This is a genomic window from Paenibacillus ferrarius, from assembly GCF_002027705.1.
Classification (GTDB): Bacteria; Bacillota; Bacilli; order Paenibacillales; family NBRC-103111; genus Paenibacillus_E; species Paenibacillus_E ferrarius.
The window spans coordinates 1-115,343 of the sequence record NZ_MBTG01000004.1 but is presented as its reverse complement, the minus strand read 5'-3'; the positions used below and the strand labels follow the sequence as shown (position 1 = coordinate 115,343).

Annotated in this window: 94 protein-coding genes, 1 rRNA gene and 1 riboswitch (1 of these 96 running past the window's edge); of the genes, 65 read left to right on the top strand and 30 right to left on the bottom strand. The window is 45.0% G+C overall.

Annotated features, from left to right (window positions below):
* Positions 1–87: the final stretch of a hypothetical protein gene (locus BC351_RS05840; protein WP_208629618.1), read on the top strand. 225 nt of this gene lie to the left of the window's left edge; 87 of the gene's 312 nt are visible here — the last part of the coding sequence; the start codon falls outside the window, past its left edge; the stop codon is at positions 85–87.
* Positions 88–444: 357 nt separating this feature from the next.
* Positions 445–642, top strand: a complete 198-nt coding sequence (locus tag BC351_RS05835) for a hypothetical protein (protein WP_079409789.1) — start codon at positions 445–447, stop codon at positions 640–642.
* Positions 643–746: 104 nt separating this feature from the next.
* Here BC351_RS05835 and BC351_RS05830 read toward each other — a convergent pair whose 3' ends face one another.
* On the bottom strand, positions 747–1,748 hold the full coding sequence (locus BC351_RS05830) for a globin-coupled sensor protein (protein ID WP_079409788.1): 1,002 nt from the start codon (positions 1,746–1,748) through the stop codon (positions 747–749).
* A gap of 142 nt (positions 1,749–1,890) precedes the next feature.
* The gene (locus BC351_RS41385) at positions 1,891–2,034 is read right to left on the bottom strand and encodes a YqzM family protein (protein ID WP_144028285.1); all 144 of its coding nucleotides are present in this window, start codon (positions 2,032–2,034) and stop codon (positions 1,891–1,893) included.
* 209 nt (positions 2,035–2,243) lie between these two features.
* On the opposite strand from BC351_RS41385, the gene BC351_RS05825 reads away from it, so the two are divergent.
* From BC351_RS05825 to uvrC, 3 genes are all read left to right on the top strand, one after another.
* Positions 2,244–2,627 carry a MerR family transcriptional regulator gene (locus tag BC351_RS05825; protein WP_079409933.1) on the top strand — a complete coding sequence of 128 codons (384 nt, stop codon included), beginning with the start codon at positions 2,244–2,246 and terminating at the stop codon, positions 2,625–2,627.
* Positions 2,628–2,765: 138 nt separating this feature from the next.
* On the top strand, positions 2,766–3,080 hold the full coding sequence (gene trxA, locus BC351_RS05820) for a thioredoxin (protein ID WP_057307540.1): 315 nt from the start codon (positions 2,766–2,768) through the stop codon (positions 3,078–3,080).
* 97 nt (positions 3,081–3,177) lie between these two features.
* Positions 3,178–5,172, top strand: a complete 1,995-nt coding sequence (gene uvrC, locus BC351_RS05815; protein ID WP_079409787.1) for an excinuclease ABC subunit UvrC — start codon at positions 3,178–3,180, stop codon at positions 5,170–5,172.
* Here uvrC and BC351_RS05810 read toward each other — a convergent pair.
* On the bottom strand, positions 5,132–6,766 hold the full coding sequence (locus BC351_RS05810; protein WP_079409786.1) for a CPBP family intramembrane glutamic endopeptidase: 1,635 nt from the start codon (positions 6,764–6,766) through the stop codon (positions 5,132–5,134). The genes uvrC and BC351_RS05810 overlap by 41 nt on opposite strands.
* Positions 6,767–6,980: 214 nt before the next feature.
* Between BC351_RS05810 and BC351_RS05805 the strand changes: the two genes are divergently transcribed.
* The 3 genes from BC351_RS05805 (at position 6,981) to BC351_RS05795 (ending at position 9,829) form a co-directional block, all read left to right on the top strand.
* Complete coding sequence (locus tag BC351_RS05805) at positions 6,981–8,333, top strand: TrkH family potassium uptake protein (RefSeq protein ID WP_079409785.1); 1,353 nt, start codon at positions 6,981–6,983, stop codon at positions 8,331–8,333.
* Between the two features lie 10 nt (positions 8,334–8,343).
* Positions 8,344–9,006 (top strand): potassium channel family protein, encoded by a 663-nt coding sequence (locus BC351_RS05800; RefSeq protein WP_079409784.1) that lies wholly within the window; start codon positions 8,344–8,346, stop codon positions 9,004–9,006.
* Positions 9,007–9,094: 88 nt separating this feature from the next.
* Positions 9,095–9,829: a response regulator transcription factor gene (locus tag BC351_RS05795; RefSeq protein WP_079409783.1), complete on the top strand. Its 735-nt coding sequence runs from the start codon at positions 9,095–9,097 to the stop codon at positions 9,827–9,829.
* A 66-nt stretch (positions 9,830–9,895) separates the two neighbouring features.
* On the opposite strand, the gene BC351_RS05790 is transcribed toward BC351_RS05795, so the two are convergent.
* Entirely contained in the window at positions 9,896–10,792 is an 897-nt protein-coding gene (locus BC351_RS05790) for a LysR family transcriptional regulator (RefSeq protein WP_079409782.1), read from the bottom strand.
* Positions 10,793–10,892: 100 nt separating this feature from the next.
* Between BC351_RS05790 and BC351_RS43830 the strand changes: the two genes are divergently transcribed.
* From BC351_RS43830 to BC351_RS05750, 9 genes are all read left to right on the top strand, one after another.
* On the top strand, positions 10,893–11,027 hold the full coding sequence (locus BC351_RS43830) for a hypothetical protein (protein WP_275942608.1): 135 nt from the start codon (positions 10,893–10,895) through the stop codon (positions 11,025–11,027).
* Positions 11,028–11,085: 58 nt separating this feature from the next.
* Positions 11,086–11,739, top strand: coding sequence for a succinate dehydrogenase cytochrome b558 subunit (locus BC351_RS05785; RefSeq protein WP_079409781.1), 654 nt, complete (start codon positions 11,086–11,088; stop codon positions 11,737–11,739).
* 16 nt (positions 11,740–11,755) lie between these two features.
* The gene (sdhA, locus tag BC351_RS05780) at positions 11,756–13,519 is read left to right on the top strand and encodes a succinate dehydrogenase flavoprotein subunit (RefSeq protein ID WP_079409780.1); all 1,764 of its coding nucleotides are present in this window, start codon (positions 11,756–11,758) and stop codon (positions 13,517–13,519) included.
* 2 nt (positions 13,520–13,521) lie between these two features.
* A complete protein-coding gene (sdhB, locus tag BC351_RS05775; RefSeq protein WP_079409779.1) occupies positions 13,522–14,286 on the top strand; it encodes a succinate dehydrogenase iron-sulfur subunit in 765 nt (254 codons plus the stop codon).
* A 413-nt stretch (positions 14,287–14,699) separates the two neighbouring features.
* Positions 14,700–14,809: riboswitch (guanidine-I (ykkC/yxkD leader) on the top strand.
* 65 nt (positions 14,810–14,874) lie between these two features.
* A complete protein-coding gene (locus BC351_RS05770) occupies positions 14,875–15,897 on the top strand; it encodes an ABC transporter substrate-binding protein (RefSeq protein WP_079409778.1) in 1,023 nt (340 codons plus the stop codon).
* A 20-nt stretch (positions 15,898–15,917) separates the two neighbouring features.
* Entirely contained in the window at positions 15,918–16,736 is an 819-nt protein-coding gene (locus tag BC351_RS05765) for an ABC transporter permease (RefSeq protein ID WP_079409777.1), read from the top strand.
* Positions 16,737–16,739: 3 nt separating this feature from the next.
* Positions 16,740–17,546 (top strand): ABC transporter ATP-binding protein, encoded by an 807-nt coding sequence (locus BC351_RS05760; protein WP_079409776.1) that lies wholly within the window; start codon positions 16,740–16,742, stop codon positions 17,544–17,546.
* Between the two features lie 326 nt (positions 17,547–17,872).
* Positions 17,873–19,609 (top strand): methyl-accepting chemotaxis protein, encoded by a 1,737-nt coding sequence (locus BC351_RS05755; RefSeq protein WP_079409775.1) that lies wholly within the window; start codon positions 17,873–17,875, stop codon positions 19,607–19,609.
* Positions 19,610–19,716: 107 nt separating this feature from the next.
* Positions 19,717–20,775 (top strand): LacI family DNA-binding transcriptional regulator, encoded by a 1,059-nt coding sequence (locus BC351_RS05750; RefSeq protein ID WP_079409774.1) that lies wholly within the window; start codon positions 19,717–19,719, stop codon positions 20,773–20,775.
* A gap of 53 nt (positions 20,776–20,828) precedes the next feature.
* Here BC351_RS05750 and BC351_RS05745 read toward each other — a convergent pair whose 3' ends face one another.
* From BC351_RS05745 to BC351_RS05715, 7 genes are all read right to left on the bottom strand, one after another.
* Positions 20,829–21,779 carry a cation diffusion facilitator family transporter gene (locus BC351_RS05745; RefSeq protein ID WP_079409773.1) on the bottom strand — a complete coding sequence of 317 codons (951 nt, stop codon included), beginning with the start codon at positions 21,777–21,779 and terminating at the stop codon, positions 20,829–20,831.
* A gap of 498 nt (positions 21,780–22,277) precedes the next feature.
* Positions 22,278–24,038 (bottom strand): alpha-glycosidase, encoded by a 1,761-nt coding sequence (locus tag BC351_RS05740; RefSeq protein WP_079409772.1) that lies wholly within the window; start codon positions 24,036–24,038, stop codon positions 22,278–22,280.
* 40 nt (positions 24,039–24,078) lie between these two features.
* Complete coding sequence (locus BC351_RS05735) at positions 24,079–24,894, bottom strand: SDR family oxidoreductase (protein WP_079409771.1); 816 nt, start codon at positions 24,892–24,894, stop codon at positions 24,079–24,081.
* Positions 24,895–24,929: 35 nt separating this feature from the next.
* Entirely contained in the window at positions 24,930–25,712 is a 783-nt protein-coding gene (locus BC351_RS05730) for an NAD-dependent epimerase/dehydratase family protein (protein ID WP_079409770.1), read from the bottom strand.
* A gap of 363 nt (positions 25,713–26,075) precedes the next feature.
* Entirely contained in the window at positions 26,076–27,182 is a 1,107-nt protein-coding gene (locus BC351_RS05725; RefSeq protein ID WP_158081988.1) for a site-specific integrase, read from the bottom strand.
* Between the two features lie 78 nt (positions 27,183–27,260).
* Entirely contained in the window at positions 27,261–27,476 is a 216-nt protein-coding gene (locus BC351_RS05720; RefSeq protein ID WP_079409768.1) for a hypothetical protein, read from the bottom strand.
* Positions 27,477–27,561: 85 nt separating this feature from the next.
* Complete coding sequence (locus tag BC351_RS05715; protein ID WP_079409767.1) at positions 27,562–27,774, bottom strand: helix-turn-helix domain-containing protein; 213 nt, start codon at positions 27,772–27,774, stop codon at positions 27,562–27,564.
* Between the two features lie 530 nt (positions 27,775–28,304).
* Here BC351_RS05715 and BC351_RS05710 point away from each other — a divergent pair.
* On the top strand, positions 28,305–30,008 hold the full coding sequence (locus BC351_RS05710) for a hypothetical protein (protein ID WP_144028284.1): 1,704 nt from the start codon (positions 28,305–28,307) through the stop codon (positions 30,006–30,008).
* A 230-nt stretch (positions 30,009–30,238) separates the two neighbouring features.
* Positions 30,239–31,318 (top strand): hypothetical protein, encoded by a 1,080-nt coding sequence (locus tag BC351_RS05705; protein WP_079409765.1) that lies wholly within the window; start codon positions 30,239–30,241, stop codon positions 31,316–31,318.
* Positions 31,319–31,374: 56 nt separating this feature from the next.
* On the opposite strand, the gene BC351_RS05700 is transcribed toward BC351_RS05705, so the two are convergent.
* The 5 genes from BC351_RS05700 to radC form a co-directional block, all read right to left on the bottom strand.
* Positions 31,375–32,127 (bottom strand): GTPase family protein, encoded by a 753-nt coding sequence (locus tag BC351_RS05700; protein ID WP_079409764.1) that lies wholly within the window; start codon positions 32,125–32,127, stop codon positions 31,375–31,377.
* Between the two features lie 30 nt (positions 32,128–32,157).
* Positions 32,158–33,132, bottom strand: coding sequence for a GTPase family protein (locus tag BC351_RS05695; protein WP_079409763.1), 975 nt, complete (start codon positions 33,130–33,132; stop codon positions 32,158–32,160).
* A 24-nt stretch (positions 33,133–33,156) separates the two neighbouring features.
* On the bottom strand, positions 33,157–34,440 hold the full coding sequence (locus BC351_RS05690; protein WP_079409762.1) for a stalk domain-containing protein: 1,284 nt from the start codon (positions 34,438–34,440) through the stop codon (positions 33,157–33,159).
* Positions 34,441–34,509: 69 nt separating this feature from the next.
* A complete protein-coding gene (locus BC351_RS05685) occupies positions 34,510–34,896 on the bottom strand; it encodes a helix-turn-helix domain-containing protein (protein ID WP_079409761.1) in 387 nt (128 codons plus the stop codon).
* Between the two features lie 398 nt (positions 34,897–35,294).
* Positions 35,295–35,903, bottom strand: a complete 609-nt coding sequence (radC, locus tag BC351_RS05680) for a RadC family protein (RefSeq protein ID WP_079409760.1) — start codon at positions 35,901–35,903, stop codon at positions 35,295–35,297.
* 273 nt (positions 35,904–36,176) lie between these two features.
* On the opposite strand from radC, the gene BC351_RS05675 reads away from it, so the two are divergent.
* Together BC351_RS05675 and BC351_RS05670 are read left to right on the top strand one after the other, a co-directional pair.
* Positions 36,177–39,443 carry a DEAD/DEAH box helicase gene (locus BC351_RS05675; RefSeq protein ID WP_079409759.1) on the top strand — a complete coding sequence of 1,089 codons (3,267 nt, stop codon included), beginning with the start codon at positions 36,177–36,179 and terminating at the stop codon, positions 39,441–39,443.
* 69 nt (positions 39,444–39,512) lie between these two features.
* Positions 39,513–39,887, top strand: coding sequence for a hypothetical protein (locus BC351_RS05670; RefSeq protein WP_079409758.1), 375 nt, complete (start codon positions 39,513–39,515; stop codon positions 39,885–39,887).
* A gap of 269 nt (positions 39,888–40,156) precedes the next feature.
* Here BC351_RS05670 and BC351_RS43825 read toward each other — a convergent pair whose 3' ends face one another.
* On the bottom strand, positions 40,157–40,279 hold the full coding sequence (locus tag BC351_RS43825; RefSeq protein ID WP_279628307.1) for a hypothetical protein: 123 nt from the start codon (positions 40,277–40,279) through the stop codon (positions 40,157–40,159).
* Between the two features lie 179 nt (positions 40,280–40,458).
* Between BC351_RS43825 and BC351_RS05665 the strand changes: the two genes are divergently transcribed.
* From BC351_RS05665 to BC351_RS05580, 18 genes are all read left to right on the top strand, one after another.
* Positions 40,459–41,781, top strand: a complete 1,323-nt coding sequence (locus tag BC351_RS05665) for a reverse transcriptase/maturase family protein (protein ID WP_079409757.1) — start codon at positions 40,459–40,461, stop codon at positions 41,779–41,781.
* Positions 41,782–41,987: 206 nt separating this feature from the next.
* The gene (locus BC351_RS05660) at positions 41,988–43,187 is read left to right on the top strand and encodes a hypothetical protein (RefSeq protein ID WP_079409756.1); all 1,200 of its coding nucleotides are present in this window, start codon (positions 41,988–41,990) and stop codon (positions 43,185–43,187) included.
* A gap of 841 nt (positions 43,188–44,028) precedes the next feature.
* Positions 44,029–44,715 (top strand): response regulator transcription factor, encoded by a 687-nt coding sequence (locus BC351_RS05655; protein WP_079409755.1) that lies wholly within the window; start codon positions 44,029–44,031, stop codon positions 44,713–44,715.
* Between the two features lie 13 nt (positions 44,716–44,728).
* Positions 44,729–46,183: a sensor histidine kinase gene (locus BC351_RS05650; RefSeq protein ID WP_079409754.1), complete on the top strand. Its 1,455-nt coding sequence runs from the start codon at positions 44,729–44,731 to the stop codon at positions 46,181–46,183.
* Positions 46,180–47,313: a hypothetical protein gene (locus BC351_RS05645; RefSeq protein ID WP_079409753.1), complete on the top strand. Its 1,134-nt coding sequence runs from the start codon at positions 46,180–46,182 to the stop codon at positions 47,311–47,313. The genes BC351_RS05650 and BC351_RS05645 overlap by 4 nt, the downstream gene beginning before the upstream one ends.
* A 188-nt stretch (positions 47,314–47,501) precedes the next feature.
* Positions 47,502–48,932 (top strand): ABC transporter substrate-binding protein, encoded by a 1,431-nt coding sequence (locus BC351_RS05640; RefSeq protein ID WP_079409752.1) that lies wholly within the window; start codon positions 47,502–47,504, stop codon positions 48,930–48,932.
* A complete protein-coding gene (locus BC351_RS05635; protein ID WP_079409751.1) occupies positions 48,925–49,806 on the top strand; it encodes a carbohydrate ABC transporter permease in 882 nt (293 codons plus the stop codon). The genes BC351_RS05640 and BC351_RS05635 overlap by 8 nt, the downstream gene beginning before the upstream one ends.
* A gap of 22 nt (positions 49,807–49,828) precedes the next feature.
* The gene (locus BC351_RS05630) at positions 49,829–50,701 is read left to right on the top strand and encodes a carbohydrate ABC transporter permease (RefSeq protein WP_425270905.1); all 873 of its coding nucleotides are present in this window, start codon (positions 49,829–49,831) and stop codon (positions 50,699–50,701) included.
* 18 nt (positions 50,702–50,719) lie between these two features.
* The gene (locus BC351_RS05625; RefSeq protein WP_079409749.1) at positions 50,720–51,841 is read left to right on the top strand and encodes an efflux RND transporter periplasmic adaptor subunit; all 1,122 of its coding nucleotides are present in this window, start codon (positions 50,720–50,722) and stop codon (positions 51,839–51,841) included.
* A gap of 71 nt (positions 51,842–51,912) precedes the next feature.
* The gene (locus tag BC351_RS05620) at positions 51,913–53,439 is read left to right on the top strand and encodes an FAD-dependent oxidoreductase (protein ID WP_425270901.1); all 1,527 of its coding nucleotides are present in this window, start codon (positions 51,913–51,915) and stop codon (positions 53,437–53,439) included.
* Positions 53,440–53,847: 408 nt separating this feature from the next.
* On the top strand, positions 53,848–55,635 hold the full coding sequence (locus BC351_RS05615; RefSeq protein ID WP_079409748.1) for a sensor histidine kinase: 1,788 nt from the start codon (positions 53,848–53,850) through the stop codon (positions 55,633–55,635).
* Positions 55,628–57,214 carry a response regulator transcription factor gene (locus tag BC351_RS05610; RefSeq protein WP_158081987.1) on the top strand — a complete coding sequence of 529 codons (1,587 nt, stop codon included), beginning with the start codon at positions 55,628–55,630 and terminating at the stop codon, positions 57,212–57,214. The genes BC351_RS05615 and BC351_RS05610 overlap by 8 nt, the downstream gene beginning before the upstream one ends.
* Before the next feature lie 129 nt (positions 57,215–57,343).
* Complete coding sequence (locus BC351_RS05605; protein ID WP_079409746.1) at positions 57,344–58,666, top strand: ABC transporter substrate-binding protein; 1,323 nt, start codon at positions 57,344–57,346, stop codon at positions 58,664–58,666.
* A gap of 126 nt (positions 58,667–58,792) precedes the next feature.
* Positions 58,793–59,674: a carbohydrate ABC transporter permease gene (locus tag BC351_RS05600; protein ID WP_079409745.1), complete on the top strand. Its 882-nt coding sequence runs from the start codon at positions 58,793–58,795 to the stop codon at positions 59,672–59,674.
* Entirely contained in the window at positions 59,674–60,492 is an 819-nt protein-coding gene (locus BC351_RS05595; protein WP_244208895.1) for a carbohydrate ABC transporter permease, read from the top strand. The genes BC351_RS05600 and BC351_RS05595 overlap by 1 nt, the downstream gene beginning before the upstream one ends.
* A gap of 50 nt (positions 60,493–60,542) precedes the next feature.
* On the top strand, positions 60,543–63,563 hold the full coding sequence (locus tag BC351_RS05590; RefSeq protein WP_079409744.1) for a discoidin domain-containing protein: 3,021 nt from the start codon (positions 60,543–60,545) through the stop codon (positions 63,561–63,563).
* Positions 63,564–63,592: 29 nt separating this feature from the next.
* Positions 63,593–65,698, top strand: a complete 2,106-nt coding sequence (locus BC351_RS05585; protein WP_079409743.1) for an alpha-galactosidase — start codon at positions 63,593–63,595, stop codon at positions 65,696–65,698.
* A gap of 686 nt (positions 65,699–66,384) precedes the next feature.
* Positions 66,385–66,882 (top strand): DUF1648 domain-containing protein, encoded by a 498-nt coding sequence (locus tag BC351_RS05580; RefSeq protein ID WP_158081986.1) that lies wholly within the window; start codon positions 66,385–66,387, stop codon positions 66,880–66,882.
* 6 nt (positions 66,883–66,888) lie between these two features.
* Here the strand turns inward: BC351_RS05580 and corA are convergent, their stop codons facing one another.
* Complete coding sequence (gene corA, locus BC351_RS05575; RefSeq protein WP_079409741.1) at positions 66,889–67,839, bottom strand: magnesium/cobalt transporter CorA; 951 nt, start codon at positions 67,837–67,839, stop codon at positions 66,889–66,891.
* Between the two features lie 706 nt (positions 67,840–68,545).
* Positions 68,546–69,811: an erythromycin esterase family protein gene (locus tag BC351_RS05565; RefSeq protein WP_079409739.1), complete on the bottom strand. Its 1,266-nt coding sequence runs from the start codon at positions 69,809–69,811 to the stop codon at positions 68,546–68,548.
* Between the two features lie 495 nt (positions 69,812–70,306).
* Here BC351_RS05565 and BC351_RS05560 point away from each other — a divergent pair, with 495 nt between their 5' ends.
* The 5 genes from BC351_RS05560 to BC351_RS05540 all read left to right on the top strand — a co-directional run bounded on the left by BC351_RS05560 (position 70,307) and on the right by BC351_RS05540 (position 76,160).
* Complete coding sequence (locus BC351_RS05560; RefSeq protein ID WP_244208902.1) at positions 70,307–71,131, top strand: response regulator transcription factor; 825 nt, start codon at positions 70,307–70,309, stop codon at positions 71,129–71,131.
* The gene (locus BC351_RS05555; RefSeq protein WP_079409737.1) at positions 71,121–72,941 is read left to right on the top strand and encodes a cache domain-containing sensor histidine kinase; all 1,821 of its coding nucleotides are present in this window, start codon (positions 71,121–71,123) and stop codon (positions 72,939–72,941) included. The genes BC351_RS05560 and BC351_RS05555 overlap by 11 nt, the downstream gene beginning before the upstream one ends.
* A gap of 50 nt (positions 72,942–72,991) precedes the next feature.
* The gene (locus tag BC351_RS05550; RefSeq protein WP_079409736.1) at positions 72,992–74,338 is read left to right on the top strand and encodes an ABC transporter substrate-binding protein; all 1,347 of its coding nucleotides are present in this window, start codon (positions 72,992–72,994) and stop codon (positions 74,336–74,338) included.
* Positions 74,339–74,416: 78 nt separating this feature from the next.
* Positions 74,417–75,301 (top strand): carbohydrate ABC transporter permease, encoded by an 885-nt coding sequence (locus tag BC351_RS05545; RefSeq protein ID WP_079409735.1) that lies wholly within the window; start codon positions 74,417–74,419, stop codon positions 75,299–75,301.
* A 16-nt stretch (positions 75,302–75,317) separates the two neighbouring features.
* Positions 75,318–76,160 carry a carbohydrate ABC transporter permease gene (locus tag BC351_RS05540; RefSeq protein WP_079409734.1) on the top strand — a complete coding sequence of 281 codons (843 nt, stop codon included), beginning with the start codon at positions 75,318–75,320 and terminating at the stop codon, positions 76,158–76,160.
* A gap of 494 nt (positions 76,161–76,654) precedes the next feature.
* Here BC351_RS05540 and BC351_RS05535 read toward each other — a convergent pair whose 3' ends face one another.
* Positions 76,655–78,361 carry a glycoside hydrolase family 2 protein gene (locus tag BC351_RS05535; RefSeq protein ID WP_079409930.1) on the bottom strand — a complete coding sequence of 569 codons (1,707 nt, stop codon included), beginning with the start codon at positions 78,359–78,361 and terminating at the stop codon, positions 76,655–76,657.
* A 110-nt stretch (positions 78,362–78,471) separates the two neighbouring features.
* Here BC351_RS05535 and BC351_RS05530 point away from each other — a divergent pair, with 110 nt between their 5' ends.
* The 9 genes from BC351_RS05530 to BC351_RS05490 all read left to right on the top strand — a co-directional run bounded on the left by BC351_RS05530 (position 78,472) and on the right by BC351_RS05490 (position 91,618).
* Positions 78,472–79,296 carry a helix-turn-helix transcriptional regulator gene (locus tag BC351_RS05530; RefSeq protein ID WP_079409733.1) on the top strand — a complete coding sequence of 275 codons (825 nt, stop codon included), beginning with the start codon at positions 78,472–78,474 and terminating at the stop codon, positions 79,294–79,296.
* A gap of 58 nt (positions 79,297–79,354) precedes the next feature.
* Positions 79,355–79,846, top strand: coding sequence for a CYTH domain-containing protein (locus tag BC351_RS05525; RefSeq protein ID WP_079409732.1), 492 nt, complete (start codon positions 79,355–79,357; stop codon positions 79,844–79,846).
* 500 nt (positions 79,847–80,346) lie between these two features.
* The gene (locus tag BC351_RS05520; RefSeq protein WP_079409731.1) at positions 80,347–80,751 is read left to right on the top strand and encodes a hypothetical protein; all 405 of its coding nucleotides are present in this window, start codon (positions 80,347–80,349) and stop codon (positions 80,749–80,751) included.
* A gap of 25 nt (positions 80,752–80,776) precedes the next feature.
* Positions 80,777–82,348: a methyl-accepting chemotaxis protein gene (locus BC351_RS05515; RefSeq protein WP_079409730.1), complete on the top strand. Its 1,572-nt coding sequence runs from the start codon at positions 80,777–80,779 to the stop codon at positions 82,346–82,348.
* Positions 82,349–82,364: 16 nt separating this feature from the next.
* Positions 82,365–82,811, top strand: a complete 447-nt coding sequence (locus BC351_RS05510; protein WP_079409729.1) for a chemotaxis protein CheW — start codon at positions 82,365–82,367, stop codon at positions 82,809–82,811.
* On the top strand, positions 82,804–85,299 hold the full coding sequence (locus BC351_RS05505; RefSeq protein ID WP_079409728.1) for a chemotaxis protein CheW: 2,496 nt from the start codon (positions 82,804–82,806) through the stop codon (positions 85,297–85,299). Before BC351_RS05510 ends, BC351_RS05505 begins: the two co-directional genes overlap by 8 nt.
* A 5-nt stretch (positions 85,300–85,304) precedes the next feature.
* On the top strand, positions 85,305–87,479 hold the full coding sequence (locus BC351_RS05500; protein WP_079409727.1) for an EAL domain-containing protein: 2,175 nt from the start codon (positions 85,305–85,307) through the stop codon (positions 87,477–87,479).
* A gap of 130 nt (positions 87,480–87,609) precedes the next feature.
* On the top strand, positions 87,610–90,870 hold the full coding sequence (locus BC351_RS05495; RefSeq protein WP_079409726.1) for a response regulator: 3,261 nt from the start codon (positions 87,610–87,612) through the stop codon (positions 90,868–90,870).
* 244 nt (positions 90,871–91,114) lie between these two features.
* On the top strand, positions 91,115–91,618 hold the full coding sequence (locus BC351_RS05490; RefSeq protein WP_244208894.1) for a GNAT family N-acetyltransferase: 504 nt from the start codon (positions 91,115–91,117) through the stop codon (positions 91,616–91,618).
* A 7-nt stretch (positions 91,619–91,625) separates the two neighbouring features.
* On the opposite strand, the gene BC351_RS05485 is transcribed toward BC351_RS05490, so the two are convergent.
* The gene (locus BC351_RS05485; protein WP_079409724.1) at positions 91,626–92,666 is read right to left on the bottom strand and encodes a ParB/RepB/Spo0J family partition protein; all 1,041 of its coding nucleotides are present in this window, start codon (positions 92,664–92,666) and stop codon (positions 91,626–91,628) included.
* Positions 92,667–92,861: 195 nt separating this feature from the next.
* Between BC351_RS05485 and BC351_RS05480 the strand changes: the two genes are divergently transcribed.
* The gene (locus tag BC351_RS05480) at positions 92,862–95,174 is read left to right on the top strand and encodes a bifunctional diguanylate cyclase/phosphodiesterase (protein ID WP_079409723.1); all 2,313 of its coding nucleotides are present in this window, start codon (positions 92,862–92,864) and stop codon (positions 95,172–95,174) included.
* 352 nt (positions 95,175–95,526) lie between these two features.
* Here the strand turns inward: BC351_RS05480 and BC351_RS05475 are convergent, their stop codons facing one another.
* Positions 95,527–96,333: a histidinol-phosphatase gene (locus tag BC351_RS05475; protein ID WP_079409722.1), complete on the bottom strand. Its 807-nt coding sequence runs from the start codon at positions 96,331–96,333 to the stop codon at positions 95,527–95,529.
* A gap of 44 nt (positions 96,334–96,377) precedes the next feature.
* Positions 96,378–97,280: a LysR family transcriptional regulator gene (locus BC351_RS05470; RefSeq protein WP_079409721.1), complete on the bottom strand. Its 903-nt coding sequence runs from the start codon at positions 97,278–97,280 to the stop codon at positions 96,378–96,380.
* 257 nt (positions 97,281–97,537) lie between these two features.
* Between BC351_RS05470 and BC351_RS05465 the strand changes: the two genes are divergently transcribed.
* Complete coding sequence (locus BC351_RS05465; RefSeq protein WP_079409720.1) at positions 97,538–99,064, top strand: MDR family MFS transporter; 1,527 nt, start codon at positions 97,538–97,540, stop codon at positions 99,062–99,064.
* A gap of 12 nt (positions 99,065–99,076) precedes the next feature.
* On the top strand, positions 99,077–99,655 hold the full coding sequence (locus BC351_RS05460; protein ID WP_079409719.1) for a PadR family transcriptional regulator: 579 nt from the start codon (positions 99,077–99,079) through the stop codon (positions 99,653–99,655).
* A gap of 112 nt (positions 99,656–99,767) precedes the next feature.
* Here BC351_RS05460 and BC351_RS05455 read toward each other — a convergent pair whose 3' ends face one another.
* Together BC351_RS05455 and BC351_RS05450 are read right to left on the bottom strand one after the other, a co-directional pair.
* Positions 99,768–100,547 (bottom strand): TIGR01457 family HAD-type hydrolase, encoded by a 780-nt coding sequence (locus tag BC351_RS05455; RefSeq protein WP_079409718.1) that lies wholly within the window; start codon positions 100,545–100,547, stop codon positions 99,768–99,770.
* On the bottom strand, positions 100,547–102,238 hold the full coding sequence (locus tag BC351_RS05450) for a PAS domain-containing sensor histidine kinase (protein WP_079409717.1): 1,692 nt from the start codon (positions 102,236–102,238) through the stop codon (positions 100,547–100,549). The genes BC351_RS05455 and BC351_RS05450 overlap by 1 nt, the downstream gene beginning before the upstream one ends.
* A 289-nt stretch (positions 102,239–102,527) precedes the next feature.
* Here BC351_RS05450 and BC351_RS05445 point away from each other — a divergent pair, with 289 nt between their 5' ends.
* Positions 102,528–102,986, top strand: coding sequence for a chemotaxis protein CheX (locus tag BC351_RS05445; RefSeq protein ID WP_079409716.1), 459 nt, complete (start codon positions 102,528–102,530; stop codon positions 102,984–102,986).
* A gap of 91 nt (positions 102,987–103,077) precedes the next feature.
* On the top strand, positions 103,078–103,854 hold the full coding sequence (locus BC351_RS05440) for an SDR family NAD(P)-dependent oxidoreductase (RefSeq protein ID WP_079409715.1): 777 nt from the start codon (positions 103,078–103,080) through the stop codon (positions 103,852–103,854).
* Between the two features lie 152 nt (positions 103,855–104,006).
* Here the strand turns inward: BC351_RS05440 and BC351_RS05435 are convergent, their stop codons facing one another.
* Positions 104,007–104,264: a DUF2573 family protein gene (locus BC351_RS05435; RefSeq protein WP_079409714.1), complete on the bottom strand. Its 258-nt coding sequence runs from the start codon at positions 104,262–104,264 to the stop codon at positions 104,007–104,009.
* 88 nt (positions 104,265–104,352) lie between these two features.
* Here BC351_RS05435 and BC351_RS05430 point away from each other — a divergent pair, with 88 nt between their 5' ends.
* The 4 genes from BC351_RS05430 to BC351_RS05415 all read left to right on the top strand — a co-directional run bounded on the left by BC351_RS05430 (position 104,353) and on the right by BC351_RS05415 (position 108,342).
* Positions 104,353–105,153 carry an alpha/beta hydrolase family protein gene (locus tag BC351_RS05430; RefSeq protein ID WP_079409713.1) on the top strand — a complete coding sequence of 267 codons (801 nt, stop codon included), beginning with the start codon at positions 104,353–104,355 and terminating at the stop codon, positions 105,151–105,153.
* A 161-nt stretch (positions 105,154–105,314) separates the two neighbouring features.
* Positions 105,315–105,848: an RNA polymerase sigma factor gene (locus tag BC351_RS05425; RefSeq protein WP_244208893.1), complete on the top strand. Its 534-nt coding sequence runs from the start codon at positions 105,315–105,317 to the stop codon at positions 105,846–105,848.
* Between the two features lie 481 nt (positions 105,849–106,329).
* Positions 106,330–107,748 carry a DEAD/DEAH box helicase gene (locus tag BC351_RS05420; protein WP_079409711.1) on the top strand — a complete coding sequence of 473 codons (1,419 nt, stop codon included), beginning with the start codon at positions 106,330–106,332 and terminating at the stop codon, positions 107,746–107,748.
* 48 nt (positions 107,749–107,796) lie between these two features.
* Positions 107,797–108,342 carry a hypothetical protein gene (locus tag BC351_RS05415; protein WP_144028283.1) on the top strand — a complete coding sequence of 182 codons (546 nt, stop codon included), beginning with the start codon at positions 107,797–107,799 and terminating at the stop codon, positions 108,340–108,342.
* Positions 108,343–108,432: 90 nt separating this feature from the next.
* Here BC351_RS05415 and BC351_RS05410 read toward each other — a convergent pair whose 3' ends face one another.
* From BC351_RS05410 to BC351_RS05395, 4 genes are all read right to left on the bottom strand, one after another.
* A complete protein-coding gene (locus tag BC351_RS05410) occupies positions 108,433–109,620 on the bottom strand; it encodes an MFS transporter (protein ID WP_144028282.1) in 1,188 nt (395 codons plus the stop codon).
* Positions 109,617–110,441, bottom strand: coding sequence for a Cof-type HAD-IIB family hydrolase (locus tag BC351_RS05405; protein WP_079409708.1), 825 nt, complete (start codon positions 110,439–110,441; stop codon positions 109,617–109,619). Before BC351_RS05405 ends, BC351_RS05410 begins: the two co-directional genes overlap by 4 nt.
* Complete coding sequence (locus BC351_RS05400) at positions 110,434–111,210, bottom strand: DeoR/GlpR family DNA-binding transcription regulator (protein ID WP_079409707.1); 777 nt, start codon at positions 111,208–111,210, stop codon at positions 110,434–110,436. The genes BC351_RS05405 and BC351_RS05400 overlap by 8 nt, the downstream gene beginning before the upstream one ends.
* Before the next feature lie 127 nt (positions 111,211–111,337).
* On the bottom strand, positions 111,338–112,993 hold the full coding sequence (locus BC351_RS05395; protein WP_079409706.1) for an FAD-dependent oxidoreductase: 1,656 nt from the start codon (positions 112,991–112,993) through the stop codon (positions 111,338–111,340).
* 224 nt (positions 112,994–113,217) lie between these two features.
* Between BC351_RS05395 and BC351_RS05390 the strand changes: the two genes are divergently transcribed.
* The 3 genes from BC351_RS05390 to BC351_RS05380 all read left to right on the top strand — a co-directional run.
* Positions 113,218–114,426 carry an S-layer homology domain-containing protein gene (locus BC351_RS05390; RefSeq protein ID WP_079409705.1) on the top strand — a complete coding sequence of 403 codons (1,209 nt, stop codon included), beginning with the start codon at positions 113,218–113,220 and terminating at the stop codon, positions 114,424–114,426.
* 158 nt (positions 114,427–114,584) lie between these two features.
* On the top strand, positions 114,585–114,854 hold the full coding sequence (locus tag BC351_RS05385; RefSeq protein WP_079409704.1) for a hypothetical protein: 270 nt from the start codon (positions 114,585–114,587) through the stop codon (positions 114,852–114,854).
* 314 nt (positions 114,855–115,168) lie between these two features.
* Positions 115,169–115,343: ribosomal RNA gene (locus BC351_RS05380) — 16S ribosomal RNA — on the top strand; the annotation flags it as partial.

Here is a 115,343-nt window from a genome sequence, read left to right as displayed (position 1 = left end):
GCAGGGAATGATGGAATTGCAGAAAGTTCTGAAATGCAGCTGGAAATGATCGGAATTATGGAAATGATGGGACAGCAGGATATATAGGAAGTACAGAATATGCTGAAAGGGAACTAGGATACGCTATTTGAGGGAGAATGGGCTGGATCTAACATGGAACGGAACTACAGGGCGCTATTTGCCATAATAGGCAGGCTTCAGAGTCAAAAATGAGCAAATAAGGGATTGTAGTTCCGTTTCGATAGGGATTTGATCGATTTTCGGCAAAATAGCGGATCATAGTTCCGTTTGACGGAGTTGGGACGGAAAAAGTTGCTTCATTCTCAGAGGTGTGGAGCTGATAAGACAGTTTTTCGTCGTTAAAGCCGCCGACTTGAGTGAAAGTTCTGCTGAAGGGCTGAAAAACGAGCTTGAAGACGGAGAAATGGGCACCAAAGTGGAAGTGTGAAGCTGATTGCAATTAGACGGAGAATGGGCTCCAAAGTGGAAGTGCAGCACTGGAAAACAAGCATGCAGCAAGAGAATCGGACGCCAAGCGGAAGAGTGGAACATACAGGGGTGCTGCAGTGGAGCGGCGAATGTGAATTGCCCTGCATTCAAAATCATTCAAAGGCTTTCAAAGTCCAGCATTCAGAGTCCTGAATGCAGAATCCTGAATGCAGAATGCCGCGAGCGAATAGTCACCAGTGCTCATTCATTCTAAAAGGACCGTCAAGAGGAACAATTCCTCCTGACGGTCCTTCTCGTTATTTCTTTAATTTCTCCAGCTCGGTTGTTACATTTTCGATCATTTGCACGAACGAAGTTAATTCCTGAGCGCTTGCGGCTTGTGTGCGGGCGTAGTGGGTTGTTTCTTCGGAGCCTTTTTTGACAAGCTCCAGCTTCTGGGTGATCAGCTTCAGCTTCGATTGAATCTGGTCCAGCGATTCTCTGGAGTGCGACGCGAGCTTGCGCACTTCGTTAGCGACTACTTCGAAGCCGCGGCCATGCTCGCCGGAACGTGCGGCTTCAATGGCCGCATTCAATCCGAGCAGATGCGTCTGATCGGAAATTTCTTTCATGACAGAGCCCATTTTGGCGATGTCCTTGATTTCGTTGTTGAGCTCATCGATCCGCGAGTTGGATAACTCTTGGGATTCTGCGGTTTGGATGGCTGTATCGGCAACGGTTTGGCTGCTGCCGCCAAGCTCAACCATCATTAAGGCCAAATCTTGAACAGCGCCGGAAATCGTTGTCAGCATGTTCGCCTGCTCATCGGCGAGCGTTTGGATTTTCTGCTTCTCATCTTGCTCATAGGCTTCAAGGACGAGCTGTGAATCCAGATTGAACATTTTGCTTAGGGCATGAAGGACTTGAATCCAATCCTCGGGAAGGTGCTGTTTGAAATGGTATGTAGCTAAATCGGTATATTTTAAATAAGTGCCCAAGTACCAGGAAGTTGTTAAGCCAATGCGAGAATGTACATTTCCAATAAAGAGCCGCTTTTTAATATATTCCTCATCAATCACACCGGAAGCCATGGACAGGAAATACCAGCGCTGCGTTTCTTTGAGGCGTTCGATCGTGCTGTGCTTCTGAATTAAGGCTATGAGTTCAGGCCAAGTGATAAGCTCGGCATATAATTCGTCGACCAGCTTGTCCACGATGATCTTGAAGGCTTCTTCTTTGCTTTTCAAAAGTTGTAAATCTGCATCAGTTAACCCGATGAATGTAATGAGCTTCTGGCGTTCTGGATGAACTTTGATCATGGAATTATGACTCCTTCTGCGGTAGCATTTGGTAAAGCTGTCTAGTGCATATTACAGAGACCTCCATCAAAGAGGAAGCTGCAAGAAAAAAACCGCTTCACAGGTGAGTGCAAAGCGGCTTTCGGACTAGGCTCAAACATTCTTATTTCATTACTTGAATGACAGTTGCAACGGCTGCAATGATAAACAAGAAACCAAAGAATGCGCCAAAGCCAATACCTACATCCATGAAATCGTTACGCGGCTCTTCATACACGTGAAGCTCAGGGTGTTTAGGATCGCTCATGTGGTTACCCCCTAACGTCCGACATTCGTAGTTTAAGCTTAGTATACCCAAATTCGCCGAAAGTTGTAAAGCTTATCAAAGTGACAATTGTGCAAACAATAGCAAATATCGGCGGAAATTTTAAAATAACGCTTGACTCTAACATTAGTGTCATGGTTTACAATGAAAGCATCCTTACTTGATTAAGGAAAAGGAAAAAGGTGAAGGCCATGCGGATTAGTGAATTATCCAAGCTTACCGGTGCCAGCATTCGATCCTTACGGTACTATGAGGCCAAAGGGCTCATCGCCACTCAGCGTGAGGAGAACGGCTACCGGGTGTACAACCAGATGGTTGTTGAACGCGTGAAGACCATTCAATTCTATTTAAGCTTAGGCTTTACGACCGAACAAATTGAAAGCTTCCTTAACTGCGTTATGAAAAATCAGGAGTCGCTTTGCGATGATTTGCTGCCACTCTATACAGAGAAGCTTCAGGACATAGAGCGACAAATGGAAATGCTGCAGATGCTGCAAGCCAATTTGAAGGATCGAATCGCGTATATTGAGCAGCAAAGGATTCAGGGGCTGCCAGTAGGATTGCCTGCTAAGTAGAATGCCGGCTTCAACTTTTGGCTACACTATAGCTTGGTTGAATTGACCTACTGGTGTGGTATACTTTACTCATGAGCTGTCTTGAAGGCAGACGTTATGATCAATAAATCAAATCCATTCTTAGAAGGAGGAACTATCATGTCAATCGTGAATGTTTCTGATAACAGCTTTAAAGCAGAAGTTGAAGGAGAAGGTACAGTACTTGTAGACTTCTGGGCGCCTTGGTGCGGACCTTGTAAAATGATCGCTCCTGTATTGGAAGAGCTGGATAAAGAAATCGAATCTTTAAAAATCGCAAAAGTAAACGTGGATGACAATCCGGAATCCGCTGCTCGCTTTGGTGTTATGAGTATTCCAACACTGATCGTTTTCAAAGACGGACAGCCTGTTGATAAAGTGGTTGGCTTCCAATCCAAAGAAGCGCTCAAAAATGTAGTTTCCCGTCATCAATAATTTGTTTGAAAACTAGAAACAATTGTTCGTGTGAAAAAGCTCTTTTTCTGCTATGCTGAAAAAGAGCTTTTTTGTTGTGTGAAAGGAGATCGAGAGCATGACCGAACATGAGCAAGAAGACCCTACCCTGCGTGATCAGAGTTTAGAAGTTATTCGACATAAGCTGTCTTTACTGCCGGATAAACCAGGTTGTTATATTATGAAAAACCGTGAAGGCACCATTATCTATGTGGGCAAAGCGAAGGTCCTGAAAAATCGCGTACGCTCTTATTTCACGGGAAGTCACAGTGCCAAGACGCAAAAACTAGTCAGCGAAATCCGTGACTTTGAATATATAATTACCTCCTCGAATATGGAAGCTTTGATTCTGGAGTGTAATCTGATTAAGCAGCATCACCCGAGATACAATGTCCTCTTGAAGGATGATAAGACGTTTCCTTATATCAAAATTACTCATGAACCTCAGCCGCGCCTGGAAGTCACGCGGCGGGTGTATAAGGATAAGGGGAAGTATTTCGGCCCTTATCCGAATGCCTTCGCGGCCCAGCAGACGAAGAAGTTGCTGGACCGGTTGTATCCGCTGCGCAAGTGCAAGACCATGCCGGAGAAAGTATGCCTATACTATCATATCGGGCAGTGTCTGGCGCCTTGCGAGTTCGACATATCCGCAGAGACGAACGAGCGGATGGTGCAGGAGATCAGCCGTTTCCTGAACGGGGGACACGACGTTATTAAAGAAGAGCTGACGACCAAGATGCTGGCCGCAGCCGAGGAACTGAACTTTGAGCGCGCCAAAGAGCTGCGCGATCATATCCTGAACATCGACGCGGTCATGGAGAAGCAGAAGATCAATGCAGTCGATGCGCTGGACCGCGATGTGTTTGGCTACGCGGTCGACAAGGGCTGGATGGCTGTACATATCCAGTACATGCGTCAGGGCAAGCTGATCGAGCGGCACGTCTCACTGTTCCCTTATTATGGCGATGAGTACAATGATTTCATCACCTATGTTACCCAGGTCTACAGCGATAACCCGGCGCTGCCGAAGGAGATTTTCCTGCCTACGATGCCCGTGCAGGGGGCTGCTGCTCCTGAGGCTCATGCTGCTGCATTGCCTGCTTCTGATATCTCAGCTCTATCTGAAGATTCAGATGCGTCAGGGGCAGATGGCGCAGCGCCCGAAGCCGCGCCTCCAACCAAAGAAGCAGCACAGGCAGAAGCCGAGGAGAAGGATGTTCGGGAAGCGCTCGAATCTTGGCTGAAGGTCAAGGTGCATATTCCGCAGCGCGGATTGAAGAAGCAGATGGTCGATATGGCCAAAGACAATGCCCGCAACGCGCTCGACGAGAAATTCCGCTTGGTGGAGCGCGATGAGCGCCGCACCACCAAGGCGGTAGAGAATTTGGGCGAATGGCTTGGACTTGGCGTTATTCGCCGCATCGAGGCGTTCGATAACTCGAATATTCAAGGGACGAATCCGGTATCGGCGATGGTCGTTTTTGTCGACGGGCGGCCGGATCGGAAAGAGTACCGCAAATATAAAGTGAAGACGGTTGTTGGACCGGATGATTATGAAACGATGCGCGAGGTCATTCGTCGCAGATATGAGCGGGTGCTGAAGGATAATCTCACGATGCCTGACTTAATCGTCGTCGACGGTGGGAAAGGACAGATATCAGCCGCCCTGGATGTGCTGGAGAATGAACTGGGCCTTTTCATTCCCGTTTGCGGGCTCGTTAAGGATGCCAAGCACAAAACGGCTCAGCTGATGATTGGAGACCCGGCAGAGATCGTACCTTTGCCGCGGGACAGTCAGGAATTTTATCTGCTTCAGCGGATTCAAGATGAGGTTCACCGATTCGCGATTACCTTCCATCGGGAATCGAGAGCGAAGTCGATGGTGGTGTCGCAGCTGGATGCGATTCCTGGCATCGGCGAAAAGCGCAGGAAGGCGCTGCTTAAGCACTTCGGTTCTGTACGCAAAATCAAAGAGGCCGAAGTCGGTGACTTCAAGCCTCTAGGTATTGGTGAGAAATTAGCAAGCGAGATTCTCAAAGCACTTCAAGGCGAGGCGGCAGTTCCTCAGGAATAAGGGGACGCCGCCTTTTTCCATGCAGCCAAGCCAGAACGAAGCCGACGATACCCGGCAGCAGGATATAGAAGAGGCCTGCGAGCACGTCGCTGACGTGCCCAAGTGAGAAAAGCGACATCCCCATAAGGATGCTGTCCATGCTCGCATGCGCGAATAGGGCAGTAAGGAAGCCGTACTTCAAGAATACATAGCCAAGAATGATGCCGATGACCGTAACTTCAATCAAACGTGTATACACCGGATAAATAGGATACTGCGTATGGCTGGCCGCCCAGATGACACTTGGAATCAGAACGGCAATAAAGTTATTGCGAAACAGCTTTTTAAATAAAATAATGCCAAGCAAGCGATAGGTTGCTTCCTCGGAAATAGCGGCAACCCAAGCCATCAGCGGGAAGAAGCGGGGCTCGATCATATTGAGCACAGAATCTGTAGGATCGTTGACAGCCCATACATCAAATCCTGTTTCACCTGCGTAGAACAGCACCTGCTGAACGCCGAGAATGAAGAGGGCAAGTAAATAGCCGCGTCCCATACCGTGATAAACTTCTGCGCCGAACTTGGTTTCTTTCCATGCAGGCCACTTGAACTGCCCGCTTGCTGCCCACAAGCCTGTTCCGGCGACCAGGGCGAAATAAAGCGAAATGCCAAGCAGCAGCGTGACGACATTCATGAAAATGATGGCAGCCCATGTTGCAAAATCGCTATTGGCATCACCGCTCATGGACCGAAAGGCGGGATACATATTAAAGTTATTGGTGATGTAAATGGCTAGAAATACGGCCGTTAACAACAAGCCTCGACTGAACTTCATATGTTTTCTATAAATGATGGCAAAAACAACAGAAGCAAGTGTCATGAGGACCGTAAAGCCCATGGAGATCCAAGTCATAACGGAAGCAGATTGATCTTGTTGAACGATCCAAGCCAGGTGGGAGGGCGGTAAGCTGAACTGCACCGTGTAACCAACCAGAGTTTTATCATCAAAATCAGTTCGGACTTGCAGATTAGACTCGCCTAATGGAGTGGAGGGCTTGGTGTAATAAAGCGTCGTCATCCCTTGTTTCCCTGTATCCGAATCCGCTTTGTCGAGAAGCTTCATCTCGTCAGGATCAAAGCCTTGTGCACGCATCTCTTGCTTGGCTAGAATATCTGCCTTCTGCAGGCTGATCGCAGCGCCGGTCCCGGAAGCAGTCGTTTCACGCCAGCCGATAATCCCTGCATTTTTATAATTAATCTCAACTTGGAATTGCCTGTGGGACTTTGGGTCCGCAACTTGTACCTGATAATAATCGATAGGGTAACGTTCCCCGTAAGTCTCAGCGTAGAGCTTCGATAAGTGTTCTTTTTGCAAATAACCGCTGCGGTCTTTCTTGGATTGATACACGACGAAAGTGTCTGGACTCTTGATGCCGTAACGATCGCTGACAAAGCGAGACGCGCTTTCCGCGGCTTGTTCTTTGGTTATGGAAGGATTTTCTCCAGCTGGCGCCTCTTCTGTTCGGAGTCCGTATAGAACGCTTATTGCCACATACAGCGCGATCCCGATACTGGCTAGAATAAGGAGATGACGGTTTAATTTCGGCCTTAGCATAAGAAAAGTTCCCTTCTATATTCACAATTATGAAACCCTGCTTCCCACGTTACCACAGATTAAAAAGAATGCCAATTCAGTGGTAGTAAAGAATCCGAAACAGTTATATAATACCTATCAATTGCATGCATGCCGAATTTCTTCATGTTAACGGGGAAACCTACTGTTGAAAAAATGAAATTCCGTGTCCTTTGCATATTTTTCAGGAGGCGCTATGAATAGAAAGTTGAATTTTTGGCAAATGACACCACCTCAAATTCTGGTCCTTGGATTTGCCGCCATCATCGTTCTCGGAGCCTGTCTTCTGACGCTTCCATTTGCTTCAGCAACAGGGCAGTCCATTCCGTTTATTGATGCGCTTTTTACCGCGACTTCCGCGACCTGTGTAACGGGATTAGTCGTTGTTGACACAGGGAGTTCCTATACGATGTTTGGACAAATTGTCATTGTCAGCTTGATTCAGGTCGGCGGATTAGGCTTTATGACGATGGCTACTTTAGTGGCGCTGGTATTTCGCAAAAAAATTACGCTGAAAGAGCGATTGGTTCTGCAGGAAGCTTTTAACCAAGGCAGTATGGAAGGCATTGTTCGCTTGATTCGGCGGGTCCTTATTTACTCCTTAACCATAGAAGCGATAGCAGCAGTCATTTTTACAATTCGTTGGACCTTTGACCTGGGTTTCTCAAAAGCTTTGTATTTCGGCATCTGGCATGCTATTTCCATGTTCAACAATGCAGGCTTTGATTTATTTGGTACTGTAGATGCCCCTTTCGTTTCATTAACGGGCTACGTCAATGATTTCGTCGTCAACTTTGTGGCCATGGCCCTGATTGTGCTTGGGGGAATCGGCTTCATTGTGATGTCTGAGGCGATCGATTATCGCACCACCAAACGTCTCTCCCTGCATTCCAAAGTTGTGCTAAGTATGACAGGACTGCTCATTGTGCTTGGTGCCCTTATCATCTTTATATTCGAATATACGAATAACAGAACAATAGGCTCGCTAGATTTAGGCGGCAAAGTATTGGCTTCTTTCTTCCAATCCGTAACACCGCGGACAGCAGGTGCTAATACGGTGGATATTGGCGCGATGCGTCAAGCCTCCCAATTTTTCATTGTTATCCTGATGTTTATCGGAGCTTCGCCGGGCTCAACTGGAGGCGGAATCAAGACGACGACCTTCACGATTCTTATCGCTGCGATTGTGACTATGATCCGCGGGAAAGAAGATATTGTGATTTTTCGCAGCCGTTTGGCGAAGGATCGCATTCTCAAAGCGATTACGTTGACTATGATGGCTTTATGTTTAGTCATCATGGTCACGATGTTATTATCAACGACAGAGGACTCGCAATTTTTGAAAATCTTGTTTGAGGTCACCTCAGCCTTTGCAACTGTAGGATTGACCATTGGCTTGACGCCTGATTTAACGACTTTTGGCAAAATTCTAATTTGTTTGACGATGTTTGCCGGGCGATTAGGTCCGTTTACACTCGCTTATGCGCTGCAACCGAAGCAAGAGAAGGAACTGTATAGATACCCTGAGGGGAAAATCACGATTGGATAGGGGTAAGGAAATGAAGAAGACGCAGTATGTGGTTGTAGGCCTTGGACGCTTTGGGGCCAGTATTTCCAAGGAGTTAATTAAGCTGGGCAATGAAGTGCTTGGCATTGATAGAGATGAGGAAGCGGTTGATGAAATGAGCCAATTCCTCACCCATACCGTTGTAGCGGATGCTACGGATGAAGATGTTCTTAAATCCCTAGGCGTCCGCAACTTTGATTGTGCCGTTGTGGCCATCGGGGACGATATTCAATCCAGCATTCTGGCAGCGATTGTCCTCAAAGATTTGGGGGTCAAGAAGGTTGTGGCCAAAGCCTTATCTGAGCTGCATGGCAAAGTTTTACAGAAAATAGGGGTAGATCGCGTCATCTATCCGGAGAGAGACATGGGGATACGTGTAGCGCATCAATTGAATTCACCGAATTTACTGGACTACATTGAAATTTCCAAGGATTATACGATTGCCGAGCTTTCTGTGCCTAAACGCCTGTGCGGCTTGACGATCAGAGAGTTGGATCCCCGTGCCAAATTTGGCTGCAGCGTTGTAGCGATCAATAAACAAACCGGCGTCATCATTGCACCCACCGCAACAGATGTGGTGAATGAGAACGACATGATGGTCATTATCGGGACGAATGTTCAGATTGATAAGTTTGAGAGCGAAGTGATTAGGTAGCCAAGCAAATGTCTATTTTCGACTATTAAGCCCGCAACTTTAGCGTACGTGCACAACGAGAGAATTTCCAGGCGAAGGTGGATTCCCTATGTATAAAGTGTTAATGATTGAAGACGACGCCATGATCGGCGATATGGTTTCGATGTATTTGGGTGAAGAGGGGTTCCAGGTCATTCGGAAGGAAAATGGGGCAGAAGGGGTCGTGGCGGTCCGTCAGTTTGCACCGGATATTATTTTGCTGGATCTCATGCTGCCCGATATGGATGGTCTTGAGCTATGCAGGCATGTTCGCCAGACATCCGGCGTGCCGATTATGATTGTCTCTATGAAAAGCAAGGTGGTTGAGCGTGTCAAAGCACTTGGAGCGGGTGCAGATGATTACATGTGCAAGCCTTTCAGCATGCATGAAATGAGTGCACGCGTGCACGCGCTGATTCGTCGTTCGAATACCTATCAGAAAGTTGTTGATACCAAACGAGCGCCATCTGCGGTACTTATCGAGAATAAGCTGGAAGTCTCAGAAGAGTTGTTGACGGTGGATAAAAGCATTGAGCTAAATCTGCATACACGTTCTATGCTTGTTCGTGGTCATGTTGTGGAAACGACGTATTCGGAGTTTGAAATTATGAAATGCTTCATCAATAACCCTGGCCGCGTGTTCAGTCGAGAGGATTTGCTGCAGACCGTTCGCGGCTTCGACTCCTACGTGACGGATCGGGCGATTGACGTACATATCGCTAATCTTCGCAAAAAAATTGAGAATAACCCTAAGGAGCCACAGCGGATTCGGACCGTCTGGGGCGTGGGATACAAGTACGTATAGCACGCTAATCATACAAACAGCCAACTCTCCAAGCATAGGGGAGTTGGCTGTTTTAGAATCCATTGTTTAGTGATGTTTGGCGAAGCAGGTGACAGCCTGATTGATGAACTTCATTGCCTCAGGGTTATCGGAAGTGTGGTCGGAGTAGATCAGAGATGTCGTCCGCTTGGTCTGCTCCAATTCCGCCAATTGACGCAGGATCAATTCATTATTGCGGATTAAGTCTTCCCGTAAATACGATTTTGGCAGCAATGTAGCTGTTTTGCAGGTGGAAACAAGCCGGATAATCGCCTCGAAGGAATCGATCTCCATTTGCACATTCGGGAAAATGGTATAGCGATGAAAAAGCTCATCCATCAAGATGCGATACCAGGTCCCCTTCGAGAAGAGAATCATCGGCAGCTCATTCAAATCCTTCATTGTGATCGTCGTACGATCAATGAAGGGATGGCCAAGCGGCAGCACCAGACAGAGGTGGTCATCGAATAATGGCTCGCAATGCAGGCTCGATGCATTAATAAGGGAAGCGACAACACCGATGTCTACTTTGTTTTCTTTGACCATCGTTACGATTTCATGCGTTTTGCCGGTAAGAAGTTTAATCTCGGTCAGCGGATATTCCTGTAAATAGTCGGTAATGAGATCGGGAAGGGTAGCTTGCAAGGTTGTCAGACTGGCTCCGATGGTGATGGAGGAATGGCTGCCTGCGGCTTTATACATCTGGATGGTTTGTTTGAATTTACGCTCTAAGTGGCGAAGCTCGATAGCATGGTCGTAGCAAATCTGACCGACTTTGGTTAGCTCCAGTCGTTTCCCTTTGCGAATGAAGAGCTCCACGCCCAAATCTTCCTCCAGCTTCATGATTTTGCGGGAAAGCGCAGGTTGCGAAATATTAAGCAGTTGAGACGCTTTATTGAGGCTGACCTGTTCGACAACAACAGCGAAAACGTCCAGAAGTTCCATGCTCATTTCAGCTCCATTTCGATTTATATATGTGAATTAGTTATAAGCGTATATAAAAAAACGGCACTTCCATTATAAGCGTGAAAGAGGTACGATGTACATGTCACTTTTTATTCACATTTATTGGCTGGCCGTGTATATTCGCTCACTGCTTTGGCGCAAAATAGGCGTGGATGATTATGGGTTGACGCTCGTTTGCGGCGAGAGTAGAATGGTATGTGGCTTGTTTGTCTAAACATGTCAGATGTTAGTTTTAGTTTATGAATTTTGTTGAGGGGGGAATTGGTTACATTATGGGTAATTCGTATTACTTTCGAAAGATCCACTCTTTGTTAGGTGTCATTCCAGTGGGCTTCTTCCTTATTGAGCATTTGCTCACTAACTATGAAGCAACCAAAGGGCCGGCGGCCTTCGTGGATCAAATTAACTGGCTGAACGGTCTGCCTCTGGTTCTGCTCATGGAAATCGTGGGAATCTGGCTTCCGCTTCTTTATCATGCCGTTTATGGACTTTATGTCGCGTATCAGGCACGGAATAATGTATCGAGCTATGGGTATTTCCGCAATCAAATGTTCATGCTTCAACGGGTGACCGGCGTTATCACGTTCTTGTTCGTTGCTTGGCATCTCTTCGAAACGCGTTTGCAGGTTGCTTTAGGCAATGTGGCGCATGAGGATCTCGGCAGAACGATGCATGATATTGCAACGAATCCAGTCATTTTTACGATTTATGTTATCGGTGTTGTTTCAGCAAGCTTCCATTTCTGTAATGGGATTTGGTCGTTCCTAGTTAGCTGGGGGATTACAGTTGGACCACGCGCGCAGCGTTATTCTTCCATTATTTGGATGGCTGCATTCGTTGTGATGTCCGTTATGTTTATTATGTCATTGGTAGCTTTTACAGGTACGGAATTTTCGGTTCCGGTAGAAGCACATTCGGGGCATTAAGGGAGGGTGAACAGAAGTGGCTAATTCGAAAATCATCGTCGTTGGCGGAGGCCTTGCGGGACTCATGGCGACAATTAAAGCAGCAGAAGCCGGGGTTCATGTGCAATTGTTCTCCTTGGTACCTGTGAAACGATCCCACTCCGTATGTGCGCAAGGCGGCATTAACGGCGCGGTGAATACCAAAGGTGAAGGTGACTCCACATGGGAGCACTTTGATGATACAGTTTATGGCGGAGATTTCTTGGCAAATCAACCGCCTGTTAAAGCATTATGTGACGCAGCTCCAGGGATTATTCACTTGATGGACCGGATGGGCGTTATGTTCAACCGTACGCCAGAGGGTCTTCTTGACTTCCGCCGTTTCGGCGGAACCAAATATCACCGTACGGCATTCGCGGGCGCAACGACGGGTCAGCAGCTCTTGTACGCGCTGGATGAGCAAGTACGCCGCTGGGAAACAGCAGGTCTCGTAACGAAGTTCGAGCACTGGGAATTCCTCGGTTCCGTTCTGGACGACGACAATGTTTGCCGTGGTATCGCAGCTCAAGATTTGCGCAGCATGGAAATTCAAACGTTCCCGGCTGATGCGGTTATCTTGGCAACAGGCGGTCCTGGGATTATTTTTGGTAAAACAACGAACTCTGTTATCAACACGGGGACAGCAGCGAGTGCGGTTTACCAACAAGGCGTTAAGTATGCTAATGGGGAAATGATTCAAATTCACCCGACTGCGATTCCGGGAGATGACAAGCTTCGCTTGATGTCTGAATCCGCGCGTGGTGAAGGCGGTCGTATTTGGACATACAAAGACGGCAAGCCTTGGTACTTCCTGGAAGAGAAATATCCGGCTTACGGCAACTTGGTGCCGCGTGATATTGCAACGCGTGAAATCTTCTCCGTCTGTGTGGACCAGAAGCTTGGCATCAACGGCGAGAACATGGTTTACCTTGATCTTTCTCATAAAGATCCGAAGGAGCTTGATATCAAGCTTGGCGGCATCATGGAGATTTACGAGAAATTCATGGGCGACGATCCACGCAAAATCCCAATGAAGATTTTCCCAGCGGTTCATTATTCTATGGGCGGAATCTGGGTTGACTATAACATGATGACGAACATTCCAGGTCTATTCGCGGCTGGCGAGTGTGAGTATCAGCATCACGGTGCGAACCGTCTGGGTGCGAACTCGCTCGTTTCGGCGATCTATGACGGAATGGTTTCCGGTCCTAAAGCGGTTGAGTATATCCGCGGTCTAGAGAAACATGCTGACGACACGTCTTCCATCGTGTTTGATCGTGAGAAGAAACGTCATACAGATCGTTATGAGAACTTGCTCAAAATGAACAATGGCACAGAGAACGCCTACGTTCTGCACAAAGAGCTTGGCGACATGATGAACGCGAATATGACGGTTGTTCGCTACAACGATCGTTTGGAAGATACGATCGGCAAGATCAAAGATTTGAAAGAAAGATACAACAACATCAACATCACCGATACGGCACGTTGGAACAACCAAGGGGTTGCGTTCACGCGTCAGCTTTGGAATATGTTCGAATTGGCTGAAGCGATGACGCTTGGCGCCCTGCTGCGTAACGAGAGCCGCGGCGCGCATTACAAGCCGGAATTCACAGAGCGTGATGATGAGAATTTCATGAAAACGACAATTGCCGATTGGACGCCGGATGGCCCGAAAATCAGCTATGAAGACATTGATGTATCTTTGATTGCACCGCGGAAACGTGACTACTCCACGGAGAAGAAAAAGGGAGGACATTAATCATGGCTGAGACACTAAGCGCACAAAAAACAGTGAAGTTTATCGTGACTCGTCAAGAGAGTCCAGATTCCAAACCTTATACCGAGGAATTTGAAATTCCTTATCGCTCCAATATGAACGTTATCAGCGGCTTGATGGAAGTTCAACGTAATCCTAAGAACGCCAGCGGCCAAAAGACGACTCCGGTTTGTTGGGAATCCAACTGTCTAGAGGAAGTTTGCGGAGCTTGTTCCATGGTTATCAATGGCAAACCGCGCCAAGCTTGTTCGGCGCTTGTTGATAAGCTGGAGCAGCCAATTCGCGTAGCGCCGATGAGCACGTTCCCGGTAATGCGTGACTTGGTTATCGACCGCGGACGCATGTTCAACGCTTTGAAAAAGGTAAAAGCATGGGTTCCAATCGATGGTACGTATGATCTTGGACCTGGGCCGCGTATGGCTGAGTCGAAGCGTCAATGGGCTTATGAGCTGTCCAAATGTATGACATGCGGCGTTTGTCTGGAAGCTTGTCCGAACGTGAATGACAAGAACTCCTTTATCGGACCGTCCGCGTTATCCCAAGTTCGTCTCTTCAATGCGCATCCAACGGGTGAAATGAACAAAGACGAGCGTTTGGATACGCTGATGACAGATGGCGGTATTGAAGGCTGTGGAAACTCACAGAACTGCGTACGCTCTTGTCCGAAAGGTATTCCGCTTACGACTTCCATCGCAGCGTTGAATGCAGATACAACGAAACATTTGTTCAAGAAATGGTTAGGCGTGTAATCGGTATTGCAAAAATAAAGCCCGATGTCCTGAATGACAGGATGTCGGGCTTTTCTGCATGTGAATGAGGACTAAGGTGAAGTGGAGGAATCTGTTGTTGATGAATCTTTTTTATTTATAGGGGGAATCGAGAGAGGATGCTGGGATTGTGTGTGCCCTTCTTGCAAGACAGGTATGAAAGGACTTGTTAATGAAGAGGAAGTCGGCTTCATTGGTTGAATATCTAACATGTGAATGTGGAAATGAATCGAGTACATCGTAAACACCTCCGTTAGACTACTTATGTGTTATATATTATTACATTTTAGATGTACTTGACAATAAAATTATTTATTTATGTTAAGTATATTGACATATAAGCGAGATGTAAGTATGATAAGAACAAATGTAAGACTCCGTACCAATTTCATAGCACACATGTTTTCTAGGGTTCCGCGGCAGAATGAAGGCTGTTGGTCTGGTCCAAGAGAAGACACACGATGGCGCTTCATCGTGCACACGGAGGGATAAAAGCCCGGGAGGATATCAGAATATGATATCATCCTGGGCTTTTCTTTTTACCAGTTGACAGGGAGAGGGAGAATCAGAATGAGACAAAGAATGGTATTTCTGATGATGGCCGTGTTATTGACGTTTACGGTAGTTAGCGGATGCACGAGCAAAGAGGCGGCAAGCACCAAGTCAGGGGACAGCGGTGAGCCTATCAAATTGGCGCTTAGCCCATGGCCAGGTTGGTTTGTCTGGTATTTAGTGAAGGAGAAAGGCTTCTTCGAGAAAAACGGGGTGAAGGTAGATCTCGTCTGGTTCCCTGTCTATAGTGATTCCTTATCGGCGCTGGCCTCTGGCAAGGTGGATGCGAATAGCCAAACATTAAGCGACACGCTTGCTCCTGCGAGTAAAGGCATTAAGCTGAAAGCCGTTCTGGTGAACGATAACTCCAATGGCGGAGACGGGGTTGTGGTGAAACCGAGCATTAATTCACTGAAGGATTTGAAAGGGAAAAAAGTCGCTACAGAGCTGGGAACAGTTGATCATCTCCTAATGCTGACTGCGCTGGAGAAAGCAGGACTTGGAGAGAAGGATGTCGCTTATACGAATATGACAGTGAACGATGCAGGACCGGCTTTCATTTCGGGCAACTTGGATGCTGCGGTATTATGGGAACCATTCCTCAGCAAAGCGATTCAAGAAGGCAAGGGCAAGCTCTTATTTTCATCCAAAGACACGCCTGGACTTATTCCTGATCTGCTCGTTTTCAAAGAAGAAATCACCCGAAATCGTCCGGATGATGTCAAAAAGATCCTTAACGCGTGGTTCGATGCGCTGGACTACTGGAAGGCAAATCCGGAAGAATCCTTGAAGATTATGGCCAAGGCAGCTGAGACTCCAGTTGATGAATACAAGGCTGGCGTAGATAGCGTGAAAATCTTCCAGCTTGAAGATAATGTGAAAGCTTTCCAAAAAGGCGATTCTTATGAATCCTTGCCATTCACATCGCAGAAGACAGCCGAGTTCCTGAAGGGGCTGGATATGCTGACGTCCATTCCGAACGCAGATAGCTTCCTGGACGGCCACTTTGTTGAAGAGGTGCTCAAGGAGCGCAAGAAATAACAGTGAAATGAGGGTGCTCTATGGAGACGACTATCAAAAAGAGACGCAAATCTACGTTGTTTGCCATAAGGGGCGATATTCATCGTAGAACGTATATGTCGGGTGTTGTGCTGATCGTTGTGTTGGTTTTGGCATTTTGGAGCTTGCTCAGTTACGGGAATTTCGTCAATCGCACGTTCCTGCCTACGCCGGATCAAGTGCTGCTTCAGTTCGTGATTCAGCTGCAAAGTGCTGTATTTTGGCATCATGTGGGCATCAGTATTTTTCGTGTAGGGGCAGGGTTCTTGCTTGCTTGTTTGTTAGGGATTCCGCTTGGCATACTGGCGGGTACATTTCGTTTCGCTGAAGCGCTGCTGGTACCTCCGACTGAATTTATTCGCTATATGCCGGCGACGGCGTTCATTCCACTCATTATGGTTTGGGCGGGGATTGGCGAGTGGGCGAAAGTCATCGTAATCTTCATCGGCTGCTTCTTCCAGCTCATGCTGATGGTTGCAGATAATACCCGCTCGGTATCCAATGATTTGCTGCAAACCTCGTATACCTTGGGGGCGAATCGCTGGCAGGCTATCGAGAAGGTGCTGATCCCAGCGCTGCTGCCTGATCTGATGAACACGATGCGTTTGATTATCGGATGGGCTTGGACGTATTTGGTCGTCGCGGAACTGGTTGCGGCTAGCAGCGGACTTGGCTTCTCGATTATGAAGGCGCAGCGGTTTCTCAACACGGATCTCATCTTCGTTGGAATTATCGCAATTGGGTTGCTGGGGCTGCTTACGGATCGAACATTCGCCTATTGTCATCGCAGATTTTTTCCATGGCTGGAAGGAGGGCGTTAAATTATGCATGCTTTGAATCGAGAGCCCTTCGTTGAAACGGTTGCTGCCGTGAGTAAAATTAGCGCTACCGATGTGACAAAAGTATACAGCACGAAAAAATCGCAGTTCGTCGCGTTGGATAGAGTCTCGTTTCATGTGGATGCCCATGAGTTCGTTAGCTTCGTTGGTCCATCTGGTTGTGGGAAATCGTCCCTGCTGAGAATTGTTGCGGGTTTGGAGACGATGACGACCGGATCGATGAGCATCTCGGGCCACGAAATTGACGGTCCCGGTGCCGATCGCGGGATGGTGTTCCAGAGCTACACGCTATTCCCGTGGCTCTCCGTAAGGGAGAACATCGAGTTCGGACTGACGCTGAAGGGTGTTCCCCTGTTTGAAAAGAGGGCCATCTCCGATCATTTCATGGAACTGGTGGGCTTGCATAAGTTTGCGCGATCCTTGCCGAAGGAACTCTCGGGCGGGATGAAGCAGCGCGTGGCGATTGCACGGGCTTTGGCTAACAATCCAGAGGTGCTGCTGATGGATGAGCCTTTCGGCGCGCTCGATCCGCAGACCAAGAATTCGATGCAGGAGCTGCTGCTGCGCATCTGGGAGAAGGAGAAGACGACCGTTGTCTTCATCACGCACGATATCGAGGAAGCTATCTTCCTCTCTCAGCGTGTCTACGTGATGCAGGCCCATCCAGGCACGATTCGCAAAGAAATCGTGATCCCGCCTGGTTTGCGAGCGGTCGAAGACGTGAAGGATTCGGAGTCCTTCATGAAGCTGAAGAAGCAGATCATTTCGCTGATTGGGCATCATGAGGAGTGAAAGAGCAAGCTTGGCCGGTTGTCGGTCAGGCTTTTTTTCGTTCGGCAAGGCTCTCGTTTCTTGCGAGAGAAAGCCCCCTGAGCCTACCGAAAAGGCAGTCTCAGGAGCTATGCATCCTCCCACTCTAAGAAGTCATCCCTAGCAGCTGAAAAGCTCGCTTCCCGTATAGAAAGAGAATTTCACAGAATGGTCAAAATAATTGAAGTATCTTCAACTTTTTAGGTCTCAAAATTTGAAATTATAGTCTAATAGTATTAGTCTGTTAGGGAGATGGTGCCAATATTTACTAATAAAAACGTGAAATTTGTCGAATGGAGTGAAGAGCTATGATTAAACTAACGATCCGCAAAAAGCTTTTGCTCGTATCTTTCCTGTTATTAGTGGTCCCGATAATTGCGCTGGGATTAGTGACAAATAAGGTTTCTGGGGATTCAACCCACGCACTCATTGAAACAGGTTTGAAGAACAACGTTAGATTGGCTACTGAGATGTTGAACTCATTAGATAAAGCGGTACAAAAAGGGGTTATTACCAAAGAAGATGCTCAGAACCAACTGCGCGTTATGCTGTTAGGGGAGAAACGAGCAGATAATACAAGGCCCATAAATACACATATTGATTTGGGCGAGAATGGGTACTTTTTCATTATGGATGAAAAAGGCAATCTACTGGCACATCCGCTGCTGGAAGGCCAAAATATTTGGGACAAGCAAACAAGCGATGGCACGCATTACATTCAAAATATGATTAAAACGGCGCAAACAGGCGGGGGTTTTACTTATTACGATTGGCCGCTCCCTAATTCCAAAAAAGAAGCGAGCAAGCTTACTTACAGCGAGCTATCGACTTCCTGGGGCTGGATTATTAGTGCAGGTTCCTATATGCAGGATTATGATGCGGGGCAGCGCCATATTTTATCTGCTATGCTAATTACACTGATTGTCTGCTCGGTAGTAGGCATAACGCTTTTCACTTTCTTCGCGCTTCATATCTCCAGACCGATAATTCGTGTGGCTGATCAGGCAGAGCGCATGGCCGCAGGGGATTTGAGCGGTGAGAAAATAGTGGTATCCAGTCGTGATGAGACGGGGCAGCTTGCGAGCTCTTTCAATACGTTATCCGATAGCCTAAGAGAGCTTGCAGGGAACCAGCTTTTGAGCGCCAATGTGTTGGCTGCCTCTTCTATGACGCTTTCCAGTATCATTTCAGAAACGACGCAAGCCGTGAATCAGACTTCACATGCGATCACCGAAGTGGCTGCTAGTAATGAAACGCAAGCGAGCAGTATTGAAGAAACCTCAAGAGCGATGGAGGAAATGTCGACGGGTATCCAGCGCATAGCGATTACTTCCAACACGGCATTCGAGGCGTCGGTCGGCACACTTCAGGAAGCGGAGAACGGCAATGAATTAAGTCTAAGGTCCACGGTACAAATGACGGCTGTAAGCAGCACGGTCGGGGATCTAAGCGGGGTTATCCATCAGTTGGGGGACCGCTCTCAGCAAATCGGACAGATCGTAGAGGCAATCCGGGAAATTTCCGCACAAACCAATTTGTTAGCGTTGAATGCTTCGATCGAAGCTGCGCGAGCAGGGGAGAACGGTAGAGGATTCGCTGTTGTGGCAAGTGAAATTAGGAAGTTAGCTGAGCGCTCGAATGATTCTGCCGCTCAAGTGGCGGAGCTGATTGAAGACATTCAGAATGATATCCAATACGCTGTGGGCTCGATGCAAAAAGGTGAACACGAAGTGGAAGCAAGTGTTGCCGCTATTCGTGAAACGGGAGAAGCCTTTACACGTATCTTGCAAGCGACACGAAGTGTTGTTATGCAGGTGGAAGAGACTTCAGCGGCTGCCGAGCAGATGTCTGCCAGCTCGCAAGAAATTTCGGCGGCTCTGCAGGAGATGGAGCAGGTGTCATCCAATACGGCGGGAGCAGCGCAGATTGTGTCTGCGGCTACGGAAGAGCAGTTAGCTTCAATGGAAGAAATTGCTTTATCTGCCCAGAAGTTAAGTCAAATGTCGGACCAGATGAAACAGTTGATAAACAATTTTAAAATGTAGTCTAAGGCCTGTGAAATTTCTTCAGAATTGCCAGTTATTGTTCATTTGACGAGCGTTTTGCTTCTCGATAAAATAAGTGTAAGTGTTTCAAGAATGAGGGAAGTCTGATGAGCAAAAGTAAACAGCCTACAATTATTGATGTGGCTTCAGAAGCCGGCGTATCTATAGCCACGGTGTCTAATGTGTTGAATCGCAGGAAGGTCCCGATGGCGCCTGAAACGATACGCAAGGTGGAAGAAGCCATTGTGCGGTTAGGTTATCGGCGCAATGTGATGGCGACGAATTTGAGTCGACGCCGTTCTTATGAATTAGGGCTCATCATTCCGCATTTTGGCGGCTATTATGGCCGCTTCGCGGAGAGCTTGGAACAGAAGGTGCATCGCTTCGGTTATCATTTATCGGTATTTTCAGCAGCTGGCATGGACCCGGAGATCGAACAGCGCCACCTAGAGCATTTGCTGCAGCGCAGGGTTGATGGCTTAGTGAGCCATGGGCTGGCGATGAGCATGAAGTCGACGCAGCAGCTCGTTGGAGGCGGCACCCCGCTTGTCATCTTTAATGGTTGGGGCTGGCCGGAAGAAATCGTCCAATTAGCTGTTAATCTGGATTTCGCGAAGGCCTCTGCGCAAGCGGTGCGCTCTTTCCTCAATAATGGCTGCCGCTCCGTCATCTACGTTGGCAAAAGCAACGGAATGGGAGCGAACGATCAGCGTATCCAAGGTTTCCTTTCAGGACTTGGCAATGATTCTGAACCCGTTGTACATGCGCTATTGGATGTCAGCGAACTAGGTGTTGCCCGCACACTGGATGAGGCCCTGCGCTTGAGCGGAGAATGCCGCCCGATCGGCATCTACACATTTAATGATGCATTGGCGCTGGAGATTCTGGCACTCTGCCATGAGCGAGGCATCCGGGTACCCGAAGATGTACAACTGATAGGGATGGATAATGAACTCTATTCCAAAGCGAGCTTTCCGGCTATAACGAGCTTCGATATGCCCGTAGATTTGCAAACCAGCCTGGTTGCGGCATTTCTTATGAAGCAGATTGGCGAGGACTTGGACGAAGAGAGCACGCTGCTCCTTGAAGAGCATTTGCCTCGCGCCATTGGCCATGAACTGCTGATTGATCTGGACATGATCGTAAGGAAGTCAACGATTGCATAAAAAAAGACCGTTACCTGACTCTCAATGTGTTGAGAGGGGAGTAACGGTCTTTTTTAAATACGCACCTGTCTCTGGTGTTTCAGAAATTCTTTGCCATATTCCCCATGCGGATTAATGTCGGCGTGCTCAATCTGGATCGTGGAATGCTCGATGCCATATTTGCTTTTGAGCGTCTCATTAATGGCTAGAATCACGCAGAAAGGTTGAATGTTCGGATTGATGAACACATGAGCTGATAAGGAATAGTGATCGGTGGATACCGACCAAAGATGCATTTCATGGACATCCTCGACACCTTCTACCTGCCCGATCGCTGAGCGAATCTCGTCGAGATTGAACTGCTCAGGGACGGATTCCATGAGAATTAAATAGGATTCTTTAATGATTTTGGCTCCGCCAGTAAAAATAATGCCTCCAATCACCATCGAAATCACAGGATCAAACCAGAGAAGTCCCGTGTAATAGATGACAATCGATGAAACGATGACCCCAACAGAGCTGAGGAGATCTCCGAAAAAGTGCCAGAGCGCGCTTTTTACATTCAGATTATCTTCCTCTTTCACACTATGGTGGAGTACAAGGGTAAGTACCAGGTTAACGATGAAACCGATAGAAGCAATAACAAGCATAAGGCCAAGCTGAATAGGTTGAGGGTGAAGGATACGCTGAATACCTTCGATAAAGATCCCCAATGCAATGACACAAAGTGCCAAGCCATTCAAGAATGAGGCAATAATTTCAAACCGCAAGAAACCAAAAGTAAACCGAGCATTGGGTTGACGCGTTGCCAGATGAATGGCGATCATGCTTAATCCCAGAGCAATAACGTCAGAGATCATATGAGCGGAATCAGATAGCAGTGCGAGTGAATTGGACAGCACCCCGCCTACAATTTCTACGATGGTGAAAAAAGCGGTCAGTATGAGCGTGATCCACAACGTATGCCTTGATTTGCTTTGTTCTTTCACGTGATGAAGATGGTGGTAGTCGTATTCGGTACTCATACAGATCCTCCTTATTTATAATAATTCTAATTAAGATATAGTTATTATATGCTACACGCCTGTTAGGTGCAACTAAATTTCTTGTAAAATATATTCTGCGGATATTTCTAGGCATCCTTCGTCTGGAAAATCAGCAAATGAGTGAAAGCCTGCGATTATACATGCTTTTCGTCTGGAGAATTAGCAAATGGGTGGAAAGCCTGCAATTGTGCATCTATTAGTGCGCTTTTTTCAATGGCAGAGTAGAAAAGCTTGAAAAGCCTGCATAATCGCAGGCTTTCGCTGTTTTCACACGTTTTGATGAAAAAAGCCTGTATTTACGCAGGTTTTCCAAATTTGATGAGGGAGGACTTTGCCCAAACGGTGGCGCAGTCGCGTATCATCGCTTGGCTTTGGTTGTCATCGGCTCTTATTTGTACAAAAAGCGGTTCACGGATAAGGACTTTGCAGACTTATCTGGGGACAAATTCTCCCAAGCTGTGAAAACAGCAAAATCGTTTAAACGCCATTCAAGCTTCTGCGCAAAATTCGATAGCCAAACGGCTCCAGCTCTATACTGACAAAACCGTCAACAGACTTCACCGGATCGCCGCTGAATGCATCCTGCCAATGTTCCGTTTCTGTATCTGCGGGATGGGCAAGAAGGGCTGATTCCTCGGATTGATTCATCCAGATAGTGAATATTTCCTGTTTATTCCTGCGTTCATAAATAATTCTGCCATCCTCCGCATCCGCTCTCAGGAAGGAGAAGCGGCCGAAACGAAGCACTTCATGCTTTTTGCGCAGCTTGATCATCAGCTTGTAGAAATCGAATAATTCACGGTCCTGCTTGGAAAGGTCCCATTCCATGCATTTGCGGCAATCGGGGTCTTGCTCCCCCGTCAAACCAATTTCGTCGCCATAGAAGATGCAGGGAGTTCCGATATAAGTGAGCAGGAAAGCGACCGCAAGCTTGAGCCTGTTCTTGTTCTCCCCAAACATCGTCAGCACACGCGGCGTATCATGGCTTCCCAGCAAATTAAACAGCACTTCATTCGTTTGCAGCGGATAGCGCATCAGGATATTATTCATATTTTCGGCAAAAGAGAGGCCATTGGGCTGCTCGGACTGGAAAAATTGCAAAATCCGATCCGAGAATGGGTAATTCATCACCGAATCGAACTGATCCCCCAGCAGCCAGCGCAGCGAATCGCTCCATGCTTCACCGATAATATAAGCGTCGGGATTTGCTTTTTTGACAACTTTGCGGAAGTCCCTCCAGAAGGAATGGTCAATTTCATTCGCGACATCCAAACGCCAGCCATCAATCTGCACTTCCTTCAGCCAATGCTCCGCAACGTCCAGCAAATACTGTTTGACCTCGGGGTTCGTGGTATTCAGCTTAGGCATCGAAGCATAAAACCCGAAGGTTGCATAATTGAGCGGGCCTTCCTTCACCTCAACCGGAAAATCATGAATGTGGAACCAATCCACATAGGCTGATTGCTCGCCTTTCTCGATAACATCCTTGAAGGGCGGGAAGTCAACGCTTGAATGGTTGAAAACTGCATCCAGCACGACCTTCATATTTCTATCATGGCAGGCTGCGACCAGTTTTTTTAACACAGTGGTATCTCCGAAATGCGGATCTACCTTTTTATAATCAACCGTATCGTATTTATGATTGCTTGGCGCTTCAAAAATAGGAGTCAAATAAATCGCCGTTATGCCTAACTCGGCCAAGTAATCGAGATGGTCCATGATTCCCTGCAAATCGCCACCAAAATGGGAGTCATTGGTCGGTTGATCTCCCCATTCAAGGACGCCGTCTGGATCTATACGTGGATCGCCATTGGCAAACCGGTCCGGCATAATTTGATAAAAAATCGCAGATTTGGCCCAATCCGGCGCCTTGAATCCATCGATTTCATGCATATACGGCATTTCATAATAGCCGGAAGGGGGGCTGGGCTCTTCGTCATAAATCTCCGACTCCGTCATCCAAATCGTTTCGTCCTCCGCTTGCAGCCGGAACCCGTAAGAGAACCGTTTCTGCGCGGGCGATAGCTCTGTTTCCCAATAGTCGAAGTAACGGTCGGTGGCGATTTTCTCCATCGGATAGTCATTGTTGTAATTGTCCCAGTCATATTTATCCCCTGTAATAGCGATAACTTGGTTCACATCATTCTTCTTGGTCCGAATGCGGAGATGGAATGTGCTGCTATCATAGGAATAAGCCCATTTGGTGTTGGGGGAATGGTATAAACTCTCAATTTGCATATAATATTCTCCTTTTCCAGCGAATGAGCGAAATGAAGGACTAGCCGTGAATTAAAGATTCAGCGCCATCAATATAAACGGACGTTCCGGTAATGTGGTCGGATTGATCGGAAGCCAGGAAAAGGACCAGATTCGCGACCTGACCTGCTGTTCCAGGCTTATGCTCAAGCGGTTGATCCCCTTCGGGATATTCGATGGGAATCGTTATTTCCTCAAGCTCCGGTCGGCGGTCCGTATTCTCGTCAATATTCGTATGAATGGCACCTGGGCAAATGGCGTTTACGCGGATTTTGTAGCGGGCTAATTCCAGCGCAGCCATTTTCATAAAAGCGACTTGCCCCGCCTTGGACGTGCTGTAGGCACTCATCCCGAAATTAGAGAAAACGCGATTGCCGTTAATCGAGCTCGTAATGATGATACTTCCTCCCTGTTGTTTGAGGGGCTCGACCGCATATTTCACACATAGGAACGTGCCTGTCAGGTTAATATTGATCGTCGCGTTCCAATCGTCCAGCTCCAAATCGGCAATAGGCGACAGTACGCCATTAATTCCGGCATTGGCTACCAGGACATCAAGTCGGCCCCAGTGGCCCATCACCGTCTGAATGGCTTGTTTGACTTGCTCTTCGAAAGCAATATCCGCGGGCAGTGCGATCGCTTCGCCGCCGGAAGCCGTGATTTTCTCGACAGCCTCATCGAGTTCACTTCCCGGGCGGTTCAGCAGGCCGATTTTGAAGCCTTTTTCAGCCAAACGTATAGCGGAAGCTAAGCCTATTCCAGATGCGGCTCCCGTAACAATCGCAACTTTCCCCGAATCGGCGGATGGCTGAGTTTGGGAATGGTCAAAGTTAGTCATGATAATACCTCCTAGGGATTGAACGGATGATAAGGTCATTTACCCTTGTTGGGCGGGTTCGAATCGTGGGGGTTGTCGTGGAAATGAATATGATTTCTTTCAAAAGCATTTGCTTTGGGATCATAGTCCACCAGCGCTTTGGTCTCCGTTAGATCGAGGCGCTTGAAGCGATTATCCGAAATGGCATGAAGGATTGTAAAAGGTCCCAGCTTATCGGACACAATGGTTTTGAGGATCAGATCGCATAAGTCAGCAGGATGGAGGTAGGCGCTCATGTCTCTAGCGGTCAAGTCCTCCTCTTCGGCAGGCGAGTCATCGAAAGCCCCGATGCGGATGGCAACACTTTGCATATCTTCTGCGTATCCGAAATAACAGGCAAGCGATTCAGCGAAACATTTGCTGACACCGTATAGATTGTGAGGACGAGTCGGCATATTCGCATAAAGCTGAGAATCGAGCGGATATCCCTCTATCGTCTGCACGCTGCTTGCTGTGAGAAATCGGCGCACCCCTTGATCTTTGGCCGCGCGAAACATATTAAACGTGCCTTTGATGTTGTTATCCAGCAGCGATTCATAGAAGCCTGCTTGTGGAGAGGGGTCCGCAGCCAAATGGATGACCACGTCAATGCCTTGGCAGGCCTGATGGCAGGCATCAACATCCGTAATGTTGAGCGCTATGTACTCGTGATCTCCTTGCGCGTAGCGGGTGAGCATGGAAGTATCGAGATCCGCGAGACGGAGTGTGAAGCGGTCTTTCAGGAAATTAGCGAGCACGCTGCCGATTCGCCCTGCGGCTCCGGTGATTAGAATTTTCATGGTTGGTTCCTCCTGAGTTATGATAGGTCATCCTTATTCATTAACCTTTATGAGGAAAATAAACACAGTTTGCTATAGCTGGGAAAATTATTAGAAAAATAAAGCGTTTTCTAAATTGTAATATAATTGAAACATTCCTGTTATGGTTTCATAATGTTTAGCGGGTATTATAATAACCAAGACCCCCTTTTTAATATAAACTTTTGAACCTGGCCCCGTTGGCTGGGTTCCTTTTTTTTGTGTAGCACAAATAACCCTTGTAGAGTAAGGGTTTACGGGGCGTAGGTGTGTAGTTATAAGCTTTAAAAAGACGTTCTGGTAGGAATCTGGTAGGGTTGGACTAAAATTGCTGATTTGTTTCGGTTATTCGAGAAGATTTTGGAGTGCATTGGCTGCGTCTTGTTGCATATTGGGTGCAAGGTGTGAGTAAGTGTCCAATGTTATTTGTACGGATGAATGTCCAAGCCGTTCTTGAACTACTTTTGGATGTACACCGAGTCCTAGTAGGAGGGAAGCACATGTGTGGCGTAAATCATGAAAACGTATTGTGCGTAAGCCTGTTTTTGCAAGAAGCCTAATCCATATATCTCGGAAATTCTTCTTTAGGTACGGTCTGCCTTTTTTCGTGCAGATTAAGTAGCCGAGGTCTTCGTAATCATTGCTCGTAGCATTCTTTTCCTCTGCAATGCCATCAATCCTTTTTTCAATTTCTTTGATTACAAATGGCGAAAGTGAGATAGATCGATTCCCTGCATTTGTTTTAGTTCCAATTTGTAAGTTCCTTTCTGAATCCATGATATGTCTGACTGAAATGATTCCTCGCTTTGTATCAATATCCGAAAGCCGTAAGCCTCTGATTTCCCCCATTCTCATTCCACAGTGAATAGCCAATACGAATATAACTCGTAGTCTGTGACCATGAATGGCTTTGAGGAATGTTTTGGCTTCGTCTTCTGTCCAATATGACATTTCTTTCTTGGCTACTTTAGGTTTAGTGACCAAAGATGCTGGGTTCCTGAGTATCAATAACTTTCGTTCTGCGTCTTTCAAGGCCTTATGAATGACTTTGTAAATGTTTCTTTTAAAGCTGTCTGAGTAATCGGTAGCATGTACTTTAGCCATGAATCCTTCAACAGTCATTGCATTGATATCTGAGAGCGAAATGCTGCTAATGGACTCGGGCATGATATGTCTGCGAATAATCATTTCGTACCCAACTCTGGTTGATTTTCTAAGATCAATTCGGCTTTCAAGCCAACTCACCAAGTAGTCACCAAAAGTCATTTTTGTTGGCTGTATATACGTACCTTTGTTCATTGCGTCTTTGACGGATATTTCGGCTTTTTCAGCTTCTTTTTTGGTTCTGAAACCTCGCTTTTTCTCCGTTCTTCGTTTTCCATCTGAATCTTTGACTTCAAACGCATAGTACCACTGGTTTGATTGCACTTTCTCATCTTTGTAAACAGGCATTGTCATTTCTCCTTTGTATGATGATTTTGTGAAACACAAATAAGTAGGAACGATATGTTCCCACCGATTACAAAGCTGTTACAGACGAAATTGTTTTTTATTAGCCGAAATGTCACACAGCAATGTATCACGTTCCGTTCGGAGCAATGCAATTTCTTTCTTGATTGTCTCTCTCCGATTCTTGGAAGTATTCGGTTGTCCGAATTCTAATGCCAGCTTTACATGCTGCCACGCAATGTGAATCAATTGCTCGCGACAACATTCATCTTCAAGCGCCATACGAAGACTGTTCACGGTCTGTAATTTCCTTTCTATTCTGGAATGAAGCCAAAAGTAAATAAGCCGCGACAACAAGGCCACAGCTTTTTTCAAGGATCAATTAATCATCCGCTAACTCTCTATAACGTTCCATATTCATCTTAGCTTGAGAGAGTACAAAATCTGTTACTGCTACTTTGGGTATCCTATACCCCTTCATTTTCATTGATTTAATCTGACCTGTTTGTAAAAGGCTTAGTGCCTTTGATCTCCCGATATCAAGCATTTCCATGAGCTCGGTGACTGAGACAATATCAGAGTAATCGCTAAACATAGCATCATCCTTTCATTGTAGATACTTTGTACTCTTAATGAATGATATATATTTTCGAGTGTTGATAGTTCGATTACCATACTGTTCAAAGCAAGTTGTATTTAATTGGATGGGGTTTGATAGGATTGAATATCGTTAATTGAGATGCTTTAAGCGGATTTCAAATGCTGAATACATACAGTAATTTAGTTTATTATCCTTATATTTTCATTGAAAGTGTGATAGTGTGATAGAAATACGAATAAAACCATCACACTATCACACTTTTTTATAATCAGGAGGTAATTTATATCTATAATCCATTTGAAAACTTCTCCCCGCAAGAGTTAATCAAGGTCTTTAGTGATGAATATACTGATAATGATTTTGCTATAAACGGAAATGGTGAGTTTTGTATAGTCGAAAATGGAAGGATTGAACCGATAGCTAATTTCACTCTTATTCCATTGGCGACTATAAAGACGGAAGAGGGGAGGCCAAGTGCATATGTTTTTACGGGGCTTATTTTTGATGGTGAAATTACCTCGATTTTGCCTAAAATTGAAGTTCTACACAAAGATTTAGCGACAAAAAAATGGTTGAGCGATCAAGTGCCTCTAGGCATGTTTAGCATCAAAGAGACAAAAGGATATCAGCATATAAAGAAGTTCATTTTAAAATCTCTAAATAAGAACCTGTTAAATGTCGTCGATGTTGAAAGCTCAGGTTGGCATTGCTTTGATAATAAATGGGTGTACGTACATAGTGGTGGAACGATTGGGGACACTGACAGAAATATCCGATTAGCCGATAAGGAATTGCTGTTGCAAATCGACAATCACATTACAACTAAAGAAGCGTTCTTAGAGAGCCTGAATATGTTGGATATGCTTGAACCTAAACTGACCCATTCTCTTCTATCACTTGTGCTTGTTTCGGTTATTACATCACCATTAATGCAGAATAGTCTTGCCCCCAGATTCAGTTTGTGGCTTGAAGGAAAATCGGGGATGGGGAAAACGAGTTTATCCAAGATGTTTACTCAAATTTTTGAAGTCCACAAACTAGTTCATGTTTACGATTATAGGAAAGATCTGAATAAGACCGTTCTGAATAGAGATTGTGTTTCTATCTTTGATGATTACGGTGTTGCTAAAACGAAAAGAATAGCTGATTTGACGAATGAAAAAATCGAAAAATTAATTAGAGACATTGGGGATAGAGAACCGTCAGCAAATTTTACAGTGCGTTCCGAAGGAATGGCGCTTTTTACAGGCGAAAAGTTTATCACAATGCCAAATGCAGATATTACATCATCCGCAGGGCGAGTTGTGCGTGTTCAGATGGATAATTTATTCGACAAAAAGCAAGGATCTACATATGATCCTTTGAAAGTGGAGAAATTTAGTTGGTTTGAAAAATCCTCCTTCTTATCTACGAGTATTGCTGACTACTTGAAATGGGTCAGTGGAAAGTTAAGCTCTAATTTCATAGACCATTACAGACGAGATTTTGAGAATAATCGTGCTCAGTTTGAGGCGGTAACAGATGATGCTCATAGTAGGCAAAAAGATAACTTCGCTCATCTGATAGTAGCATTGAATTTCTATTTAACGTATGGATTGGAAAAGGAATTTATTACGCCAGAAGAATGCGCTTCATATCGTGTGAAAGCAAGAGAAGTGTTTGTGGAGCTATTAAAGGAGCAATTAGTTTCTCCACTTGATACTGACGTTCAAATATTTATGGAGTCTCTTGAAGAGCTAATTATGCAGGAAAAAATCATTGTTACCGTAAAGGGTATCCCACATATGGAACGTGATGTACTAGGCATTGTTGACTTGAGTGAAAAGACAATGAGTCTAACATGGCAACCTGTATACGAAATTGTGACTAATCATATCTTGCTTCAATCTGATCGCTCTGATTTCAGGAGTGATATAAAATTAGGGAAACTATTAAAAGAGGCTAATTTGATCTACAAATCAAATGGTAAATCTACAAAGCCAGTATCAGGATTAAATGGACGAGCGATCCAATTTAATATAGATAAAATTCCAAATATGGTTGAAGCTATTGTAAGTATGAATAGGGGAAGAAAGTTCAATAACTTGCTCGAAGAATATGCAAGTGATACACGCGATAATGAACGAAGAGAAGAAGAGAAACGAGAACGAAAAGATAATAAAAAAGAACTAAAAAAACTAAAGGGTACTATTTTTCAAAGCGGTAACAGGTACATGGATAGCGAGTAATCGCCGTCTGTGTGCTTTTTCATATGAAGGAGCAGGATGATCTCGTTTATGAATTACGTAATGATATCATTTTCATTTCCGATCATATACGTATGTATTATCTTTTAATATATGTCTATCTATTTATTGTCGTTACAATTGCTATTTTCTGTATGTAGCCACGGTTGTATCATTTTTAAAAGTGCGCTTAACAAAAACCTAAGATTGATACTAATTGGAGGTTTTTGTTTATGCATACGGTTCATATGTTTTGTAAATTGAACTACCATTTTTATACTGCCTTGTTTAAAGTACTACAAGAACTGTCAAGTTCTAACCATTGCAGGTTTTATCGTGAGAAAGATGGCTCTTACCATTGCCACTTGCTCTTAAAGGAAACAGGAATAAAACTCATATTACGAAGTTCAGAAAATGAGGATGGAATCAGCTATAAGGCATTAGAGATTATAATGAATCCAATGAGGTTATTAGATGTAAATGATTATTTACAACTTACTGACATAGAGCACTATCAGTCCATTTACGCTGCTTTCCGAAAGGCATTCAAGCCTATAAAAAAGAAGTTTGAAAGCAAAAGACGTAATCGATCCTTCAAGTTTAATTTGGATTATTTGGATGCTTACTGCTACAAGATAGTAGATTTCGCTGTCAATATTTACACCAAACATATTAAGCTGTACATGAAACTGATTAAACGCGCCAATGTTCCAAACGGATTTCAACAATTTGTATTGTATAAGGAATCTAGTAAACGATTTGAACCGCCTGAGCATAATTTCTATATATTTAGAAAAGGAAAATCGAAGTTAAAGACCAATCATGTAACCCTGAACATTCAATGTTACGATAAAGGCGAGCACTTAAAGGAGAAGAATTTACCATGTGATGATGAAAGGGCTAATTATACTATTCGATTCGAGGTTCAATGTCACTACAACAAAGTGTACAGGATTATTAAAAGCAACGCTCTGAGTAAACAAGGATTTTCCCAATTTCTACGAGAAGATATATCTGATAATGAGCTTCATAAATACTTTAAAAAAACGATAGGCTATGGAGATTACTACACTTTATCGAAAGCAAAGGAACTCGTCCAAAACAAACGATTACAGCCGAAAATGAAAGAAGCATTAATTGAAACTCTTGAATTAGTTAATGATAGAAGAGGTATTTGGAAAGCTAAAGAGAAGGTTTCCGACAATAAAGAGTTTGATAAACGAATCAAAAAATTGCATGAAATCGGGGTCAATCCAGTCACTATACCAATAGCAGAGAGGATTGATTATTTGCCATGTCTATTTGATTTGTAGAAAAATGACTAAAGCACTTAATCAATTTCATATTAAGTGCTTTAGTCTTGTCTAATTCAATTAAAGAATCTTCTGGTTCTAGCACCAGTCTGTTTAAGCATTCTATCAAGGCTGCTGGTATCTTTTCTGCTATCTCGTCTACTGCTTGGTATGTGATTAATGATAAGATCGAGAAGGGCTTGAATATTGTATCCATGCGTAGCCGAGTAGTAGATCGGAGAAACGTTCAAATTTGTTGTTTCGCGGATTCGACTACTTATAGATTCAACTTTGTGGGCTAACTGCCGGACGAGTTCATCGCTAGGTTTGTTTTTTGATGCGTCCCATCCTTTACCTTTCAATGCCATATCGCATTGATTCAGCGCAACCAATAATCTGCTACTATGAGGAAACGTAGGTATAACAATCTTATTGATTAATTCATAGGTAGTTCCTAAATCCTTACTACCAGCATCAATAATTATCAATACAAGATCAATAAAACCATGCTCATTGTTATTGCCGTAGGTTTTGTTCAGAAGCTGAACTATTTTTTGTGTATGTCTTTTATCAGCTTCAATTCCATCACCTAGGCCGGGGGTATCCCAAAAACGAATTCCCCCACCATTAAAAGAATACGAGTCTATACTCATTGTTTCAGGGTCAACACCTTCGCCGACTTTAGCCACTTGCTTCTCGAAAAAGGCATTCAAGGTACTGGATTTTCCTGCCCCAGTTACACCAGTTACCATTATATCAAGTGGATTAAAGCCAGCTGATTCAAGCCTATTTCTTATTTCTTCAAACCGATACTTGCTGTAGTCTCTCATAATTTAAGTCCCCGAATGTAAATATCAAAACTAACTCCAAAACCAGTTCCAAGCACTTTTCGCCGCACCTGCAAGTCCTCCTAGTATAGTTCCTGCTACCTCCCCCGGCTTCCCGAAAATTTCACCCAATTTTTCCCTACCGCGCTGAGCGCCCTTTAATACTTCATCCAAAAACGAGTTTCTCGCGTATTCTTTAATTTGCTCTTTGTAATTTTCTTTATTATCATCATTTGAAGCATCTACCTTTTTTGTATCTATAGGACTCTCCACTGCATAAAGTTGTCTCTTCTCTTCAGGTGAGAATTTCATAATAAAACACAGGAGTTTGGAGATATTGTAATTCTCAGCAGCTGAATAAAATATTGGCTCAATATTTACGCCTGTTCCTTCATAAATTCTTCGTTTCACGGAAGCCGCTTTATCATTAAGAAATGCTTCAAGTTCTCTCTCTGGATTTTTAAACTCATGATTCCAACCTTTACCTTTCATTGCAATATCACACTGATTAATGGCTACCAAAATACGATTCTTTTCAGGCATATTGGGTATAATGACTTCATTAATCAATGCATATGAAGTACCTAAATCTTTGCTTGAACCATCAACAATAACAAGAACCAAATCTATTAGAGCATCTCCGTTTTCATCTTTTTCTTTTAAAATATTAGTGATGTTCTTGCTGTGTCGAATATCATTATTTTTTCCATCCCCAAGACCCGGTGAATCCCAGAGTACAAGATTTTTAATCTCATATTTTTGAATATCCATAGTCTCAGGGTCAACACCATATCCAACCTTAGCCATTCTTGTATCGAAAATAGCATTGATCGTCGAACTTTTTCCACTTCCTGTAGCACCTGTAATTAAAATATTAACTTTCTGGGACTTTAGCCGTAAAAGGTTACTATATATTACCTTTTTGTCATTCTCGTCGAGATTCGATTTCTGTATTTTTTGCTCAATGTTTTCCCAAGTCTCTTCATGGTTCTCAATTATTGTTGGCATGGTGCATGTCCTCCTAAAGTAGAATTAGTAATAAAATGCACTTTCTGATACTCCTACAATGCTAACAGTTTTCGCATCTCCCCATTGATACTCATGCCATTTAATGCCTGCAAGAAACATTGCTGTAAATTTCATCTTTTCTTCACTAATTTTTTTGTCACCAGTGAGAGCAGATCGCTGATTCCAATAAATAAGAATCTTTGATCCTTGAATTTCCAGTATCTCTCCAGCGAACATATTATTGATCTGAACAACATCGCCGACTTTGAGTAGATTCCCATTTATATCTAGTGGCTTATCGTTGCCCGTTGTTTTATCATTTTTGGTGTTTTGTTTAGTTTTCTCATCATTCTTATATGCAAAATACTCGCTATAATCTGAGGGAACATTGTCAAACATCCCCTTATAAAGTGCAATAACTTGATTCTTCCCATCCCAAACTAACTTCAATCCCAAGTTATCACTCACAAATTTGAGAGGAACCATTGTTTTGTTTGAAATGATTGTTGGAGCAACATCAAGCGTCTTCACAGCGCCATTAACTACCGCTCTATTTTTATCAATCCACAAATCTACATTATTTCTATTAAGAGTTATCGACACTTTCTTTTCGTTCCCGTCCCACGTAACAATACCACCAAATTCTTTAACTATATTAGCAATAGGAAGCAGGGTTCTATCATCACGAATTACTGGAGTTGAACCTTCCTCAGGGTCAATTTGCTTTGTTTCATCCTTTTTATCCGCGTTGCTTATATACATCCACGGATCACCGATTTTTAAAATGATACTCATTTTCTCTTCCTGTTCGTCCCATGTGTACATATTGAATACCAAAGTGTTCTTATCTTTTAAGTAGATGGTGTCGTTTTCAGAGCCTACAATGTCCTTTTCAATAAAGCTCAAGGGAACGTAGACACCCTCTTTGTCACTTGGATACACGGCTGCTTTTTCAAGCTGATAAACTTTTCCTGTCGGCTCAAAGCATACTCCTGACTCATCAACAACATATCCTGTAACCTCTTTTTTTCCTTCCGTTATTGAGTAACAATTTCCTTGAAAAGTTACATATGAATGTACTGACGGTTTATCACGTACAACCGTTTCTGTTCCGCTTCTATCTAGAATATTGAGGATTTTTCCAATCGGAAACATGTTAGTTCCGTCAACAACTACTGGCGATGGTACAGTTCCTTCATTGTGATTGGACACCTCAACCTTGAGTGTTTTGTCGCTTGCAAAAACGAATTGAGGTAACGTAAGTGATAATAATAGGGAGATCATTAAAACCAGTTTTATTTTAGACATTGTTTTTTCCTCTTTTCACATAGGATTCTGAGATTCCAGATACGTTTACTAACGTAATATCGATTGCCTTCATTCGACTCCGTACTGCTGACTATTTCGTTTCCTTTTTGTGCTCTTACACTGTGAAGAGTTTGGATGCAAATTCTCTGTGCTGCTCTTAATCGTATCAATGATGAGTTGTTTGAGATCATCTGGAGAAAAGACCGTCAGTACCGTTTTTTTATCTTTCTCGCTACTTTCTTCAAGCTCATTGTTGATCATTAAGCTTCCGATTGGAACATTAAGTCCGTTAGCAATTTTCTCTAACGTTTGTACAGTCGGGTTGTTTTCTCCGCGTTCCACTTGTCCGAGATATGAAGTATTAACTCCAGATTGAAGAGCCAACTGTTCCTGACTAAGCCCATTTTTTAACCGTAATAGACGAATTTTCTCACCAATTATTTGTACGGTATTCAAATCTTCTCACCTCTATCAAAAGGATAGACTTTCCTTATCGGTGTCTCAATATTGTATAAGCGGTAAATAAGTGGGTATGAATATGATTTATAGAGTATGTCATTTGACAAAATGGTTAAATGTACGATTACCCCCTGTTTTTAAAAATAAAAAAGACGCCTTCTACGAGGCAACAGTTAGATTGCATGAGAAAGAAAGCTTACTCTCACGAATCTTTGCTGTTGTCTTGTGTCTGCGTCTAAAATGTCGATTATTATTGGCAGCTAGTGCAAAAATATGAGCTATTTTTGCGGCTGGGCAGATTGTTCTGCCGATTATCAGATACTGATTAGAAACACTTTCATCTACAATGATACTCGTTCTTCGAATGTCAAGCAAGTAGACTAGTAAAGAATAATTCATATTAATCCCTGTTCCCGAAGACTTACATAGCGATGATCACCGATAACGATATGATCAAGGACTTCTATGCCCACCACATCTCCTGCGCGGATTAGCCGTTTCGTCAATTCGATATCCTCTGAGCTAGGGGACGGGTCTCCGCTCGGATGGTTATGAGCGCAAATAATAGAGGCACTACATTTTTTTATGGCAGCGTGAAATACCTCTCTTGGATGGACAATTGCGGCGTTGAGGCTACCAATGGAAATGACTTCCTTGAAGATTACTTTATTTTTGGTGTTAAGAAATAAACATGTAAAATGCTCTTTGTTTAGATGTCTAAATTCAGGTTCAAGTAGATCAAACACGTCTTTAGGGCTATGAATCGTATATTGATCTTGTGCAGGGATAGTAAGTGCTTTAGCCAGTTTTAACATGGCAGTGAGCTGACGAGCCTTGCACAATCCAATCCCCTTTATGGCGATTAACTGCTGCTCAGACACATTCATTAATTCTGTCGTTGTCGGGAACTGCTCCATCAGCTGTTGAATGAGATAGCTGTTTGGGCGCTCTCTTAAAGACTCTGAAATCAACCTTTTTAGTTCCTCATTGCGATAATCGTTCATCAAATATTCCTCCTGATTTTTATAATTGGAAAAACAAAGAGTCGGACACGTTTGATCTTGTCCGGCTCTTGCACGATTTGCCTCGTGCGAGGATTACCTATCATACCTAGGTATCTTGGTTATAATATAGATTTCATTCGGTTGATATTACGAGTTTCAATAGGTTCATCGACTTATTTTCATGGTTCCAAAAAAGGAAAATGACGGAAGATGTCGAAATTATGAATTGTCACAATATAAATGATTTAGTCTATTTCTAAGGGAGTGTCAATTATGGTAGAGCTTACCTTACCTGCTTTAGAACAACTTCTCTTTAAGGAGAGGAATAATAAGAATATTATTAAGCAAATTCTTGTTCCAGAAAAAAAAGTGCGATTTAAAATGTTGTCTTTTGGAACAGATATGTCGATTCTTGAAGACTCAGTAGCGCAGTATTACGTTACTAATAAATCAACAGTTATACCGCCCGACTATGAGTATGTAATTTTGTCTAACAAGGAACCTACTGAAACAAATTTAAAAGATGGCTCACTGAAATTTGAAAAATGGTTAAAGCATCCTCGCGAAAAAGACGTTTTCGAAGCGAATGAAATTATTGAATCGTGGAATGATCAATTTTACTATAAAATGGAAGATGTAAGTAAAAATATTGTTGGATTAAGAAGACCGCAGTTAGGTGCTTTACACACGATTATGGGGCATTTACAACTTCCATTAGATATTGCTACAGTTGTCATGCCTACTGGAACTGGGAAAACTGAAACAATGCTTTCAACATTAATCGCAAATAAGTGCAAAAAACTACTTATTGCCGTTCCAAGTGATTCATTGCGTGAGCAAGTATCAGAGAAATTTTTGACATTGGGTTTATTGAAAAAATTTGGGATAGTTGGAGAAGCAGCTTTATTTCCTATTGTTGGGGTAATTAAAGAGCAGTTTCAAACCATTGAAAATGTACGTCACTTTTTTGAATCGTGCAACGTAATCGTATCCACTATGACTTTGTTAGCTGATTGCTCTAAAGAATATCAGGTAGAAATGTCTGAACTTGTTTCACATGTATTTATTGATGAAGCTCACCATATAAAGGCAAAATCTTGGGAAAGATTTAGATTGGGTTTTAATAACGAAAAGTTAGTTTTGTTCACAGCGACTCCATTTAGAAATGATGGAAAAAGGCTAGATGGGAAGATTATCTTTAATTTTCCTTTAATAAAAGCCCAAGAAGATGGATATTTTAAGGAAATTGAATTTATCTCTATAAGAGACTATGACCCTTTGAGAGCTGACTTGACTATAGCACAAACAGCAGTTCAAAGATTAGAAGAAGATCATGAAAAAGGACTTCCTCACATATTAATGGCTAGATGTGCAACTAAGGAAAAGGCCAAGTCTGTTTTTGAGATTTACAAAAAATACACAAAGTACAACCCGACTCTCATTTATTCTAATATCCCAAACAAAAAAGAGATTTATCAAGCCATCATTAATAGACATCATAAAATCATTGTATGTGTAGACATGTTAGGCGAAGGTTTTGATTTGCCTGAACTTAAAATAGCTGCCTTTCATGATATTAGGAAAAGTCTTCCGATTACTCTTCAATTTACTGGTCGTTTTACAAGGACTAAATATGACGAAAAACTTGGGAAGGCTTCATTTATTGCAAATATTGCTGACTTGAATGTCACAGAGGAACTTGAAGAACTGTATGCAAGAGATTCTGATTGGAATAGGATATTGTCTGATATAAGCCATTTAAAAATTGATAATGAAATTAAATATAGAGAGTTGATGGATGGATTCACAAAATTAAGCAATTCAAAGATTCCATTTCAAAACATACGACCTAAACTAAGTACAGTAGTTTATCAGACTCACAGGAGTACATGGAATCCTCACAATTTTTATAAAGGAATTCAATCATACAATCAACTTGAATACAAATTCTTTGATATTAACAGAACTGAAAATATTGCTATCTTTGTATATGCAAAGAGTTATTATCCTGATTGGGTAAACCATAAAGATATTTATAACATTAATTGGGATACTATAGTTATGTATTGGGATGATAGAAATAGGCTTTTGTTTATTAATAGTTCTGATAATGGAAGCTTATATAAGGAGTTAGCGAACTCGATAATTGGAAAAGAAGCTCAATTAGTTAATCATATGAATGTATTTAAAGCTTTACATGGGATCAACCGAATTAGACTTCAAAATGTAGGATTAAAACTTTTTTTAGGTAGAGATATTACATTTAGAATGAGTGTTGGTAATGATGTAGGTGAAGCACTTTCTATAGCAGAAAAACAAAATGGACAGAAAGTGTTTGTTGTCGGTGCCGGATACGAAGAAGGATCGAAAGTAAATATCGGCTGTTCGTATAAAGGGAGAATATGGACTAAGAAGGAAGGTGACTTACTAGAATTTAAAGAATGGTGCTCAAATATTGGTGCAAAATTAGTAAATAATGAACTTGATCCAAATATTATCCTAAGTGAAACGTTGGTTCCTGAAAAAATAATAGGAAGACCTGATCTATTCCCTGTCTGGATTGAATTGGATTCGGATATGTTGCAACATAACGAAATAAAATATGCATTTATAGTAAACGGTACTGAGTATAATTTATCAAGTTGCGAGATTAGTCTACACGAACCATCTTTGGACGGAGACTTGTTGTTTTCTTTGGATACAGAAGATGGGAATGTAGTTTTTAAACTTTATTTGTTCGAAAATACTACTAAGGATACTGGGATAAAATATGCTGAGTACTCTATCCTTCAAGTTACGAAAGGGAATGTACAAGTAGTCTACGGTTCGCAAAAACGAAGTGCCACTGAATTTTTTGAAGAATATCTTCCGACAATTTGGTTTTCAGATGGATCGGCACTTACAGGCAATGATTATATAAAATTGAAAAAAAGAATAGGTCTATTTCCTTCTGAGAATATCATTGATATCGATTGGTCTGAAGTAGATTTAAGCAAAGAATCACAAGGAGTAACACCGAAAATAACGAGTTCTATACAATATCACATGATTCATCGTTTAAAAAACGAAGATTATGATGTCATTTATGATGATGATTACAGTGGAGAAATTGCGGATATAATTACGATTAAAGTTCGTGACGATGTAATTTATGTAGGAATGTATCACCTGAAATTTGCGAATAAAGGAAAAATAAGCAAAAGCATTGATAATTTCTATGAAGTATGTGGACAAGCTCAAAAATCAGGGCATTGGAAACACAAAGACGCCAAAGATATTATTTCTCATTTGCTAAGGCGAGAACCAAAAAGGAGAAAAGGAGTTCAATGTTCAAGACTTGAAAAGGGAACAATGGATGAACTTGAGAAAATATTTAGTTTTGCTAAGAGAAAAATGCCAATGGAATTTAAGATTTATATAGTTCAACCAAGCTTGTCTAAAGCTAATCCATCAGAGGATATTTTACAATTATTAGGTGTGACAGAGAATTTCCTCAAAGAAACATCCGGTATTGAATTGGGAGTTATTTCAAGCAAGTGATTTAGGTGTTATTTTAGAAGTACATTGCTGGTTGATTACATTAGTTCATCTAAAAAAGGAGATTTAACAATGGGGATTAATTTACAGGTAGGATTGGTTTATGAAGTTAAGCGATATCATTACCATGTCGCAGGGCATACTGTAGGTGAACTGGAAGTTCTTTGTTTCGATCAAGACACTTTCGGTTCTCAGGGAAAAATTCCTCAGACAGGCGAGGGACTTTCTTCAGGAAGAAGTTTTATATCTGAGAAAGATGCCTTGGATGATATTACAAGAGTTCTAGAAGCAAAGCTCAGCCAAGATCCTTTCGTTCAACATTCTGAGAGTCTTAATAATCTGCATAAAAAAGGCGCGTCTAATGAGGAAATACAGGCGTATTACGATAATACTTTTTACAACAAAGGTCTGAATCCACCTAACCGACCATTTGCCGGAAAAGACTGAGAGCGCAATTGATATTAGGCCAGATCGTTATTCCGTATTTAGCTTGGACAAATAAGCTTATGCAATCAGCATGTAGTCGGCAATTAATATGTAGTACTTAATTATGTAGCTATTGTTGGCGGAGCTGGAAATTAAAGTTTTCTAAGCTGTCGAATTCTACTTGTGGTGGAAGATTTAATCTCAGGAATATGCTGTCGAAATATAAGGGAATCTATCATTTGGAGTTTGAAAAAATAGCAAAATATGCTATAATCAGAGAGCCTTATGTTTTAGACATAAGGGTTGGAGATTGTTGTCAACTGGCTGACTGGTATTCTTAGATTGAATATCGTCTCTGTTGATGGCTGTTCAAGAAACATGATTGTGACTAACCAGAACACAATTGTAATCATTGGACATCCCTCCCTAACTATTATAACGTAGTTAATCATTTGGGCGAAAATTTAGGGTAGTTGGATTTAGTCTGGGCTTAAAACAGAATGAATACGAGTTGAGTTATACCTGTCTGCTAAGGGATGCTACCCCCCATGCTGACAGGTATTACGCTTTTATTGGGGTGGGTGATGATTAAGTGGAACTTCAAGAGTGGAAATTGAAAAATAATAAGAGAAGAAACTACGCCCATTTCGATTCAAAGGTCTCTTTAAACCGAGTTTGGGAATATATCAGCAATCCTAGGAAAATAGCGACCCATGGCTTTTATCCTTTTATACATTATACTTTATCGTTTCTCAAGTACAATAAGATCACTGGGATAAAATCGAAAACGCGTGAAATTTGTTATTCTGCTCATATAGATAGATACATTTATCAGTATTATGGTTATAAACTTAATCAATTTTATAACGCTAGGGTTAAACTTGATGGCATTGAGGGCTCAGCCATAGCTTATCGAGATAATTTACATAAGAACAATATTCACTTTGCTAAAACAGCAATTGATTTTGTTAAAAATAAGGAAGACTGCTACGTAGTCATAGGTGATTTTACAAAGTTTTTTGACAGCTTGGATCATAATTATTTAAAAGAAAGACTTTGTAGTTTGTTGAGTACCAACAAGTTGCCTGAAGATTACTTTGCAGTATTCAAAAACATTACAAAGTATTCTACTTGGAATTTGGAAGATTTGTTGAAATTGAATGGTTTTGATAATAATGTAAAAGGAATTCAAGCTTTTAATAAGTTAGAGATGGCTTGCTCTCCTAGTCAATTCAAGGAGTTAAAGAAGACGTATGTTAAGCCTAATAAAGTTAGTTTTGGAATACCCCAAGGCTCTGCGATTAGTGCAGTCCTTTCCAACATTTATATGCTAGAGTTCGACAAAAAAATTAATGATTATGTTGCAGAGAAACATGGGCTGTATATGAGGTATAGTGATGATTTTATAATTATTTTACCAACGAATTGTTTGGACACATTTAAAGATGATTTTCGGTTTATCAGTTCAGTCATTCAGTCTGTTCCACGTGTGCAGTTGGAGCCTGAGAAAACGCAGATTTTTGAGTGTTTTCGAGGGAATATTAGGAGCCGAAATGAGGATATTTTGCAAAATGTGAAAAATGGAAAAAACTTTATAAATTACTTAGGATTCACGTTTGATGGTCGAAGGGTTACTTTAAGGGATAAGACAATTTCAAAATATTATTATAGAATGTATCGTAAATTGAAGACGATAGTTAAGAAAAATGGTGTCACAAAGAATGGTAATCGGATTAGTTGTAAAAATGTTTATTTGAAGTACTCAATAAAAGGTGCTGACGATAGAAATGGTGAAGGAAATTTCATTACATATGTAAAAAAAGCAGAACGAATATTTACTGGTGAAAAGGCTATCAGTTGCGTAAGAAAAAATCATATGCAGAAAATAAGAAAGCAACTGAATCAAATTAAATAACCGTGTAATTATCAGTCGTAATGGTATCTATGAATACAAAGCCCCTTTTATCATACATGACACAAACCATTGTCGCCACAATGCTTTGTGTCATGTATGATAAAGGAAATGCCAGAAGTTGCTGAAATAGCATCATAACATTGATGAACAGGTCAAAATCAATATCGGTGATATTTTGGAGTCATACTTCAAGGAGGTTAATTGACATGTTTGATTTAGAAATTGAAGATAATATAAAATTAACACTAGAAGTATCTGAGGATTATTTGGAAAAAATAATCAAGAAACCTGACGATGTAAAAAATTATAAAATGTTAATTCTTAATCTACATAATGCACTTGAATTAACATTTAAATTTTTGTTGCAGTCGAGAAATGATTTTATGATTTATGAAATGCACGACAGAAATTCTTATCGTGATGTTATAGATACCTTCAAAAGTTTTCATAAACAGAGAAAATTTTCAAATGAAAAAATACCCTTTGAAAGGGCCTTAAATACGATTTCATTTACTAAAGCTTATGAAATACTAGCCTATCTTTATAATGTAGAAGGATTTGATGAAAAATTTATTTTTAAATTAAAGAGGTTAAATACATTACGTAATGGATTGACTCATTTTAAAGCTAGAATAGAACACACGGATATATTAGTTTTATATAATCTTTTTGAAGAATGTGTAAATTTATACAATTCTGAACTAGATAGCGACAAAAACGTTTTTAGAAACCTTATCAATGAGAACCATGATTATGATAAATTTATACTAAATCGTGATTTGGCATATGACTTTTCAAATACAATAGAAGATATCAAAATAAAATTGTTGGATGATCCTATTATTAAAGAACTTATTGGTTTTTTAATAATAAAATTGGATCGTGTGAATCCAGATATAAATTTAAATGATTACGAAAAATTGCTTGAATTTTTCGTAAAGAAACAGGAACGCACTACTGATAAAAAAAATCATAAAATCCATAGGTCATTGGATTATATAGAATTGGAGTATAAGGAATATCTGAAAGAAATCCAAGAGCAAGCACTGAAAGAAATCCAAGAACAAGCAAGAAAAGATATAGACAGAAAAGACGAAATGAAAAAAAAATACAATGAAGCTGGTAAAAAGGGTAAATTTGAAGATTTTGTTGTAAGGGCAATTTTTATGTTGCTAGAGTCAGATTTCATATATAGCAGGACATATTATCAGAGGTATGAAAGTTTTGATCATGATTTATTTGGAGGATTAAGTTTAACAGTTAGTTGTAAGGATCTTATTCTAAGAAAATGGAATCGTGACAGCGATTCGATTTGTAAAGCTTTTGACCTATCCCAAGAGGAATACTCCCGATTATTAAAATTTCAAGGGGATCATTCTATAGATTCGTCAGATGACGAACTATAGACACTGCCAAAAAAGTTTTCGGAAGTACGTAAACGTAAATACACAATGAATTTAATGAAAATATAAAAGATCACTGTTTAATATCTAATTCTTTTATGGAATTTTATCATTATGAAGAGGGTTTACTCCTTATGTTGCTCGAACGATTAGATACCAGCCAATAAATGATTTGGTAGGGTTTCTGGTAGGGAATGAGCGATTCGACTTTCCGCGGCACATTGAAAATGAAACATCTTCATTTTCATGAAATCGCTCAAATCCTTGCCACACAAGGCTTTACACCTTAGATTTACCTATCTTTCACCCTTGGAAAAATCCCTAAAATCTTGGAACCTACGCCCCGTTGGCTGGGTTCCTTTTTTTGTTTAGGGCAAATAACCCTTGTGGGGTAAGGGTTTGTGGGGCGTAGGGACTTAGTAATAGTGGAACATATGTATGTCTTAATCATGAAATCAAATTTGCCTCTGTTTTTTAGGAATCCCGACCCATATATCGCGGCAGTTGTTCTTTAAATACGGTCTGCCGATTTTAGTACGTACTAGAAATCCAAGGTCTTGGTAACATCACCTGCTGCCCAATCTAGATCCCCAGCATTTATCTTTTCTCCGATTTACAAATCCCTCCTGAAGTCCATACTATACCTAACAGAAATAATTCCCCGAATTTCACCCATGCACCTATATTCAAGTTTTAGCACAACCCAAATTCAGACACAAAAAGTTTACAAGTCAGCAACGTACAGGATACAAGTAAGCCTTAAACTAAGTAGCGAAACGTATTGCCCCGTTATGACAACAAGCTACTGTTGGTTGTACATTTTGCAGTGTTATGTGGAGGACGAATGGAGAAAACCAAAATTTTAATTATCGAGGATGAGGCAGCCATTGCGGATTTGCTCGAGTATGGGTTGAACAAGGAAGGATATTTGACCAAGAAGGCACAAACAGGAGCCGAAGGTTGGAACATACTGGAGACGTTTAAGCCGGATTTGCTGCTGCTGGATTGGATGCTGCCGGACGAGAGCGGTTTGGATATTTGCAAGAAAGTGACGGCAGCTTACAACATGCCGATTGTCATGATTACGGCGAAATCTGATATAACCGATAAAATATTAGGTCTGGAATTTGGAGCGGACGACTATATTACGAAGCCTTTTGATCTACGGGAAGTTGTAGCCCGAATTCGAACGATTTTACGGCGAATCGCCCAAGCGAATCGGACGAGCGTGGACACCAAAGAGGAGCTTATTCGGATCAAGGATATTGCGATTTATACAGCGGAGCGAATGGTCCAAAAAAATGGTGAATGGATTGATTTGACGCCCAAGGAATATGACCTGCTGATGATGCTGTACCAGTACAGGGGCAGAATCTTCACCCGGACGGAACTGCTGGATACGGTATGGGGATACGATTATGCCGGGGATACGAGAACGGTCGATACGCATATTCAACGGCTGCGCAAAAAGCTGGGCTGCAGCGACTTGATCACTACGGTATTCAGCATCGGCTATAAATTCGAGAAGTAGGTGGGTTCATAGCATGTTTCGCAGCATTGGAGCCAAGCTGCTCATTGGGTTCTTTTTGATTTTCTTAGTTTTCTTTTTGATCTTGAATCAGATGGTGGCCAAAAACATTGAATCCGGCAATCGTAAGATCATAACGGATAGCTTGGTTGGGCTGAAGAACAACAGTAATGCCTATGTGCGGCAATCTTTCATGATCCACCATTTTGCCAACGACGAGCTTTATTTCGGACAAATGGCTGAAGAAATGGCGAAAGACTTGCAGCATGATGTATCCTCTAGCATTGGCATGTATGATTTAACCGGGGAGCTGCTGTTTGCCTCTGATCCGAAGATTTTTTGGGCAGGCGGAGACGACTTGAATCAAGCGCTGCAAGGCAAGACGGCTTACAGCATTTCCTACGAAAATGGTACTGCATCCGTCCTCTTTTCCTACCCCGTCATAGTCGATGGAAGCAAGGTAGGGATTATCCGCTTCGCCAAGGACTTCACGCTGCTCTACGAGCAAAGCACCCAGATTCAGCGTACGATCTTTACGATTGCAATGGCGGTATTCGCAGCGGCTTTCCTGTTCTCCTATTTGTTATCCCGTCATATTACCGTTCCTTTGGTGAAATTGACCAAAGCGTCTACGGAAGTCATGAATGGCAATCTGGACACCCGTCTCACGTTTCGACGCAAAGATGAAATCGGCAAGCTTGCCGCTAATTTCAGCAGGATGATTGAAAAGCTTCGGGACCAGTTCACCAAAATTGAGAAGGATCGAGATCGGCTAGAGGAGTTGAATCTAGTGCGCAAGCAGTTTTTCGACAATGTGACCCATGAGTTGAAAACCCCGCTGACTACGATTATGGGCTATGCGACTATTATCCGAGAGAACGAAGGGCAAGATCCTGTTTTATTCGATAAAGGGATGAAGCATATTATAGATGAGAGCAACCGGCTGCATGAGCTGGTGTTGAAGCTGCTTGAAATGTCGAAGGAATCCGCTGATCCGGACTCGTTCGCGCTTGTCGACTCGGGGCTTGTTTTGCGAGACGTCTGCGAGACGATGATGATCAAAGCTCAGCGGTATAAGAAGAACATTCGCTGTGAAGCCGAGGAAGGTTTATTCGTTCATGGACATGCCGATAAGCTGCGGCAGCTGTTTATTAATTTGCTCGATAATGCGATCAAATACGGGTATGCCCATACGGACATTGTGGTGAGCGCCAGCCTTGCGTCCGGCTACGTACGATTTACATTTTCCAATGAAGGACCGACGATAAGTCCCGAGCATCTTAGCCGTATTGTCGAGCCATTTTATCAGGCTGATCCTGTTAGTCATGGAGTGGGAAGCGTTGGTTTAGGGCTTAGCATTAGCAAAGGAATCGTCCAGGAGCATCAAGGGAGCATCCGCTTTACTAGTGAATTGGAGCAAACGAATGTTTATATCGACATTCCTTATAGAACAGAGAGGGTGCTGGAATGAGCAAACGAGGGGCGGAGTTGTTCGTTCTTCTCATGATTATATCTGTCATGCTGACGGGCTGTTTACAAGCAACACGGTCAGAAACGATCATTATTCCAGATTCAGGGAATGAGGCAGCGACTAGCGAGAAAAACGAACTGTTTAACGTCAAGACCATCTACCGCGTTATGGACAAAAGCACGGAATCCGGGATGCCATTAGGGTGGATGGATCAAGATGCGCTGCTTAGCCTCTTTGGGGAGCAAACCCGCTCAGCTAGTCTGGATCGTGTCGACTATCCATACGAATCTCACCTGAAATTGCGAAATGCGGATGTGCAGGAAAACCACATAACCTTATCGCCTAACGGTCAAACTGTTGCTTCAATCGTGCAGAGGGACGACGTCACTTACGAAGTGAATCTGGTTTCACTTACTGATCAGAAGCAGCAGACAAGTATAGGACGCATACCGAATGAACAGATTGGATCTGTCAAATTCGGATGGTCAAATAATGGGCGGTACCTCATCTATCTCACCCGCAGTGGAGTGACCGGGGAAGCCCAGATCAGCGTGTACGATACAACGGGGAATACGATGAAAGGCTATACGTTCACGGGATGGAACCCGAAGGATACAATCACCTCGGTCCATATTGCCGACGACGCCCAAAGTATGGCGGTTGTCAAAACGACGGATAAGCTTTCCTATGTCCAATTCGGCACATGGAACGGAAACGAATTTGCAAGCAAATATGAGCATCTCGTTACACGTGACAGTGACGTTGAATGGATTCATAACGACCAACTCGCGTTCATCGGTCCGGAAGGTACCTTATATGCGTATGATCGACGAAATGCCACACTCTCCATCTTAATAGAGCAGATTGGCATGTTCCGCCTATCATCGGATCGCAAGTATATCGCGTACTCGCAGGATAAGGACACGTTATATGCAGCTTCGCTGTATGGAAACAATGTGTTGAACAAAACTCAAATTTTCAAAGGAGTTGTGCCTTCTCAGATAAATTGGAGTCCTGACAACGGAAAGCTGCTGCTTAGCGGCTTGAAAGCTTACGAACAAGATCAGCCTCGTGTAGTTATAGCGCCTGGAGTCATAAGCAATCAAAATATGGTGATCGAGTTCAAATAAACTTGATCGTAAAGAACCCCCTGCCTTCACTTAAAGGCGGGGGGTTCTTATTATCCTGCGAGTACAGGCGCAGGCGGTGATTTTCTGTACACATTAAGTTGACAAGTTGGAGAAGTGATGGTGACATCCATGGATTATATTGATTTTGTAGGTACATAATCATATGACATGGATGGTGGGAATCGAAAATGAATAAACAACGATATTGGTTAGGACTTAGCTTAAGCGTGATTATGCTTGTGATGTCCGCTTGCAGTTCAAGCACGAACAGTGGGAGAACCGCTGAGACAACTGTTCCAAATACGGGGGAAGCGGGGAAGACTATATCTCCGGAAGAGACAGGGACGACTCCAGAGAATTCCCCAAAAGGCGGGAAAAAGACAATCGTGTTTTCCACCTTTAATCTGGACGATGGCGTGAAGGAGGCCAAGATCAAGTATGAAGCTGCTCATCCGAATATTACCATTGATCTTCGGCACGTGGAGACGGATGATGCACACTACGAAGCTGAGCTTAAGAAATACGTAACGGCGACGAATACAGCCATGTTGTCAGGCAAAGGCCCTGACATGCTTACCTTGGATTCTCTTCCGAGCGAGAAGTATGTGGGTCAGCATCTGCTTGCTGATCTTAGCGGGATGTTGAAGATGAATCCCTCATTCATCAAGGGCGATTACTTCAATAATATTCTGGAGAGTAGCCAAACGAATGGTGCCCTTTATGGCTTGCCGCTTGCGTTTTTTCTAAACGTTATGATCGGTGACGAAGGAGCCATTAAGCAAAGCGGCGTACAAATCGATGATAAAAACTGGACATGGGAAAAGTATGCCGAGACGCTAAAGCAACTAAGTCAAAAAGAACCGTTCAAATCGGGGCGCGGCGGTGTTGGAAATATGATTGTTTTACCGCCAAAAACAAAACAAGAACCGATGCAGGCGCTGCTGAGCAAAATGGTGAAAGAGAATTATCCGCGTTTCGTGAATGAGGATCGCCGAACGGCAAGCTTTGAATCAAAGGCATTTACCGATATGATGGCGCAGGTTAAGAAGTTGGTCGATGACGGTCTCGACTTAAGCAGCCTGAGTTCTATGTTTAGGACAGATAATGTGAATTCGGCATCGGATTATCTCGTTATGATCAAAGAATCCGGCAAGCAAGCGAGATTATACGCCAAGCCGCGCGCAGAGGGAACCAAAGCCGGAGGCTACTTCTACCCATACCAAATTATCGGAATCAACGAGAAATCGACTGTGAAACAAGAGGCATCGGATTTCCTTCAGTTCCTGATGTCGGAGGAATCGCAGTCAACGGCTAAACGAACGGGGTTTCCGATTCATAAAAAGGCATACGAGAAACAAGTTCAGCAGCTCTTGACTAAGGGAACGATCAAAGCCTATGAGGAAGGTCCACTGAAAGGACAGTCGTTTCCAGTCGATCCTGCACAGATCAAGGTTTTGGAAGACTACTTGACGGGAGCCATTCATCCTGTTGCGTTCCAGCCTTCCAAGATAGAAGAAATCGTCTTCAAGGAGAGCCAAGCCTTCTTTAGCGGTCAGAAGTCGGCGTTGGATGTATCAAAGCTGATTCAGAATAAGGTTACGACTTATTTGAATGAATAAACTTCAATTGTCGGCTTGGCTTGGTAAGGACGGAATAGCAGCTTGGATTTTCTTGGCACCGAGTGCGGTTGGCTTCACTTTATTTTATTTGATCCCTTTTGGAGGGGGGATCTTTTATTCTTTTACAGACTCAACGCTCGGTGGATCTTTTGTTGGCATCGACAATTATGCTGATCTGCTAAGCAGCAAGTCGTTTCACAAAGCGGCGACAAATACCTTGATTTTCACGAGTGTGAGCGTCCCGCTGCTTATTATTTTGTCTTTATCCCTCGCCCTCCTATTGAATCAGCGGCTGCCTATGCGGAATTGGTTGCAGACATCTTTTATTTTACCGCTCGTCGTGCCAGTCGCTTCTATTATTATGGTTTGGCAAATCTTCTTCGATTGGAACGGTACCTTGAATGCTTGGATGCACAGCCGTCAGTGGGGACGGATAGATTGGCTGCAATCGGAAGGTGCAATGGGGGTGCTGGTGTTCTTGTATATATGGAAAAACATCGGGTATAACATGATCTTGTTTCTGGCGGGACTTCAAGCGATTCCCACCTCTTATTATGAGACGGCACGGATTGAAGGGGCGAGCAAGCTGCGCCAGTTGATTCATATCACACTCGTATATTTGACGCCTACGATGGTTTTTGTCGTGCTGATCTCGATTATCAATTCGTTTAAAGTGTTTCGAGAAACTTACTTTCTTGCGGGCGATTATCCGTATGACCGCATCTATATGCTGCAGCACTATATGAACAATATGTTTTTTTCGCTGGATATTCAAAAGCTCACAGCTGCTGCCACGCTCATGGTTGGCTGCATCCTGATGCTGGTGTTGATTTTGCTGACTGTGGAGCGTCAGTTCCAGTCGTTTATGGAGTGAGAGGAGAGGGGGGATGGAGCAAATGAAGCGTCATTTGCTTACGATAGGATTGACCCTCCTATTAGGGATAGGGGCGTTGTTAACGCTAGTTCCAATCGTGCTGACGATAACGAATTCACTTATGACCGAACATGAGATAGGACTGAATTATGATCTCATTGGCGAGATGACGGATGAGGCAGCGGGTGAAAAGGATGTATTCGTGAATCTGAAATGGATTCCCGATTGGGTATCCTTTGAACAATATGCAGAAGTGCTAGTGCGAAATCCGAAGTTTCTTCATATGTTCTGGAACTCGGTAGGCATGGTAGTTCCGATTATCGTCGGACAGATCGTTGTTGCGTCGCTAGCGGCATATGCCTTTGCCAAACTTAGTTTTCGAGGGAGGGACAAATGGTTCTTGTTCTATCTGATGACGATGCTGATGCCTTTCCAAGTTACGCTGGTACCGAATTATATTATTCTCGATGAGCTGGGGCTCCTGAACACGAGGGCTGCGATCATCTTGCCAGGCATCTTCGGTGCATTCGGCGTATTCATGCTGCGCCAATTTATGATCCATATTCCAAGCTCGTTAATGGAAGCAGCCAAAATGGACGGAGCGGGACACTTCACGATATTCGGCCGAATGATTTTGCCGCTCGTGAAGCCAGGTTTAGCCGCGTTAACGGTTCTGTTGTTCGTTGATTATTGGAACATGGTCGAACAGCCGCTCATTTTTTTGCAGGATGTGACCAAACAGCCGTTATCGCTTTATTTGTCCCAGATTAGCAAGGAAGCTCGGGGTGTCATCTTCGCTGCGTCTGTGTTATTTATGAGTCCGATCGTTGTCCTGTTTTTGCATGCGCAAACACATTTTATAGAAGGGATTCAACTTTCCGGGATAAAGGGATAAAGAGCAGGAGGAAGCAAATTGGAATTACAGACGAACGACGTAAGCTCAGTAAACCCCAAACGCTGGCTTCGTCTAATTACCGGCTTACTGATCGCCTTCCTAGTGATCTGCACCTTACTTAGCAACACGCTATACGCTTTGACGCTGCCGAAAGTAACAACGCAAGTGGTGAGTCAGGGACCGCTCAATCAAACGTTCAAAGGCAGTAATAGCATTAAGCCAGTGGAAGTCAGAGATATAACGGGACAGGCTGGTTGGAACGTTAAGAAGGTGCTGGTGCGGGTAGGAGACGTTGTCCAGCAAGGACAGTTGCTTGTGCAATACGACAACGACGAAGCTGAGCAACAACTAGTGCTGGAGCAGGCTGCGCTGAATAAACTCCAGTTGTCGGTAGAGAAGTTGGAGTACGTTTATATCGAATCGGAGCGCAACGAAGATAAGGGGGCTATCCTTGCCGCCAAGGCTGCTTTGGAAAGCAGCAAGATCGACATCAGCCTGCAGCAAAAAAACATTCTCGATTTGCAGGCAAAGCTTAGCTCGCATAAGGTCATGAAAGCTCCTTTTGATGGAATTGTTGCAGCGGTGAATGCCAAAGAAGGGTTATCCGCAGGCATAGGCGTACCAGATATCCGACTTTCTAATACGCAGAGAGGGTTTCAGCTTGAATTGCAAATTCCTGCAGAAATAGCGGAGAGTCTTACAATTGACGAAGTCATGGACGTTCATCTTCCTAGGCAAAACAATCGTGTCACCCAGGGGAAAGCTGCAAGTTTGGTACAAGTCGATTCCGCAGATCAGCTAGGGATTTCTCGGTTGACAGTCCTGTTGCAGGACCCATCGCTTGTAAGTGGAGAGAGGGCAGAAGTCACGATAACTAAAAAAGGAAAAGCCGACACATTGCTCATCTCAAGCGCCGCTATTCGGAAAGATTATACTGGTACGTATGTCTACATAATTGAGGAAAGAAAAGGTCCGCTCGGCAATGCTTTCTACGCCACTCGCGTAAACGTTACTGTGGCAAGCTCCAATGAGCATGTCACCGCTCTCAGCGAAGGTTTGTTCAATCAGATGTCCGTGATCGTCGAGAGCAGTGAACCGCTATTGGACGGGAGCCGAGTGCGAGTCTTAACCAATTCTTAATATTTGGATTATTTTCTCAGAAGTTGAGGCAAATTATAATAGTTGACCTACTGCCAAAGGAGGCTATTATATTGAATGCAAGCTATATCCCACAATTTCCCGAATCCTATTGGAGCGTATCGGCCGATGAAAGAGATTTGTATCCCAAGTTAGAGGGAAATATTGAGGCGGACGTTGCTGTAGTAGGCGGCGGTATTGCCGGAATTACGACAGCTTACTTACTCGCGAAGGAAGGATTTAAGGTCGTTCTTATTGAAGCCGGAAGACTTTTGAACGGAACCACGGCTCATACAACAGCGAAAATAACAGCGCAGCATGATCTTATTTATGATGAGTTAATTAAGCAAGATGGGAGGGAGAAAGCATCTCTTTATTACCAAGCTAACAATGAGGCTCTTCAATTTATCAAGGATACGATTGCCAAACATGATATTACATGCGGCTACTCTATGCAGGACGCCTATGTATACACGGATGCTGACTCCTACATAAACAATCTGGAAAATGAGATGAAAGCATATGATTTGTTAGGCATAGCGGGTGAATATGTGACAAGCATTCCGCTACAAATACCAAGTAAAGCTGCGGTCGTTATGCGAAATCAGGCGCAATTTCATCCTTTGCATTACTTAAATGTTCTAGTGGATGAATTGATCAAGGCACAAGGTCAGATTTATGAGCATACAACAGCTGTCGATGTCGAAGAAGGCGATTCACCAAGGGTCTTGACTAGTGACGGTTTTCAAATTACATGCAAACAAGTTGTTTCCTGCACCCATTTTCCCTTTTACGATGGTCATGGTTTTTATTTTGCGAGAATGCATGCCGATCGTTCTTATGTGCTTGCCGTCCAAACGGAAGAGGCGTATCCCGGTGGTATGTATATAAGCGCTGAGGAGCCTAAGCGATCAATCCGTTATGTCGATACAGAGGATGCTTCTGGTCTGTTGCTTGTTGGTGGCCAAAGTCATAAAACGGGCCAAGGTATTTGTACTATCAACCACTACGAGGCTTTGCAGCAGTATGCGCTGAAAAATTTTAGGCTGGATAAAATTGCTTACCGTTGGTCCGCACAAGATCTTATAACTGGCGATAAAATTCCTTTTATTGGCCATATTAAGGCATCTTCGCGGAATGTATATATTGCCACAGGCTTTCACAAATGGGGAATGACGAATGGAACGGCCGCGGCGCTGCTGATACGGGATCAAATCCTGAACAAACAGAATCCTTACGCAGATTTGTATACACCCTCTCGCTCCGTTTCTTGGACGACGATCAAACATATAGCTTCCGATAATTTTGATGTTGCCAAGCATCTCATTGCAGGCAAGCTTGAAATGGCGAAGATGAGACCGGAGGATCTGTCGTTGGACGAAGGTTCGGTCGTTACCGTTCAGGGCAAGAGGGCTGGTGCTTACAAGGATGAACAGGGCAAGCTTTATCTAGTTGATACCACATGTACGCATATGGGTTGTGAAGTCGAATGGAACAATGGGGAACGAACGTGGGATTGCCCCTGTCATGGTTCTAGATTCTCGGTACAGGGTGAAGTTATCGAGGGTCCTGCGGAGAAGCCGTTGAAGCGGATAGAGTGAGAGCAACTGAATTCAGCTGATGCAGCAGGCAGTTCACCCACGAATGGGAACTAGGTTCCCTTATTCATGATCCCAACAGCCGTTTGGCTAGTCAGACGGAACTACGGTACGCTAATTTGCCTATTTTGCTGGAATTTCCTCCTAGAGAGGTGAAATAGAGGAACGTACTTCCCTTTCAGCCGCAAATCATGGATTATGGGTGAAATAGCGGATCGTAGTTCCTTTTCGTATCAAATATATCGTGCCCCTCCCTCCCCGTATGGGGAGTTTTTTTGTTGGAGAGGCAAGCTGGCATGGTAAAATGAAATAAACAAAATAATGCACATCAATTCCACAAAATATTGGATTGTCAGGCCCAGTCTCAAAGGTACAATGAATAGGATTAAATGGATTATAGGGGGCGGCAGCATGATTAAACTATTTTTGAATCGAAGCATCAAAACGAAAATCGTCTGGATTAACGTTGTGATTTCGCTGATTCCTTTGCTATTATTAGCCCTGATCTTTTATAAAACGAGTACCCAGCTATTGGAGAAAACGATGGTTCGCAACGCGGATCAGAATGCCGGTTATTTGTCCGAGTATTTGAATAAGTACTTCAACAGCTTCTCCTACTCTGCGCTGCAAGTATACGGGTTCAAAAGCATCATGAACTTAATGGAGAATGGCAGCGATTACAACAATGCGGACATCATTAATGTGAGAGATTCGCTTAGTAATTATTACCGTTTGCTGCAAAGCCAGAATGAAGATGTGATCAAGATCATGATCTACGGCAAGAAAAACAAGCTCGAAGAGAGCTGGTCGAAGGCCGACACGTACGATGCCATTCAGTTGGGGAATGGCGTTCCGCATTCCGACGAACTGTTGGACTTGCCTTTTCAACATACGTTTATGACGACGTACCAAGATGCTAAGTTGGACCGCTCCTTTTTTGTTTATGGGGTCACGATTTATGATCCTTTTTATCGCAATAAGATCGGAACTGTGCTCTTTTTTGTGCAAAGCAGGGATCTTAAGAAAAGGCTGGAGTCGTATAACCGCTCCCCGAATGTTATTGTTTTGCAGAACTCGCAGGCAGAGACCTTCTATCAAACGAGCAGCATCTATGAGGAGCAGATCAAAAAGTACTCTGTACCTGAATTTCCTGTAAGCAAAGTCAAACATGAATTGAATTTTAATGATAAGCACGATCTCTTGATTGATACTTCCTATTTGGATCATGGGAACGTTCAGCTTAATATTGTGTATCCCAATACGGAATTGGATAAAAATCGCAAATACATTTTGGATATTACGCTGCTGGCTTTATTTGTGGTCATCTCGTTTATCTATTTATTCTCTTTGATGTCGCAGCAATTTATAACGAAGCCAATCCACCGATTAGGCCATATGATGAAGGTTGTGAGGAATGGGGATTTCTCGGTTTCGCTCAAAGTGAACGATTGGCATGACGATATCTCGGAGCTGTCTAGGAATTTTAATTTCATGACGCGTAAAATTAGGGATTTGATCGAATCGGAATATGAGATGAAGCTGCGTAATAAAGAAGCGCAAATTATTGCTTTGCAGACACAGATTAATCCTCATTTTCTGTACAATACGCTGCAAACGATTGGCGGCAAGGCTGTTCTTAACGGCGATTATGAGATTCATGAAATGTGCAGCGCTTTGGGAGACATGTTTAGATACAGCTTCTATGAAGGGAATAAGGAGTCAACGCTAAGTCTGGAGCTGCTTCATGTGAATAATTATTTATTTATCCAAAAAATTCGGTTCGAGGAGCTCCTGCAAGCGGAAATTGACGTAGCGGAGGAGTTGATGGGCTGCCAAACGATACGTTTTGTCCTTCAGCCGATTGTGGAAAATGCGATCGTTCATGCACTGGGCAAAACGTTGACGACGCAGCTGCACATTCGTTTGTCAGCCAGAAAGCAGGATGGCAGCATCTTGATTGCTGTCCAGGACGATGGACCCGGCATCGAGCCTCAGGAGCTTATCGCCTTGCAGCATATGCTGAAGATCAGATCACCGCTTGAGTATTCGGGCATTTCCATGGGAATGAAAAATGTGAATGAGCGCTTGAAGATGGTGTATGGCTCTGCGTTTGGCATCGAAATCGAGAGTGCACGGGGTCAAGGAACAACGGTGTTTATAACGATTCCGTATGAAAAGCGAGGAACAAGACATGTATAGAGTGATGGTTGTAGATGACGAGCCGTGGGGAAGACGCTCCCTTCGTAAATTAATTGATGAGTTTTCCGCTGTTGTGGAAGTCGTGGCAGAAGCGAAGCACGGAGAAGAAGCTTTGCAGCTTATTCAGATCAGCAAGCCGCATATCGTGGTGACGGATATGAATATGCCTGTGATGGATGGCAAAGCGTTTCTGGAGCAGCTTTTTACGATTCATAAGGAGATCAAGGTGATTGTCAGCAGCGGGTATTCGGAATTCGAATATTTGAAAGCAGCTTTAACCTATCAGGTATGCGACTATGTGCTGAAGCCGGTATCGATCACGGATTTGCGCAGTGCGATCGATAAGGCGATCGAGGCGCTTCACAAAGACGGGGATCTGCTTCAGCAGCGGCATCATGCGATGGCGGTTTGGAAGCTGCAAAGAGAGGTGTTCCTTCAGCATGTCGCCAATGAGCGTATTGTCAATCAGTCCGATATGTGGCGGCAAGCGCATGAGTTGAAAATAGCGCAAGCTTTCGAGGCTTATTGCGTCGTCATTCTGGCTTTTCGTCAGTTTCGGGAGGTTGCGGAAAGCAAATTTCATGGCAACGCCGATTTACTGATGTTTAGTTTGGAAAATATGCTCGCTGAAATGATTCAAAGCGAAGCACCGCTCGTTTTTACGGCAGATGACAGGATGAAATTATGCGTAATCATGCCAATAGGCGACGATGGAACGGCCTATATGCGCAAGATTGTCAGCGAATTTCAGCAAGCGGCTTGCGGGATGTTGAAAATAGATACGGTGATTGGCGTCAGCTCGGAGGTTAGCGGCATAGAAGCCATGCCCAAAGCCTACGATGAAGCGCTTGCCGAGGTTTGGAACAATCCTTTCCATGGTTCAGGGTTGTCCGCTTCTTTCGCCAATTCCACAATGTCAGGTGCGGAAAGCGTGATTTTGAGCAACTTTGACATGAAGACCATCAAGCAGGCCGTCGTGAGCAAAAATGACAAGGAAATGCGCAGCTTGCTGGAGCTTTTTGTACAAAGGATTGCTGCCAGCAAGCATATTCGCATTCAAGAGGTTCATTATGCGTATACGCGGTTGTCGGAAACGATCGCAAGCGGTATGAAGGAAATAGCTGTTCCTAATCAGCCGCCATTTGATTATCAGGCGCTGCACCAAATGATGGAGCTTCAGGGCTTAACTTACTACATGGCTAAGATGACGGCTCAGCTTGCAGAAACATTTCAACATTGCGGCGCTCAAGACGCCGGCTCTCCCGTCAAGGAAATCACGGATTTTCTGCAAAAGCATTATTTTGAAGAGCTTAGCTTAGTGGATGTGGCGACGAGGTTTCATATGGACCCCAGCTATTTGAGCAAGCTGTTTAAAGCGGTGACGAACGAGAATTTTATTGAATATTTGACGCGGCTTCGGATGGAAAAAGCTTGTGAGCTGCTGCGCGCTTCTGACCGCAAAGTGAATGACATTTCCGAATTGGTCGGCTATGAGAATCAACGGTATTTCAGCCATGTATTCAAAAAGTTCACGGGCCAGACGCCGTCTGAGTATCGGGAATCGTGCGGAACGAGCTGATGATGTACAAAAAAGTGAACATCGACATGACAAGATATTGGATTACCGCGCAAGGCGCAGAGAGCTACAATGTAGACACAGGAGAACAATAAGCTCTTCTGCATCTATCGGATGAAAAGGGGAAATTGCATGAACAAAAGGTTAAGCCTGACGTTAACTCTGCTTCTGCTGACGACTATATTAGAGGCTTGCGGCAGCAGCGGCACTACAACTTCTGATCCTGCGCCAAGTGCGGGGGCTGCAAGCACCAAAGCGCCTGCGAAAGCGGCGGAGCCGGTCACGATTACTTTTATGCATTTCAAGAGTGATGTTACGGATGGCATTCAGAAAATTGTCGATCAATTCGAGAAGCAGAATCCGACGATTAAGGTAGAGGTTCAGCCCGTTAAGTATGACGATTACTACACCCTGCTCAAAACCAAAATGGCGAGCGGCGATGTGATTGATATTTTCACGCTGAATGCGGGAAGCCAAACGAAATTGTTCGCGGACGGCGGCTATTTAATGGACATTTCCGATCAGCCTTTCATGAAAAATTTTGAGCCGAATGTGATTAAGGAGCAAGCGACGGATGGGAAGAACTATCTGATGCCGGTTAACTCCAGTCCGATTGCGGTTTTCTACAATAAGAAGATTTTCAAAGATTTGAATTTGGAAATTCCGAAAACGTATGATGCGTTGATGGCGGCAGCGAAGAAAATTAAGGATTCGGGCAAAACGCCTTTTGCGCTTGGCTGGAAAGATGCCTGGACGCTGAAGATGTGGGAAGAGCGCGATTTCCCTAGCAACACGGGACTTGTTGCCAATCAACCGGATTTCTTCAGCAAAATTGAAAAAGGTACCGCCAAATTTGCCGATAACCCGGCTGTGAAAACGACGATCGAGCACGTGAAGCAATTGTACGATTACGGCAATAAAGATCAATTGGGTGTGGATTACAACGGGGCCGTTGATCTGTTCGCCAAGGGCGATGCCGCTATGATGTATATGGGCACTTGGCCGCTGGCGGATCTGGAGAAGAAAAACCCGGATCTGTACAACAATAATCTGGGCTACTTCCCTTATCCGTTCAGCAATGATGAAGCCAAGAACAAATTGGAGTTTAACCCGGATGCGTCCTTGGCTATTGGCAGCAAATCCACGCACAAAGAAGCCGCTCTGAAATTCCTAGCTTATATGGGAAGCAAAGAAGGGGGAGACGCGTGGGTAACCAATACGAAGCTGCTCAGCTATGTCAAAGGCACAAACACGAACATTGCTCCTGCGATCAACGATCTTAAACCTTATATTGACGCTGGCAAAATCTACAATTCGCAAATTTATGTGGCCAATACAAGTATTGATTGGTCCACGCAATTTTCACAAAACTTGCAGAAGTTTATTTTTAATAAAATGACGCCTGACGAGATTGTCAAAGATATGGATGCATGGGTTGAGAAGAATCATAAGTAAGTTGATGGAATATGGAAAGTAATGGAATAAGGGTCTGTTCGACGTTCATTAGGTTGATTCGTCGTGCAGACTCTCCTTATGCTGCGGTTTTTCTGCTATTTTCCATGTCAAGAAAGGACGGAATGTATGAAATCTTTGAAACGCACGTGGCAGCTTGAATCCTGGTACATCTTGTTTGTGCTTCCCGGACTGCTCCTCTTCCTATTCGCTGTGGTCGTTCCGCTAGCTATGGGGTTTAAATATTCGTTCACGAACTGGGACGGCTTGTCGGATAAGTTCCGCTATATCGGCTGGGATAACTATGTGCATGCCGTCACGGATAGCGACTTCTGGAGAGCGCTGATCAACACCTTTAAATATGCCATTATTTTGACTCTTCTGGTCAATGTTATAGCTCTGCTGCTTGCTCTTGTTCTGGATCAGTTTCTGAAATTCAGAAACATCTTTCGAACTATTTTCTTTTTGCCTAGCGTGATATCCATTGTGCTTTCCGGTTTTATTTGGAGCTATAACTACAGCAAAGGCTTGCCTAATTTATTTCATTTGTTCGGTAATGACAATGTCACAAGTCCACTGGGCAACCCCAGCTATGCTTTGTGGGGAATTATTGTTATTGCGGTGTGGCAGGGCATCGGGACTCCGATGATCATCTTCATCGCCGGCTTGCAGAATATCCCGGCTGAATTGGTGGAAAGCGCCAAAATGGACGGCGCCGGTGTGCTGCATACATTCCGTCATGTGACGCTGCCGCTGATCGCTCCTTCCGTCACCATCAATATGGTGCTGGTGCTGACAGGCGCCTTGAAGGTATTTGATCTGGTCTATGTGACGACCAATGGCGGCCCTGCATTTTCGACAGATGTCTTATCCACCTTTATTTACCGTGCCTCATTCACCTCGCTTAAGGGCGGGTATGCGACGGCTTTATCGATGATATTTTTCCTCATTTTAGTGGTGGTCACCTTGATTCAATTGCAGATTTTCAGGAAAAAGGAAGTGGAAATTTAGTGAAACAGACGCATGCGATCGTATTTATCTTTATTCTGCTGCTGTCACTGCTCTTTCTCTTCCCGTTCTACGTCGCTATTCTCATGTCGCTGAAGACGAGCCAGGAAACGTTCCTCTCGTTTTATGGGATTCCCTCAGCATTACATGTGGATAACTATGTTCATGCTTGGAATACCTCGCATTATCCGAGAGCGATCATGAATAGCCTGATCATTACGATTGGCTCCGTGCTGTTGATTGTTGCGGTGTCAGCGCTGGCCGGATACTCGATTGCAAGACGCAAAGGGTGGGCGTACCAGCTGATTTTTCTGCTATTTTTGGCGGGGATCATGGTTCCTTTTCAGATTACGGCGCTGCCGCTGTATAAGCTGGGCAAGCTGTTCCATATGATTAATACCCATTGGGGTATTATCTTGATTTATGGCGGAGCGGGCGTACAAACGGGCGTATTTTTCTATAACGGATTCATTAAGGCAATCTCCCGAGAGTTTGAAGAGGCGGCAAAGATTGACGGCTGCTCGGTGCCTGGCACCTTCTTTCGGATTATTTTCCCGCTGTTGAAACCAGTGACCTCGACGGTGATCGTTTTGAATGTTCTATATATCTGGAACGACTTTCTGCTTCCTCTGCTTTTCTTGCAAAAGGATAAGTTCCGCACCATTCCCTTGCAGCAGTATTATTTCTTCGGGCAATACAGCAGCGATTTGAATCTTGCGTTTGCGTATGCCGTAATGGGCATGATCCCCATCGTTGTCTTTTTCCTCTTTATGCAAAAGTTTATTGTCAAAGGAATTACCGCAGGAGCGATCAAAGGGTAAGTCAAGCCTGCGAAACAAGCTTTCTGAAGAAAACTTGGAGGAGGATTTGGATGAAGAAATATGTCGGCCTGATGTTGATTGTGTTCATGTTATTAGGTGGTTTGGTGCCTGCAAGCTATGCAGCCAGTGTATCCATTACCCAGACAGGTCAAGTCGTGACCGCAACGAACGGAGCTTTGACGATTACGTATGATTTGAGTACAGGGCGGGGTAATCTCAGTTCGGCAGGGATAACGATTCTTGCGAATTTTTATTCCGATTATGCGGTGTCGGGAAACGCAACGAGAATCAATTCCTACGATGCGGCTGCACGCACAGCAAGCTGGACATCGATTGGCAGCGATGGATATGGCACCGGAGGCTATAAGCTGACGCTTACGAGCAATTTGAACTCAGGCTCGACGATTGTTTTAAACATCTATCTGTATGCCGATATCCCTTACTTTCTAACAGATATGCAGGTGCAAAAGGGAACGAGCCAGACGCTCGATTTCTTGGAGCCGATCGCTTCTCAGAATCTTGCGATTGCAGCGGGATCGAATAAGAAAGTATTCACGACGCCGTTCACGAACAATAACGATTTTGGCGTTGCGCCTGTGAATGCTTTTGGCAGCTTTACTGGAACAAGCTATTGGGTAACGTCGGTGTTCGATGATACGACCAAAAATGGTTTCGTTGCCGGCGCGGCAACAGTGAAGAATTGGGTCAGCGCGCAGTATCTCGCCCCTGCTTCGACAGCGAACGGGAATTTAACGGGCTTCTCGGTCTATAACAATGGCGGCAAGCAAAGCGGAACGAGCGTATCCAGCGATAAGTTTTTTCTTGGCTATTATACAGATTACCGTACAGGGCTTGAGGAATTTGGAGCCAAGTACAATGTAGGCGAACCTCATCTAACATGGAGCGGCGGAGTTCCGATCGGCTATAACAGCTGGTATGCCTTGCGATTTGATGATTTGACCGCAGAAAATATGTATCCGTTGGTTGATTATGTAGCGAATAATATGCAAAGCAAAGGCTATCAATATGTCAATCTGGATGCAGGCTGGGAAAACGGTGATGGCGATTGGACGCCGAATGCTGCCAAATGGCCCGTGAAGGTCGCTGGAGAGAATCCGATGAAATCGTTCACCAATTATGTGCACAGCAAAGGATTGAAGGCGGGCACTTACATCAATCCATTCAGCGTAGAGTCCAATTTCTTGGACACAACGATTCCGAATACCAGCTATACGTTCAGGCAGGCTGTTCTCAGGGATACGTCAGGCGCGCTTAAGACGACCTATATCGGTACTTATGCGCTGGATACCACGCATCCAGGCACACAGCAATATTTGCGGGATTCGATTCAGCGCTATATCGATTGGGGATTCGATTATATCAAGGCCGATTTCCTTGATTTCGGTTTGTACGAAGGCAATCATTATGACAGCACCAAAAATGGCATGCAAGCCTATCGCTTAGGGATGGGAATCTTGAAGGATAAAGTGTTGGCCGCCGGTCGTCCGATTTTTATCGACGAATCGATTTCACCGCTTCTGCCAGCGGCATTCGCTCATGGCCGCCGATTGGGCTGCGATACAGAGCTTGGCGTGACTGGCGGCGGTACGACGTATACAGGGTATGAACGGCAAGCTTTCAATGCCGCTGCCTCTTGGTTCTCCAACGGGACGATTTGGCAGTATAACGATGGCGATATGGAAATGGTCGATAATCTATCTGGCAATGGCAGCAATCGTTATGATAAAAATCAAGCCCGGCTGTTAACGAATGCCGTGGCATTAGCAGGCGGCCACTGGCTAGTCAGCGAGCAGCTGTCTGTCGTGCCGGATGATAAGATGGACATTTTTCGAAATAGCAAATTGCTGCAAATTTCCCAATTAGGGAAAGCGGCGAAGCCGGTCAGCATGACCAATTTCTATGCTGGCGGCGAACATTCACCTTCCCAGCTTTATCTAACGGATACGAATGGGGATCGGATCGTAGGTCTTTCCAATTGGGCAAACACAGGAGCTTCGATGACAGTGACTTTTGCCGATCTCGGCTTGAGCGCCACTACGCCTTATTATGTCAGCGACTTGTATAAAGGGATTAGCTTGGGGACGTTTACAGGCAGCTACACGCAAAGCTTCGCTGATGCGGATGCAACGATGATTGCCATCTCCGCAGCGAACCCGTCACTGCCCTCAGCGCCTGTGAATATATCGTTAGGCAAAACAGCGACGGCTTCCTCCCTGTGGTCAGTGGGGTATGAAGCCTCCAAAGCGAATGACGGCAGCATGGCGACCCGCTGGAACAGCGCTTCCGGTCAAGTGAGCAACCAATGGCTGGAAATTAATTTCGGAGCAAGCACAACGGTGAACCGTGTAACGCTTAAGGAATATGGCCAGCGGGCAACCCAGTACCAACTGCAGGCGTGGAATGGAAGCAGCTATGTCAACCTTGTGAATGGGAACAAGCTTGGCTTTGAGAAGGAAATTAATTTTGCGGCTGTAACGACGACCAAGCTGCGGATGAATATCCAGTACGCATCGGCAGAGCCGTCGATATTTGAATTCGAGGCGTTTCAAGTCAGCGGAAACTCAGGCGCTGTTGTGGATCAAGATGATAGCGGCGCATCTTTCAGCCCTTACCACGACCTGCGGGGCCAAATTCAGCGTATGCAAGTATTCAAGCCAAGCACAACGAATGTGCCAAGAATTGATATTTACAGCTATAAGAACGGATCGCCCAAAGGTCCGCTCACGATCGACATCGTAGCTCTGGATGCAAGCTTGAATCCGACGAGCCGACTGTTTACAACGACCATTTTGCCGGTTAATTTCCCTACAACAGTCAGCTTAATTCCGATTTATACGAGGCTGACCGGATTGACGGCGAATGGCAATTACGGCATCATTTTGCGGTCGCCTTCGACGGTTGAATCCGCCGCGAACAACTATTTTGGTATGGCTTATAGCGATAGCAACCCCTATGCGAATGGGATGGAGAGGCTTTCTATCGATGGCGGAGTTACATGGACAACGGAAAACAGCGGAAATCGCGATTTGCAATTTACCGTCTATAAGTAAATGAAATAAACAGATGAGGGTGTTGGTTCATGTCGATAGTTTATCATGAAGACTTGCGATTATTCGAAATTCAAATGCGCACGACCTCCTACGTGTTTGGCTTGAATGACAAAGGGGTCCTGCAGCAGATTTATTGGGGAGATGCCATTGATGCGCGCGAATGCGCGCATCTTCTGCAAAGCCGTCATCACAGTTCCTTTGACGCAGAAGTGGATAGGGAAAAGGAAGAATACGGCGGTCATGGCGGAAGCAGCTATGTAGAGCCGTGCTTGAAGGTTAGGTTCCAAGATGGCGTCAGAGATTTGAAATTGGCCTACACGGGGTTTGCGATTGAGCAGGATACACTCCGAGTAATTCTCAAAGACGTTCATTACGATCTAATCGTCAATTTAACTTACAAAGTCATTCACGAGCATGATTTGATTGAACGGACTGCCGAGGTTGTCAATCAGAGCGACACGGAAGTCGTCATCGAGCAAATGATGTCCGCAGCCTGGTCTTTGCCCACTCTTCCAAGCTATCGTCTGACTCATGTGTCGGGAAGATGGTCCGGAGAGTTTCAGCTCAGAGACACCCTGCTGTCGGAGGGCAAGAAAACCTTGGAATCCAGAAGAGGCTTCACGGGGCCCCATGCGAATCCATGGTTTGCTGTGGATAATGGGAAGGCAGACGAAGTTTCCGGCAAGGTGTGGTTTGGCGTTCTGGGCTGGAGCGGCAACTGGAAAATCGTTGCGGAGAAAACCAACTTTAATCATGTGCGGGTTGTTGGCGGCATGAACGATTTTGACTGTCCGATTCTGCTGCAAGGTGGGGAGTGCATAACGTCCCCGTCTTTCATCGGCGGCTATACTTCGCGGGGCTTCGGTGACATGAGCAGGCAGCTTCACAGTTATCAGCGAGCTTTCGTTTTTCCTTCGCAGGCTCATCGCAGGGTACTGTATAATTCGTGGGAAGCGACGTACTTCCAAGTGGAAGCCCAAGGGCAAATGGAGCTGGCGCGATCGGCTGCGAAGCTTGGCGTAGAGCTTTTCGTTGTGGATGACGGCTGGTTCGGCAGCAGAAACAGCGATCAGGCAGGTCTGGGGGACTGGCATGTGAATGCCGAGAAGTTTCCGAATGGGCTTCAGGAGCTGATTGATGAAGTCACCAGCCTTGGCATGGACTTCGGCATCTGGGTTGAGCCTGAATCTGTCAATCCTGATAGCGATCTGTACAGGAAGCATCCGGATTGGGTGTATCAATTCCCGACCAGAGAGGGCACCCTGCAAAGGAATCAATTGCTGCTTAATTTGGGCAAGACGGAAGTGAAGCAGTATATTCTCGATTTCATGACGGAGTTATTGAGCAGCTACAGCATCACTTTTATCAAATGGGATATGAATCGCACCTTGACAGAAGCAGGGACAGCCGATGATATCCAGAATCCTTATCATGCCGTATGGGTGAAGCATGTGCAGAGCTTGTACGAAATTTGGGCTGAGCTGAGGACAAAATTCCCCCATGTCGAATTCGAATCCTGCGCGGGCGGGGGCTCCAGAATCGACTTGGGCATTCTTCGATATGCCGATCAGGTATGGCCAAGCGACAACACGGATGCTTTTGATCGCCTGCGTATTCAGGAGGGCTTTGCTTACGTGTATAGTCCGCAAGTGATGATGTGCTGGGTTACTGAGTCGCCGCACAGCTTGAACGGAAGGAGCCTTTCGCTGGCCTTTCGCTTCCACAGCGCCATGATGGGAGGACTCGGGATTGGGGCCGACTTGAAACTGTGGTCGGAGGAGGAAATGCAAGAAGCTGCCGCTTATATTGCCCAGTATAAAGAAATTAGACACATCATAATGGCGGGTCATCAGTATCGCTTGCGATCGCTGAGAGATTCGGATGTGGCTGCCGTTCAATATGTAAGCAAGGACGGGGGCGAAGCGGTTGTGTTTCTATTTCTGCATGCGCAGCAGTTTGGCAATTCGCTGCCGAGTATAAGCCTACAGGGCTTGGAGCCGAATGCCGATTATTTGGTGCATGGCTTGGAGCAGGAGCCGGTTCGATTCAAAGGTAAAAACTTGATGCATGTGGGCTTGAATCCTAAGTTAACAGGTGATTATGACAGTGCTCTCATTCGGTTGCAAAGAGTGTAGCGTGGAAATATTTGCTCGAGTGAAAAATTGCGAACCTATGCCCAAGGGGCTAGGTTTTTTACTTATTTTGACCGTTGTGCAGCGGCCTGTCAGCCTCTATATCGATAAGTGAATGCTGGAGCGTTAATCAATTCACCGGTGAAGATATTCCGAAGGAAGTCATATTAGCCCTGCTGGATGATGCCAAGTCCATTCAAACGGAACTACGTTCCTCTATTTTGCTGGAATCGGCGGAATTTCTGCTGAAGAGGAACTGTGTTCCTCTATTTGGGTGGTTTTGATGTTAGACTTTCAAGGTATTATCGTGTTTTTGGAGGAAATAAGGGAACGTAGTTCCGCTACACCTTCATTTTCCCCACTTTTGTCACAAATAGCGGATCGTAGTTCCGTTTCATCGAAATCTTGCTCGTGTTTTACTGCTGATTATGCGATTCCGGTTCGCAGGGGTCAGATCGAGGGTCCTCTGAAGGTATGCGGTACTTTGAGCGCGGACTGGGTGAGTTGAGAAGTGCAATAGTCGAAGACTATAATAAGATGAAGGCAAACTAGGACGACAAAGAAACATGCGGTTCATGCAGGTAAGCTGCAAAAGTAAGATCGGCAAACTAGTGTCTATTGCAGCACACTATGTTGGCCGCTATTATGCATCAAGCCAAGAAGGTAGTCCAAAGAGGAGGGTGATTTCAATGCTTCACACGAATAGGCCGATACTTCAAATCCCCAAGTCAAAATTAGAAATTATCCACAACGTGATATCTGTCTGTCTCATCATTTTAACGTTTGCTTATGTGGTTTGGGCATGGTCTAACTTGCCGGAACGGTTTCCTACGCATTTTGATTTGACGGGCAAGCCAAATGGTTGGGGTGGCAAAGGAAGCTTGATCTTTCTGCCCATTCTCAGCCTTGTTATTTATGCTGGACTTACATGGCTGCGCCGAATTCCTCATCAGTTTAATTATTTGAAAGAAATTACGCCGGCCAATGCGCAGGAACAGTATGTCATCGCCATTAAGATGATCAGCTGGTTGAAAGTGCTTATCTTGCTGCTATTTGGCTACATTGAATGGATGATAGTACATTCCGCTTCGGGTCAAGATCCCAGCTTGGGCTTGTTGCCTGTGTTCCTGCTGGCGCTCTTTGGTATCATTGCTTTCTATATCGTGAAATCTGTAAGGAAAGCATAATGTTTTTTATTTGAACCATCCTTTTTTTCGAAACCAGAGAAACATTCCGAAGCCAATGCCAAACATGATCAGAAGGATAAGGAAATATCCCCACTTCCATTCCAGCTCAGGCATATGAGCGAAATTCATGCCATAAATACCGGCAATGAAGGTAAGCGGCATGAAAATCGTCGTGATGACGGTTAACGTTTTCATAATATTGTTCATGCGGTTGGAATTCAATGATATGTAGCTGTCCCGCATATCTGCGGTCATATCGCGATTGGATTCGATCATTTCCGAAAGCTTGAGCAGATGGTCGTGGATGTCGGTGAAAAAGACGAGATGTCCCCGCAAGTGATCAATTCGCTCCGTATTAATGACCCTATACAGCAAATCGCGCATCGGCACGATCGTACGGCGCAGCTTCAGCAATTGTGCTCTGATTTCGAAAATATGGCTCATCAGCACTTCCGTGGCTTCCGAATTCAAATTGTTCTCAATATCGTCGAGTTGATCCTCGATCTGGTAGACGCTGGGGAAATACTGATCGACAAGATTGTCCAGCACGAGATAGGCCGCATAGATGTGGCCTTCCTTGCGCAGAGCTTCCTGTTCGGATACCCGGCTCCACGCATCCTCAATTTCCCTGGATTCATGCAGATGAAAGGTAACAATATAGTTGCTCCCCAGAAACATGTCCACCTCTTCCGCGGCTAATGTCTTCGCATTAATGGCATGCATGACGAAGAAATGGACGTCCTCATAATGGTCCATTTTGGGCCGCTGCAATAAATAAAAGCAATCCTCAATGGCCAATGGGTGGAAGCCAAAAGGATCCTTTAGATGCTTAGCTTCTTCCTCGTTGGGATTATGAAAATCGACCCAATACCACTGAATGTTGGGGTCGGCAAGCTGATTTAGGGGAACATCGTGAAGGACTCTGTAATCCTTGGTAATGGCAACTGAACGAATCATATCTAAAACTCCTAGATGGATATTATTTTCATTGCTTGTTTTGTTTTATTTTACCATACAAATTGGGGAGATTAGAATGTTCAGGCTCCAAACACGATCAACAGCTCTCCATAGGCTGACTCAAATAAGGTGGATGACTCCACCGACTTTGGAATACCTGCAAAAGTGCAGTTTTTTTCAGCGAAATGATGCGGAAAAGGGGGAAAGCCTGCGATTGTGCAGGCTTTCTCAGCTATTTCACCATGGAATGCAGATTAATCCTCAAAAGGATGCACAATCGCAGGAATTTACTGGTTTGGGCTGTGTGGTGAGCAAAAAGGATGCACAATTGCAGGAATTGGAGGGGGCTAGTGGATAGGGCGATGTTATGAGCAAGAAGGATGCACAATTGCAGGAATTGGAGGGGGCTAGCCGAAAGGGCGATGTTATGAGCACAAAGGATGCATAATTGCAGGAATTGGAGGGGGGCTAGTTGATAGGGCTGTGTGGTGAGCAAAAAGGATGCACAATCGCAGGAATTGGAGGGGGCTAGTGGATAGGGCGATGTCGTGAGCAAAAAGGGTGTGCAATTGCAGGATTAGAGGAGGGGGGCGAGCGGATAGGGCGATGTTATGAGCAAAGAGGATGCATAATTTCAGGAGTTAGTGGGCCTAGTCGCCCTAGCGGCCTTTCGGCCGATAGAGCTACTAGGCTGTAGGGTCTGAGATCAAACCAACACATTGTTGATCGCAAGCGGACGAAGCGCATGGCTTTCGTCCACATGCACGAAGGCGTCGTACCGCCGCGCCATGAGCGAGGGGACATAGTTCCCCCGCTCATAAGACGGGTGGTACACGACACCAATGGCACGATGCCCCAGCGCCTCGTGCCCAAGGACAGGATCCTCCTTGCTGAGCAGGAGGATCTGATCATGCGCGCCGGCGCGATGCATAAGCTCCTCCCAGCTGCCCGGCTGAGCTGGGGGTACCTGCATCGTCGCCATCGGCGCGCCCCAAGCTGAACCGGCGATCACGGTGCCGGTGTAAGTGCCGAAGCCGATGGCGAACACATCGGCTTCGCCGTGCGCTTCGCGCACGAGCTGGCCGACGTTGACCATGCCGTCGGCCAGCATGTCCGTTGCACGCGCATCGCCAATGTGCGTGTTGTGCGCCCAGACGATCACTTTGGCGTCTGGGCCGTGGAACGCAGCGAGGCGGCGCAGCGCCTCGACCATGTGGCGATCGCGGATGTTCCACGAATCCGCGTCATGACGGACCATCGTGCGGTAGTAATCCTCGGCGTTCACGGCAACCAGCGCGTTTAATTCCGCGCTGAGAGCCGCTTCGCCGTCGGTGTGATCCCGCACGCGCTTAGCGTGAAGCGAAGCAAGCAGCTTCACAACCTCATCCTTGCAGCTTTCGCCATAGAAAGCCGCGGAAGCACCGTAATTTTGCCCCTCTTTTTCATAAGCGTCGAAACACTCAAAAGCTTTGCGTGCCGAAGCTAGCTGCTCTGGCGTACCTGTTTCCAGCAAATAGCGTTCAATTTCTTCTAAGGACTCCCATAAACTATAGACATCAAGTCCATAGAATCCGACCCGCTGATCGACAGGTTTATCTGTGTTGTGCTGCCTTAGCCAGGTAATCAGCTCGGCAGCTTCCTCATTTGCCCACATCCAGGATGGCCAGCGATGAAAGGCTGCAAGATTAGCGTGAGCACTTGGCTTTGCAGCCTTATCTTGCTTCACATAGCGATTAATCTCATAACAGGAAGGCCAATCGCCCTCAACCGCAATAAATGAGAATCCTTTTTTTTCAATTAAGGCACGGCTCAGCTCCATGCGCAGCTTATAAAATTCGGATGTGCCGTGCGTAGCTTCGCCAAGCAGAACATACCGCTTATCACCAATTGCGTCAATAAGTACATCCATATCTTCCGGGGTGTTCAAGCGTACCGCTTGCTGTTTGATTTGTTGCACAATGGCGTCTTCCATACTCACAGGTTTTGCTCCTTTGTCATATCCATATTTCAACAATTAGCATTAGTATGCGCAACTTGGTTTCATGTATTGCAGCTTATGTTTCATAATTATTTGTAACACAATTGGAACATTCCAGTTACACGCCTCTAACATTGGTAGGGTAATATAATAAGCATGACCCCCCTTTTTTAATATAAACTTTGGATCTGGCCCCGGTGGCTAGATCCCCTTTTTTTATTGGTGTAAGGAGAAGCGGGGAATTGGTTACGCACATCCTGTAATTTGTAACACAAATACAATATTACCGTTACACTCCGATAACATAAGTGGCGTATGATACGAAGTAAGACCCCCTTTTTTAATATAAACTTTGGACCTGGCCCCGTTGGCTAGGTCCCTTTTTTTGTGCAATCGAGGCGAAATTGTTAATTTAGTGATTGAACTATCTGCCGAAAACAAAGATAATTAACTCACTTGCTTCAAGTGGGAGGAACTTATGTGATTAGGATGATTATTGCCGATGATGAACATATCACCCGCATGGGCTTGCAGTCCCTAGATTGGGAGGAAGAAGGCTTCGAGCTGGCTGGGCTGGGCGCCAATGGTCTAGAAGCTCTTGCGCTGATTAGAAACGTAAAGCCAGATCTCGTTCTGACGGATATCAAAATGCCAGGCCTAGACGGATTAGCGCTCATGGCGTTGATGCAGGCCGAGCAGCCAGCGATCAAGTGGGTGTTTATTACTGCCTATCATCAGCTGGATTATGCGATGGCTGCGATCAAATTAGGCGCAGTTGGGTTTGTTTTGAAGCCAACGGATCCCGATGAAATTATGGCTGCCTGCCGCAAAGCGAAGCAAGCTATTGAAGAGGATCGCCAGCGTGAAGCGATAGAGCTTGGACTTCGTCACCAACTGAAGGAATATTCGTTTACGCTGCAGGGGATGTTGGTGCCAGACCATGAAGTTTCCAAACACAATGAAGTGATTGCGCTTATCATGGATGAAATCGAGTTGAATTATCAGCACGAAATGACGATTGCCAAGGTAGCTGACAAGCTTCACTATCATCCTGACTATTTGAGCCGTTTATTCAAGAAAGAAACCGGCGAGAATTTCTCGGATACGTTAACCCGGATTCGCCTGCAGAAAGCGATGGATATGCTGGCAGATCCGCAAAGAAAGGTTTTTGAAATTGCCAGTCAGGTAGGCATTCGAGATGCCAGATATTTTGGACAATTGTTCAAAAAATATTTCGGACAAACGCCGAACGATTTTCGCAAGATGCTATTTGTTCGTTCTGATGAACGAGGTGATGCGCTAAATGATAAGTAAGCGGCCTATACAAAGATTGCGGCAATGGATTCTGGACATGAAGATTCAAAAAAAGCTGTTGGTGTCTTTTCTCATCCTGAACCTCATCCCTTTGACGATGATCGGGACATTGACGTATCAGAAATCCCGATCACTTATACAAGAGAAAACAAACGCTTACACAACGGATCTGCTGACAGAAGTAAGCAAAAATATTGAATTCAAGATGAAGGAAGTCAAACGGCTTTACTATTCTCTTTTTACCAACAAGGAAGTGCGGGATGCCCTTAAGAAAGCCAATTTGGGCTTCCACAATCAATTGGAATACTTGGATGAAATCAATAAAATCAAGCAGATTTTGGATGGCGCGATCATCGATAGCGAAGACGTTCAGGATATTAGTTTGTATGGGCTAAATAAGAATGTGTTCCCATCCGGGAACGCGGTCAGCTCCAGTAACGGAGATGCTTTCAACGTACATGCGCTGGACGAGAATGAAGGGAATTTAGTGTGGATGACGACGGATCCCGAACAGCTTACAATTACAGCCGGAAGTTCGCTGTTTGACGTGGGGAATTTGCTGAAAATCGGCTATTTTGAGCTGCATCTGAAGGAAGATGCGCTTTATTCAGTTTTTGCTCAGACGAAATTAAACAGCGAAGGGGAAATGTATATTGTTAATCAAGATGGAAGGATTATTTCCCACGCCAATAAATCATTGATTAATACGATCCCTGCGTATCCGTATATGAGCCGCGTCTTGCAGGGACCTGAGCAGGATCATACGACCGAGATGATGGACGGGATCAATTACGTGATTACTTATCATGCGGTTGGCAACACGGATTGGAAAATCGTCAGCGTTATTCCTGATGCGAAATACTCCCAAACGTCAATTGTTTTGAAAAATTGGATGTTCATCATCCTCATCATCTGCATCGTATTCGCCATTTTGCTTGCTTACGTGGTTTCCAACAGTATTTCTAAGCCGATTCGGCAGCTTTCTGCGATGATGAAGGATGTCGAGAAGGATCGTTTTGACATTCAATTTAATTATAATTCGCGCAATGAGATTGGAATGATGAGCCGGAATTTCAACCGGATGATTGATCGGATTCATCATTTGATCAATACCGTTTACCAAGAGGAGCTGCTGAAGCAGCAGTCGCAATTAAAATATTTGATGTTCCAGATTAACCCGCATTTCCTCTTTAATACACTGGAAACGATCAATTGGCTTGCGAGGATGAAGAACGTTCCTGAGGTTGGCAAGCTGTCCAAGGCGCTGGGGGATCTCATGCGGGAAGGGATCAAGGGCAAGGAATATATTTCGCTCGACAAAGAACTCGACAACGTCAATAAGTACGTTTATATCCAGCAATATCGGTATGGCGATAAATTTACGATTACGGTGGAGATGGATGAGATGGCTCTGCCCTTGCTGGTCCCGCGATTTATTCTGCAGCCATTAGTAGAAAATGCGATTGTTCATGGCATGGAAATGAAAATTGAACAAGGCGTAATCGATATTCGCGGTTTTTTTGATGAGCAGACTTTTGTTATTACGATTCGAGATAACGGCAATGGGATTGAAGCCGAGCGGCTTGCGCAGATTCGGGAGAATCTAAATGTGACTATGGAAGATTCCGGCATGGGCATCGGTTTAATCAATGTGCATCAGCGGGTGCAGTTGTATTACGGAAAGGAATACGGCTTGCAGGTGGAAAGTGTCGTAGGTGAGGGAACCTTGATAACAGTCATTTTGCCAAGAATAGATGAAAGAGGTCAGCAGATTCAACCAACAAGTAAGGAGCGCCGCATACCCGTTTAAACCCAGATCAACTAAGCTTAGATCGTACAACATAACAGAGGAGGGTTTACATGAAGAAGGTTAAAAAGGTTTCGGTTATCCTCGCAACGGTATTGGCATTAACGGCTGTTCTCTCTGCTTGCGGAACTGAAAAAACAGGGGACACAGCCGCCAAAGTCAGCAATGCTCCCCAAGCAGGCGAAGCATCGGCAAAGCCCAAAGATAAAGTAAAGATGAAGGAGTTCGACTGGCTGGAGCCGGAAAATAAGGGGATCAATATTCAAAAGGATCTATTAGCCGAATTCAATGCCCGAACAGATGTAAACGCTACCTTTGAAGTATCTCATCTGCCGAGCACACCCTTTTATCCGAAATTGAATGCCCAGATCGCCGGAAATGAAGCACCGGACGTGTTCACTCTTCATGCAGCCGGCAAAATGAAAACGTATGCGGATTCAGGCAAAATCTTGCCGCTCAACGAATTTCTCGATAAGGATAAGGCATGGAAGGACAGCTTTATATCTGGAGCGTTCAACTTGCTAACCTTTAATGACAAAGTCTACGGCGTTCCTGTTAATTTTGCAGCAGCGACGATGTATTACAATAAGGACATTTTCAAACAGTATAATCTTGAAGTGCCTAAGACGTACGACGAGCTGAAGAATGTAATTGATGTGTTAGTCAAAAATAAAGTGACCCCGATTGCCATGGGCGCCAAGGATGCTTGGGTAAGTGCTTTATTCAGTGAATTCGTAGCGAATCGAATTGGCGGCGATGCCCCGTTTAATGCGTTGATGGATGGCAAAGGAACATGGCTCGACCCTTCCTATATCGAAACCGGCCGTGTTCTGCAAGAGTTAACCAAGATGAAGGCGTTCCCTGAAGGATTCCTCAGCATTGACAACAGTGCGATGACGACGATGTTCCAAAATGGTCAAGCCGCTATGATGGTGACGGGCAGCTGGGCGATCAATACGCTGGTGAATATGGATTCTAAAGTCAAGGATTCCGTGGGTATTGCCAAATTCCCAACCTTCCCGAATGGGAAAGGGGATATCGACACTTGGCTGGGTCAGCCGGCCTTTAACTTGGTCATCAGCTCAACAGCCAAAGATAAAGATGCGGCCGTGAAATATTTGAAAGCCTGGTCGGAAGAGAAAATACAAAAGCGCGTTGGGGAAGAGCAAGGTGACATCCCAGCTATCAAAGTGACGCTAGATCCGGCCAAAGTGCCAGCCTTAAGCAAGGATTTGAAGGATCAAATGTCGACCATGAAGGGGATGTTCATCTTCTATGATGTGGGACTTGGCGCGAAGATCGGCGACGAATACAACAACACGATTCAAGCTATTCTAGCGGGCAAAGCTCCGGAAGAAGCATTCAAGAGCTTGCAGGCTTATACGGAGAAAAATCGTTAGGGCCCATCGAAAGCTGATTGTGAGGGGGAAGCTTGGCTTCTCCCTTTTTTTATCAAACCAATAATGGAGTGGTTGCATATGGATAAAATGCTGAGAAGAGGCTCGACCATTGCATTTTTCATTTCCCCAGCGCTGTTTTTATATTCGGCTATTGTGTTTATTCCCATTCTCGCGTCGATTTATTTAAGCTTTTACAATTGGGATGTTTTGAATCCAATGAAGTTCATAGGGCTTGATAACTATACCCGGATGTTCTCAGATGATGATGTATTTTTCGTGACGATACGCAACATCTTGTTTCTGCTGGCCACTAGCTTGATCATTCAACTGCCGTTTGGATTTTTTCTGGCTTTGCTCCTGACGGGCAATGTGCGGGGAAAAGATTTCTTTAAACTTGTATTCGTGATGCCCGCTTTCTTATCTAGCGTCGCAGTAGGTATGATGTGGACATTTATATATAATCCGCAGATCGGTATTATTAATCACTTGTTGGATGGGCTTGGACTGAGTTCACTTAAGCATCTGTGGTTATCTGATCCCCAAACGGTGATGTGGGCAGTGACAATCGTTGTATCCTGGCAGTTCATCGGATATACCATGATTCTGTTCATTGCTGCGATTCAAAATATTTCCGAGGAAATCTTTGAAGCTGCGCGCTTGGAAGGCGCGACTGGATGGAAATTGGTGTGGCATATCACGCTTCCGCTGCTTAAACCGATTATCAAAGTTAATACGATATTGATCTCTATCGGGTCTTTGCGGTTTTTTGACCTTATCTATGTGATGACGGGCGGTGGTCCTGCCAACGTTTCCCAGACATTGGTGGGGTATTTGCAAAAGCGTTCCTTTGCGCAGATGGAATATGGCTACGGCAATTCCTTATCTGTCATCCTGCTGCTGATGTGTTTAATCGTTACATTTGCTATCAATCAAATCATTCCTACCAAGGATCTGGATGATTAAGGAAGGAGGTGCCCGCATGGGGAGCAGCTCAAAGCCGATTCGTCAGCTGCAAAATGTGTTCATCTATTTATTTTTGGGAATAGGCGCTTTGGTCTATTTGTATCCGTTGTTTTGGCTTATTGTCAATTCGCTGAAAAAAACGCCGGAAATATTCGAACGACCGTGGGAGCTTCCGCTTCACTGGTTATGGGGCAACTACATTAATGCATGGTTCACGGGGGGAACCGGAAGGTATTTTTACAACTCCGTTCTTGTTACGACTGTCACTTTGCTTCTCGTTTTGCTGCTTGCATCGATGGCGTCTTTTGCCATTGTTAAATTGAAATGGAAGGCATCCAAGGGGACATTGGTCTACTTCATGATCGGATTGATGGTTCCTCTGCAAGCAACGCTCATTCCATTAGTTATTTTCTTCTCCAAAATAAATCTGATGAACTCACAAATCGGTTTGATTTTGATTTATGTTGCCTTTGCGCTGCCTACAGCTGTGCTTGTGCTTAGCGGGTTTATGAGCGCTATTCCCAAAGAAATTATGGAAGCGTCAATCATTGACGGCTGCTCGCTGTACGGGGTATTTGGGCGAGTTCTGATGCCATTATTGATCCCGGCGTTAATGACCGTAGGGATTATCAGCTTCGCAGGTATTTGGAATGAACTGCTGGTAGTACTCACGTTCATCAACGATGCCAAAAAGATGACCCTTCCAATTGGACTTTTGAATTTCCAAGGGCAGTATGCAACGGATTTCGCGCCCATGTTTGCCGCCATTGTGATGACTACAATGCCATCGATTATTGTGATTTCGATTTTTAATAAGCGTATTATTTCGGGAATCACAGCAGGTTCGCTTAAAGGTTAGTCAGCTTCGCTGAGCGACAAGCTAAAGAATACCGGGTCTCAGACTGGTTAGAGAACAAAGTAGTGGAAGGCTGCTTGAAGTAGAATTGAAGAGGAATAGGTGTGAGGGTGGAAGGTGCTTTGTGGTGTGCCGCTTGTGAAATCGTGTTTATACCGATTGAAACCCCACATCCCTCCCTCCCTCCCCATGAACAAAAGTATGGGTTTACACGCAAAAGGACCGTCAGGATGTTTCCTGACGGTTTTTCTTAACGTTGGCAAAGGATGATCAAGACAGATATCCGGTTACTTTACGGATGGGAGGGAACTACGATACGCTATTTCGGTAAATAAGCGCGAATTTGATGGGAAAGGGAACTGGAGTCCGCTATTCGCCGATTTCATCACGGTTTGGCGGAAAAACAGCCAAATAGCGTACCGTAGTTCCGCTTGAATGGACAAGTGGGCTGTTTTCTGCCATATAGCGGATCATAGTTCCTCTTCCGCCCCCACGGCTTATCGCTCCGACCGATAAATCTCCTTCACTAATCGATAAGCCAGCTTCGGCTTGCGATATTCGTTCAGCAAGCCTTTGTTGTTGAAGCTCCGCGCCCGATCGCGGAAATATGGGCGGTCGCTGCGCACGTCGACGCGAATATCGGCGAAGTGCCAGATCAAAGTGCCGACAATCCGCGGGTCTGCGCGGAAAATCTGCAGCGCCTGCTGCACGACATCGGCCTGATAATCTTCGCTGAATAAGCGCGGCTCCCAGCCAGCATCACCGAAGATGCCGGCTGCGCCGAATTCGCTCATGATGACAGGCTTGCCTGCAGCTCCTTGCGACTCGGCATTTGTATAATAATCCTGAAGCATGTCACGGAACCCGTCCACGCTGCCTTCATACCAGCCGTAATATTTGTTGATGCCGATCACATCAAAGTAGGACAAAACGATATCTTCCTGCGGATGCATGGTCGCATAAGTGACCAAACGGCTGGCATCCATACTGCGGATTTTGCTGACAAATGTCTTCGTAAGCTCCAGCGCTTCCTGCGTTCGGGTATCGATCTCGTTATGCGCTCCCCAGAAGATGATGGATGGATGATGATAGTCACGGCTGATCATTTCGCCCAGCATATGAACACCGCGCTCTGTGAACAGCGGACTCGCCAGCGTTTCTGTGCTCATGAAGCAGCCCCACATGGGAATTTCACTCCACAGAAGCATGCCATGCTCATCCAGCAGGTCGATCCAGAACTGACTTTGCGGATAGTGGGAGCCGCGCACGATGTTGCAGCCCATATCTTGCAGAATGGCCAAGTCTTTCAGCATCAGCTTCGGTGGAAAAGCAAATCCCCACTCGGGATGTTCTTCATGGCGATTGACCCCTTGCAGGTAAAGGGGGCTGCCATTCAGCAGAATCTGGCCGCTGCTGACTTCAACGGTTCGAAAGCCTGTGCGATCAGTAAGATCATCTTCGCCTGCGCGGATGGTGAAGGTGTACAATTCAGGGTGCCCGACATCCCATCTGCGGAAGTTGGCGATGGTTCCGTGAAGCGAAAGCCCGTAAGATTGCCCCGCTGCAATGTGGATGGTAGCTTCGGAGAAGGTTTGACCCTCCGTAGCCGCGTTAACCACAAGGGACTGGTCGCTAAGGCCGAGTGATTGCAGCTGAACTTGAAGCTGTACCTCGGCAATGTCGCCGCTCAGTGTATAATCAATCTGCAAAGAGTCGATATAAACGTCAGGCAGCTCTTGAAGCTCTACGGAGCGGATGATTCCACCGTAGGAATACCAATCCGCAACATCGGTCGGAAGGGTTTGCCAGTCAAGGGTGCTGTCGACTCGGATGATTAATTCATGCTTGCCTTGCGCAAGATGAGGAAGAACAAGTGAAAATTGCGTATAGCCGCCAAAATGGCCGCCAATGTGCTGACCGTCTACATAGACATCGGCCTGATGGAGGATGCCTTCGAAGCACAAACGCAGGTTAGTCTCTTGCGTCGTATCGAAATAGGTACGGTACCAAGCGGCACCGATATATTCATATAGGCCTAATTCGTTATTCCAGCAGGAAGGGACGACAAGCTTCCGGGACGCTGAAGGGAATTGCGTATGCCATTGTTCAGTTAGCCCTACATTGTTGGGGTCTGTTGCGAAGTCCCAAAGGCCATCGAGAAGCCGAGTGCGGCGAAGCTGATGCTGTTGAAAAGTACGTATCAAAGGAAAATCCCCTTTCATGTATGTTTAGTAAAGCGTATCATGGAAGAAGGCTCTTTTATATGGAGAAACAATTTGGGTTTTTGTCAAAATCGCTTTGAAGGGAGAAAGCCATGGAGGGACTGTCCCACAGAATGTATCATCTTCGTTTGGTCTATGAGAAGCTGCCGGTCCCAGGCTGGAAAGATATACGGAATACGACAGATATCCATTCGTTTTATTGGATTATGGGGGGAGAAGGCGAATTCTCTCATCCGCATGATGATAGGCCTATTCAGGTTAAGGCTGGTCACCTTCTCTATTTGAAGCCAGGTTTTGCCTTGACCATGACCTCCTCTGTGGAGCATCCGCTTCATATTCGAATGCTGCTGTTCGATGCTTTGGATATTCCGTGTGAAAATCAAATTTGGCTGCAGCCTGTTCCGGTGGATTCTCTGCAACTTCCCTTTATCAAATCGTATGTGCAAGAGCAGGCGGTGTGGATACAAGCTCAACTCAAGCAGATAGGAGCCATTCAGAACGCCGATCCGCATGAAAGGCAGACGGAGTTTCAATATTTGCTTTCGAGGCTGATCCATTACATGCGGGATACGAACGAATCCATGGATCCTTATCTGAAAGCCTTCCATGATGCGAAATTCTGGATGGAAACTTGCTACAATCGGCCGCTTCGCTTAGAAGAGCTGGCCCGCACGTTCCATATCTCTGCTTCGCAATTGCGCAAATTGTTCATGCAGCATGTGGGGATTTCACCCAAAGAATATTTAAATCGCATTCGAAATGAGAAAGCGAAGACACTGCTTCTCCTAACGGAAGAACCTATGAAAGCCGTAGCTGACGCTTGTGGATTTGCCGATGAATTTCATTTCGGTAAAATGTTTCGGGTTTGGAATGAAATCTCTCCGGCACGTTTCAGGTCCTTGCATAAAGGAACTTGACGGCAAAATATGATAAAATGACGATGAAATGATGATGAAGCAGAAAAGAGGTTGTTCGATGGGTGCCGAAATTGAAAAAAAGTTTTTATTGCCTGCATTCCCTACGGAGGAACTGAGCCGTTCAGAGATTGCCCTTGTTTCCAAACAATACATTTATCAAACCTATTTGGCGTTCTCAGAGGATCAGGAAATCAGGGTTCGCAAACTGGTTGACAGTGCAGGGTCGTCCCATTTTACACATACCTTTAAATCAGGAAACGGGCTCGTCAGGGAAGAAATTGAATACCTCATTTCAGAGTCTATTTATAAGCAGCTGCTGGAGCGGACGGGACTGATCCCCTTGGAGAAGATTCGGACCACGGTAGCTTATCAAGGATATCATTTTGAAATGGATGAATATAAGCAAGTCGACTTAATGGTCGTTGAAGTTGAGTTTCCCGACTTGGAAGCTGCCCAGCGCTTTGAAGCACCCTCCTGGTTCGGTCGAGAACTGGGCCAAGAGGAAGAATTCCGCAACAAGTCGATGTGGGTGCAGCTGCAGAAGCAATAAAAAGAAGAAAGAAATGGATGCGGCTCCCAAATGGAAAATCTATTCTTGGTTCAATTGTAAGGAAACTGTTTCAGCGTACTTACAATTGGTTAATAAAGGATATCAAGATATTTCCATGGGAGGAGTGAAATGGCGTGGAAAAAGGACAAGTAAGGCGGAAGCAAACGCCCCTAGCCTTTTATCTAGCGGCGCTCGCCATCACAGTTGCTATTCATAGCAAGCCTAATCCTAAATGAATGAATAAACATGTCCCGCACATAATGCAAAAAGGCTAAGTTTGACCCGATTGATGGGTTGAACTTGGTCTTTTTTAGCGTTAAAGCGCTGCTCTACGTTGTTTGGTCTCTAATGTATCCGCTTGCAGTTACCTAACAAATGTATGGTTTAAATGTTAGATTGCGTTAGCTAATTATTAGGAAAAATAATGTTTAGCTAAGACTTAAAACAGATTTTAAATAACAACTTTTAGGTAAGATGAAGTTACTGAGAGGTGGTCATTCATGGAGTTGAAGCATTATTATCGCCAGCAATTTCTCGAATTAATCGAACAATTCGAGCACCATTGGGAGGAGGATCTGTTATATCAATATGGTTTCCGTTGGAATTCCTATGCGAATTCCACGTATAAAGAGATTTTCCAAATCACTCATTTTCGGGATGAAACTTTGTACATGATCTATACGATTGAGCTTCCCGAGTCTTATAAAAATACCAATATGAGTGATGTGGTCAAAAATATCTCATCTACCTATGAGCTGTCTATGTATTATTTATCCGATAAGATCCTGTTGTCTGCTTGCGTATCCATTGAGCATCTGCAGCAAACCTCTTTGGGTTTCTTAAATCAGGCCCGGGGAGAACTCATCGATCTTGTTTTCTCTGCCATACAGATGCATTTTATTTAATTACGTTATAGGGGGATTTTGAATCATGAGAGCAACCATAAAAATGAAATTGTTAATTAGCTTTATTATTGTATTGGCGCTGACGTTTACAGTTGGTCTTGTGGCTATCCTGAAAATGAATGCGATTCAGACTTCCGCGATGCATGTGCAGAGCAATTGGCTTCCCAGCATTATAAAAATTGATGAGATCAAAAGCAGCTTTTCAGAAGTTCGTGTGGGTATTCATCAAATTATTCTTGAAACCGAGCCGGACACGATCATTTCCGCACAGAATACGATAAACAAGAACAAAGAGAATTTAAATGCTGAATTAAAAGAGTATGCGGGACTTGTGAATTCTCCGGAAGAAAGAAGTATTTATGATCAGATTGTAAAAGTGATTAACGCCTACACCGATCAAACGGACACGATTATTCAGTATTCACTCAAAAATGAGGATAAACAAGCATTTGATATCGTAGTTCAAATCAGACCTTACCGTATTCAAGCAACTGAACTATTCGACAAATGGGTTGATTATAATAAAGCGGGTGCGAAAAAGGAAGTCGACACAGCGGTTGAGCAAAATAAAACGGGTACGCTGACCATTGTCATTTTGGGTGTTATTGCGATGATTATTGGAATCAGTGTTGCACTTGTTCTGTCCGGCAGTATTTCAAGAACGGTACAATCGCTGCTGTCCGTTGTTACGAAGGCTTCAGCAGGAGATTTGCGCGACAAAGCGATCGTGAAAACAAAGGACGAGCTGGGTTCCTTGGCGTCATCATTCAACGAAATGCTGGATAATTTACGAGCATTAATCGGTCAAACGGTCTCTTCCTCCCAGAATGTAGCAGCAGCGGCTGAAGAGATTTCGGCAACGACTGAGCAGATTGCCACAGGCAGCATGCACCAGGCGGAGTCTACACAAACGGTGAATCATTTGTTCAAAGAGCTTTCGGTTGCGATTGATTCTGTAGCTAGAAATGCGGAAATCGTCGCTGAGATGTCTGAAAAAACAAGAAATGGCGCCAAAGAAGGCGGCATTGCCGTGCAAGCATCGATTACCTCCATGGGGAATGTATCGAAGCAAATGTCTTTGCTTGAGCAGGATGCAATGAAGATCGGGCAAATCATCGAAGTGATTGATGATATCGCGGATCAAACCAATCTGTTGGCCCTTAACGCAGCGATTGAAGCGGCTAGAGCGGGCGAACAGGGCAGAGGGTTTGCCGTTGTTGCGGAGGAAGTAAGGAAGCTGGCGGAACGCAGCGGCGAAGCCACGAAGCAAATCGCCATCATCATTAAAGGCATGCAAACCAATACGGATTTGAGTGTGAAGGCGGTATCTGAGGCTGCTGATCTGTCCGAGCGGACAGGCATTCAATTTGACAATATCGTCCACATGGTAGCGAATACGGCGCAGCAAGTGTCCGAAATTGCAGCAGCAAGCGAAGAACAATCCGCACAATCCGAGGAAGTGCTTACTTATATTCAGAATATCGCGGCTGTCAGCCAGCAATCAGCTGCAGCAGCAGAAGAAACAGCCAGCTCCTCGCAATCTCTGGCTCGCTTAGCAGATGATTTGAACCAGTCCGTTTCGAACTTCAAAGTGTGAGAGAGAGGGGTTATGCATGACGACATCGACACTTCCCCCCTTATATGTAGAATGTCAAATTAAGCAGGAATATTACGCGTTCTCCATTATGCATATCCAGGAAATTATAAAAATGCATGAAATCACTGAATTGCCGGGAGCGAACCATCGTTTACGCGGCGTGATTAACCTGAGAGGCCATATCATTCCCATCTATTGCTTGCGATCTATGCTGCAGCTCAGACCAGAACCGGATACGAAACAAACCCGCATTATGATCGTGAATCTATCGGGTAAAACGGTAGGGCTCATTGTCGACGGTGTGAGCAGAGTTATTCGCTTCGCTGAAACCAAGCCTGTCTCTGAGGAGTTCGGTCATCAGGGGCGGGTGTACTTGCAGGCTATCGGGCAAAGTGAAGATCGGTTTGTGGGGATTTTGGATGTTCAAGAACTTTTTGTACAGGAGGTGAGAGGCCATGAGTGATTTGCATATTGATATGTATATGGGCGTGTTTCTGGATGAGCTTAGCGAGCAATTGCTTCTTCTAGATAAGAGTTTGCTGGATCTTGAGGAAAACGGCAGTAATCCTGAGACGATGCAAACGATTTTCCGCATCGCCCATACGCTCAAGGGCTCATCTGCTGCAATGGGGTTCGATAAGCTCAAAGCGTTAATGCACAATTTGGAAAACATATTTGATCACCTTCGCAACGATCGGATTCAAGTCAGCACAGGCCTGATGAATGTATTCTTTCAAAGTGTTGATTACATCAAGCAGCAGCGGGAATTATTTCTGCAAGGTGTATATGAAGAGCAGTCAGTCGACCAATTGATTCGCATCCTTGAGCAAACGTCACGAGCAGAAACGACTGTGATCCCTCAGCTGGAGGCACTTGCTCATACGGAAATTCCGAACACACCAGTTGAACAATATTTAACCTCTGTCCGCATTACAATAGAACCCGAAGCGGTTATGAAGGTTGTGCGAGCGACCTTGGTGCTCCATGAACTTCAAACGCTTGGGACGGTGTTGTCTGCGCAACCCGCATTCACGGAAACAAGTCAGGACGAGGAGTTGGCAGGCCCGATCCTATTTATCCTCACAACGAACGAGGAATGCCGTACGATTCAGGAAAGAATGCACCGAATTTCACAGTTATCCGACGTTATCGTGTCGCCGCTCACTACCAGCCAGCCCTCACCGCAAGCTGAAGAGCAAGTTCGTCCCCCAGCAGCTGCTGAGGCGGACAGCTCAGGCAAGCTGCCCGCGAAGCCGGCAGCTTCAGCCCCGAGAGAAGCGGCGTCTGTTTCCCATACAGTACGTGTAGATGTGCACCGTTTGGAGCATCTCATTAATCTTGTCGGTGAATTGCTGATTGATAATACACGCCTAGTGGAAGTGAAGAAACGCTTGCAAGAAAAGTACAGACAAGATCCGGACATTCAGCTGTTGGAAGACATTACGCATCATCTTGGTAAAACTGTGAGCAATATGCGCGATGGCATGATGAAAACGCGGATGATTCCGATAGAGCAGCTGTTTAGCAGATTTCCTCGATTAATTCGCGATTTGTCCCAAACGGCCAATAAAGAGATCGCTTTGACGATTGAAGGGAAAGAGACGGAATTGGATCGCACACTGATTGAAGAAATCAGCGATCCATTGATACACATCATCCGCAATGCAGCTGATCATGGGTTGGAAAGCCCGGATGATAGGGAAGCGGCAGGCAAACCGCGAAAAGGTCATATTCATATGATGGCTGCGCATGAAGAGAATTCAATCGTGATTACGGTCAAGGATGACGGCAGGGGCATTGATCCGGAGCGAATTCGTAAGAAAGCGGTGGATAAAGGCTTCATTAGTGAAGAAGAATCGCTTCAAATGACGGAGAAAGAAGTGATTTCTCTTATTTTCCATTCGGGAATGTCGACGGCTGAGCAGGTTACTGAATTATCAGGCCGAGGCGTCGGAATGGATATTGTTCGCTCGCATATAGAGAAGCTGAACGGACTTATTGCTATTGATACGGCGATTGGCAGGGGAACAACGATCACCCTCAAGCTTCCGCTTACCCTTGCGATTATTCGTTCTTTGCTTGTTCGTCAAGAGCAGCGGACAATTGCTGTTCCGCTTTCGAATATTATTGAAATTTTCCGTTATGGCGAACAAGAAATTCAGACGCTGCATGGACAAGAAATTTGCCATGTTCGAGGTGAAATCTTACCCTTACTGCGTTTGAATGACTTATTATCGCCAGGTCAAAGCGGACAACTAGAGAAGAGCAAAGTGAAGCAGTCAATTCTGATGATCGGCATGGCTGATAAACGTGTCTGTCTCGTTGTAGATCAGCTTATTGCGAACCAAGAAATCGTTATCAAATCGCTGGATGACATCGTTGGGCAGGTTCCTTTTATTGCGGGGACAACGATACTGGGCGATGGTTTGGTTGCCCTTATTCTGGATGTCAATGCCATTATGCAGAAATCAACATCTGCTCATTTGCGCTTTGGCACGAAGGAGAGGGCAATGAAAGGGAAGCACACGATGAAGAAAGAGCTTGTGACGATCCGGTTAGATGCGCAGTGGTACGGCTTCCAGCTTGATCATGTGCAGGAAATACTGGCTATTCCGCCAATTACGAAGGTTGCTGGTGCAAAGCCGCATGTACTTGGGATCATTCAGATCCGGGAAGAGCTGCTGTTTGTTTATGACTTGCGCATCCGTATGGGATTGTCCACAAACCCTTCGTCTCGTTATTCTCGTGTCTTAATTGTACATGACGGAGAACAATCCATAGGTATCGCTGTGGACTCGGTAACGGAAATTCTCACGGTCTATGAACATGAGCTGGATGAAGATATCGCACAGAATAAAGCCTCTTTGTCCATGATAAGAAGCATCTACAAAAAGGATGAACGACTGATTCAAGTTTTCGATAGAGAAAGTCTGCTCTTGAAGCTGAGGTGACAAATATGAGGACATTCCGTGTGTTAATCGTTGATGACTCCATCGTCATGAGGAATATGATCGCCATGCTCTTTGGCAAAGACGAGCAGTTTACGGTCGTTGGATTCGCAGTTAACGGTGCAAATGCACTGGATAAAATCGTAGAGCTGCAGCCGGATCTAGTAACTCTCGATATTGAAATGCCTGAGATGGATGGTTTAACAGCTTTGCAGCAAATCATGACTTTCCACCCTGTGCCAGTCATTATGCTTAGCAGCTATACAGAAGAAGGCTCCAATGCAACGCTTAAAGCGCTTGAGCTTGGGGCTATGGATTTCTTTCAGAAGGAAACCCTGTTCCAGAAGGCGCGCAATGTGCTGCTGGAACAGGAGTTTCTGGTCCGCTGCAAGACCGCTATGCGCAAAAAGCTGTTTCTACGCAATGAAACAAGCATACTCGGCAAAGAGCAGTCGATTAAAAATCATTTGGAAATGCTGACCTTTCTTTTGAAAATGGAAGACGACATGCTTCAATTTCACGATGAGCTGCAGCAGCAAATTAAGCAGCAAAATGGATTGCTCAAGAAATTCCGCAAAGAAGGGAATCAATTCCGCTATACAGAGTGGCAAGGCTCTTTATTCAATCGGCTTGGGGTCACTAGGGATCAGGCGCTGGGGAAGGAGCCGCATGACCTATTTCCCCCGGAGCTTGCGGCACATATGCTGCCCTTTTATCAAGACGTCTGGGAGCAGACTACGCAGGTGATTGATTTCGAAACTGAATGGCATGGTTATTATTATTTGACCGTGCTTCGTCCGATGAAACGAAATGGGATTGTAACGGAAATAATATCGTTAACCGTCGATATCACAGAGTCCAGAAGGATGGAGGAACGAATCCGTTACTTGATGAATCATGACCCGCTGACAGGACTTCCGAATCGGCATGGCATGACGAAGTGGATGGAAGAAACAATGGCAAGGCAGGAACGTTTTGCTGTTGTTTTCATCAATTTGGATCATTTCAAGCTGGCCAATGAAACTTTTGGTCATGATACAGGAGACCGAATTCTGCAAGTGATTGCACGCAGATTGCGAAATATCGTCATTTTTGATGAACGATCTGTCTTCCGGGTTGGCAGTGATGAATATGTAGGGCTAGTGAAATGCCAATCGGAAAGTGAGCTTGAAGGATTTGCTCTGACTATCGTCAGAAGCATTAACCAACCCATTCATATTCTGGAACACGAAATATATATGACTCCTTCGATAGGCATTAGTCAATTTCCACAAGATGATCAGGACTCGGAAACCTTGATTCGCTATGCGAACATAGCGATGGACTACGCGAAGGAATCGGGCAGGAATCAGGTGCAATATTTCAATTCGCAAATTTATGCCAAAATTGAACGTCGAATTAAGATCGAGAAGCATTTGCGGAAAGCGCTCGAGAGAAACGAGTTTATTCTGATGTATCAGCCTCAGGTTAACTTGCTTGAGAATCAAATTATTGGATTTGAGAGCTTAATTCGATGGGAAAGCCCTGAGCTTGGCCGTGTATCGCCTCTGGAATTCATTCCAGTTGCAGAGGAAACGGGATTAATATTTCCGATAGGGAAATGGGTGCTGCAAGAAGCGTGCCGGAGAAACAAGATGTGGCAAGAGCTTGGCTTTCCTAAAGTAACGATTGCGGTTAACTTATCTTCTAAACAATTCTACGATCATTCACTCAAAGACCAGATACATAGCATTCTTCTGGAGACAGGCCTAGAACCGCAGTATTTGGAGCTGGAAATTACAGAAAGCATGACTATGGATGTACAAGTTGCCATTGCGACTTTAAATAGCTTTCGGAATATGGGGTTAAAGATTGCCATGGATGACTTTGGAACCGGCTACAGCTCACTTAGTTATTTGAAAGAATTCCCCATTCACAATCTGAAAATTGATCAATCTTTCGTGAAAGACATCTCGACGAATTCAACGAATGCCGCCATTGTTAATACGATTATTACGCTTGCCAGGAATTTGAAGTTGGTTGTGATCGCAGAAGGAGTAGAGAATGTGAACGATTTGCAGCTGCTGCAGGAATTCAACTGCGATAGGGTCCAAGGCTATCTCTACAGCCGTCCGGTGGAAGCAAGCCAAGTTCCGGATATCTTTGCCAGGTTTGCTGGGAATCAGGTGAATATGGATGAATAAACCGCTAAGCGCCGTCACGGAGATATGAAATTTATCTGCGGCGTTTTTGTGTATCTTTATACTGCAAAACGATATAGACCGACACTTTTCGACAACATATAATAAACAAATAGAGGGGAGAGGTGATCGTGTGATCAAAGACCTGCTTAACAACTTTTCGGTATTGGCTGTTTTTATTTTTGTTTCGATCCAGCTTTTCTATAATTCTAGATTCAAAGCCATGTCGAAATGGAAATACCGCTTGTTTGTGGGTCTGATGCACGGCATATACGGCGTTGCATTAGCTTTTTTCGGGGTTCATGTCAGTGAGAAGCACATCTTGGATCTCAAAGCAATTGCCATTCTGATGGCAGCGTTTATTGGCGGCGGGTCGTCCGCTTTCATTGCTACGGTTGTGATGGTCATCGGCAGATCAATGCTTGATCCTTCGGTTTCTCTAAGAATAGCGCTGATTGGTTTTTTGATCTTCACAGGCTGTACGCTAGCGAACTATTATGTGCAGAATTACTTGAAGAAGTGGTCTCTGCTTGTTTTGTGTCCTATCGTTGTCTTATTCGTGGATATGGTTGTGGTGTACCATTTGCCCTTCGTTGATGTCGTTATGCCTGCATTACTGCTTCATTTGGCGGCTGGGGCATTCGCTAGCGGCTTGATTCATTATTTTTTGAAATCGGACGAGCTCAGAAGCCAAATTCGCTATTTCCAGCAGGAATTATCAGACATTTTGCGGCTGCAGTCCGGTTTTACCTTTAAATTAAAAAAGATTCAGAATCAAATGGTCTACTCGATGATTGACGGTCAATTACTGCGTAAATTAGGACTGGATCCGCAAGATTTAACGGATAGGCATGTGCAGAATATTGCCAATATGCCCGCAGACTTTTCCGCGTTATTGTTAGCCAAATACGAAGAAGCCTGGCAGGGGAATCAAGTTTCGTACGAAACCGAATTACGGGGAAAGACCGTCTTCACAACCCTGCAGCCCGTATTTGAAGATGGGCACGTCATTGAAATTATCGGTTCAACGACGGATATTACAGCGCATACAGAGGCGGAGAGGCGCATTCAAGAGAGCGAAGAACGGTATCGGATCCTCGTTGAGAACTCCCAAGAGGGAATTCTGGGATTCACGAAAGAAGGCTGCATCCGTTCGGCCAATCCGAGAGTATCGTTAATTACACATATTCCTGCAAACAATATGCTAGGGCGGCGCATGACCGAATACCTGCCTGAGAAAGAGCACATTCGCTGGGATTTTCATTTTCAAGAGGTCGTGCTTCAAGGAGGGAATATTCGCTTTGAAATTAGTATCCCTTCCCTAGAGGGAGCACGAAGAGATTATCGGGTTACACTTTCGGCATACAATAATGCGGTTGGCGAGTTGGAAGGGATCGTTGGAACGATTCATGAATTTACAGAAGTGACGATGCGGCATGCTGCCGATCAGGCGAATCAAGCCAAAAGCCAGTTCATTGCCAAAATGAGCCACGAAATCAGAACACCTCTGAATGGCATTATCGGTCTTTCGCAAATTCTCGGGAAAACCCCGCTTTCCGATCACCAAAAGGACTATCTTCACAAAATAAAAGCATCTTCCCATACATTGCTTCGCATCATTAATGATGTACTGGATCTTTCCAAGGTAGAAGCCGGCAAACTCGAAGTTGAACGGACGGGGTTCCACCTGGATGAGCTGCTCAAAGATCTGTCCAGTATTCTGGCTGTCTTGTCGGATAGTCGACAAATTGAATTGATTTTCAATACGGCGGCCGAACTGCCCAATCATATTCTGGGGGATCCTCTGCGACTGAAGCAGGTGCTTCTGAATCTGTGCAGCAATGCGATCAAATTCACCAGTACAGGCTATGTGATGCTCAAAATTGAAATGGAGCCGCTGACATCCGCAGATGAGCTTCACATCAGATTCATTGTTGAGGACAGCGGTATTGGCATATCGGCAGACCGGCTAGCTGTTATTTTTGAGCCTTTTGCTCAGGCAGATGGGTCTACCAGCCGGGAATACGGCGGCACGGGTCTTGGATTAACGATTAGTCAGCACTTGATTGAATTAATGGGGGGCACATTAGAAGCTCAAAGCATCGAAGGTCAAGGAAGCCGCTTCCATTTCACATTGCCTTTTCAAGTGATTGAATTAGCGAATCCGGATGAGTGGGATATAACGAAGGAACAGGCCCCATATCAAGTACTCTTAGTCGAGGATCACCCTTTGATGAGCAGTGCCTTGCAGGAGACATTGGAGTCCTTTGCTCTAATCGTGTCAACAGAGTCTTCTTGGAAGGGATTGTTTGAACGAGTAGAGCGGCTGGAAGCCGGGGATGACCGATACGATGCTGTTCTCCTTGATATGGAAATTGATGATATGTACGGGATAGATACGTGGGAAGCTTTGAATCAGTCGATAGAACGCAAGCGAACGATGGTTATTTGCTTTACATCACCGCTTGGCAAAGAAGAAATGCTGAAGCTGCCCAAGGCATCGCGGCCTGATGCCGTCTTGATTAAACCTATTTGCCGTTTGGAGCTTCATCAAACACTGGATGCCCTGTTTCATCCGCATCGTGAATCTAGGCGTCTGGGACAGAGGAGCGTACTGCCAGCAAGTCCAGCTGTAAACAACAAGTCAGGCCGAATTCTTCTGGTTGAAGACAATGAGATTAATCAACAAGTGGCGAGGGAGCTGCTTGCAGAGCGGGGATATGAAATCACGATAGCGGAACATGGAAAGGCAGCACTTGAGAAGCTGGATGATGAGCTGTTTGACTTAATTCTGATGGATATCCATATGCCGGTTATGGATGGCGTCGAAGCAACCACGTATATTCGTCAGCTCTCCGCTTATAGACATCTGCCTATTATCGGGATCACCGCCAATGTGGTGAAACAAGATCATGATCGCTACTTGGGTCTTGGCATGAACGATGTCATCAGCAAGCCATTTGATGTGAATCGCCTTCTTGGTGTCATTGGCAAATGGATGCAGCCGGCAGCTGCCGCAGCAACCAAGCCAAGCCAGACGAGCGGGACAGCTTTCTATACATCCATCCAGGCGATCGACTGGAAAGCGGCGCTTGCACGCTTGGAGGGCAAAGAATTCATCCTTATTGTGATGCTGCAAATGTTCAAAAGAAACTATGCCGGCTTTGCTGACCAACTGAACGATTTCATACGCAAGGGGGATTGGTCAGCGGCCCATCGAGCCAGTCATACGCTGATTGGTGTAGCGGGAAGTCTTTCGGCCAATGACTTATATGCAGCAGTTTGTGCCTTGGAGGCCTCCCTCTTGCAGCAAGGCGACTTCGCTGGCTGCCTTCGCGAGGTAACAGTAGAAATCGAGAGAATTTCAGCGTTTATTCCGGAGGAAGCGGGGTAAGGATAACGGCTGGATGAGTAACCTTCTCTTTTGTCAAAAACGACTAAACCAAACTTTCCATCTTACAAAAAAAGGGAAATCATAGATTGTAGAGAACATGGTGAGTAGCAAGACGAATGGAACGAAGAAATCCTCTTCGCGGGCATTATCGGATTACCGCACGGCTGGCCGAGGTTAGGTTGAAAACAAGGATTACGAGATGATAAGATGAGGCAGCGTATGAAGCAGGAAAGGAGGCATTGCTTTGGAACTGAAACGTTTGTGGCAGCAGGATATTCCCCAAGTGCAAGCACTGATGATAGACGTTGTATCGCGTCTTCCTTCCAGTAGCCTCTATTCGATGGATCGCATAGAGGCTATGTATGAGTATGTGGAAGAAAAGGGCGAAATCTACGGTGCCTATCAAGATGAGAAGCTGGTTGCCTATACGGTACTCGCATTTCCCGGATTAAGCGATAGCAATCTCGGACGCGAGTTTGGCGTGCCCGATGAAGATTTGACCAGAGTGGGATCGCTGGAAGGGTCGATTGTCCATGAAACTGTCAGGGGACGAGGACTTCAGCGGCAATTCCATGTGTTGAGAGAGCAGCGCGCCCGTGAGAAAGGGCTGTTATACCTGTATGCAACGGTGCATCCTGACAATACCGTAAGTCGGCGTAATCTAGAAGCAGCAGGCTTGACGCTGCAATTCTCTCGCCCCATGTATGGCGGACTCCCTCGTCAATGTTATGCCAAAAAGCTTGACTAGAATGCAATTAATTGGAAGAGTAGAGCTCCTGTACTTTTTTCCAGGCATCCAGATGTGTTTCTAGCTGATCGACCAAAGTCGCAACATCGGCAAGGAACTTCGCTTGGTCACTGGCTCCGATGTCCAAGCCTTCGGCTTGTAGCGAGAGGGGAGCGGCCGGTAAAGCGGACAGCAGCTGGTGCAGCTTCGTTTGAATCGGACTAACAGCCATCATGTTTACACGGTTGGCTGGTTCACTCGCCGTCAGCTCCGCAGTCGCGGCAACCATGGCTGAGGCGCTGACATCAGCTTTTTGAGCTTTTGAAGGCGCCTTGACTGCTGTTGGCTTGGCTCGCTCTGCGCGGTTGTTCTGGAAGTTGGACCACGTTTCCACAAGGTCAGGGCCCGATTTGTAGAGGAGTTTCCCCTTCGTGCTCTCGGAAATCTCTTTATCTTTGAACATTTTGGCGATCTTTTTCACATCGCTGACCGGCAGTTCGTCACGGGCAACAATTAGAGCAAGCGGATCACGGTGCTCTATCGCCAAATCTTTCAACGGCAGCAACTGGTCCTCCGTTAACTTGTCTTTGCGAATTTCGGTTCCACTGACGATCAGCTTCTTCACCGCATTGCCAAACTTCAATAAATCGCATTTGTTTTTGATGTAGGATTCAGGCTTGCCTAGCTTGCTCGAAAGGTACTTAATCGAGGAGCTGAACTTGGAATCGTTCATCAGCTTATGGAAAGCCTCAGCTTCTTCAATTGGCGAAAAGCCTTCTCGCGTCAGATTCTCCGCGATTTGTTCCAAATAAATTTCTAATTCATCCGTTACGCTGGATACAATACACGACATGGTCGGTTTCCCGAGCATTTTACTCGCCTTGTATCGGCGATTCCCATAAATGATTTTGTAGCGATTGTCAGCTGTTGTTCGTACTTTAATCGGTGACAGCAAGCCAATTTCGTCAATGCTTTTCATCAATTCTTGAAGAGCCTCTTCGTCAAACTGATAGCGGGGCTGATCGGTGTCTTCATCAATTAAAGCTATTGGAATTTCAATGATATTCATCGTAGGTCTCCATTCGTTCAATTTCATCTTCCATTATTATATAACAAGGTTCAAATCGTGGAAATGTTTAATCCTATCGGCAGCCAAGGCGATGAGGAATAAAAAGATTGCAACAAGTGCTTTTGAAATGAAATAATAGAAGGATCAAATGTCGAGAAATGACAAATCTTGTGCAGTGCCTAGGAGTAGAATAGCATGAAAACGATCCAATACATGATAATCGCTCTAATTTTTGCCCTATTAGTCTCATCGTCGGAGTTCGTGCTGGAGAAGTATAAGAAATCCTTGCTGCATGAGCTTACGGTAACGGAAGAATCCCAATTATCCTCGAAAGCCTTGGCTTTGCAATCGGTGATTGATCGTAATTTTAATTTAATGGTCAGTTTAGAAGCTTATGTGAGTGCAAATTATTTGCAAAATAAGGATGAACAAGAAGTCGTAACCTACATTGCTTTCTTATACCTGGGCGCTCAGGCTTCAACGTTAAATCTGATTATCGCTCCCAAAGGCATCGTGAAATATGTATACCCGGTTAAGGGGAATGAAAGTATTCTGGGCTGGGATCTGCTGAAAGATCCTCGCGAGAATGTGCAGCAGCAGATTGCGCACGCTTTGCAAACGAAAAGCATGACCATCAATGGTCCGTTTCAATTATTGCAAGGCAACAATGGTTTGGTCGCGCGCAAGCCTTTATATCAAAACGGTACTTTCTGGGGCTTTGTTTCCGTGGGAATAGATATGGATCGCTTGCTGAACGAAGCCGGAGTTAAGGATAACGGTGAAGACATTCTAGACATGGCGATCCGTAGTCCTGGACAACCCGCCTTTTATGGGGATGACGCTATCTTTCAAAAAAATCCAATGCTCTCCTACATCCAGCTCTCCGATAATAAATGGGAGCTAGCCGCACAGCCGCATACCAGCAGTATCCAGAACATCGGGCAGCAGATTGGCTTCATTCGCAGTTCCTATATTTCCGTTCTGCTGTTGGCTCTTCTGTTCATTCTCTATATCAGCAGGCAGCGGGATAAATTGCGCCGCGCCGTCAACGATCGAACGAAGGAGCTGCAGCTTGCCAATGAGGGTTTAACGTCGATGAATGATAAGCTGCTAGCTGGACAACAGGAGTTGTGCAACTCCAATAAACGCTTGCAGGAATCGGAGCAGTTGCTTTCCTATATGGCCTACCATGATGTTCTGACGAACCTGCATAACCGGGCGCACTTCCAGATGATGCTGAAGGAACAAATTCAATGGTGCCAAACTCACCATACGTCTCTGGCTGTATTGTTCTTTGATTTAGATAATTTCAAGATGGTGAACGATTCGCATGGTCATGATATGGGTGATTTAATGCTCATGGAGGTAGCGGACCGGATTCAACAATCGGGACTCGCCTATCATACCTTTTCAAGATTCGGCGGAGACGAGTTTGCTATCCTGCTAGATAATTGCTCGGACGAAACAGACATTCAGCTCTTCTGCGAGCAGCTTATAGACGTTCTGAAACCGCCATGCCTTCTTGCGAACCGCGCCTTTTTCATCAGTGCCAGCATTGGCATCGTTCTTTACCCGAATGGCGGCATCACCTGGGAAACCCTGCTCAAAAATGCCGATATCGCAATGTATATAGCTAAAAAAGAAAGCGGAAGCTCCTATAGCTTCTTCAATCAGCAAATGGCAATGAACTCGTTATCCAAGTTGGAAATGGGAAATCATCTGCGTCAATCGCTTGAACGCGGAGAACTGGAAATCGTCTATCAGCCCCAAGTGGACTGTCATCTTGGCCAAATTGTCGGTGTGGAAGCACTTCTGCGTTGGAATCATACGACGAAAGGGTACATATCGCCTTCGGAATTCATTCCGTTAGCCGAAGAAATTGGAACAATTGTAGAAATCGGGGAATGGGTGCTGCGAGGGGCTTGCCTGCAAATGAAATTATGGCATCGTCAAATGGATGCTCCCCTAACCATGTCAGTCAATCTCTCTGTGAAACAGCTGAATGATGAACGCTTCGTTGATAAAGTCAGTCAAATACTCGAGGAAACCGGGCTGGAAGCCAAATATTTGGAGATGGAAATTACCGAAAATGTAGCCATGAAGGACGAGCAGTTGGATGCGCTTCGCTGCTTGCGCCAATTGGGACTTGCGATTTCTGTGGATGATTTCGGAACCCATTATTCCTCGCTCAGCTATTTGAAAAGATTTCCTGTTACCAAAATTAAGCTCGACCAGTCCTTTGTCCGCGGTGTTCAAACGGATGATAAGGATCGAGCGATGATCAGGGCAATTATTTCAGTCGCTACATCGTTTCAGCTTCATATTATTGCCGAAGGTGTTGAAACGGAGGAACAGGCCAGCTTCCTGGTCGCTAATGGCTGCAGTCACATACAAGGCTATTATTTCTTCCGTCCCATGAATGCTGAACAAACATTCGCCGCCATCCAAGAGAACCTGCAGCCTAAATTGGGATTTCTAGCCGCAGATGCCAGGGATTTTACTATATAGTTTCAGCTTGATGGGTTTAAAGCCTGCAAAAATGCATGCTTTTTCAGCGAAATCGTTTGGAAAATGGGAATGCCTGCAAAAATGCAGGTATTCTAGGTCTCATTCTCTAAAAAGGACGAAATGTCCGAAAAAACATGCAGAAACGCAGGAATTTATCGAAATGAAGCAAATTCTAGGCAAAAAAGATGCATAATCGCAGGTTTTACCCAAATACAGTCGCACATCACTGATGAGGCGGTACGTGTCAGCCAGTTGAGGATGCAGAGCAGACCCGCTAGGTGGGTTTAAACCAAAAAAAGGTGAAGCAGGATCATTCCTGCCTCGCCTTTTTTGGTAGTCCACGGTTTTCAACCTAAAGCTGGACGATTTGTTTCTGTTTATTTTTAAAATAGACCCAGTGCTTAAATCCAATCTCTTTCAGGGTTTGGCGCACTTCATCCCAATCATCGGCTACTCGGCTAGGAATGTGCGCATCGGAGCCAAACGTGACTTCCACCCCATGGTGAAGCGCTTGTTCCAGAATTTCGTGAGAAGGATACCAGCCGCCGACATCTTTGGTTTTGCCTGAAGTATTAATTTCAATCGCCACTCCGGACTCTCCGATAATCTTCAAGGTCTCGTTCACTTTGGGAGTAACGATATCCGAGAAAGCAGGATAGAAGCCCTTCATTGCGTCGATATGACCAAGAATGTTGAACATGCCGGAGCGGGCAGATTCGGCAATAAGGCGATAATATTCTTCTTTTTGCGTAATTTTTTGTTCTTCATTCAGGGATTTCCATCTGTTTCGATTGAAGATGCTGACACCGCCTGATAAATGCACCGACCCAATAATGTAGTCAAAAGGGTACTTGGCATACTCTTGCTGATAGATACTAACATGCTCCGGGAAGTAATCGGACTCGACGCCAAGCAGCACATCAATTTTTCCTTCATACTCTTTTTTCAATTGCAGAACTTCTGCCACATAACGAGGGAATTCACTTTTCGCCATGGCGATTAACGGCTGAGCATGATCTTCCGAACTTCCGAAGTAAGGGGAATGATCGGAGATGCCGATGACTTGCAGTCCAGCGGAAATAGCGGCCTCGATGTATTCGCGGATGGTATCCTGCGCATGCCCGCAGCGATCATGATGAGTATGTAGATCGAATTTCATATGTGACCCTCCTGTACAAGGTGAAGTGAACCTGTGAGATTTGTTTATTCTGAGCCGAGAAATTGCGTTTCCGGCATTCCTTTTAAATCGCGGAGGAACTGCTGCATCGCAGAGTTCAAGTAACGTCCTGACTTATATACTACACCGACTGGATGGGTAATATCCAATTCATTCACTTTCACCATTTTCAAGGTTCCGTGTTTGAGTTCATCAGCGACAGAAAGCTTGGAAATGATCGCGACCCCAAGATTCAGTTCGACCATGCGTTTCACCTCTTCACTGCTGGAAAGCTCCATCACAATATGCGGGGTAACGTCATAGGATTTGAAGATTTGATCAACGAAGCGACGCCCGGCTGTTTCCGGCGATAGCATAATGAATGGGATATTGCGCAGTTTCTCAATCGATAAGTGGGCGAAACGGCTGAGCGGATGATGGGTGGAAACAATCAATTCGAAGGTGTCATAGTAAAGGACGGAAGTTTCTAAAGCTTGGTTCTTTTCAAATAAATAAGTAATCCCGATATCGATCTGGCTGTTTTCCACCGAGGTCATGATTTGGGAGGATGTCATGGAATGAATCGTCGTTTTGATCAAAGGGAACTGATCTTGGAAATAAGAAAGCACCCGCGGCAAAATCTGCATCGCTATGGAAGTTGTTGTGCCAATATGGATATGCCCTTGCGGCGTTAGATGCAAATCGGACAATCGCTGTTTGAGATCACTGGCGATTCGCAGCATTTTCTCTGCATGTTCCAAGAACAGCTTGCCGCTGTCCGTAAGGGTGACAGGCTGATTACGATCAATAAGAATTGTGCCGAATTCGTCTTCAAGACTCTTTATTTGCGCGGAAACGGCAGGTTGGGTCAAGTTAAGAATTTCGCCAGCTTTACGAAAGCTCATCGTCTTGGAGATGGTGAGCAAAGTTTCTAACTGGTTCATATTCATGGGCATACCTCCTGCTTGGGATAGATTAAGATAGAAATAAAATTTATCGAAATTGTAAAGGGCATAAAAAGCTTTTGTTACCTTATTATATGATAGGAGCAGCTGGGTCGGCAATGCTTCAGGATAAACTAACATAATAACTTACGATGCAGCAGGGGGATGGGACCGGCAGATGTGATTTTTTGTTGCTATATACTCAAATTTGAATATAATAATTATTATATATATAAATTAAAAGATAAAAGGAGATTCACCTCATGTCGTTAACACGTAAGTCAAACACAACCTGGACGGTTGTTGGTTTGATGCTGGGACTTTTATTGGCGTCTCTAGATCAGACGATCGTTTCTACCGCGATGCCCACGATCGTTTCCAAATTAGGAGGCTTCAGTCAATTCGTTTGGGTATTCTCAGCGTATTTGATTGCGAACGTTGCTGCTATGCCTATTTTCGGCAAGCTCTCCGATATGTATGGCCGCAAATTGTTTTTTATTATCGGGATCATTGTATTCATGATCGGTTCTGCCCTCTGCGGGACAGCCACTTCGATGACCGAGCTCATCATTTACCGCGCCATTCAGGGGATCGGCGGCGGTGCGTTGATGCCCATCACGTTCGCTATTATTTTTGACATATTTCCTCCGGAAAAAAGAGGGAAGATGCAGGGATTGTTTGGAGCTGTATTCGGCTTGTCCAGCGTACTGGGGCCGATTATCGGCGCTTACTTCACGGACCATGTGACATGGGAATGGATTTTCTTTATTAATCTTCCACTTGGTGTCGTTTCTTTACTCCTTATTATTTTCTCTTACCACGGTTCTGTAGAGCACAGCAAAGCTAAGATCGATTGGGGCGGTACGGTTCTATTGACTGCTGCAATTGTATCCCTCATGTTTGCTTTAGAACTTGGCGGCAAAGAGTATGCTTGGAATTCTTGGCAAATTATCGGTCTGTTCGTTGGCTTTGCCGTTCTGTTAGTTGTATTTATTTTGGTGGAAAAATATGAAGCGGAACCGATTATCCCATTGGATTTGTTCAAAAATCGGTTGTTCACCTCCAGTATGGGTGTCAGCTTCGCGTATGGTGCTGTGCTGATTTCCGCAGGAACCTACATTCCTTTGTTCATCCAAGGTGTATTTGAAGGCTCAGCAACAACAGCAGGCTCCACGTTAACACCAATGATGCTTGGTGTCGTTGTCAGCAGTGCCTTGGGGGGACGTTTCATCGGGAGATTCTCCTATCGCAATGTTATGTTGGTTTCCGTCGCTCTTATGCTGGTTGCCACGTCGCTGCTTGGCGGTCTGTCGTTTGATTCAGAGCGTTGGGTAATTACAACGTATATGATTCTTCTTGGCCTTGGCATTGGTGCTTGCTTTCCGATTACTTCGATGTCGGCGCTGCACAAAATTGATTTCCGCCGCCGAGGCACGGTCACCTCACTGGTTGGTTTCTTCCGTTCCGTTGGCTCCGCGATCGGGGTTGCGATCTTCGGCAGCATTCAAGTGAACTCCCTCCGAGACAACATCACGGCTTCACTGAATGATCCTGCCATGGCGGAGAAATTTCATGATGCTCGCATGCTGCTGCAGCCTCAAGTGCGTGCCAATATTCCGCCAGAGGTGCTGCACAAGCTTCTAGTCGCTTTAGCGGATTCGATTGCTGTCGTCTTCCAAACGACCATCGTTCTTGCCGTGATCGGCCTCATCTTCATTCTTATGATGGGAAATGCTAAACTTGAGGTAGGGAGTGCACCAGTCAAAGGAAGCGCGCCTGTAGGACACTAGGGGGTAGCATGGATGTCGATGAAGCTTGTCATTTTGGGCTTATTGATGGAAGCCAACCGGCACACGTATGATATTCGTCAAACGATGAAAGAAAGAAGCATGCATACGTACATGAAGCTGCAGGATGGCTCCCTGTATTATGCGATGGATCAGCTTCGCAAGGACGGCTTAGTTGAAGCACTAGAGGTCGTTCGGGATACGAATCGCCCTGAGAAAACGGTCTATCAAATTACGGAAGCCGGTAAAAATAAATTTCAAGAACTGCTGGTCGAGCAGCTGCACGAGGAAATTAAACATTACCACCCGTTGTATGTGGCTCTTCCTTTCACCGTTCATGGCGATCAGGCGAAAATTGCGGAAATTCTCGAACATAAGATTATGGCGCAGAAAATCATTATGCAGCGTACAAAAAGTGTGTATGAAGAACACATTCATTCGGTTCCGCGCGTTGTGCTGCAGATGATGGTAGGCGGCTATAAACGAGCTTTCTGCGAGCTTAAATGGCTGGAAGAACTGCGGAAGGATGCCAGAGAGGGCCGTCTGCAAGAACGAAATGCCCCGCTGGAAGTGGACTGGGATCGTATCGAGTAGATCGGGTTGGCGTCCAGCGTGGGGAGGGGAAAGCAGGATATAAAGAATGAGAAGAAGGCTGCCTCTAGGTTTTTTAACCTTGTGAGACAGCCTTTTTTTGGTTGAACAAGCACTAAGCTTTAAATTGGTCCATAAAATGCTGCAAATCAGAGCAGATCAAGTCCGGCGTCACGCCCGCCGACGCCACTTGCTCGTGCACGTTGTCCGCCGTAGCGACGCCTGTCAGCACGAGCGCCGTGCGGCACCCCGACACCGCGCCTCCGCGGATGTCGGTATGCACGTTGTCGCCGATGACCCAGACATCGGCGGGGGGCAAACCTAGCCGCTCCGTGGCGTAAGCCATGATGATCGGCGAAGGCTTGCCGATCACCACCGGCTCCACGCCGGAGGCGGCGGTGATCGCTGCGGCCAGGGAGCCTGCGCCTGGCATAAGCCCCCCATCCGACGGCAGCATGCGGTCGGGATTGGTTAATACATAGGTCGCGCCCTGCTTCACATGGCGGACCGCTTCCGTCAGCTTCTCATAGGAGAAGCTGCGATCAATGCCTTGGACGACGTAGTCCGGCGTCGTCTCATCACTGGCGAAGCCTGCCGCCGCCAAGGCGATCCGCAGGCCGGCTTCGCCGACGATATGCACGCGGTTGCCGCCGCGCTGCTCGGTCAAGTACTGCGCAGCAGCCTGAGACGATGTGTAGATGGCTGCTGGGGGAACTTCGATGCCGAACGCTAGAAGATGCTCGGCCACCTGCTCAGGCGTACGTGACGAATTATTCGTCACCAGCAGGAACGGCATCTGGTGCCGCTGCAGCCACTGGATGAAAGCCGCGGCATGAGGGATGGGCTCATGCCCCCGGTACAGCGTACCATCTAAATCAATGAGAAAACCTTTCATTACTCAGACACTCCCTTATGTATGTTGGTCGTGGTGGAAGGCAGTGTGATTTCGACCGTTGTTCCTTCTTCCAATTTACTGCGAATTTGCATTAAGCCGCCGTGGGCTTCAATGATTCGGTAACAGACCATGAGGCCAAGGCCTGTCCCTTTTTCCTTCGTGCTATAGAAAGGCTCTCCAAGCTTCGGAAGTCGTTCAGGGGCAATGCCGCATCCCTGATCAATGAAGCGTATGGTGATGTTGCGTCCGTATGCATCGGGTTCTGCTTCGATACGAAGAGTACCACCTTGGTCCATCGCTTCTAAGGCATTTTTGAGAATATTAATGAATACTTGCTTAATCTGATGCTCATCACACGAAACCATCGGCAGCCCCGGTGCAATCTCAGCGGCAATCTCAATGTTGCCAAGCAAGGCTTGCGGCTGCAGAAGCTCAATCGTACTCATGACGATGGAATCAACCGTGCGGGTTACAAAGTGTGTGGCTTGCGGCTTCGAAACAAACAGGAACTCATTCACAATAAACTCAATGCGCTGCAGTTCTTTTTGCATGATTTCAATATAGTACTGCTCTCTTTCGTTATTTGTTTTCAAGAGCTGCAAAAATCCCTTTAACGCTGTCAGCGGATTGCGGATTTCATGGGCAACGCCGGCAGCGAGCTGACCTACGGCAGACAGCTTGTCTGATTTAATCAGCAGCTCCTGCGTCTTTTTCAGCTCCGTAATATCCTTGAAGGTAATGACCGTGCCGAGCACTTGTCCTCTTCCTTCCAGCATGGGACTAGACATGTACTCGACGGGGAACGTCGTGCCGTCCTTGCGCCAGAACCTGTCCTCTTTCATCACCGAAACTTCATGGTCTAGAATCGTGTTCAGGATGGGGCTTTCTTCATTGGAGTAATAAGTGCCGTCGCTTTTGGTAGGGCGAATCAGATTATGGATCTGCCTGCCCAGCATTTCATCCACTTTCCATCCGGTAATGGCTTCAGCAGCTTGGTTCCAGAAGATGGTTCGCCCGCTCATATCAATGCCGTAAATTCCCTCCGATACCGAATTCAGAATGAGCTGATTTTGTTTGTAGAGCTTATCAATTTCTTTCTTTTGTTCCTTGACTTCCGTCAAATCCTTCAAAATGGCATAAACGCCTACGATATGGCCATCGACCATCGTTGGGACGAAAGTCACATTCGACTGGATCGGAAATCCCATTTGATGCACAAAAGCGGCCTCGAAATTCTGCGGCATCCCAGCGGAAGCGACCTGGAAATGATGAAGGGCTTTAAGCAGATCAGGCGGATTTATCATCGGGATGAAAGAAGTCAGTACGGCGGTCTCGCGACTTAGGCCCAGTAGGCTCTCCAACCCATGATTAGTAGACAGGACCTCCCCGTCTAGACTAAAGGAAATGATGGAATCCGGATGATTATCATATAAGGACTTGTATCGCTCCGCAGTTTCAATGATGGAGACTTCTGTTCTTTTCACCGTTTTGATGCCATAGATGGCTATCCCAAGAATAACTGCAAAAACAACGATATCAATGGCAATACCAACATAACAATGAGCTTGCACATAGGCCAAATGATGCAGAAAGAAGAAATCCGTACCAATCAAAGCAATGGCGATTATATGATAAACGAGGGCAAGATGATAGAGCGTAAACTTTTTAGTTGTCGCATGCTGTTTAAACATAATGGACTTTCAGCGCTCCTTTTAAGGGGGATTCCCCCCATAAGTGTATCAGGATTCGACACCATATTATATATTCTTCCTTGTCTGGGTGGGGTTTTCCTTCTAAAAGGAATGAATTAACAGAAGTTTTGACAATTTTAGTATGAGGGCAGCAAGCGTTTGTGTATGTGAGTAGAAGGAACTATTTTATGAAAAATGACAGTATACTTGTCCTAAATTTTTAGGTATAATGTTGAAAAAGGTCGTTTTTCTGTGGGAACTTATTCACAACTGAGATCGGAGCGGAGCTATGAAGGCTGAGTACATTAATCCCTTTTTGGAGTCGGCTAGAATCGTCATCGAGCAAGTTGCTAACATTCGCCCCACAACAGGGCAGCTCGGCGTCAAAGACGTCAAATTTGTGGAGAAGTATATTTGGATCCAAATCGGGATGACCGGGCAAATGGAAGGCGATATTGTATTCGGCCTAGCTGAGGATGTTGCTTTGAAAATGGTTTCTGCTATGATGGGCGGATTCGTCATTACCGAAATGGACGAAATGGGCAAGAGTGCGATTTCAGAGCTTGGGAACATGATTAGCGGCAATGCAAGCACAATGCTTTTCAACCAAGGGGTACGGGTCGATATTACACCACCGAAGATCGTTCAATCGGCAACAGCTGCGGGCTTTATACCGAAGAAAGCGCTAACGATCCCTTTGATTATGGAAAGTATTGGTGAATTAGATATTCAAGTATTAATAACGTAGTGAATAGGGATACATAAGTTACAGGGAATGGAGAGCTGCGTGAGCGGTATCTCCATTTTTTTTGCAATTGACGTTATGAGGAGAATGAGCGTTGAACATTTCGAACAAAATCGTTTTGATCACAGGTGCTTCCAGCGGCATTGGGGCGGAGATGGCTAGACAATTTGCGGCCAAGGGAGCCATTCCCATATTAACAGCGCGGAGCACCGACAAGCTTGAGGACATCGCCGCGAGCTTGCAGGGACAGAATGCCGTCTATGCGATGGATGTTACCCAAACCGAACAGGTCAATGAAGTGATTGAGCAGGTGATTGCGAGGTTCGGCCGCATTGATATTTTGGTCAATAACGCTGGCTATGGCATCTTTGAATCCTTCGCAGGGGCGCCGTTTGCTCACTTTGAAGAGATGATGAACGTCAATTATTTGGGGATCGTCCGTGTTACGCAAGCGGTACTTCCTCCTATGCTGAAGGCGGGGAGCGGTCATATTGTGAATATCGCTTCTATGGCAGGCAAGATCGGTTCCGCCAAATCGACAGGTTATGCGGCTACGAAGCATGCCGTACTTGGCTTTACCAACAGCTTACGGCAAGAATTAATGCGAACGGGCATTTCCGTAACCGCAATTAACCCAGGACCAATTGCTACGCCTTTCTTCGATAAAGCAGACCCAAGCGGAAATTATGTGAAAAACATTTCTTGGTTCATGCTGAAACCGGAGAAGGTTGTCAAGGTGATGATAAAAGCGATTGAAAGAAATCATTCGGAGAGGGATCTCCCCTTTGTTGCCGGAGTAGGCATCAAATTGTTTCATTTATTCCCGCGTTTATTTGACCGTGTGGCATCGGGGCTGCTCAATAAAAAATGAGAAAACCTCTATCGAGGCCATTCAAAGATGAGCGACCGCGTTTAGAGGTAGGTTTTATCGCCAAATAGAAAGACGTTTTCGGGAACCGAAAACTTATGCTTTCTATTGTGGTAAAAAAGCGGACCCCGTCCTACGGTTGGGAGTCCGCTTTCTCACTTCTGTTCCTGATTTTTCGCTTGCAAGCTTTGATTTAATGCACGAATCTCTTCAAAAATGCTGCGAACCTCCGCTTTCCCTTCCGGATGAGTTTGATTCCAGTGGGAGGTCAGATTCGGGAGCGATTTATGAACATGATTGAAAAAAGCCCAAATCTTAATTTTCTCAATCATTTCAGGTGACGTGTCGCCTGTGATAAGTTCAGCGGTTTTAACAACTAAGGAATTAAACTCGTTCTCAAAATCTGTATTCATAGTTTCATCCCTTCGGATGGAAAATAGGTAGAACACTTTTAGTTTATAGGATGACAACTGACCTGTCAAAAAGGGGGAACCGGTGCACATGGCACAATTCGTTCTACAAGATGGCCAATTGCTCAGCAAAGAACAAATCCGCTGCTTCATGAAGCATATATCCTTATATATTCTAACGTATGTGAGCCAAGGTTTAAAAGTGAAAGGGCTTCTGGCTGTTCCGGACGGCTCAGGTCCTCTGCCTGCTGTCATCTACTGCCGCGGCGGTATCAAACGTGTTGGCATGGTTCGGAAGCGAAGAATCGTCTCGATGGCACAGCGCGGTTTCGTTGTCTTTGCACCTTATTATCGCGGCAATGAAGGCGGAGAAGGCCGTGAGGATTTCGCCGGGGAAGATCGGTATGATTTGTTTCATGCTATCGACGTCGTGCAAGGGCTGGATGAGGTAGTACCCGGTCCAGTGTCGCTCATCGGATTTTCCAGAGGGGCTGTCATGGCGATGCGGGCAGCCAGAGAATACAGCGGAGTGGGACCTGTTGTGGTTTGGGGAGGCGTAAGCGATATGCTGGACACCTATGAGCAGCGGGTTGACCTGCGGCGCATGCTGAAACGCGTCGTTGGTCACCCGAAGAAACAGGCTGAGGCATACATGGACCGTTCTCCGGCGCTTTGGGCCGAAGAGATTCATACCCCCATCTATATTGTCCATGGAACCAATGATAGTCAGGTCGATATTGGACATGCCCGCAAGTTAGCTAATGCGTTGGAGGAGGCAGGGAAGCCATATACTATGGCCTTATATACTGGGCTGGACCATCGGTTTCCTCGGAAGGAAGACGAAAAGGCATTGGATGATGTCTTTGCATGGCTGAAGGAGAAGCTGAAATAGCCTCGATACAAGTTTTCTCACTTTATTTCATGATTATTATTGTTTACTCCCCCTGAATGACCTAAAATAAGGTAGGAACATCGTTGTTGTTCTACCTGGTAGGCTAGGGGGCGTTTATTTCGAAGTCTCTGAGACTGATATTTAGTAGTGACTTTTATACGTTGGATAAAAGCACACAGGAACAGATCTATCAAGAATTTTACATTTTCGTATATCCCATGATTTATTTTATCCTGAGAGATCATGCCGGTGTGGAAGATATTATTCAAGAGTCGTTTCTTCGTGCTGTCCGTAAAGCACCGTTGCTTCAAGAGATCGATAAATATGAGAGCTGGATTAAGAAGCTTACCCGGAATGTAACATTGAATCATCTCCGCAAGCATAAGCGCAATCGGGATGAACTGGAAACGGAGCTCCTTCTCAGCATGAAGGAATCAGCGCCCACTTCGGAATATTTGGTTTCATTGGATAAAGAAGTTGAACTGAAACTAATGCGTGAAGCGATCATTACGTACATCAATCAACTCAGCCCGGCATATAGACAAATTATTGCGATGAAATGGATACATAACTTATCCTACAAGGATATGGCTAACGAATTGGGCGTGACGGAGGGCGTTGTCCGGCAGCGCTTGTTCCGAGCGCGGGATGTGATTAAACAAAGGCTCCTTGAGGAGTGGGAAACTGGCGGATAGGGGTTGTCCCCAAAGTAGATAAATCTACTTGAGGACAGCCCTCTTTTCCCTGCAAGTGGACTTTGTACGCCAAGAATGCCGGCAGTTTGGCTCGCGTTCGTCTATTTCGCAATTTTCCTGCAAATATGCATCCTTTTCCTCTTGAAGATAAGCACAATCGTGAAAAGCCTGCGATTATGCATCTTTCTGCGGCCTTTTCTCGCTTCATGGACGAAAAAGCTTAGAAAGCCTGCATAATCGCAGGTTTTCTGGTGTTTTCACACGATTTGATGGAAAAATCCTGTATTTACGCAGGTTTTCCAAAACCAGTGAGCCATGTACATTGCCTATATGCTGGAGCATTCCCTACATATCGCGTTCCTTACAAATAGCCTTGGGTTGAGCTCCGTTTCTGCTTTTATCTCGATGTTTATTTGTAACACTTTGCGGTGTGACATATAATAGAGTCATTAGGTTGGAAGAGAAAAGGGGTTTTCATACATTGAGTACAAGCTTTGAACAACTGCAAATTGATCAGACTTATTTAGATAAATTGCAACAACTAGGCATAGAGGAGCCGACACCGATTCAGGCTGAAGGAATTCCCGTTTTAAAACAAGGCAAAGATGCTATTATTCAGTCTCAAACAGGTACTGGCAAAACTTTAGCCTATCTGCTGCCAGCCTTGGAGCGAATTGATCCCGCGCAAAAGCAATTGCAAGTCCTTGTCGTAGTCCCGACCAGGGAGCTGGGCATGCAAATCATGCAAGAGATTGAGAAGCTGACGGAAGGCGGACCTATCCGTTCACAATCGTTGATTGGCGGAGCTGCCATCGTTAGACAAGTTGAGAAGCTGCGGCTTCACCCGCATATCGTTGTAGGTACGCCGGGACGGTTGCTTGAGCTTATGAAAATAAGAAAGCTGACGCTGCATCATGTGAAAATCGGCATCGTTGATGAAGTCGACCAAGTCTTCGAGCTTGGTTCTATGCAGGATGTTGAATCTGTTCTAAAGGGTATGTTGAAGTCCAGCCAGATGGTTTTTGTGTCGGCGACAATTCCCCCAAGCACAGAGCAGGCGGCAGGCCGGTGGCTAAAGGAACCTGTTATTATCAAAATCAATCCCAATCAGCGCACAGCAGAAACGTTGGAGCATATGTACGTTGTATGCCAAGAACGCGAAAAGATCGATACGCTGCGACGACTTGTTCGTTTAATTAAACCAACCTCGGCGATTGTATTTATCAATGTCACCGACGATATTGCGCAAGTGGTGGGCAAGCTTCAATATGTTGGTTTGTCTGTCGAAGCTTTGTATGGTGAGGCGAGCAAACAGGATCGGGCTAAAGTTATGGGGAATTTCCGTGAGGGCAAATTCCAGCTGCTGCTGGCGACGGATGTGGCGGCGCGCGGTTTGGATATTGAGGGCGTAACGCACGTCTTCCACTTGGATCCTGCAACGAATGCGGAGTATTATCTTCACCGCGTAGGTCGGACAGGTCGGATGGGACGTCAAGGAACGACCATTTCAATCGTGACCTCCAAGGAACAGTTCATTCTCGACAAATTCGAGAAACAGCTTGGAATCACGATCTCGCCGAAGGCGATGTTCGAGGGCCGACTCGTTGATCCGGCCCAAGATCGCAGTGCGGCTACGATGCGCAGCCGCCGTGAAGCTGCGCGCCCTAGCGGCGCAGCGCCTACGCGCAGCGGCTCCGCCAGCGTGCGCGATGACGCCGCTGAGGCGGGCGCGGTGCGCACTAGTGCTGCGCCGTCTGACGCGCGCGCAGGCGCAGGCGCTGCTGCGCCAGGCAAGCCGGCAGCCGCGGGCAAGGCCGTCAGCAAAGCTCAGCGCGAGCGTGAGCGCAAAAGCAAGGGCGCTCCTCGCTGGCTCAAGGAGAAGCAGCAGAACAAAGAGTAGCCCTAGTGCTGCGGGCTAGTCCAACTTGTTATCTGTGGGGAGCTGAACGTGCTGAGGAAACGATTTATTTTTATGATAATCCTGCTTGTTGTTATAATCGGTGCTCCGATGTTTATCATCTGGCAGGTCAAGCCAACGGAGGCTTTGAATCTAGACTATAAGGAGATTTCGATCCCGAGTAAGATCGCAGAGATCGTCAAAAGTCGGAAGCTGGAAGTTCAGCTCACCGAGCAAGACATCAATGATTTGGTCAAGAAGCAGTTGGCTGAGCACCAAGTCCTTCCTCATGATTTCCGCTTGGAAGGAGCTAAGCTCACACTGAATGGATCTAATCTCGAGGCGGATTTGAATCTTCGTTGGCATGACAAATTACCCATTTCCGCGAAAATGATGTTCACACTTGCTTATCATTCACCAAACATGAGCATTCAACATGTGAGTACAAGTGTGAAAGGCACGAAGATACCGAGTGAGTGGCTGCATCTGGATCCCATCGTTTTTTCGATTGAAGACCACTTGCCGCTTCTCATTGGGGTGAAGAACGTCGTTTTCGAAGAGAAAGCTGTGGTCGTTCAATTAAAGGCATTGCGTTAAGGAAAGCAACGGATTTTATACGAATTTCCGCTCTTATCTATCATAAAAAAGAACCTCCGATCCACTTCATGTGGGTTGGAGGTTCTTTCATTATGAATTGGATGTGGAAACCTGAGCCTGAGTATTCGACTTTCTAGAATATAAAATAATTCCCAAAACCAAGCCCATGCCGATAAGTACAAACCATATGGAGACCCCGACCTGAATGTGGTCCATTCCCCAACCGACACCTAAAGGAATAACGGAACCGCCTAAGCCCCCGGCTGCAATCAGCGTGCTTGTTACTTGTTCGGTACGGCCTGGAAGCAACTGATTCGCATAAATAAGGGCAACAGCATACATGCCTGACATAAATAATCCGAGTAACAGCACGACCGCGAAGCTGCTCCATAGCTCCGAACTAAACAGCCATAGGAGTACTGTGACTAAACCTGCTGAGAATGAGATGATCAAATAGCGGAAATAGGTGAATTTCTCAGCAAGAACGCCTGCGAATACACGCCCAATGACCATTGCCAGCCAATACGCCGTAACCGCAAGCGTGGAGACCGAGCTGGAGACATTCAGATGATCGATAAAGATCGAAGGCAAGAAATTCACAATCGTATTCTCCATGCCTACATATAAAAAGAAGACAATCATGAATAGGACAAGAAAGATAAGCGAGCTTTTGGTAAATGAAGGAGGCTTCACGGCTTGCTTGGAGCGATCTGCCCGATGGGCTAACAGCTCATCATGTTCGCCTAAGGAAATCTTCGACCAGACGAAGCCTGTGGCCAGCGCGCTTAACCCCAGCAACATGAAGCCGTATTTCCATAAATCATTGGCAATCAGAATACTGGATACAAGCGGCATAATTAAAGCGCCAAGTCCAAAAAACACTTCAAGCTTGCTGAAAGCCATCGCTTGTTGGTCCTTCGCAGCCATCAGAACGAACGTGCTGATACTGGCTTCAACAAGGCCGAAAGCAACCCCAGCCAAGAAAGTAAGAGCTACGGCGAGCGGCCACGGAGGCAATAGAACGATGCAAACCATGGCCAAGAAGAGCAAGCCAAATGCCGACGTTAGCGTGCTTCTGCGGCTAATTCGACGACTGAGAGCGGGCATGCTGAGCACGCCGAGGAGAAAGCCGCCGAATTGCAGGAAGACCAGCAGGCCTCCGTCACTGTAGCTGCGGCCGTAATGAGCCAGTAATTCGGGCAGAACAGCTCCGAAAATAACGTGAGTGCAGCCTGTCAATAAGTAGGACAAGCAGGCCATAAAGAGAAGTTTTTTCATGATTGAGAAATTCCTTTTTGGGATAGCGCAAATTTTTGGTTATGGGTAAAAACATGAGCAATAGCTTCAGCGACCGACTCTACCTGATAAGCCGCTTGCTGCTTCACTTCCGGATGGGCGCCCTTCATCGCGAAACTATGAGGTGTGATTCCGAACATGGAGACATCGTTGAAGGAATCCCCGATACAGGCAATTTCATCCGTCTGCAAGCCTAATTTTTCAATCAATACGAGCAGCGATTGTCCCTTGGACACATGACGCGGCATAATATCGAGACAATCCTTGTCGGAAATAAACAGTTCCAGCTGGTCGCCGAGTGCGGTCTGCATCCTTGCTTTCAGAGCCAAGAGAACTTCGATGTCTCCGAACATGGAGAATTTGCATACAGCAAACGCTGATTGCAAGGCGTGATCAAGATCTTCTTTTACAAGGAATGGCTGGAAGGTCCGTGCTTGGATGGCATCGGATGCAGGTGTCAGGTGAGTGATATAGTTGGCTTCTCCTGAACAGATGAGCTTGACGAGATCAAATTCTTGCAGGATCTGGTATACCTCATAGGCCAAAGTAGGTTCAAACAACTTCGATTGCAGGAAACTTCCATCGTCCAGATGAATGAAGGCCCCGTTTTGTGAAACGGAATAGGCTTGATGTCCGATTTCCTCCAGCACCTGCTGCATTTCGGCATTCATTCTCCCGGAAGCTAAACATAAGGCTATACCGGCTTCTTTTACCTTTAATAAAGCTTCAATTTCCCTTGAGCTCACTTTTTTGCTGTGATCGAGCAATGTGCCGTCCAAATCGCTTACGATTAGTTTAATCATCTTGATTTTCTCCTCCTGCTAGTACGATTTCAACTTCAGCTGCAAGTAATTTCTCTTTAATTTCAGGACTTAGCGCCTGATCGGTAATCAGAATATCAATACGTTCGAAACCGACGACACGGTGAAATAATCGTTTCCCGAACTTGGAATGATCTGCGAGCACAATGACTTGGTCGGCATGCTGCATCATCGCCCGCACCAAATAGCAGTCCTCTTCGTTGGGAGCAGACAGCCCTTCCTCTGTAATTCCGCATGTTCCGATGAGAAGCTTGTCGACGTGGTAGTCACTCAGCATTTCGATGGCTTTGGCACCGTAGACACTGTGGTGCTTGTTATCGAGTACACCGCCCAGAATGTGGATCGTCGTTTCCTCTTTGCGGGTCAAGATAGCGGCAATTTCAATCGAGCTTGTCACAACAACATTCTGCTTGGAGCATAAGGCGGTAGCGGCATGAAGCACGGTAGTAGAGGCATCCATCATGATATAATCGCCATCTTGCACCAGTTGTGCGGCTGCTTTGCCGATGGTTAGCTTCGATAGGGATTCTTCCTGCAGCCTTTGTTCATAGTTGCGGACTTCCTTGGAGAGCGTTGGAAGGATGGCGCCGCCGCGAGTCCGCACGATTTGGCCTTGTTCTTCGAGCTTCACCATATCCCGCCGGGCCGTGTCTCGTGAGACATCGTAGAGCTCGCATAGGAGATCTACTGTAATACGTTTATTTGATTTTAAGTATTCAACAATTGAAATAAGTCGTTCTTCCTGAAACAAGGCGTTGGAACTCCTTTCGCTTAAGTGTTTGTAAGTGATAGTAAGTATATTGCTTATTATATGGGGTGATGGCGTATTTGACAACTAAAAAAACGTGCACCGTTCCGAAGAACGAATGCACGCTTTTTCACTTTTTGGGAACTGGCTTTTTTCTGGTTTGAATATAGCTCGGATAAGTGATTTCACCCGTATCCAGCTTTCTTATTTCTTCTTCATTCCAGCCGCTGATTTTATTCGTACCGGTTACCCCAGTTAATTTGATTTGATAGTGGAGCGATAAATATTGTTGAAGCTTAGCCATCTCTTCGGGTGTAATTTCCCTTAGCTTCTGCTTGCCATGCAATTGGCCTAGGATAACACCAATTGATTCAGCTGCTAAGCTCGTATTCGGTTGAATCCTTGTGCTTCCGTATGCAATTGCGGAGGAACCGACATTTTTACCAGCCGCGATGACATTTTCGTAGTTTTTAAGCAAAAAGCTGCGCAGCGGCATGCCATATTTATCCGGACGTCCCATTTCAATGCCCCACTTATTGGCGCTGGTGCCCTGCAGATCGAGTGGATAGCCGCCAATACTGACATTATCCCAGAACATGGTGCCTGAGAGCAGGTCAGACGGTTTAAGCACATAATCCATCTCATAATGATTGTATTCACGAACATAAGGGTATGTAGGAAGCTCGCCTAGTTCCGCATGCTCCCAACCTGGCAAGGTTTTGCGGAAGTGAGGCAGAATCAAAGCCGTTTCTTTGTTGCCAAGTGCAACGGCGTCTTGGATGGATTCAGGTTTTGCAGGATCGACGGTATATACAAGAAGCGCGTTAATTAACACATCGCCATCCCGCTGATTCACAGCATTTAATCCTCTGAGAAAAACACGATCATTCGACGGGTGATAAGCTTTGGTCATACCGCTTAACCCAATTGCGAAGCTGTCACTGACATAACCGCCGCCGAATTGCTTGGACTTCTCTTCTGGCTTCAGCAAGTTAAAAGCAGTATTGAATTTCTTCCAATCGACGTTCTTGAACTTCATCATCATGCCGGCGCTCATATATTCGATTTCTTTTTGACCATAAAACTTCTCTAGTCCTGGAAGCCGTTTCGCGTCCAAGCGACTGATAAGTGCGGCATAATCGCTATTCTCAACCCAATATGTGGCTGTTATCTTCTTTTTCTCGTTTTGTTCATTCGAATAGACGATGGAACCGATTTTGTGCATATTGTCCGGTGTGCTGATTTGTTCAATGTCATTAATGACAATGCCGGATTCAATCGGAATGTCTTTGACTAATTTATTCATATATGTCGCGAATTCGGGAAGCTTGCGAATCTTGGCATTTCGGAAGCCATCGAATAACTCTTTGACACGCCCTTGCACGAGCAGATGTCCTTGATCATCACGAGTCTCATCCAGAAATAACATTTGACTCTGAAGAATCTGACCGCCAAACTCTTTGTGGGGATCCAGAATCTTAACCTTCAAGCCTTCGTCTGCTGCTGCTCGGGCCAAATAAAGTCCCTCCAGCTCGCTGCCAATTATGACAACATCTACTTGCTCAATCGGATATGTGTTAACGTTATTATTTTTTGTTCCTACTATAGGTGCTTTTGGGACATTGCTGGCATTTGGAGTATCGTGATGTGTGGTAGGAGTAGAAACCGCCAGGGGTTCGAGATTTCCTTGCTTCGGCCAAATTTTGCTAAACGAAAAAACGGATAAAGCAATAAATAGAACGGCAAGAGCAATAACGAGCAGAGCTCGAGGATTACGTAAACGCATGTGTTAGCTCCTTTGGCGATAGTCTTTGATGGTTTAAGTTTATCAGTTTCAGCGTGGATTTAATAGTTCTATGCATTGGCTCCGAAATTAGAATTTTAGAAGATTTACCCTCCACCCCCAAAAACAAACTGGGCAAGGCGAATTGTTTTAGCATAACCAGGAACCCTTCGCGAAGGCTCCATTTTATTTATGAAATAATATGAATAAGGGAGAGGGAACTTGTAATGAAAAAGAATTTATTGAAAAAAGCTGTAGCAACAGGTCTTGTACTGACAATGGTAATGGGAGGCGCTTCAGCAGCGTTTGCCAAAGGAAATGATCGTGATGATCATGGGAAAAACAACAACAATAATAACAGTAAAACTAACTATAATCAAAATGTTGACGTAAAAGGCAATATTCAAATCCGCATTAACTTTGACGATCTCAAGAGCGCTCAATGGGCTATGCGTTACATAGCTAGCTTAGCATCCAAGCGTGTTTTTGAAGGATATGAGGATGGAACTTTCAAGCCGGATAACACGGTTTCTCGTATTGAAGCCATTACGGCAGCCGTTCGATTAATGGGATTGCGCGAACTAGCAGAATCTCCTGCAGAAATGCAAACGAAATTGAACTTCAAGGATGCTGACAAAATTCCTTCATGGGCAGTAGGATACGTAGCTGTTGCGTTGGAAAATGATCTCTTCACGGAAAATGATGACTCCGTTCAACCACAAAAAGAAGCAGATCGTCTATGGGCAACTACGCTGCTGGTCAAAGCGCTGAAATTGGAATCCGAAGCAAAAGCAAGAATGAATTCAACGCTTACCTTTAAAGATGCGAAGCAAATTCCAGCCGGATCCGTTGGCTATGTGAAAGAAGCTATCGAAAAAGGTTTAGTTGACGGCTTCGAGGACAATACGTTCCGACCAGGACAATCCGTTACTCGTGCTCAGTTAGCAGCTTTATTGGATCGTACAGGCAATCAATTGCCTGAAGATCAAAATTCCAGTACAGGTACTGTAAACGCTGTCGTTTACAATAATGTCCTTTCTGTTACCAAAGCAGGCGTTGCTACACAATATGTTCTGCACCCGGATGCTTTCATTTTGCGCAATGGTGTGAAAGTCGCAGCTTCGGCTTTACAGGTTGGCGATGAAGTGAAGGTTCGTACATTCAACAATACGGTTGTATTTCTTGAAGTAACGAAGATGGGGCAAGTAAACCAGACCTTTGACCTTTTAGGCACGTTGACAGCTACTACTGTTAATACCCAAGGTAAAATTACGACAATCTCCATTACACAAAACATCAATGGCGTGAATCAAACAGCAACTTATAATGTATCTGCTAATGTAGCCTTGACTGGCAACTTAGGTTCATTCACGCAAGGTCATTTGATCCAGCTTAAAGGTCAAAACCAAGAAGTTACTTCTATTGATGTAAAATAATAAAGATAAAGAGTTCTATCTATAGAGAAAAAGGTTAGATTAACGTAACGGTCCCCTGTGCAAGAATGACAGCGGGACTGTTGTGCTTTTTATGCTGCATAATTTTCCCTTTATGGTGGCAAACTGATTTCTATCTTGAAAGGAGTGGACTACCTAATATGAATGAATCATTGATGGATACTTTTAAAAGGTATTATGAAGATTATCGAAGCGCGTCAAATGTTGATCAAAGCTTCACGGACGCTTATCAAGCTATCTCTTATCATGTTATTGATGTAACGGAGCAACTGGCCCAAGAGGGGAATCTGACAGATATTCAGCAGCTTATCCGTGAATTTCGAGAGATCGGTCTTGCCACAGGGCCAAGTAATGATGCCATGAAGGATCGCTTTGAGCAGGAACTAGTTGAAAAGGTGCTTGATCGCTAGTTGAGTTGAATAAGTGTAGAATTGGAGTTGCATTCTGGAATTAACCATGCTATATTGTTGATCCGGCCAAAAACGAGTTAAATTTTTTATCGAAAATTGTTAAAAAAAAGCTTGCATCTGGTTGGGTGAATATGCTATATTGTAATTCCGGCCGCGAGAGCAGCTTGGGAAACGAAAGAAATTGATCTTTGAAAACTGAACAACGAGTGAGTAAGCACGAACGAGCAATCGTTCAAAAAAGAGATTGTAAAATCTCGCTAGCAAGTCAATTGAGCATTTCAGCTTTCAGATATACGGACGAGTAATCGTCCGCTACTATGGAGAGTTTGATCCTGGCTCAGGACGAACGCTGGCGGCGTGCCTAATACATGCAAGTCGAGCGGAGTATTTCCTTCGGGGAATGCTTAGCGGCGGACGGGTGAGTAACACGTAGGTAACCTGCCTATCAGATCGGGATAACTATCGGAAACGATAGCTAAGACCGGATAA

Excerpts from the sequence above, each read along its gene's own strand:
- BC351_RS05610 (WP_158081987.1), top strand. The coding sequence starts at position 55,628 with ATGTATAGAGTGATGGTTGTAGATGACGAGCCGTGGGGAAGACGCTCC.
- BC351_RS05675 (WP_079409759.1), top strand. The coding sequence starts at position 36,177 with ATGGTAGAGCTTACCTTACCTGCTTTAGAACAACTTCTCTTTAAGGAG.
- BC351_RS05450 (WP_079409717.1), bottom strand. The coding sequence starts at position 102,238 with ATGTTTAAACAGCATGCGACAACTAAAAAGTTTACGCTCTATCATCTT.
- BC351_RS05750 (WP_079409774.1), top strand. The coding sequence starts at position 19,717 with ATGAGCAAAAGTAAACAGCCTACAATTATTGATGTGGCTTCAGAAGCC.
- BC351_RS05410 (WP_144028282.1), bottom strand. The coding sequence starts at position 109,620 with ATGAAAAAACTTCTCTTTATGGCCTGCTTGTCCTACTTATTGACAGGC.
- BC351_RS05700 (WP_079409764.1), bottom strand. The coding sequence starts at position 32,127 with ATGAGAGACTACAGCAAGTATCGGTTTGAAGAAATAAGAAATAGGCTT.
- BC351_RS05505 (WP_079409728.1), top strand. The coding sequence starts at position 82,804 with ATGAGTGATTTGCATATTGATATGTATATGGGCGTGTTTCTGGATGAG.
- BC351_RS05510 (WP_079409729.1), top strand. The coding sequence starts at position 82,365 with ATGACGACATCGACACTTCCCCCCTTATATGTAGAATGTCAAATTAAG.
- BC351_RS05730 (WP_079409770.1), bottom strand. The coding sequence starts at position 25,712 with ATGAAAATTCTAATCACCGGAGCCGCAGGGCGAATCGGCAGCGTGCTC.
- BC351_RS05725 (WP_158081988.1), bottom strand. The coding sequence starts at position 27,182 with ATGCCTGTTTACAAAGATGAGAAAGTGCAATCAAACCAGTGGTACTAT.
- BC351_RS43825 (WP_279628307.1), bottom strand. The coding sequence starts at position 40,279 with ATGATTACAATTGTGTTCTGGTTAGTCACAATCATGTTTCTTGAACAG.
- BC351_RS05760 (WP_079409776.1), top strand. The coding sequence starts at position 16,740 with ATGCATGCTTTGAATCGAGAGCCCTTCGTTGAAACGGTTGCTGCCGTG.
- sdhB (WP_079409779.1), top strand. The coding sequence starts at position 13,522 with ATGGCTGAGACACTAAGCGCACAAAAAACAGTGAAGTTTATCGTGACT.
- BC351_RS05465 (WP_079409720.1), top strand. The coding sequence starts at position 97,538 with ATGTCGTTAACACGTAAGTCAAACACAACCTGGACGGTTGTTGGTTTG.
- BC351_RS05715 (WP_079409767.1), bottom strand. The coding sequence starts at position 27,774 with ATGTTTAGCGATTACTCTGATATTGTCTCAGTCACCGAGCTCATGGAA.
- BC351_RS05435 (WP_079409714.1), bottom strand. The coding sequence starts at position 104,264 with ATGAATACAGATTTTGAGAACGAGTTTAATTCCTTAGTTGTTAAAACC.
- BC351_RS05785 (WP_079409781.1), top strand. The coding sequence starts at position 11,086 with ATGGGTAATTCGTATTACTTTCGAAAGATCCACTCTTTGTTAGGTGTC.
- BC351_RS05605 (WP_079409746.1), top strand. The coding sequence starts at position 57,344 with ATGAACAAAAGGTTAAGCCTGACGTTAACTCTGCTTCTGCTGACGACT.
- trxA (WP_057307540.1), top strand. The coding sequence starts at position 2,766 with ATGTCAATCGTGAATGTTTCTGATAACAGCTTTAAAGCAGAAGTTGAA.
- BC351_RS05485 (WP_079409724.1), bottom strand. The coding sequence starts at position 92,666 with ATGAATATCATTGAAATTCCAATAGCTTTAATTGATGAAGACACCGAT.
- BC351_RS05755 (WP_079409775.1), top strand. The coding sequence starts at position 17,873 with ATGATTAAACTAACGATCCGCAAAAAGCTTTTGCTCGTATCTTTCCTG.
- BC351_RS05540 (WP_079409734.1), top strand. The coding sequence starts at position 75,318 with ATGGGGAGCAGCTCAAAGCCGATTCGTCAGCTGCAAAATGTGTTCATC.
- BC351_RS05580 (WP_158081986.1), top strand. The coding sequence starts at position 66,385 with ATGCTTCACACGAATAGGCCGATACTTCAAATCCCCAAGTCAAAATTA.
- BC351_RS05455 (WP_079409718.1), bottom strand. The coding sequence starts at position 100,547 with ATGAAAGGTTTTCTCATTGATTTAGATGGTACGCTGTACCGGGGGCAT.
- BC351_RS05395 (WP_079409706.1), bottom strand. The coding sequence starts at position 112,993 with ATGCGTTTACGTAATCCTCGAGCTCTGCTCGTTATTGCTCTTGCCGTT.
- corA (WP_079409741.1), bottom strand. The coding sequence starts at position 67,839 with ATGATTCGTTCAGTTGCCATTACCAAGGATTACAGAGTCCTTCACGAT.
- BC351_RS05645 (WP_079409753.1), top strand. The coding sequence starts at position 46,180 with ATGAGCAAACGAGGGGCGGAGTTGTTCGTTCTTCTCATGATTATATCT.
- BC351_RS05470 (WP_079409721.1), bottom strand. The coding sequence starts at position 97,280 with ATGAATATGAACCAGTTAGAAACTTTGCTCACCATCTCCAAGACGATG.
- BC351_RS05630 (WP_425270905.1), top strand. The coding sequence starts at position 49,829 with ATGAAGCGTCATTTGCTTACGATAGGATTGACCCTCCTATTAGGGATA.
- BC351_RS05500 (WP_079409727.1), top strand. The coding sequence starts at position 85,305 with ATGAGGACATTCCGTGTGTTAATCGTTGATGACTCCATCGTCATGAGG.
- BC351_RS05550 (WP_079409736.1), top strand. The coding sequence starts at position 72,992 with ATGAAGAAGGTTAAAAAGGTTTCGGTTATCCTCGCAACGGTATTGGCA.
- BC351_RS05830 (WP_079409788.1), bottom strand. The coding sequence starts at position 1,748 with ATGATCAAAGTTCATCCAGAACGCCAGAAGCTCATTACATTCATCGGG.
- BC351_RS05770 (WP_079409778.1), top strand. The coding sequence starts at position 14,875 with ATGAGACAAAGAATGGTATTTCTGATGATGGCCGTGTTATTGACGTTT.
- BC351_RS05790 (WP_079409782.1), bottom strand. The coding sequence starts at position 10,792 with ATGGAACTTCTGGACGTTTTCGCTGTTGTTGTCGAACAGGTCAGCCTC.
- BC351_RS05800 (WP_079409784.1), top strand. The coding sequence starts at position 8,344 with ATGAAGAAGACGCAGTATGTGGTTGTAGGCCTTGGACGCTTTGGGGCC.
- BC351_RS05705 (WP_079409765.1), top strand. The coding sequence starts at position 30,239 with ATGCATACGGTTCATATGTTTTGTAAATTGAACTACCATTTTTATACT.
- BC351_RS05810 (WP_079409786.1), bottom strand. The coding sequence starts at position 6,766 with ATGCTAAGGCCGAAATTAAACCGTCATCTCCTTATTCTAGCCAGTATC.
- BC351_RS05740 (WP_079409772.1), bottom strand. The coding sequence starts at position 24,038 with ATGCAAATTGAGAGTTTATACCATTCCCCCAACACCAAATGGGCTTAT.
- BC351_RS05590 (WP_079409744.1), top strand. The coding sequence starts at position 60,543 with ATGAAGAAATATGTCGGCCTGATGTTGATTGTGTTCATGTTATTAGGT.
- BC351_RS05460 (WP_079409719.1), top strand. The coding sequence starts at position 99,077 with ATGTCGATGAAGCTTGTCATTTTGGGCTTATTGATGGAAGCCAACCGG.
- BC351_RS05695 (WP_079409763.1), bottom strand. The coding sequence starts at position 33,132 with ATGCCAACAATAATTGAGAACCATGAAGAGACTTGGGAAAACATTGAG.
- BC351_RS05640 (WP_079409752.1), top strand. The coding sequence starts at position 47,502 with ATGAATAAACAACGATATTGGTTAGGACTTAGCTTAAGCGTGATTATG.
- BC351_RS05475 (WP_079409722.1), bottom strand. The coding sequence starts at position 96,333 with ATGAAATTCGATCTACATACTCATCATGATCGCTGCGGGCATGCGCAG.
- BC351_RS05635 (WP_079409751.1), top strand. The coding sequence starts at position 48,925 with ATGAATAAACTTCAATTGTCGGCTTGGCTTGGTAAGGACGGAATAGCA.
- BC351_RS05480 (WP_079409723.1), top strand. The coding sequence starts at position 92,862 with ATGAAAACGATCCAATACATGATAATCGCTCTAATTTTTGCCCTATTA.
- BC351_RS05660 (WP_079409756.1), top strand. The coding sequence starts at position 41,988 with ATGTTTGATTTAGAAATTGAAGATAATATAAAATTAACACTAGAAGTA.
- BC351_RS05565 (WP_079409739.1), bottom strand. The coding sequence starts at position 69,811 with ATGGAAGACGCCATTGTGCAACAAATCAAACAGCAAGCGGTACGCTTG.
- BC351_RS05520 (WP_079409731.1), top strand. The coding sequence starts at position 80,347 with ATGGAGTTGAAGCATTATTATCGCCAGCAATTTCTCGAATTAATCGAA.
- BC351_RS05655 (WP_079409755.1), top strand. The coding sequence starts at position 44,029 with ATGGAGAAAACCAAAATTTTAATTATCGAGGATGAGGCAGCCATTGCG.
- BC351_RS05385 (WP_079409704.1), top strand. The coding sequence starts at position 114,585 with ATGAATGAATCATTGATGGATACTTTTAAAAGGTATTATGAAGATTAT.
- BC351_RS05745 (WP_079409773.1), bottom strand. The coding sequence starts at position 21,779 with ATGAGTACCGAATACGACTACCACCATCTTCATCACGTGAAAGAACAA.
- BC351_RS05430 (WP_079409713.1), top strand. The coding sequence starts at position 104,353 with ATGGCACAATTCGTTCTACAAGATGGCCAATTGCTCAGCAAAGAACAA.
- BC351_RS05600 (WP_079409745.1), top strand. The coding sequence starts at position 58,793 with ATGAAATCTTTGAAACGCACGTGGCAGCTTGAATCCTGGTACATCTTG.
- BC351_RS05525 (WP_079409732.1), top strand. The coding sequence starts at position 79,355 with ATGGGTGCCGAAATTGAAAAAAAGTTTTTATTGCCTGCATTCCCTACG.
- BC351_RS05545 (WP_079409735.1), top strand. The coding sequence starts at position 74,417 with ATGGATAAAATGCTGAGAAGAGGCTCGACCATTGCATTTTTCATTTCC.
- BC351_RS05405 (WP_079409708.1), bottom strand. The coding sequence starts at position 110,441 with ATGATTAAACTAATCGTAAGCGATTTGGACGGCACATTGCTCGATCAC.
- BC351_RS05615 (WP_079409748.1), top strand. The coding sequence starts at position 53,848 with ATGATTAAACTATTTTTGAATCGAAGCATCAAAACGAAAATCGTCTGG.
- BC351_RS05650 (WP_079409754.1), top strand. The coding sequence starts at position 44,729 with ATGTTTCGCAGCATTGGAGCCAAGCTGCTCATTGGGTTCTTTTTGATT.
- BC351_RS05560 (WP_244208902.1), top strand. The coding sequence starts at position 70,307 with ATGATTATTGCCGATGATGAACATATCACCCGCATGGGCTTGCAGTCC.
- BC351_RS05805 (WP_079409785.1), top strand. The coding sequence starts at position 6,981 with ATGAATAGAAAGTTGAATTTTTGGCAAATGACACCACCTCAAATTCTG.
- BC351_RS43830 (WP_275942608.1), top strand. The coding sequence starts at position 10,893 with ATGTCACTTTTTATTCACATTTATTGGCTGGCCGTGTATATTCGCTCA.
- BC351_RS05765 (WP_079409777.1), top strand. The coding sequence starts at position 15,918 with ATGGAGACGACTATCAAAAAGAGACGCAAATCTACGTTGTTTGCCATA.
- BC351_RS05390 (WP_079409705.1), top strand. The coding sequence starts at position 113,218 with ATGAAAAAGAATTTATTGAAAAAAGCTGTAGCAACAGGTCTTGTACTG.
- BC351_RS05585 (WP_079409743.1), top strand. The coding sequence starts at position 63,593 with ATGTCGATAGTTTATCATGAAGACTTGCGATTATTCGAAATTCAAATG.
- BC351_RS05735 (WP_079409771.1), bottom strand. The coding sequence starts at position 24,894 with ATGACTAACTTTGACCATTCCCAAACTCAGCCATCCGCCGATTCGGGG.
- BC351_RS05670 (WP_079409758.1), top strand. The coding sequence starts at position 39,513 with ATGGGGATTAATTTACAGGTAGGATTGGTTTATGAAGTTAAGCGATAT.
- BC351_RS05795 (WP_079409783.1), top strand. The coding sequence starts at position 9,095 with ATGTATAAAGTGTTAATGATTGAAGACGACGCCATGATCGGCGATATG.
- BC351_RS05445 (WP_079409716.1), top strand. The coding sequence starts at position 102,528 with ATGAAGGCTGAGTACATTAATCCCTTTTTGGAGTCGGCTAGAATCGTC.
- BC351_RS05555 (WP_079409737.1), top strand. The coding sequence starts at position 71,121 with ATGATAAGTAAGCGGCCTATACAAAGATTGCGGCAATGGATTCTGGAC.
- BC351_RS05530 (WP_079409733.1), top strand. The coding sequence starts at position 78,472 with ATGGAGGGACTGTCCCACAGAATGTATCATCTTCGTTTGGTCTATGAG.
- BC351_RS05690 (WP_079409762.1), bottom strand. The coding sequence starts at position 34,440 with ATGTCTAAAATAAAACTGGTTTTAATGATCTCCCTATTATTATCACTT.
- BC351_RS41385 (WP_144028285.1), bottom strand. The coding sequence starts at position 2,034 with ATGAGCGATCCTAAACACCCTGAGCTTCACGTGTATGAAGAGCCGCGT.
- radC (WP_079409760.1), bottom strand. The coding sequence starts at position 35,903 with ATGAACGATTATCGCAATGAGGAACTAAAAAGGTTGATTTCAGAGTCT.
- BC351_RS05825 (WP_079409933.1), top strand. The coding sequence starts at position 2,244 with ATGCGGATTAGTGAATTATCCAAGCTTACCGGTGCCAGCATTCGATCC.
- uvrC (WP_079409787.1), top strand. The coding sequence starts at position 3,178 with ATGACCGAACATGAGCAAGAAGACCCTACCCTGCGTGATCAGAGTTTA.
- BC351_RS05515 (WP_079409730.1), top strand. The coding sequence starts at position 80,777 with ATGAGAGCAACCATAAAAATGAAATTGTTAATTAGCTTTATTATTGTA.